110 protein-coding genes and 4 tRNA genes (1 of these 114 cut by a window edge) are annotated in these 113,251 nt (G+C 57.1%); 48 read left to right on the top strand and 66 right to left on the bottom strand.

Annotated features, from left to right (window positions below):
• Positions 1–38: 38 nt before the first annotated feature.
• From ACQCLF_RS05175 to ACQCLF_RS05190, 4 genes are all read right to left on the bottom strand, one after another.
• Positions 39–386: a hypothetical protein gene (locus tag ACQCLF_RS05175; protein ID WP_426985239.1), complete on the bottom strand. Its 348-nt coding sequence runs from the start codon at positions 384–386 to the stop codon at positions 39–41.
• Between the two features lie 188 nt (positions 387–574).
• A tRNA-Arg gene (locus tag ACQCLF_RS05180) sits at positions 575–651 on the bottom strand.
• Between the two features lie 161 nt (positions 652–812).
• A tRNA-Ser gene (locus tag ACQCLF_RS05185) sits at positions 813–900 on the bottom strand.
• 81 nt (positions 901–981) lie between these two features.
• On the bottom strand, positions 982–1,575 hold the full coding sequence (locus ACQCLF_RS05190) for a nitroreductase family protein (protein ID WP_426985240.1): 594 nt from the start codon (positions 1,573–1,575) through the stop codon (positions 982–984).
• A gap of 230 nt (positions 1,576–1,805) precedes the next feature.
• On the opposite strand from ACQCLF_RS05190, the gene ACQCLF_RS05195 reads away from it, so the two are divergent.
• Positions 1,806–3,197 (top strand): adenylate/guanylate cyclase domain-containing protein, encoded by a 1,392-nt coding sequence (locus ACQCLF_RS05195; RefSeq protein WP_426985241.1) that lies wholly within the window; start codon positions 1,806–1,808, stop codon positions 3,195–3,197.
• Between the two features lie 12 nt (positions 3,198–3,209).
• On the opposite strand, the gene queF is transcribed toward ACQCLF_RS05195, so the two are convergent.
• Genes queF through ACQCLF_RS05210 form a run of 3 tightly spaced genes read right to left on the bottom strand, consistent with a single transcriptional unit; the run spans position 3,210 to position 5,810 of the window.
• On the bottom strand, positions 3,210–4,046 hold the full coding sequence (gene queF / locus ACQCLF_RS05200) for an NADPH-dependent 7-cyano-7-deazaguanine reductase QueF (protein WP_426985242.1): 837 nt from the start codon (positions 4,044–4,046) through the stop codon (positions 3,210–3,212).
• Between the two features lie 13 nt (positions 4,047–4,059).
• Positions 4,060–4,833 carry an ABC transporter permease gene (locus ACQCLF_RS05205; RefSeq protein WP_426985243.1) on the bottom strand — a complete coding sequence of 258 codons (774 nt, stop codon included), beginning with the start codon at positions 4,831–4,833 and terminating at the stop codon, positions 4,060–4,062.
• A 5-nt stretch (positions 4,834–4,838) separates the two neighbouring features.
• Complete coding sequence (locus tag ACQCLF_RS05210) at positions 4,839–5,810, bottom strand: ABC transporter ATP-binding protein (protein WP_426985244.1); 972 nt, start codon at positions 5,808–5,810, stop codon at positions 4,839–4,841.
• A 62-nt stretch (positions 5,811–5,872) separates the two neighbouring features.
• Between ACQCLF_RS05210 and ACQCLF_RS05215 the strand changes: the two genes are divergently transcribed.
• Entirely contained in the window at positions 5,873–6,289 is a 417-nt protein-coding gene (locus ACQCLF_RS05215) for a PA2817 family protein (RefSeq protein WP_426985245.1), read from the top strand.
• Positions 6,290–6,380: 91 nt separating this feature from the next.
• On the opposite strand, the gene ACQCLF_RS05220 is transcribed toward ACQCLF_RS05215, so the two are convergent.
• Positions 6,381–6,456 (bottom strand) — tRNA-Gly (locus ACQCLF_RS05220).
• A 1-nt stretch (position 6,457) separates the two neighbouring features.
• Positions 6,458–6,533: transfer RNA gene (locus ACQCLF_RS05225), tRNA-Glu, on the bottom strand.
• Between the two features lie 216 nt (positions 6,534–6,749).
• Here ACQCLF_RS05225 and ACQCLF_RS05230 point away from each other — a divergent pair.
• The gene (locus tag ACQCLF_RS05230; protein ID WP_426985246.1) at positions 6,750–7,523 is read left to right on the top strand and encodes a hypothetical protein; all 774 of its coding nucleotides are present in this window, start codon (positions 6,750–6,752) and stop codon (positions 7,521–7,523) included.
• Here ACQCLF_RS05230 and msrB read toward each other — a convergent pair.
• Positions 7,520–7,921 carry a peptide-methionine (R)-S-oxide reductase MsrB gene (gene msrB / locus ACQCLF_RS05235; RefSeq protein WP_426985247.1) on the bottom strand — a complete coding sequence of 134 codons (402 nt, stop codon included), beginning with the start codon at positions 7,919–7,921 and terminating at the stop codon, positions 7,520–7,522. The genes ACQCLF_RS05230 and msrB overlap by 4 nt on opposite strands.
• 102 nt (positions 7,922–8,023) lie before the next feature.
• Here msrB and ACQCLF_RS05240 point away from each other — a divergent pair, with 102 nt between their 5' ends.
• Positions 8,024–9,238: a pyridoxal phosphate-dependent aminotransferase gene (locus ACQCLF_RS05240; RefSeq protein ID WP_426985248.1), complete on the top strand. Its 1,215-nt coding sequence runs from the start codon at positions 8,024–8,026 to the stop codon at positions 9,236–9,238.
• A gap of 14 nt (positions 9,239–9,252) precedes the next feature.
• On the opposite strand, the gene ACQCLF_RS05245 is transcribed toward ACQCLF_RS05240, so the two are convergent.
• From ACQCLF_RS05245 to ACQCLF_RS05260, 4 genes are all read right to left on the bottom strand, one after another.
• Complete coding sequence (locus ACQCLF_RS05245; protein ID WP_426985249.1) at positions 9,253–10,410, bottom strand: 4-phosphoerythronate dehydrogenase; 1,158 nt, start codon at positions 10,408–10,410, stop codon at positions 9,253–9,255.
• Between the two features lie 101 nt (positions 10,411–10,511).
• A complete protein-coding gene (locus ACQCLF_RS05250) occupies positions 10,512–11,684 on the bottom strand; it encodes a type III PLP-dependent enzyme (RefSeq protein WP_426985250.1) in 1,173 nt (390 codons plus the stop codon).
• A 247-nt stretch (positions 11,685–11,931) separates the two neighbouring features.
• Entirely contained in the window at positions 11,932–13,206 is a 1,275-nt protein-coding gene (ectB, locus tag ACQCLF_RS05255; RefSeq protein WP_426985251.1) for a diaminobutyrate--2-oxoglutarate transaminase, read from the bottom strand.
• A gap of 307 nt (positions 13,207–13,513) precedes the next feature.
• Positions 13,514–14,116 (bottom strand): peroxiredoxin, encoded by a 603-nt coding sequence (locus ACQCLF_RS05260; RefSeq protein ID WP_426985252.1) that lies wholly within the window; start codon positions 14,114–14,116, stop codon positions 13,514–13,516.
• A gap of 366 nt (positions 14,117–14,482) precedes the next feature.
• Between ACQCLF_RS05260 and ACQCLF_RS05265 the strand changes: the two genes are divergently transcribed.
• Positions 14,483–14,698 carry a bacterioferritin-associated ferredoxin gene (locus ACQCLF_RS05265; RefSeq protein WP_426985253.1) on the top strand — a complete coding sequence of 72 codons (216 nt, stop codon included), beginning with the start codon at positions 14,483–14,485 and terminating at the stop codon, positions 14,696–14,698.
• Between the two features lie 207 nt (positions 14,699–14,905).
• A complete protein-coding gene (gene bfr, locus ACQCLF_RS05270; RefSeq protein ID WP_426985254.1) occupies positions 14,906–15,385 on the top strand; it encodes a bacterioferritin in 480 nt (159 codons plus the stop codon).
• Between the two features lie 75 nt (positions 15,386–15,460).
• On the opposite strand, the gene ACQCLF_RS05275 is transcribed toward bfr, so the two are convergent.
• Together ACQCLF_RS05275 and ACQCLF_RS05280 are read right to left on the bottom strand one after the other, a co-directional pair.
• Positions 15,461–15,943, bottom strand: coding sequence for an STAS domain-containing protein (locus ACQCLF_RS05275; RefSeq protein ID WP_426985255.1), 483 nt, complete (start codon positions 15,941–15,943; stop codon positions 15,461–15,463).
• 6 nt (positions 15,944–15,949) lie between these two features.
• The gene (locus ACQCLF_RS05280; RefSeq protein ID WP_426985256.1) at positions 15,950–17,134 is read right to left on the bottom strand and encodes a SpoIIE family protein phosphatase; all 1,185 of its coding nucleotides are present in this window, start codon (positions 17,132–17,134) and stop codon (positions 15,950–15,952) included.
• Positions 17,135–17,334: 200 nt separating this feature from the next.
• Between ACQCLF_RS05280 and ACQCLF_RS05285 the strand changes: the two genes are divergently transcribed.
• Positions 17,335–17,646, top strand: a complete 312-nt coding sequence (locus ACQCLF_RS05285; RefSeq protein ID WP_426985257.1) for a PilZ domain-containing protein — start codon at positions 17,335–17,337, stop codon at positions 17,644–17,646.
• 19 nt (positions 17,647–17,665) lie between these two features.
• Here the strand turns inward: ACQCLF_RS05285 and ACQCLF_RS05290 are convergent, their stop codons facing one another.
• The gene (locus tag ACQCLF_RS05290; protein ID WP_426985258.1) at positions 17,666–18,442 is read right to left on the bottom strand and encodes an MlaA family lipoprotein; all 777 of its coding nucleotides are present in this window, start codon (positions 18,440–18,442) and stop codon (positions 17,666–17,668) included.
• A gap of 283 nt (positions 18,443–18,725) precedes the next feature.
• Positions 18,726–19,688, bottom strand: a complete 963-nt coding sequence (locus tag ACQCLF_RS05295; RefSeq protein ID WP_426985259.1) for a porin — start codon at positions 19,686–19,688, stop codon at positions 18,726–18,728.
• 373 nt (positions 19,689–20,061) lie between these two features.
• On the opposite strand from ACQCLF_RS05295, the gene ACQCLF_RS05300 reads away from it, so the two are divergent.
• Positions 20,062–22,158: a putative bifunctional diguanylate cyclase/phosphodiesterase gene (locus ACQCLF_RS05300; protein ID WP_426985260.1), complete on the top strand. Its 2,097-nt coding sequence runs from the start codon at positions 20,062–20,064 to the stop codon at positions 22,156–22,158.
• A 135-nt stretch (positions 22,159–22,293) separates the two neighbouring features.
• On the opposite strand, the gene ACQCLF_RS05305 is transcribed toward ACQCLF_RS05300, so the two are convergent.
• Entirely contained in the window at positions 22,294–22,974 is a 681-nt protein-coding gene (locus tag ACQCLF_RS05305; protein ID WP_426985261.1) for an HAD family hydrolase, read from the bottom strand.
• A gap of 42 nt (positions 22,975–23,016) precedes the next feature.
• Positions 23,017–23,829 (bottom strand): AfsA-related hotdog domain-containing protein, encoded by an 813-nt coding sequence (locus tag ACQCLF_RS05310; RefSeq protein WP_426985262.1) that lies wholly within the window; start codon positions 23,827–23,829, stop codon positions 23,017–23,019.
• Between the two features lie 402 nt (positions 23,830–24,231).
• On the opposite strand from ACQCLF_RS05310, the gene ACQCLF_RS05315 reads away from it, so the two are divergent.
• From ACQCLF_RS05315 to ACQCLF_RS05325, 3 genes are read left to right on the top strand one after another with little or no spacing between them, the layout of a single operon-like run.
• Positions 24,232–25,035, top strand: a complete 804-nt coding sequence (locus ACQCLF_RS05315) for a substrate-binding periplasmic protein (protein WP_426985263.1) — start codon at positions 24,232–24,234, stop codon at positions 25,033–25,035.
• Between the two features lie 14 nt (positions 25,036–25,049).
• Complete coding sequence (locus ACQCLF_RS05320; RefSeq protein WP_426985264.1) at positions 25,050–26,612, top strand: sensor histidine kinase; 1,563 nt, start codon at positions 25,050–25,052, stop codon at positions 26,610–26,612.
• A complete protein-coding gene (locus ACQCLF_RS05325) occupies positions 26,584–27,036 on the top strand; it encodes a response regulator (protein ID WP_426985265.1) in 453 nt (150 codons plus the stop codon). Before ACQCLF_RS05320 ends, ACQCLF_RS05325 begins: the two co-directional genes overlap by 29 nt.
• Before the next feature lie 29 nt (positions 27,037–27,065).
• On the opposite strand, the gene hrpA is transcribed toward ACQCLF_RS05325, so the two are convergent.
• The 13 genes from hrpA to ACQCLF_RS05390 form a co-directional block, all read right to left on the bottom strand.
• Positions 27,066–31,007 carry an ATP-dependent RNA helicase HrpA gene (gene hrpA / locus ACQCLF_RS05330; RefSeq protein ID WP_426985266.1) on the bottom strand — a complete coding sequence of 1,314 codons (3,942 nt, stop codon included), beginning with the start codon at positions 31,005–31,007 and terminating at the stop codon, positions 27,066–27,068.
• Positions 31,008–31,128: 121 nt separating this feature from the next.
• Complete coding sequence (locus ACQCLF_RS05335; RefSeq protein WP_426985267.1) at positions 31,129–31,596, bottom strand: Dps family protein; 468 nt, start codon at positions 31,594–31,596, stop codon at positions 31,129–31,131.
• Positions 31,597–31,795: 199 nt separating this feature from the next.
• Positions 31,796–33,937, bottom strand: coding sequence for a vWA domain-containing protein (locus ACQCLF_RS05340; protein ID WP_426985268.1), 2,142 nt, complete (start codon positions 33,935–33,937; stop codon positions 31,796–31,798).
• A gap of 2 nt (positions 33,938–33,939) precedes the next feature.
• Positions 33,940–34,611, bottom strand: a complete 672-nt coding sequence (locus ACQCLF_RS05345; RefSeq protein WP_426985269.1) for a YEATS-associated helix-containing protein — start codon at positions 34,609–34,611, stop codon at positions 33,940–33,942.
• Between the two features lie 73 nt (positions 34,612–34,684).
• On the bottom strand, positions 34,685–35,095 hold the full coding sequence (locus tag ACQCLF_RS05350) for a hypothetical protein (protein WP_426985270.1): 411 nt from the start codon (positions 35,093–35,095) through the stop codon (positions 34,685–34,687).
• A gap of 44 nt (positions 35,096–35,139) precedes the next feature.
• Positions 35,140–35,610 (bottom strand): YcgN family cysteine cluster protein, encoded by a 471-nt coding sequence (locus ACQCLF_RS05355; RefSeq protein ID WP_426985271.1) that lies wholly within the window; start codon positions 35,608–35,610, stop codon positions 35,140–35,142.
• The gene (locus ACQCLF_RS05360) at positions 35,582–35,932 is read right to left on the bottom strand and encodes a YcgL domain-containing protein (RefSeq protein WP_426985272.1); all 351 of its coding nucleotides are present in this window, start codon (positions 35,930–35,932) and stop codon (positions 35,582–35,584) included. The genes ACQCLF_RS05355 and ACQCLF_RS05360 overlap by 29 nt, the downstream gene beginning before the upstream one ends.
• The gene (gene rnd, locus ACQCLF_RS05365) at positions 35,929–37,080 is read right to left on the bottom strand and encodes a ribonuclease D (RefSeq protein ID WP_426985273.1); all 1,152 of its coding nucleotides are present in this window, start codon (positions 37,078–37,080) and stop codon (positions 35,929–35,931) included. The genes ACQCLF_RS05360 and rnd overlap by 4 nt, the downstream gene beginning before the upstream one ends.
• Entirely contained in the window at positions 37,077–37,679 is a 603-nt protein-coding gene (recR, locus tag ACQCLF_RS05370) for a recombination mediator RecR (RefSeq protein WP_426985274.1), read from the bottom strand. Before recR ends, rnd begins: the two co-directional genes overlap by 4 nt.
• A 9-nt stretch (positions 37,680–37,688) precedes the next feature.
• Positions 37,689–38,009 (bottom strand): YbaB/EbfC family nucleoid-associated protein, encoded by a 321-nt coding sequence (locus tag ACQCLF_RS05375; RefSeq protein ID WP_426985275.1) that lies wholly within the window; start codon positions 38,007–38,009, stop codon positions 37,689–37,691.
• Between the two features lie 31 nt (positions 38,010–38,040).
• Positions 38,041–40,077, bottom strand: a complete 2,037-nt coding sequence (dnaX, locus tag ACQCLF_RS05380; RefSeq protein WP_426985276.1) for a DNA polymerase III subunit gamma/tau — start codon at positions 40,075–40,077, stop codon at positions 38,041–38,043.
• A gap of 151 nt (positions 40,078–40,228) precedes the next feature.
• On the bottom strand, positions 40,229–41,131 hold the full coding sequence (locus tag ACQCLF_RS05385; protein ID WP_426985277.1) for a 5'-3' exonuclease: 903 nt from the start codon (positions 41,129–41,131) through the stop codon (positions 40,229–40,231).
• Positions 41,128–41,736 carry an elongation factor P hydroxylase gene (locus ACQCLF_RS05390; RefSeq protein WP_426985278.1) on the bottom strand — a complete coding sequence of 203 codons (609 nt, stop codon included), beginning with the start codon at positions 41,734–41,736 and terminating at the stop codon, positions 41,128–41,130. Before ACQCLF_RS05390 ends, ACQCLF_RS05385 begins: the two co-directional genes overlap by 4 nt.
• A 217-nt stretch (positions 41,737–41,953) precedes the next feature.
• Here ACQCLF_RS05390 and ACQCLF_RS05395 point away from each other — a divergent pair, with 217 nt between their 5' ends.
• On the top strand, positions 41,954–42,652 hold the full coding sequence (locus tag ACQCLF_RS05395; RefSeq protein WP_426985279.1) for a hypothetical protein: 699 nt from the start codon (positions 41,954–41,956) through the stop codon (positions 42,650–42,652).
• A gap of 43 nt (positions 42,653–42,695) precedes the next feature.
• Here ACQCLF_RS05395 and tusA read toward each other — a convergent pair whose 3' ends face one another.
• Positions 42,696–43,022 (bottom strand): sulfurtransferase TusA, encoded by a 327-nt coding sequence (tusA, locus tag ACQCLF_RS05400; protein ID WP_426985280.1) that lies wholly within the window; start codon positions 43,020–43,022, stop codon positions 42,696–42,698.
• A gap of 151 nt (positions 43,023–43,173) precedes the next feature.
• Between tusA and ACQCLF_RS05405 the strand changes: the two genes are divergently transcribed.
• Entirely contained in the window at positions 43,174–43,464 is a 291-nt protein-coding gene (locus ACQCLF_RS05405) for an antibiotic biosynthesis monooxygenase family protein (RefSeq protein WP_426985281.1), read from the top strand.
• On the opposite strand, the gene rlmM is transcribed toward ACQCLF_RS05405, so the two are convergent.
• From rlmM to ACQCLF_RS05420, 3 genes are read right to left on the bottom strand one after another with little or no spacing between them, the layout of a single operon-like run.
• Positions 43,461–44,522 carry a 23S rRNA (cytidine(2498)-2'-O)-methyltransferase RlmM gene (gene rlmM, locus ACQCLF_RS05410; RefSeq protein ID WP_426985282.1) on the bottom strand — a complete coding sequence of 354 codons (1,062 nt, stop codon included), beginning with the start codon at positions 44,520–44,522 and terminating at the stop codon, positions 43,461–43,463. The genes ACQCLF_RS05405 and rlmM overlap by 4 nt on opposite strands.
• Complete coding sequence (locus ACQCLF_RS05415; RefSeq protein WP_426985283.1) at positions 44,519–45,154, bottom strand: alpha/beta family hydrolase; 636 nt, start codon at positions 45,152–45,154, stop codon at positions 44,519–44,521. The genes rlmM and ACQCLF_RS05415 overlap by 4 nt, the downstream gene beginning before the upstream one ends.
• Positions 45,147–45,377, bottom strand: a complete 231-nt coding sequence (locus ACQCLF_RS05420; RefSeq protein ID WP_426985284.1) for a YheU family protein — start codon at positions 45,375–45,377, stop codon at positions 45,147–45,149. The genes ACQCLF_RS05415 and ACQCLF_RS05420 overlap by 8 nt, the downstream gene beginning before the upstream one ends.
• Positions 45,378–45,441: 64 nt before the next feature.
• Between ACQCLF_RS05420 and ACQCLF_RS05425 the strand changes: the two genes are divergently transcribed.
• The 5 genes from ACQCLF_RS05425 to mnmC all read left to right on the top strand — a co-directional run bounded on the left by ACQCLF_RS05425 (position 45,442) and on the right by mnmC (position 49,708).
• Positions 45,442–45,972: a glycine cleavage system protein R gene (locus ACQCLF_RS05425; protein WP_426985285.1), complete on the top strand. Its 531-nt coding sequence runs from the start codon at positions 45,442–45,444 to the stop codon at positions 45,970–45,972.
• Between the two features lie 77 nt (positions 45,973–46,049).
• Complete coding sequence (gene trmL, locus ACQCLF_RS05430) at positions 46,050–46,517, top strand: tRNA (uridine(34)/cytosine(34)/5-carboxymethylaminomethyluridine(34)-2'-O)-methyltransferase TrmL (RefSeq protein WP_426985286.1); 468 nt, start codon at positions 46,050–46,052, stop codon at positions 46,515–46,517.
• Between the two features lie 85 nt (positions 46,518–46,602).
• Positions 46,603–47,064 carry a flavodoxin domain-containing protein gene (locus tag ACQCLF_RS05435; protein ID WP_426985287.1) on the top strand — a complete coding sequence of 154 codons (462 nt, stop codon included), beginning with the start codon at positions 46,603–46,605 and terminating at the stop codon, positions 47,062–47,064.
• Complete coding sequence (fldB, locus tag ACQCLF_RS05440; RefSeq protein WP_426985288.1) at positions 47,061–47,582, top strand: flavodoxin FldB; 522 nt, start codon at positions 47,061–47,063, stop codon at positions 47,580–47,582. Before ACQCLF_RS05435 ends, fldB begins: the two co-directional genes overlap by 4 nt.
• Positions 47,579–49,708 carry a bifunctional tRNA (5-methylaminomethyl-2-thiouridine)(34)-methyltransferase MnmD/FAD-dependent 5-carboxymethylaminomethyl-2-thiouridine(34) oxidoreductase MnmC gene (gene mnmC / locus ACQCLF_RS05445; RefSeq protein ID WP_426985289.1) on the top strand — a complete coding sequence of 710 codons (2,130 nt, stop codon included), beginning with the start codon at positions 47,579–47,581 and terminating at the stop codon, positions 49,706–49,708. Before fldB ends, mnmC begins: the two co-directional genes overlap by 4 nt.
• A gap of 18 nt (positions 49,709–49,726) precedes the next feature.
• Here the strand turns inward: mnmC and ACQCLF_RS05450 are convergent, their stop codons facing one another.
• Positions 49,727–50,377: a DUF502 domain-containing protein gene (locus ACQCLF_RS05450; RefSeq protein ID WP_426985290.1), complete on the bottom strand. Its 651-nt coding sequence runs from the start codon at positions 50,375–50,377 to the stop codon at positions 49,727–49,729.
• Positions 50,378–50,443: 66 nt separating this feature from the next.
• Between ACQCLF_RS05450 and ACQCLF_RS05455 the strand changes: the two genes are divergently transcribed.
• Positions 50,444–51,253, top strand: a complete 810-nt coding sequence (locus ACQCLF_RS05455; RefSeq protein WP_426985291.1) for a glutaminyl-peptide cyclotransferase — start codon at positions 50,444–50,446, stop codon at positions 51,251–51,253.
• Between the two features lie 85 nt (positions 51,254–51,338).
• Here the strand turns inward: ACQCLF_RS05455 and ACQCLF_RS05460 are convergent, their stop codons facing one another.
• Complete coding sequence (locus tag ACQCLF_RS05460; RefSeq protein WP_426985292.1) at positions 51,339–51,545, bottom strand: cold-shock protein; 207 nt, start codon at positions 51,543–51,545, stop codon at positions 51,339–51,341.
• Between the two features lie 337 nt (positions 51,546–51,882).
• On the opposite strand from ACQCLF_RS05460, the gene fnr reads away from it, so the two are divergent.
• From fnr to ACQCLF_RS05490, 6 genes are all read left to right on the top strand, one after another.
• Positions 51,883–52,626 (top strand): fumarate/nitrate reduction transcriptional regulator Fnr, encoded by a 744-nt coding sequence (gene fnr / locus ACQCLF_RS05465; RefSeq protein ID WP_426985293.1) that lies wholly within the window; start codon positions 51,883–51,885, stop codon positions 52,624–52,626.
• 35 nt (positions 52,627–52,661) lie between these two features.
• Complete coding sequence (locus tag ACQCLF_RS05470; protein ID WP_426985294.1) at positions 52,662–53,249, top strand: DUF4202 domain-containing protein; 588 nt, start codon at positions 52,662–52,664, stop codon at positions 53,247–53,249.
• A 93-nt stretch (positions 53,250–53,342) separates the two neighbouring features.
• A complete protein-coding gene (locus ACQCLF_RS05475) occupies positions 53,343–53,693 on the top strand; it encodes an arsenate reductase (RefSeq protein WP_426985295.1) in 351 nt (116 codons plus the stop codon).
• 89 nt (positions 53,694–53,782) lie between these two features.
• The gene (gene dapD / locus ACQCLF_RS05480; RefSeq protein WP_426985296.1) at positions 53,783–54,817 is read left to right on the top strand and encodes a 2,3,4,5-tetrahydropyridine-2,6-dicarboxylate N-succinyltransferase; all 1,035 of its coding nucleotides are present in this window, start codon (positions 53,783–53,785) and stop codon (positions 54,815–54,817) included.
• 31 nt (positions 54,818–54,848) lie between these two features.
• Positions 54,849–55,997: a succinyl-diaminopimelate desuccinylase gene (gene dapE, locus ACQCLF_RS05485; RefSeq protein WP_426985297.1), complete on the top strand. Its 1,149-nt coding sequence runs from the start codon at positions 54,849–54,851 to the stop codon at positions 55,995–55,997.
• A gap of 81 nt (positions 55,998–56,078) precedes the next feature.
• Positions 56,079–56,867, top strand: coding sequence for a DUF1461 domain-containing protein (locus ACQCLF_RS05490; RefSeq protein ID WP_426985298.1), 789 nt, complete (start codon positions 56,079–56,081; stop codon positions 56,865–56,867).
• Here ACQCLF_RS05490 and djlA read toward each other — a convergent pair.
• From djlA to ACQCLF_RS05505, 3 genes are all read right to left on the bottom strand, one after another.
• Complete coding sequence (gene djlA / locus ACQCLF_RS05495) at positions 56,845–57,669, bottom strand: co-chaperone DjlA (RefSeq protein ID WP_426985299.1); 825 nt, start codon at positions 57,667–57,669, stop codon at positions 56,845–56,847. The genes ACQCLF_RS05490 and djlA overlap by 23 nt on opposite strands.
• Before the next feature lie 29 nt (positions 57,670–57,698).
• The gene (locus tag ACQCLF_RS05500) at positions 57,699–59,327 is read right to left on the bottom strand and encodes a protein adenylyltransferase SelO (RefSeq protein ID WP_426985300.1); all 1,629 of its coding nucleotides are present in this window, start codon (positions 59,325–59,327) and stop codon (positions 57,699–57,701) included.
• 92 nt (positions 59,328–59,419) lie between these two features.
• A complete protein-coding gene (locus ACQCLF_RS05505) occupies positions 59,420–60,088 on the bottom strand; it encodes a hypothetical protein (RefSeq protein WP_426985301.1) in 669 nt (222 codons plus the stop codon).
• Positions 60,089–60,402: 314 nt separating this feature from the next.
• On the opposite strand from ACQCLF_RS05505, the gene ACQCLF_RS05510 reads away from it, so the two are divergent.
• Positions 60,403–61,149, top strand: coding sequence for a peptidase (locus ACQCLF_RS05510; protein ID WP_426985302.1), 747 nt, complete (start codon positions 60,403–60,405; stop codon positions 61,147–61,149).
• Here the strand turns inward: ACQCLF_RS05510 and ACQCLF_RS05515 are convergent.
• From ACQCLF_RS05515 to ACQCLF_RS05530, 4 genes are all read right to left on the bottom strand, one after another.
• Positions 61,103–62,149 (bottom strand): zinc-binding metallopeptidase family protein, encoded by a 1,047-nt coding sequence (locus tag ACQCLF_RS05515; RefSeq protein ID WP_426985303.1) that lies wholly within the window; start codon positions 62,147–62,149, stop codon positions 61,103–61,105. The genes ACQCLF_RS05510 and ACQCLF_RS05515 overlap by 47 nt on opposite strands.
• 15 nt (positions 62,150–62,164) lie before the next feature.
• Positions 62,165–63,127: an alpha-E domain-containing protein gene (locus ACQCLF_RS05520; protein WP_426985304.1), complete on the bottom strand. Its 963-nt coding sequence runs from the start codon at positions 63,125–63,127 to the stop codon at positions 62,165–62,167.
• A gap of 1 nt (position 63,128) precedes the next feature.
• The gene (locus tag ACQCLF_RS05525; RefSeq protein ID WP_426985305.1) at positions 63,129–64,577 is read right to left on the bottom strand and encodes a circularly permuted type 2 ATP-grasp protein; all 1,449 of its coding nucleotides are present in this window, start codon (positions 64,575–64,577) and stop codon (positions 63,129–63,131) included.
• Between the two features lie 257 nt (positions 64,578–64,834).
• Positions 64,835–65,521, bottom strand: coding sequence for a 2OG-Fe(II) oxygenase (locus tag ACQCLF_RS05530; protein ID WP_426985306.1), 687 nt, complete (start codon positions 65,519–65,521; stop codon positions 64,835–64,837).
• Between the two features lie 309 nt (positions 65,522–65,830).
• On the opposite strand from ACQCLF_RS05530, the gene ACQCLF_RS05535 reads away from it, so the two are divergent.
• Entirely contained in the window at positions 65,831–66,097 is a 267-nt protein-coding gene (locus tag ACQCLF_RS05535) for a hypothetical protein (protein ID WP_426985307.1), read from the top strand.
• A 4-nt stretch (positions 66,098–66,101) separates the two neighbouring features.
• Here the strand turns inward: ACQCLF_RS05535 and ACQCLF_RS05540 are convergent, their stop codons facing one another.
• A complete protein-coding gene (locus ACQCLF_RS05540) occupies positions 66,102–66,440 on the bottom strand; it encodes a DUF1820 family protein (RefSeq protein WP_426985308.1) in 339 nt (112 codons plus the stop codon).
• 183 nt (positions 66,441–66,623) lie between these two features.
• On the opposite strand from ACQCLF_RS05540, the gene miaB reads away from it, so the two are divergent.
• From miaB to lnt, 5 genes are all read left to right on the top strand, one after another.
• Positions 66,624–68,030: a tRNA (N6-isopentenyl adenosine(37)-C2)-methylthiotransferase MiaB gene (gene miaB, locus ACQCLF_RS05545; RefSeq protein ID WP_426985309.1), complete on the top strand. Its 1,407-nt coding sequence runs from the start codon at positions 66,624–66,626 to the stop codon at positions 68,028–68,030.
• A gap of 486 nt (positions 68,031–68,516) precedes the next feature.
• Positions 68,517–69,614, top strand: a complete 1,098-nt coding sequence (locus tag ACQCLF_RS05550) for a PhoH family protein (protein WP_426985310.1) — start codon at positions 68,517–68,519, stop codon at positions 69,612–69,614.
• An 8-nt stretch (positions 69,615–69,622) separates the two neighbouring features.
• Complete coding sequence (ybeY, locus tag ACQCLF_RS05555) at positions 69,623–70,102, top strand: rRNA maturation RNase YbeY (RefSeq protein WP_426985311.1); 480 nt, start codon at positions 69,623–69,625, stop codon at positions 70,100–70,102.
• A gap of 8 nt (positions 70,103–70,110) precedes the next feature.
• Complete coding sequence (locus tag ACQCLF_RS05560) at positions 70,111–71,004, top strand: HlyC/CorC family transporter (protein WP_426985312.1); 894 nt, start codon at positions 70,111–70,113, stop codon at positions 71,002–71,004.
• Between the two features lie 3 nt (positions 71,005–71,007).
• Positions 71,008–72,522 carry an apolipoprotein N-acyltransferase gene (lnt, locus tag ACQCLF_RS05565; protein WP_426985313.1) on the top strand — a complete coding sequence of 505 codons (1,515 nt, stop codon included), beginning with the start codon at positions 71,008–71,010 and terminating at the stop codon, positions 72,520–72,522.
• Between the two features lie 51 nt (positions 72,523–72,573).
• On the opposite strand, the gene ACQCLF_RS05570 is transcribed toward lnt, so the two are convergent.
• The 7 genes from ACQCLF_RS05570 to ACQCLF_RS05600 all read right to left on the bottom strand — a co-directional run bounded on the left by ACQCLF_RS05570 (position 72,574) and on the right by ACQCLF_RS05600 (position 79,486).
• On the bottom strand, positions 72,574–74,055 hold the full coding sequence (locus tag ACQCLF_RS05570) for an amidohydrolase family protein (protein ID WP_426985314.1): 1,482 nt from the start codon (positions 74,053–74,055) through the stop codon (positions 72,574–72,576).
• A gap of 122 nt (positions 74,056–74,177) precedes the next feature.
• Positions 74,178–74,564 carry a Dabb family protein gene (locus ACQCLF_RS05575; protein WP_426985315.1) on the bottom strand — a complete coding sequence of 129 codons (387 nt, stop codon included), beginning with the start codon at positions 74,562–74,564 and terminating at the stop codon, positions 74,178–74,180.
• Between the two features lie 103 nt (positions 74,565–74,667).
• Positions 74,668–75,168 carry an EAL domain-containing protein gene (locus ACQCLF_RS05580; protein WP_426985316.1) on the bottom strand — a complete coding sequence of 167 codons (501 nt, stop codon included), beginning with the start codon at positions 75,166–75,168 and terminating at the stop codon, positions 74,668–74,670.
• A gap of 55 nt (positions 75,169–75,223) precedes the next feature.
• Positions 75,224–75,442 (bottom strand): hypothetical protein, encoded by a 219-nt coding sequence (locus ACQCLF_RS05585; RefSeq protein ID WP_426985317.1) that lies wholly within the window; start codon positions 75,440–75,442, stop codon positions 75,224–75,226.
• A 146-nt stretch (positions 75,443–75,588) separates the two neighbouring features.
• Positions 75,589–75,822 (bottom strand): hypothetical protein, encoded by a 234-nt coding sequence (locus ACQCLF_RS05590; RefSeq protein WP_426985318.1) that lies wholly within the window; start codon positions 75,820–75,822, stop codon positions 75,589–75,591.
• Between the two features lie 375 nt (positions 75,823–76,197).
• Positions 76,198–76,950, bottom strand: coding sequence for a hypothetical protein (locus tag ACQCLF_RS05595; protein ID WP_426985319.1), 753 nt, complete (start codon positions 76,948–76,950; stop codon positions 76,198–76,200).
• A gap of 376 nt (positions 76,951–77,326) precedes the next feature.
• On the bottom strand, positions 77,327–79,486 hold the full coding sequence (locus tag ACQCLF_RS05600) for a methyl-accepting chemotaxis protein (RefSeq protein WP_426985320.1): 2,160 nt from the start codon (positions 79,484–79,486) through the stop codon (positions 77,327–77,329).
• Positions 79,487–79,747: 261 nt separating this feature from the next.
• Between ACQCLF_RS05600 and ACQCLF_RS05605 the strand changes: the two genes are divergently transcribed.
• Positions 79,748–81,379 (top strand): AAA family ATPase, encoded by a 1,632-nt coding sequence (locus ACQCLF_RS05605; RefSeq protein ID WP_426985321.1) that lies wholly within the window; start codon positions 79,748–79,750, stop codon positions 81,377–81,379.
• Position 81,380: 1 nt separating this feature from the next.
• Positions 81,381–82,253 carry a general secretion pathway protein GspB gene (locus tag ACQCLF_RS05610; RefSeq protein ID WP_426985322.1) on the top strand — a complete coding sequence of 291 codons (873 nt, stop codon included), beginning with the start codon at positions 81,381–81,383 and terminating at the stop codon, positions 82,251–82,253.
• Between the two features lie 20 nt (positions 82,254–82,273).
• On the opposite strand, the gene ACQCLF_RS05615 is transcribed toward ACQCLF_RS05610, so the two are convergent.
• Positions 82,274–82,642, bottom strand: coding sequence for a DUF6164 family protein (locus ACQCLF_RS05615; RefSeq protein WP_426985323.1), 369 nt, complete (start codon positions 82,640–82,642; stop codon positions 82,274–82,276).
• Between the two features lie 217 nt (positions 82,643–82,859).
• Between ACQCLF_RS05615 and ACQCLF_RS05620 the strand changes: the two genes are divergently transcribed.
• From ACQCLF_RS05620 to ACQCLF_RS05630, 3 genes are read left to right on the top strand one after another with little or no spacing between them, the layout of a single operon-like run.
• Positions 82,860–83,444: a gluconate 2-dehydrogenase subunit 3 family protein gene (locus tag ACQCLF_RS05620; RefSeq protein WP_426985324.1), complete on the top strand. Its 585-nt coding sequence runs from the start codon at positions 82,860–82,862 to the stop codon at positions 83,442–83,444.
• Positions 83,445–83,446: 2 nt separating this feature from the next.
• Entirely contained in the window at positions 83,447–85,138 is a 1,692-nt protein-coding gene (locus ACQCLF_RS05625) for a GMC oxidoreductase (protein WP_426985325.1), read from the top strand.
• A 46-nt stretch (positions 85,139–85,184) separates the two neighbouring features.
• On the top strand, positions 85,185–85,592 hold the full coding sequence (locus tag ACQCLF_RS05630; RefSeq protein WP_426985326.1) for an NIPSNAP family protein: 408 nt from the start codon (positions 85,185–85,187) through the stop codon (positions 85,590–85,592).
• Positions 85,593–85,616: 24 nt separating this feature from the next.
• Here ACQCLF_RS05630 and ACQCLF_RS05635 read toward each other — a convergent pair whose 3' ends face one another.
• From ACQCLF_RS05635 to ACQCLF_RS05655, 5 genes are all read right to left on the bottom strand, one after another.
• Complete coding sequence (locus tag ACQCLF_RS05635) at positions 85,617–87,230, bottom strand: S8 family serine peptidase (RefSeq protein ID WP_426985327.1); 1,614 nt, start codon at positions 87,228–87,230, stop codon at positions 85,617–85,619.
• Between the two features lie 101 nt (positions 87,231–87,331).
• Positions 87,332–87,916: an anti-sigma factor family protein gene (locus ACQCLF_RS05640; protein WP_426985328.1), complete on the bottom strand. Its 585-nt coding sequence runs from the start codon at positions 87,914–87,916 to the stop codon at positions 87,332–87,334.
• 47 nt (positions 87,917–87,963) lie between these two features.
• Positions 87,964–88,527, bottom strand: coding sequence for an RNA polymerase sigma factor (locus ACQCLF_RS05645; protein ID WP_426985329.1), 564 nt, complete (start codon positions 88,525–88,527; stop codon positions 87,964–87,966).
• A complete protein-coding gene (locus tag ACQCLF_RS05650) occupies positions 88,524–89,741 on the bottom strand; it encodes a hypothetical protein (RefSeq protein WP_426985330.1) in 1,218 nt (405 codons plus the stop codon). The genes ACQCLF_RS05645 and ACQCLF_RS05650 overlap by 4 nt, the downstream gene beginning before the upstream one ends.
• Positions 89,738–91,849: a hypothetical protein gene (locus ACQCLF_RS05655; RefSeq protein WP_426985331.1), complete on the bottom strand. Its 2,112-nt coding sequence runs from the start codon at positions 91,847–91,849 to the stop codon at positions 89,738–89,740. Before ACQCLF_RS05655 ends, ACQCLF_RS05650 begins: the two co-directional genes overlap by 4 nt.
• 257 nt (positions 91,850–92,106) lie before the next feature.
• Between ACQCLF_RS05655 and ACQCLF_RS05660 the strand changes: the two genes are divergently transcribed.
• Both ACQCLF_RS05660 and wrbA read left to right on the top strand, forming a co-directional pair.
• On the top strand, positions 92,107–94,380 hold the full coding sequence (locus ACQCLF_RS05660; protein WP_426985332.1) for a heavy metal translocating P-type ATPase: 2,274 nt from the start codon (positions 92,107–92,109) through the stop codon (positions 94,378–94,380).
• A 95-nt stretch (positions 94,381–94,475) separates the two neighbouring features.
• Positions 94,476–95,078, top strand: a complete 603-nt coding sequence (gene wrbA, locus ACQCLF_RS05665) for an NAD(P)H:quinone oxidoreductase (RefSeq protein ID WP_426985333.1) — start codon at positions 94,476–94,478, stop codon at positions 95,076–95,078.
• Between the two features lie 126 nt (positions 95,079–95,204).
• Here the strand turns inward: wrbA and ACQCLF_RS05670 are convergent, their stop codons facing one another.
• The 4 genes from ACQCLF_RS05670 to ACQCLF_RS05685 all read right to left on the bottom strand — a co-directional run bounded on the left by ACQCLF_RS05670 (position 95,205) and on the right by ACQCLF_RS05685 (position 98,897).
• On the bottom strand, positions 95,205–96,362 hold the full coding sequence (locus ACQCLF_RS05670; RefSeq protein ID WP_426985334.1) for an endo-1,4-beta-xylanase: 1,158 nt from the start codon (positions 96,360–96,362) through the stop codon (positions 95,205–95,207).
• Between the two features lie 160 nt (positions 96,363–96,522).
• Positions 96,523–96,939, bottom strand: coding sequence for a hypothetical protein (locus tag ACQCLF_RS05675; protein WP_426985335.1), 417 nt, complete (start codon positions 96,937–96,939; stop codon positions 96,523–96,525).
• A gap of 101 nt (positions 96,940–97,040) precedes the next feature.
• Positions 97,041–97,913: a formyltetrahydrofolate deformylase gene (purU, locus tag ACQCLF_RS05680; RefSeq protein ID WP_426985336.1), complete on the bottom strand. Its 873-nt coding sequence runs from the start codon at positions 97,911–97,913 to the stop codon at positions 97,041–97,043.
• A gap of 81 nt (positions 97,914–97,994) precedes the next feature.
• Complete coding sequence (locus ACQCLF_RS05685) at positions 97,995–98,897, bottom strand: AEC family transporter (protein WP_426985337.1); 903 nt, start codon at positions 98,895–98,897, stop codon at positions 97,995–97,997.
• 587 nt (positions 98,898–99,484) lie between these two features.
• Here ACQCLF_RS05685 and ACQCLF_RS05690 point away from each other — a divergent pair.
• The 6 genes from ACQCLF_RS05690 to ACQCLF_RS05715 all read left to right on the top strand — a co-directional run bounded on the left by ACQCLF_RS05690 (position 99,485) and on the right by ACQCLF_RS05715 (position 108,643).
• The gene (locus ACQCLF_RS05690) at positions 99,485–102,421 is read left to right on the top strand and encodes a ribonucleoside-diphosphate reductase subunit alpha (protein ID WP_426985338.1); all 2,937 of its coding nucleotides are present in this window, start codon (positions 99,485–99,487) and stop codon (positions 102,419–102,421) included.
• A gap of 87 nt (positions 102,422–102,508) precedes the next feature.
• Complete coding sequence (locus ACQCLF_RS05695; protein ID WP_426985339.1) at positions 102,509–103,786, top strand: ribonucleotide-diphosphate reductase subunit beta; 1,278 nt, start codon at positions 102,509–102,511, stop codon at positions 103,784–103,786.
• Positions 103,787–103,955: 169 nt separating this feature from the next.
• Positions 103,956–105,128 (top strand): HNH endonuclease, encoded by a 1,173-nt coding sequence (locus tag ACQCLF_RS05700; protein ID WP_426985340.1) that lies wholly within the window; start codon positions 103,956–103,958, stop codon positions 105,126–105,128.
• A 2-nt stretch (positions 105,129–105,130) separates the two neighbouring features.
• Entirely contained in the window at positions 105,131–106,384 is a 1,254-nt protein-coding gene (locus ACQCLF_RS05705) for a nucleotidyltransferase domain-containing protein (RefSeq protein ID WP_426985341.1), read from the top strand.
• Positions 106,385–106,928: 544 nt separating this feature from the next.
• On the top strand, positions 106,929–108,152 hold the full coding sequence (locus tag ACQCLF_RS05710) for a HesA/MoeB/ThiF family protein (RefSeq protein WP_426985342.1): 1,224 nt from the start codon (positions 106,929–106,931) through the stop codon (positions 108,150–108,152).
• Positions 108,149–108,643: a Mov34/MPN/PAD-1 family protein gene (locus tag ACQCLF_RS05715; RefSeq protein WP_426985343.1), complete on the top strand. Its 495-nt coding sequence runs from the start codon at positions 108,149–108,151 to the stop codon at positions 108,641–108,643. Before ACQCLF_RS05710 ends, ACQCLF_RS05715 begins: the two co-directional genes overlap by 4 nt.
• A 6-nt stretch (positions 108,644–108,649) precedes the next feature.
• Here the strand turns inward: ACQCLF_RS05715 and ACQCLF_RS05720 are convergent, their stop codons facing one another.
• Positions 108,650–109,198 carry an exonuclease domain-containing protein gene (locus ACQCLF_RS05720; RefSeq protein ID WP_426985344.1) on the bottom strand — a complete coding sequence of 183 codons (549 nt, stop codon included), beginning with the start codon at positions 109,196–109,198 and terminating at the stop codon, positions 108,650–108,652.
• 369 nt (positions 109,199–109,567) lie between these two features.
• Between ACQCLF_RS05720 and ACQCLF_RS05725 the strand changes: the two genes are divergently transcribed.
• The 3 genes from ACQCLF_RS05725 to fusA all read left to right on the top strand — a co-directional run bounded on the left by ACQCLF_RS05725 (position 109,568) and on the right by fusA (position 112,353).
• Positions 109,568–109,756 (top strand): hypothetical protein, encoded by a 189-nt coding sequence (locus tag ACQCLF_RS05725; protein WP_426985345.1) that lies wholly within the window; start codon positions 109,568–109,570, stop codon positions 109,754–109,756.
• Between the two features lie 88 nt (positions 109,757–109,844).
• The gene (locus ACQCLF_RS05730; protein ID WP_426985346.1) at positions 109,845–110,144 is read left to right on the top strand and encodes a DUF6122 family protein; all 300 of its coding nucleotides are present in this window, start codon (positions 109,845–109,847) and stop codon (positions 110,142–110,144) included.
• Positions 110,145–110,265: 121 nt separating this feature from the next.
• Complete coding sequence (gene fusA, locus ACQCLF_RS05735; RefSeq protein WP_426985347.1) at positions 110,266–112,353, top strand: elongation factor G; 2,088 nt, start codon at positions 110,266–110,268, stop codon at positions 112,351–112,353.
• A 70-nt stretch (positions 112,354–112,423) separates the two neighbouring features.
• On the opposite strand, the gene ACQCLF_RS05740 is transcribed toward fusA, so the two are convergent.
• Positions 112,424–113,251: the 3' portion of a HipA domain-containing protein gene (locus ACQCLF_RS05740; RefSeq protein ID WP_426985348.1), read on the bottom strand. 159 nt of this gene lie beyond the right edge of the window; 828 of the gene's 987 nt are visible here — the last part of the coding sequence; its start codon lies off the right edge, out of view; its stop codon occupies positions 112,424–112,426.

The raw sequence follows: 113,251 nt of genomic DNA on the forward strand, positions 1-113,251 counted from the left end.
CGTTGGCTGCGACACGAACACACTCTCGCCCACCTGCGTCATAAAGATTCTCCTTGACTGATTTCCTTTGCCCGAGCGCATTTTTCCACTACCAGAGCACCGCGCAGGCCCGCGTCTGAAGAGTGGTACATCAGGCAATTTTGTGCGGTGGTGTTTATTAATAGATTAAAGGCGGTCAGCGCGGAGTTAAATGCGGCATTCAGGTACTCAAATACTGCAATGGGGATCGGCGCCAATCGAAGAAGGAAGCCGTTGTCGTCGACGCATAGGGAGAGTTTGTAGCGGTTGAAGCCAGATTTGACGGACGTCCACACCATGGGAATAGAGCCGCCAATCGCGTTCGTCATGCCTACGTCGGAAAGATAAAGTTGCGGAGCGTCGTCCATATACGCGGCATCCCTGGCCAGAGAAAAGTCAATCAGAAGTCTAATCAGCGGACCGGAAAGCCGCAAGCTCCGAGCGACTGCTCGTTACCGTTTTGTGAATAGACTCACAGCACGGGACGCCGTTGGCATCCACAACGAAAAAGCCCCCGATCTTCACTAGGAAAATCAGGGGCTTATCGGTTTTGATATGGCGCACTCGGGAGGATTCGAACCTCCGACCGCTCGGTTCGTAGCCGAGTACTCTATCCAGCTGAGCTACGAGTGCGTCGTCAACGGGTGCGAATATTAGAGATTTGAAGCGGGTTCGTCAAGTGGTTGATTGGAAAAAGTTTTTTAAAAGCCGGGGTTGGTTCGAAGAGGCGGAACGGATAGCGCATTACGCTATTGACATAAAAAAACCGCCCCTGATACAGGAGCGGTTTTAGATGGCGGTGAGGGAGGGATTCGAACCCTCGATACCTTTCGGTATACACACTTTCCAGGCGTGCGCCTTCAGCCACTCGGCCACCTCACCTACAAGTTGTTCCCGAGCGGTGCCGTCTGGCTGCCGTTCAGAGGTGGCGTAATGTACACAAATGGAGCCGCGAACGCAACGCTATTTGCCGGGCCAGGGCTGAAAAAATGTCTCTGGATTCACGGACTTGGGCGGGTGTGGCGTCTTGGCAGGCGTTCCCAGATACAAAAAGCCCACTAATTCCTCCTGGCCCGTAATGCCCAGGCCCTCTCTGACCACCGGGTGATAGGCCGGACCGCCAGTGCGCCAGAAGGCACCAATACCCTGGGCAAAGGCGGCGTTGAGCATATTCTGGACGGCGGCCCCCGTCGATACGACTTGCTCAATCACCGGCACCTTGGGGTGTTCACGGCAGGCTGCAATAGCCACGATGATCAGCGGCGCACGGCGCGGTTTGGCGCGCAGAGAGTGTTGCTCTTTCTCTGACAGGTCCGGCTTGTCCGCCAGTGCCGCTTTCACCAGCAACTCCCCCATTCGGTCCAACCCCTCACCCTGGATCACCAGGAAACGCCAAGGCTGCATCAAGCCATGATCGGCGGCTCGCAGTGCGGCCCGATACAAGGCGTCGCGCTGAGCGTCATTCGGGGCCGGTTCGGTCAGTTTAGGGGTGGAAACCCGCTGATGTAATACATCCAGTGCGTCCATAAGCCACTCTACGGTCAGTTCATTGGTCAATTCATTGAAGGCTCCATAATACCACGCCCAGAAACACCTCCTGCTGCGACCAGGGAGGCACATAGACTTTTGGCACAAAAAAACGTCTAATAGGTGGCTGAGGGACTACTTGCCGTTGAGATTCCGGGAATGACGATGACCGTGACAATGGTTTCACCAAAGGACAACCCCCGCCCCAAAAACAGGGGCAGGGTGTCAACAGGTCCGAACCACCAAGGTTTTCGATAACAATGACGCAACGCCCCACAGCCCAAACGCCCGAAGAGGTGCAAGCCGACTCGCCCCTCTATCAATACTACTTCCGGTCGCTCATCTGTTTCGCGGCCGCCGGAACGCTGGCGTCTTATACCAACTGGGAGAACATTTCACCACTGTATCTCGGCACCATCGTTTTTCTTCTGCTTTATACCTATCTGACGTTTCATTTCACCCATAAGCTTGAGCGCCCCACCCTTGTCAAAGTCAGCCGCTACCTTTCCTGGAGTGATGCCGCGCTTATTGGTCTGGTACTGAGCCTGACGGATTTCAGCTTGCTGCCGCTAACGCTGTTCATGACCATGATTCAGTTTAACGCCCTCCTCTCCGGAGGCGTCAGACGCTGGTTCGAGGATAACCTGGCCTTTGCCAGTGGCGTACTGGCCAGCCTGATGGTGCACGAGCCGCAATGGGTACTCAGTGGCAATATTGAAATCAGTGCGGCCAGCCTGATCGGAATTATTACCTATTTTCTGTTGTACGCGCTGTGTATGCACCAGCGCATGCGTAAACTGTCCATGACGTTGCTCAAGCTGGAAAGCGAACAAAAGTGGCACAAGATCCGCGCGTACAAGCTTTCACGATATCTGCCTCCGCCGGTATGGCGAGCGATCAACCAGGGCAAGGATCACATGCTCCAGGCCGAACGCAAGCGCATCACGGTCTTCTTCTCTGATATCAAGAACTTCAGCCAGCTGTCCGAGGAAATGGAGGCCGAGTCACTGACTGAACTGCTTAACCACTACCTCACGGAAATGTCCAAGATCGTGACGCAGCACGGCGGCACCATCGACAAGTTCATGGGGGACGGCATCATGGTGCTGTTTGGGGACAGTAACAGCAAGGGCGTAAAGCAGGATTGCCTGAGCTGCGTCTCCATGGCCATTGCCATGAAAAAGCGCATGAAGTCCCTTCAGCAGGAGTGGTTCAATCAGGGCATCAAGAAACCATTGCAAATTCGCATGGGCATCAATACCGGCTACTGCACCGTGGGCACCTTCGGGACCTCCAGCCACCTTGATTACACCGTACTGGGCACGCACGTGAACCTGGCCAGCCGACTGGAGTCAGCAGCCTCTCCCGATGAAATTCTGGTATCCCATGAAACCTGGTCGCTGGTGAAAGACCTGATCCTATGCCGGGACAAAGGCGAGATCACCGTGAAAGGATTCAGTCAGCCGGTGAAGGTGTATCAAGTGGCCGACTTCCGCAAGGACCTGGGCAAAAACCAGAGCTTTTTCGAGGACCGCGCTGAAGGTTTCTCCATGTACCTGGACCTGGAAAAGGTTCGCAATTACGACAAAGCCAAAGTGGTCAAGGCGTTGCAAGAAGCCGCCGAAAAACTGAAAGACAAGGTAATCGTCTAGCGCTGGTGGCGGCTACTGCCGCAACAGGCGCTCAAACAACGGTTCTCTTCCGGGCTCCGAACATCGAAACGGGTTAATATCCAGCCCGCCCCGGCGCGTGTAACGCGCGTAGACGCTCAAAAACTGCGGCTGACAACGCTGCGTGATATCGAGAAACATCCGCTCAACGCAGTGCTCGTGGAAGTCCTGATGCTCGCGGAACGACACGATGTATTGCAACAGCCCTTCCCGCTCAATGCGCTCACCACGGTAGTGAATGCTTACGGTCGCCCAATCCGGCTGGCCGGTGACAGGACAGTTGCTTTTCAGTAAATGACTGAACAGCTGCTCTTCAACGATCTGGGGGCGAGTGGCCAGGAGCTCGGGCGCCGGGTGGTATTGGTCCACGGCAATGTCCAGCACGTCAAGACAATCACCTGCCGGAGCCATCACCGGCAACACCGCATCCTCAAGCGGTGTCAGCGTCACGCTCACCGTTGCCCCAGCCGCGTTACTCAGATCGGCCACCATTCGCTCCCGAACCGTTTCCCTGTCGGGAAAGCGCGTGAGATTAAAGGAGTTCAGGTACAGTTTGAATGACTTGGACTCCACCAGGTGCGGGCTCTCACAGGGCAGACAAAAACGGGCCAGCGCCACCTGAGGCTTGCCGCGCTCGTTTAACCACGAAATTTCGTAGCCGGTCCAGTAATCTACCCCATAGAAAGGCAACCCCTCCGCTTCTGGGCCTTGCGTCCCGATACCCAGCGCCGCGCGCGTTTGTGCCCGCGCAATCGGAAACAGTAACTCAGGGTCATACTGTGCGCTGTACCGAGTGTGCTGCCCCAGGGGGCCATGTGAAGACTCACTCATTGCCATTTTCGCCTCAGGCTCGCAAACGTTTGCCGGTTTTCAGCAGGTGCAGACCCACAGCAAATAACACCACCACGCACAAGAGCAGGCCGCCAAAGGCCAGACGAATATCCACGTCCGATACCCCGAGCATCCCATAACGAAACGCATTGACCATATACAGGATCGGGTTCAAGCGGGCGACGCCCTGCCAGAACTCAGACAGCAGTTCGATGGAGAAGAACACCCCGCCCAGGTAAGTCAGAGGGGTAAGCACAAACGTGGGTACAATGGAAATATCATCAAACGTGGTGGCGAACACCGCGTTGATAAAACCCGCCAATGCAAACAGCACCGCCGTCAGCACCACAATGGAGATGGTAATAAACCAGCTGTGAATAGGCAGATGCGTAAAGAACAACGCCAGCGCGGTTACTGCTACCCCCACCGCCAGGCCACGCGCCACGCCACCCAGGCAGTAGCCGAGCAGGATGATGTAATTGGGTGTGGGCGACACCAGAAGCTCCTCAATACTTTTCTGGAACTTGGCACTAAAGAATGACGAGCTGACATTCGAATAAGCGTTGGTCAGCACCGCCATCATAATCAGGCCCGGCACCACAAACTGGATATAATCAAAGCCGCCCATATCGCCGATGCGACTGCCGATCAATTTCCCGAAGATCACAAAGTACAGCGCCATGGTAATGGCGGGCGGCAACAATGTTTGTACCCAGATACGGGTGAAGCGCTTGATTTCTTTGCGCAACAGCGTCATGAACGCGATCCACTGTTCTCTTACTTCCACCGTGATTACCCTCCGGTTACTGCAGTTTGGGGTTCGTCCGATACCTCGGCGTTCGCTTCGGCGGAACCGTTGCCGGTCATCGCGACAAACAACTCTTCGAGTCGGTTGGCTTTATTGCGCATGCTGACAATATCGAGCCCTTGCGCATTCAGCGCCTCAAACACACGATTGAGCGACTGGCCTTTCTCGACATCCACCTCAAAGCTGTGCTCATCCAGCAGACGCGTCGCAAAACCCTCCACCACGGGCGCTTGATCCAGAACCGCTGAACTATCAAAAATAAATACTTCCCGGCTCAACTCTTTAAGCAGGCTGCGGATGGACGTGTTCTTGACGATCGTTCCCTGATCGATAATCGCCACATGCCGACAAAGGCTTTCCGCCTCCTCCAGATAATGGGTGGTCAGGATGATGGTCGTGCCCGCCGCGTTGATGTCGCGCAGGAAGTCCCACATGGACCGGCGCAACTCGATGTCGACACCGGCTGTGGGCTCATCCAGAATCAGCAGGCGCGGCTCGTGCACCAGCGCCCGTGCGATCATCAACCGCCGCTTCATCCCCCCAGAGAGCATTCGTGCCGGCGTATCGCGCTTATCCCACAGCCCGAGCTTCTTCAGATATTTGTCGGTTTGTACCAGCGCTTGCTTGCGTGGCAAACCATAAAATCCACCTTGCTGAAGCACGATATCGCGCACTTTCTCGAACTGGCTGAAATTGAATTCCTGCGGCACAATGCCCACATCTTTTTTGGCCGCCGAAAAGTCGGTATCGATGTTCTTGCCAAAAATTTCCACTTCCCCACCGGTTTTCCGTACCAGCGAGCAAAGAATACCGATGGTGGTGGACTTACCGGCGCCATTCGGCCCCAGCAACGCAAAAAAGTCACCCGGCTGCACCTCCAGAGAGATGCCTTTCAGCGCCTCGAAGCCGCTGCCGTAGACCTTCGTAAGATTTCTAATTGAAAGTGCAGCTGTCATAATGTCGAATTCACTCATTGCTTTACAACGATGGCTGAACCACAACCATCGGGGAGTTAACGATGTCGACCCAACTGGATCATCAGGCGGAAACCCAATACCGCGAGCATCACCTGCGCCTGCTGCGCGACTTCGTTCGCCAGGCGCAACAGCAGCCCCCCTTCGTACTGGAAGATTGCCCACCCGAGGATTTGGAGTTTCTGGCGCAACTGGAGGCGCTACCCAGGGCTCACGACGAGGAAGATTTTTTACACCAGGGTCAGCAAGTGCTGGGTAGGGTGATCGCGGCCTACGGCCAGCTGATGCCCCTGCTTCATCGTGACCTGCTCTGGTATTTTGGCGGTGATTGCCTGCACTTTATGCCGGACGAGGAAATTGCCAATTACCAAATACTGGACGAGCGTCGCCACGAAGCGCAAGCCGAAGGCCGGGAGTTTTCCTATGCCCACGAGCGAGCCAAGCTGTTCGGGTTGCACTGAGCCTCGAACGAAGGTCGAGTAGTGTAGCAGATTTCAGAGCTGGCAATGGGCGGGTATAAAAAAAGCCGGCCTAAGCCAGCTTTTTTAAATTTGGAGCGGGAAACGAGATTCGAACTCGCGACCCCAACCTTGGCAAGGTTGTGCTCTACCAACTGAGCTATTCCCGCATGGCGTCCCCTAGGGGAGTCGAACCCCTGTTACCGCCGTGAAAGGGCGGTGTCCTAGGCCACTAGACGAAGGGGACCCGGACCTCCCTGAACGCGTCGCCGTGTGGCGTTGCCCTCAAGAAGTGGTGCGCATTCTAGGGAGCGACCCGGCACCTGTCAACACTTTTTTATATTTTTTTTGTGCCGGGAAACAATGACTTACAGTTCAAGGGCTTCGTACCGCGAGGGGGTTTGGTGCTATACTCGAATTTTGACGCCTCATTCCATTCAACTGACTGAAAAACGGCGGCTCAATGTCCTCACTCATTATCGCCAGCATTATCTTTGCGCTGCTCGTACTGCTGGTGGGATACGCCTTTGTACACCAGACGCTGGAGAAGCGGCGGCAGCACCGTCAACGCCTGCTGACCGCACTGAAGCACCGTCAGCGCAACTTCAAATTCATGATCTCCGGACTGCCTGAAGGCTTTTTGACCAAAGAGCTGACATTGATTGTGTATCGGACATTGCTCGACGCCTGTGAGCAACTCAGCCGACTTGAGCCCAAAGAGCCCGGACACCTGAGGGACTTCAACCTTTACTCCGCCGAACTGGAAGAACTGAAACACCGCCCCTCTGCCAAGCGTACCCCGGCTACCAACCCGGAACAGGCCGTCGAAATCAAGCGACTCCTGCAGGAGCTGTACCGGTTTGTCTCCGCACAAACGGACAAGGGCAATCTTTCTTCCGCTCAGGGGCAAACCTGTAAAGAGCAGATTAAACGACTCGCTCTGCTGGTGTCCGTAGACGCACACATCAGTCAGGCGCGACAAGCACAGGCGGCTGGCAAGCCCCGACTGGCCATTCACTTTTACAACCTGGCCAAAAAACGAATTACCCAGGAAAGTGGCGGTCAGGCCCACCAGCAACAGCTGTCCCAGATTAATAACGTCATTGCCAAGCTGGAGAACCAGATGGCTCAATCCGCTCCCGAGAACTCCGACACGCCGCCACCGCTTGAAGACCAGAAGGAATGGGAGGAATTCGAGCAGGAAGACGGCTGGAAGAAAAAACAAATCTATGACTAGGACTTATCCTGATCCAGGTCAATGGACGCTGAATTAATGCAATAGCGCAGGCCGGTCGGAGCAGGTCCATCCGGGAATACGTGGCCCAAATGGGCTCCACACTTGCGACACATCACCTCGGTGCGACGCATACCGAAGCTGTCATCAAAGGCCTCTTCAATCACCTCGGCTTTTGCGGGGGCGAAAAAGCTGGGCCAGCCGCAACCGGCATCGTATTTCGTGTCGGACTCAAATAACGGTTCGCCACAACAGCGGCAGCGATACACACCGTCCTCAAACACATTCCAGTAGCGACCGGTAAACGGAGGCTCCGTGCCCTTCTCCCGGCAGATACGATATTCTTCCGGCGACAGCGTTTGGCGCCACTCGGTTTCGCTGCGGCTTTTATGGTCACTCATACACACGGCTCCTTGACAGAGACTGGGAGTAGGCGAGATGATTCAAGGACTTGCAGGCATTTGACGCTTGCCTAACCCGCCATTTTGGACATGATACTGCAGATGCGCACCATCAAGAAATCCACCAAGCTCCAGGGAGTCTGCTACGACATTCGTGGCCCGGTGCTTGAGCACGCTTACCGCCTGGAAGAAGAAGGCCACCGAATTCTCAAACTGAATATCGGCAACCCCGCGCCCTTCGGTTTTTCCGCACCCGACGAGATTATTCAGGACGTTATCTATAACCTGCCCAATGCGGAAGGCTACACCGAGTCCCGTGGTCTGTTCGCGGCACGCAAGGCGATTATGCAGGAAAGCCAGCGCCTCGGTGTTCCAGGCGTTGATATTGACGATATTTTCCTCGGTAATGGCGTCAGTGAGCTGATCGTCATGGCCATGCAGGCGCTGCTGAACAACGGTGACGAGATACTGGTGCCCGCCCCCGATTACCCCTTGTGGACCGCGGCGGTCAATCTTGCTGGCGGCAAAGCCGTACATTATCGGTGCGATGAGCAGTCTGACTGGTTCCCTGATGTGGCTGATATGGCCAGCAAAATCACGGACCGCACTCGCGGCATTGTCGTGATCAACCCCAACAACCCCACCGGGTCGGTTTACAGCCAGGACGTACTCGAGCAAATCGTGCAGTTGGCCCGGGAGCATGACCTGATTTTGTACGCCGATGAAATCTACAGCAAAATCCTGTACGACGATGCCGAATTTATCCCTATGGCCAAACTGGCCCAGGACATTCTGTGCGTCAGCTTCAACGGCTTATCGAAGTGCTACCGCCTGGCCGGATTTCGCTCCGGCTGGATGACCGTCAGCGGCGCCAAACACAAGGCCAAGGGCTACATCGAGGGGCTGGAAATGCTGGCTTCCATGCGACTGTGCGCCAATGTGCCGGCAATGTACGCCGTGCAAACGGCACTGGGGGGTTACCAGAGCGTCAACGAATTGATTATCCCCGGTGGCCGGTTAAGAGATCAACGCGATGCGGCCATGAAGGCCATTGACGAGATTCCGGGGCTGAGCTGTGTCAAACCCAAGGGGGCTTTGTACCTGTTTCCCAAGCTGGATCGGAAGCGCTATAACATTAAGGATGATGAGCAGATGGTTCTGGACTTCCTGGTGCAGCAAAAAGTGTTGCTCGTGCAGGGAACCGCGTTCAACTGGCCGGAACCGGATCACCTTCGCATTGTGTTCCTGCCCCGGGAAGACGATCTCACCAAAGCGATTCAGCGGTTTGGTGAGTTCCTGGAGCATTACTCACAGTGAGAGCAGCCCTGGGCTTATCCTTTAATGCTCAAAGCTTGAAAGCCCAGGGCCTGCAAACGCTCGGAAGTCTCAGCGCCTTCCGAGCCGGTAACCCGATAGTTTGAAAACTCCCGGCGTCTGGGATACTCCTTGCGCAAACGGTCAAAGCCTGGCCCAAAGGCCTCTGCCCCCTTATCCGCCCGGGCAGCCAATTCCCTCAGCCTTCGGTCATCTTCGGCGATGGCGTAAACCTGGGGAATCAACGCTTGAATTGAGGCCCATACCCCACCCTCTTCCAGCGCTTGAGCACTCAGCGCTCGTTGCGGATCGGCTACGGGCGGCTTCAGTGAGACCAGATCCTTGTCCTGTGATATTCCCAAATGACGACATAACGCCTCGTAGATCATAAAGGTGCCCTGCATTTTTCCGTCATAACTGTAGCCGGCAATGTGAGGGGTCCCCAGAGCCACTTTGGCCAGTAACGGGCGGGAAATGTCTGGCTCGGGCTCCCAGACATCCAGCACCACCCGCAAGTCGGCGCCTCTGTCCAGATGCGCTAACAATGCCTGGTTATCAATGACCGGCCCTCGCCCGGCGTTTAGCAGGATCGCACCAGGCTTAAGACGACGCAGCTGTTCAGCGCCTATCAAGTGATGGCTGGGGAAGTCGCCCGTTCGGGTCAGCGGTGTATGCAGGCACACCACATCCGACGCCAGCACAGCCTCCAGGCTCGTCAGATCGGCCACCTGAGTCGGCGCCAGAAAGGGATCGTACACGCGACAGGCTACGCCCTGTCCCCTGAGCCGACGGTACAGCTCACCGCCCACGTTACCGCAGCCCACAATGCCCACGGTTTTCCCCACCCAGTCCGCACCGAGATGTGCCAGAGCGGCGTAAACATACTCCACTACGGAATTCGCATTGCACCCGGGAGCGCTGGACCAGCCAATACCCGAGCCGTCAAGATAATCGGTGTCGAGGTGATCCACCCCGATTGTACAAGTCCCCACGAAACGCACTGGCGTATCACGCAGCAGCTGTTCGTTGACCTCGGTCACAGAGCGCACCAACAACACATCCGCCCCCTGCAAATCCGCCTGTCGCATGGCGCGGCCGGGCAGACGCACAATCTCACCCAGATCACCGAAGCACTCATTCACCAAAGGGATGTTCTCGTCGGCCACTATCTTCATTCTGTGTTCTCTCAGCGTTTTTCTTTCAAGACCATTAACACAATGGGCGCAGAACGAAGAATCGTGCTGCGCCCAAAGCGGGACCCAACCTGTAAAGCCGGTTAGATACAGTGTTCTTTCAAAGGCGGGAAACCGTTGAATTCTACCGCACTATAAGACGTCGTGTAGGCGCCGGTGGACAGCCAGTATAAGCGATCTCCGATGGCAAGATTGAGCGGCAACGGGTACTTGTGGTGCTCGTACATGATATCCGCACTATCGCAGGTCGGCCCGGCCAGAACGACATCCTCCAGTTCGCCCTGCTTTTCTACGTAGATGGGAAACTTGATGGCTTCATCCAGCGTTTCGATCAGGCCTGAAAACTTGCCCACGTCGGTGAACACCCAGCGGTGCAGCGCTGTGCGCGATTTACGGGCGATCAACACCACTTCACTCACCAACACACCCGCGTTGGCAATCAACGAGCGGCCGGGCTCGATGATGATTTCCGGGAAGTCCTTGCCAAAATCCTCTTCCAGAAACCGGGTAATCTCACCCGCGTAGGTGCCTAGATCATTGGTGCGGGTAATGTAGTTCGCCGGAAAACCACCCCCCATGTTAATCATTTTCAGCTCGATCCCAACCTCTTCCCTAAGACGCTCAAAGATCACTTTTACCTTACCCAGGGCGGCGTCCCAACTGCTGATCTCTCGCTGCTGGGAGCCTACATGGAATGACACACCGTAGGGCTCCAACCCCAGATCACGAGCGAGGATCAGCAGGTCCATCGCCATATCGATTTCACAGCCAAACTTGCGCGAGAGCGGCCAGTCCGCGGTCAGTGTCCCTTCCGTCAAAATTCGTACATAGATTTTTGAACCGGGGGCGGCACGGGCGATGTTGCGCAGGTCCGCTTCGGAGTCAGTCGCGAACAAACGCACCCCTTTCTCGTAGAAGTAACGAATATCCCGGCTTTTCTTGATGGTATTGCCATAGCTGATCCGGTCAGTGGTCACACCGAACCCCAGCACTTTATCCAGCTCATAGATGGAAGCAATATCAAAATTAGCGCCACGCTCGGCCAACATCTTCAGGATCGCCGGTGCCGGATTGGCCTTCACCGCGTAATAAATCCGTGCGTAGGGGAAATTCTCCTCCAGTTCCTGATAGTGCCGCTCAATGGTAGCGGTATCAATCACCACAAACGGCGTCTCTTGCGTATCAGCGAACTGTTTGATGCGGGCAAAGGTCTGCGGGTCGTAGTAGTCCTGCAACTGAATCGGAGAATCGGTCATGGCACCCCCTTGTGGGCATGAGAATAAACGTCGGCCAACTGGCTCTCTAATGCCAGTGATCGCGGGCGGCGATTGAATAGCAGTTCATACCGCTTGGCAAGCATTATTTTAGACGACTTGAGCGTAATTTTCTGGAACTGTGACTGACTCTCATGAGACATCTGGACAGGGACCGAAGGGATACAAAAAACCCCGCGAGCCTGGGCTCGCGGGGTTTTTTGAGAGAGCGGGAACCTAAAAGTCCGAATCAGCTCTCCTCGCCGGTGATGAGCTTGCGCTGCTTTTCCACCAGGCTGGTCAGGGAGTCGCGAATAATCTGGATCCCTTCACGCAAAATTTCTTCTTCAATCAGCAGAGAAGGCAGGAACTTCAAGACCTGATCGTCGGCACCGGCGGTTTCAGCCACCAGACCGCGAGTGAACGCTTCCTGAGACAGTTCGCTCGCCATGCCCGGCGCCAGTTCAAGCCCCCAGACCATACCCACACCGCGAACCTTCGGCTCGAACTCAGGGTAGTCCGCCACGATCTTGTTCAGCTCCTCCTCAATGATGCTGCCTTTGTACTCGACCACTTTACTCATGTCGTCGTTGTCCCAGTAGCTCAATGCCTGGGTAGACGCCACAAAGGCCAGGTTGTTGCCCCGGAAAGTCCCGGTGTGCTCGCCCGGTGCCCACTGGTCCAACTCAGGACGCATCAGCAACAGGGCCATCGGCAAGCCACCGCCAATGGATTTGGACAGCGTCACCATATCCGGGTGGATTCCCGCGCGCTCAAAACTGAAGAAGGTGCCGGTACGACCATTACCTACCTGAATATCATCAATGATCAGCAGGATATCGAACTCTCGACACAGCTCCTCAAGGCGTTTCAGCCACTCAATGCGCGCCACATTAATGCCGCCCTCGCCCTGCACGGTTTCCACGATGACCGCCGCCGGCAGGTCAACACCACTGCTGGGATCAGACAGGAACTTGCGCATGTACTCAATGGTATCGACGTCTTCGCCCAGGAAACCATCGAACGGCATAAAGGCGGTGTTAGCGCGCGAACCGTAGGATTCGTCTTTGTAGAAGTAGTTACCGGTCACACCCAGGGCACCCATGGTCAAACCGTGGTAGCCATTGGTGAACGCGATAATATTGGAACGGCGCTTGATCATACGAGCCAGCTTCAACGCGGTTTCCACCGCGTTGGTACCGGTAGGGCCGGTGAACTGCATTTTGTACTGCAGTCCGCGCGGCGCCAGAATGGTATCGCGGAACTTGGTCATGAATTCACGCTTGGCCACGGTCGCTTTGTCCAGGCCGTGCACAATACCTTTGTGCTGCAGATAGCTGATCAGCGCTTCCGTGATCTTCGGGTTGTTGTGGCCGTAGTTAAGCGTACCCGCACCCGCGAAGAAGTCGATGAAGCGATTGCCGTTTTCGTCAAACAGTTCAGACCCTTCAGCCTGATCAAATACGACCGGGAAGGAACGCACATAACCACGAACCTCAGACTCCATCTCTTCAAAAATTCTCATTGAAAATTCCTCATTGTGATCAAAAAGTGAATGACTTGATCCGGGCGCAATACACACTGCCTATCGACAAAACCGGGCCGCAACGGGCGGCACATCGCCCCAAAAGGCAGCTTATTTTAGAGAAGTTTAGAGTTCAAAGCAAGTTGCCCCCCAACCAAAAACTGCCTGAAGGCCAGTGGTGGCGCGGGCTACACTGATTTCTGCCTCTTTTTCGACACCACCTCTACCGCTCTAAATACCGTCGCCGAACACAAAAAAACCCGACCGCTTTCGCGATCGGGTTTTACGCTTTCGGGCAAAAAACGGATTACAGCTTGCCGCTGTTCTCGCCCAGGTACTTGGCGACACCTTCCGGTGAAGCGTCCATACCAGCGTCACCCTGGTTCCAGCCAGCGGGGCACACTTCGCCGTGCTCCTGATGGAATGCCAGAGCGTCAACCATACGCAGCATTTCATCCACGTTACGGCCCAGCGGCAGATCGTTGACCACCTGGTGACGAACCAGACCATCTTCGTCGATCAGGAACGAACCACGGAAGGCCACACCGCCTTCGGATTCCACATCGTACGCCTTACAGATTTCGTGCTTGACGTCCGCCGCCAGCGTGTATTTAACCTGGCCGATACCGCCCTGGTCCACCGGGGTGTTACGCCATGCGTTGTGGGTGAACTGAGAGTCGATGGACACGCCAATCACTTCCACGTTGCGCTTTTTAAACTCTTCGACGCGGTGGTCGAACGCAATCAGCTCGGAGGGGCACACAAAGGTGAAGTCCAGCGGGTAGAAAAACACCACCGCTTTTTTGCCCTTGATGGCAGTGTGCAGGTTGAACTCATCAACAATTTCGCCATTGCCCAGTACCGCGGAAGCGGTGAAATCGGGTGCGGGTTTACCTACGAGTACGCCCATATTCAATCTCCTGATTGTGGTTGACAGTTAAGGGTGAAAACGAGACCAAATGTTCTTTTACAGAGGGGAGCACATGATCACCTCTCAAAAAAACACCTGACAAAACAATGCGTTACCGGCAATTTTGCCGTATCGGCAAAGTCGCTGACGCCGGCGGGTCAGCTGCACGTTATCATACAGACGAGATGGTTTGTGTTCTATTGATTTTCTATATCGTTGTGACAGCCAAAGACTATATTGGCCCAGACTATTAAAGAACAACCAAAAATAGCATTTTAAATGTGAATTATTCTCAGGAGTTATTGACAGAAATTCTCATTAGCAATACTATAGCCAACAACTTGTCATATCCCCGGAGCAATTCGCATGTACGTTTGTGTGTGCAAGGGCATTACCGACCACCAGATCAAAGACGCCGTTTACTCTGGCGCCGATACATTGGGTAAGTTGCGCAAGTCTCTCGGCGTTGCCACCCAATGCGGTAAGTGTGCCTGCCATACCCGTGAAGTGATTCGCGAGACCAGTGGCACCGCTGAAATGGCTTCGGGACTGGGTTCGCCGCTGTGGTATGCCGTTGCTTGAGAGGGGTATGCCGTTGCTTAACAGACCCTGTGGCTTGATCGTACAGTGAAAGCCAACGCCACTGAAAATCAGTTGTATTTCTATTAATTTTTCATTAAATATCAAGCACTTACAAAAACATTGTGCTTGACAGCCCCGCTATTCCCCACCACACTTTAACGTCGTATTGAATCCGTTCACACGCCACCTATTTTCGCGGAGAAGGCTATGAAAGGCGACGCTAAAGTTATTGCGATTTTGAATCAGTGCCTGGGCAACGAGCTTGTTGCCATTAATCAGTATTTCCTCCACTCCCGGATGTATAAGGACTGGGGCCTGAAAGAGCTGGCTGACCACGAATACGAAGAGTCCATCGACGAAATGAAACACGCCGATATGCTGATTGAGCGTATTCTGTTTCTCGAGGGGCTGCCCAACCTGCAAGATCTGGGCAAACTGCTGATCGGGGAAAATACTCAGGAAATGCTGGCCGCCGACCTGAAACTGGAGATGAAAGCCATTCCGGATCTGCGCGACGGTATTGCTTATTGTGAATCGGTGCGTGACTACGGCAGTCGCGATCTGCTGCAAAACATTCTGGAATCCGAAGAAGAACATGTCGACTGGCTGGAAACCCAGCTTTCTTTGATCGACAAGGTCGGCATTCAGAACTATCTGCAGTCCAAGATGAACAACGACGAGGAGTAAAGGCCTGGGTATTGCTCCCTGTGCGGTGGCGCTCTCAGACCACCGCACAGCCCGCTCGAGCCGTATTAGAGCCGTTTAGCGTTCCTCAAGCATTTTGACAAGGTTGCGGAACGTCTCCTGGTTTTCCTGATTCATCCCCATTAATATCTTGTGCGCTTCGATAACCTTGTTCTTCACGGCCAGCTCTTCCTGCATCCCAGAGGGGAGCGCCTGATCAGGCTGAACCGGAGCGTCCAGATTGGTGACCAGAGTGAAAATTTCCTGAAATCCCATGGTATACAGCAACCGGTTGATACTGTCGTTGTTCGAGTAGATCACCGGCGTAATGCCCCGCTCTTCATTTCCCTGCAAGGCGATCTTGGCCATCAGGCCCAGCGTTGTACTGTCGATGGCCTCCGCCTCCGACAAATCAAACATGACATCACAAAAATCATCGCGACGAAACATAGTGTCTATAAATTGATCGAAGGAGATGCACAGCGTTAACCTTACATCGCCCACCATCTTGATGACATAAACACCCGCGTGATCGGCAACCAGAATCTGACCGGGACGCATGAGTCGCTACCTCTTGATAATCGTCATTACCGCAATATCGTCGGGGGTCTCACTGGCCCCCTGTATTCCCAGTGCCTCGCACACCGATTCCATACTTGAACCGTGCTGCTGAACCACGTCCAAAAGCTGCGCTTCTTTGTCGATCAATTCCTTGGGCGGGAGCACTTCCAGTACCCCGTCGGAGAAACACACCAACGAGAATGTCTCTGGCAGCACACGTTGATAAATCTGCCACTCGGGGTGAGCGAAGATCCCCACCGGCTTGCCATTACCCGACAAAAACTCGGCCCGACCATCGGCCACCAGAATCGGCATGGGAAGATGGCCCGCGACTACGTAGCGCATTTCCCGGGTGTCGGTGTCTATTACTCCGACAAAAAAGGTCAGGTGGTGGTTCAGCCGGGTTTCATTCAGTTCCCGGTTGATCTGCTGCAGCATGGTGTTGGCGCCCGTCTCAAAGGAGTCCGCATCACAGAACAGCCCCTCCTCACGCACCATACGACTGACCAGATGTTTCAACCAAATCGTGACAAACGCCGACGAGGCCCCGTGGCCTGATACGTCCGCCAGATAAAATGCCAAATAGCGCTGCTTGAGGAATGCATAGTCGACAAAGTCCCCGCTGAGGTACAGGGACGGTGCAATATAATGAGAGGCCTGATACCCCTCCTCCGTGCTTAACGAGGATGGCATCAGCCGCTTTTGCACCTGCCGTCCGGCCTGCTGGTCACGTTCGAGCATGCGCAAATTATCCCGCAGGCCACGGTTTGCTAATTCCAGCTTGGCGCGATAGCGTTGATTCTGGAGCAATAAATCGCAGCGCTCCAGGGCGCGACGAACGGAGTGAACCAGCATTTCCATGTCGACAATGGGCTTGATCAGGTAATCACTCGCCCCCAGTCGCAAAGCCGACACCACATCGCCCATTACGCCCGCGCCAGATACCACGATGACCGGCAAGTCGGGAGAGCTCTCATGGATGGTTTTCAATACTTGCAGGCCATCAAGGCCAGGCATACGCAGATCGGTAATGACCAGTTCGGGAGATTCTTCGCGAAACGCCGCAAGGCCAGCAGGTCCGTCACAGGCTTCGATCACCCGGAAACCGCTATCTTCAAGATAGGCTACGATACTTTGGCGGACCGGCGCATCGTCATCGATGATCAGCAGTTTTCTGCTTTCGTCGGTCATCTGTCAGTCGGTCCGTGCGCCGGAGAAGTAGGAGGTTGCATAAAGCGCAATACACTACTCCCTTATAGTATCGGACGCAAGCTGTTCAAAACGGGATTTTTCGACTAAGTTTAAGCTCTCGGAAGGCAATGAGACGCGCGGCCGGGCAACGGTTCTGCCAAGAGGTTAGAGCGCATTCCAAATCAGCGAGGTAGTGATCGATGGGCGTTAAGGGAAGTGGAGAAGAGCGGCGGGATTTTATTCGGGTGAAAGTGGACTCCCCCCTGCCCGCCCAACTCTTTGGGGAACAGGTGCAAACCCAAGGGATGTGCCTTAACCTCAGCGGGGGCGGCATGTTGCTGTCGCTGGATCAGGCTTTGCCGCTGGGTCAGGAGATCGAAGTGACTGTGGCATCCAAGGAAGGACCGAGCCCTACTCTTCGCGCTCGAACCCGCGTCGTGCGCAGCGAACCCGAGGAGGAGCAGCCAAACCGTCACCGTATTGGTGTCAAAATCCTCGAGATTCTGGACTGAATCAAGCCTGATTAAGGAGTCAGAACGGATCTGACTCCGAGCCGTCATCAAAATCTCCGTACTCCGACATATCCATATCCGCCCCAAAATCATCCTCGACTTCCCCATCGTTCACCAGGAACTCACGCCGCTGAAGGTAAGCATCGCGAATGAACGTATAGTGGTCGCCAGTGAGATGCTCTTCGAGGTCAAGGAGCTGGGAGCGACGATTGATGACACTCATTACCAGAACCGTATTACGGGTGCGGGTATGGTCGATGTAAAACAGTGGATCCGTCACCCCATCTACGGGCAGAGCGAACGCGTCGCGAACATTACTTGCGCCGAGGAATGGCAACACCAGATAGGGACCCCGATCAAAGCCCCAAACGGCTAACGTTTGACCGAAATCTTCGTGATCACTGTTTTCCAGGCCCATATGCCGGGCTACATCAAATAACCCGGCGATTCCCAGCGTCGAATTGATCAGAAAACGACCCGTATCGTGCGCCGCCGAGCCGGGTTTGCCTTGTAACAGGCCATTCAGAGCGCTGGGCACCTCTTTCACGTTGTTGAACACGTTGCGAACCCCGGTCTGCATAAAATCGGGGGTCACATAACGATAGCCCACGGCAATCGGACGCAGGAAGAAGCGGTCTGTCGTCATGTTAAACGCATGAACTTTGCGGTTGAACCCTTCCCAGGGGTCATCGAACTCGCCCTCAGCCGCCCAAACGGGCGACACAGCAGCCAACAGCGCTGCGCTGAGCATGGCGGCAAAAAGCCATCCGGGAACTAAACGGCGGGTTTGCGTCACTACATTTTACCTCTGTCGATCCGACAATTTCGGAAGGCATTCGGCCAGACAGCCTGCAAGAAGGGAAGCCGGTGTTCCGTCCCTAGAGCGGCAAAGAAAGAACGCCAGAGCCTTTAATCTTACCGACAGATGCTACCATTCATCTGTTAAAAAGTGTTAGCCCAAAACTCCTTCTGCCTCAATGATTCTTCGTAGAATTGGGCAAGAGCGGCCCCAGGCGCCGGGTCGACCACCTGGGCCTGGGCTGGCTTCAGGTTGGCTTCAGGTTGGCTTTAGGCTGACTTTAGAAGGTAACGCTAAGGCCCGCCCCCAGATACTGGTCTTCGCAACGTTCCACGCCACACCCAAGGTCACGGGACTCATTGGTGTAGTAGCCGTAAAGCTTGGTACTCGGGCTCAGCCGGTAATCGACACCCACGCTGACAGCCTCTCCACCGCCATGGTTGATATCCGAGGTTCCGCCCTGCAGTTTGAACGCCCATTGTTCGCTGGCTTCCCACAGCAGAGAGACGAGACTCCCCTCTTCTTCAATCACACCGTCATCGTAGAACTCGTACAGGGCTCCCACATGCAGGCCGACGGCAGCGAATGAATAGCGCCCGGCGATTCGAAACAGGTCCGCATCGGGCGCCTGAACGCCGGAGTCACCGCCCACGGCCAGATAAAGGTCCTCGTACTGGAACGTCGTGGCGGCTGAAACCCCCGGATCCAGCCCGTCTTCCTCCGGCGCAATGTAGGCCACTGAGGAAGTGAAGTAACGCCCATAGGCCGGGCTGATATACTGCACCACATTATCGGCTCTGACCTCACCAGCGAACAGATAGTTGAGGTCACCTTCCAGGTCATTGAACAGGTCGACGGCGTCCTGAATATTCTTCAAAGGGGTATTGAGTTTGCCGGCGATAAGAGAGCCCATGCGACCACGCAGGCCGATGTAGCTGTCGCGCTGGTTAAACGTCCTGTCATTCTTGTCGCCATCATCAATCTGGACCTCGTACTCCAGCTGATAAATCACCTCCAGCCCCTCGCGCAGCGTTTCCGAGCCACGCACGCCCAGGCGGGACGCGTTACTCACCAGCTCCGAGGTTCTCTCGCCGGATTCATCCACAGCCTGGAACGATACGTTACCTTTGCCATAAATACGAAAGTCCGCGACCGCCACGCTCGGCAAGCCCAATAACGCCACCAGGGGTAACCAGCATGATTTCATAGACCAGCATGTTTTCGTCGACCAGCGCGTTTTCATAGAAAGTTCCTGCCTTTAACTCGCTAACGTTTCAATTCAGAGTAGATCATGGTCTTCTCAAAGCCAGAAACCAGGAAGACCGCCCATCGAGATATGTCGGCTTGATGTCTCTTTTGTGTCTGTTTAATGTCTATTTTATGTCTTAAAAATGACAGTTTGATGACAGCGGTACCCCAGACACTAGTGTGGCACGCCTCGGTTTATTTCGCTTTTTTAATGTTTACAGGCTACAGTTACAAAACATGGAAGCGGTACCGGTCCCCGTTGGGCGCGGCTTGAGCTGTCACTGGCCCGGCAGCACTGTGTACAATAGCTCGCCAGGGACACCTGTTGCCCCCTTCAATATTTCAAGATCGCAACCGGCAGAAAATCCATGGCCAAATCGCTAAAAGTATTATTTATTGAAGACTCGGAAGCGGATATGGAACTCACCGTCGCTGAGTTAACCCACGGCGGTTTCCTCCTAGAGAGCCAACGCGTAGAAACCGAAGAAGAACTGCTCGACGCTCTCCAGGAAGGCTGGGGGCTGATTATCTGTGATTATCGTATGCCTCGCTTCAGCGCTGAAGCGGCATTGGCAGCCTTGAAACACAGCGGTCGCGATATCCCCTTCATTATCATGTCCGGCGCGGTGCAGGCGGAAGATACCGTCAACCTGCTTAAACAAGGCGCCCACGACTTTATGGACAAGCATGCGCTGGCACGGCTGATCCCCGCCGTGGAGCGAGAGCTGCGCGAGGCCGAAGTTCGCCAGGAGCGCCGCCGCGCAGAGGAGCGGGTTCGTATTCTGTCACGAGCGGTAGAGCAAAGCCCCGTGTCCGTCGTCATTACCGATCCCGAAGGCCAGATTGAATACGTTAACCCCCGTTTCGAGGAGCTCAGTGGTTACAGCGCCGGTGAGGCCACCGGTCGAAACCTCGGTTTTACACTGCTCGATCAGGACAGTGCCAGCGCCTTGACCGAACTGTGGAATACGGTCAGCACGGGCCGGGAGTGGTCTGGAGAGTTCTGCAGTGCAAGGCGGGATGGCCAACTGCTGTGGGAGCAGGTCAGTGTGTCACCGCTCACTGACAATGACGGACATATCACCCACTACGTGGTGATTAAGGAAGATATCACCGTCCGACGCAGCTATGAGGAACAGTTGCTGCGCCAGGCGCATTACGATCAACTCACCGGCCTGGCCAATCGCGTTCTCATGATCGATCGCCTGAATGTGGCTTTGGAAGCAGCACAGCGGGACGGCCACCAGTGCGCCCTGCTGGTGATTGACCTGGATCACTTTAAAAACGTCAACGACAGCCTTGGGCACAGTGTCGGTGACAACCTCCTCAAAGAGTCCGCCGGTCGCCTGAGCGGCTGTATTCGTGGCGGCGACACACTGGTGCGCATGGGTGGCGATGAATTTGTGGTCATTCTGCCTCGCGTGGAGTCAGCGCGTGAGGCACAGCAAGTCGCCGAACAGATCGTTCAGCAGTTCGAACGACCTTTCACCATTATCGGGAAACAGTACCGGGTGACCGCCAGCATCGGCATCGCCTTTTTCCCCGACGATGGCAAGAACCCGCACCTGGTATTGCGCAATGCCGATTTGGCGATGTACAAAGCCAAAGACCTTGGCCGCAACCAGTATCATTTCTTCACCGAAGATATCAATCGCCAGTTGATTGAACGGCTGGAGCTTGAAGAGCGCCTTCACCGGGCCCTGGACGACAACGAACTCGTTCTGTTTTATCAGCCTATTTACTCACTGGAAGACAACACGGTGGCGGGTGTGGAAGCGTTGGTGCGCTGGCGCCAGCCGGACGGCAGCATCTGGCTGCCCAATCGTTTCATCCCCCTTGCGGAGGAAATCGGTGTCATTCAGGAACTAGACAATTGGGTACTGAAAACGGCTTTGAGGGCAACCGCCGCCTGGCTGGCTCGCAGCCAGGGAGGCATTCGCCTCGCGTTGAATATTTCCTCTCAGCAACTTCAGATGCCGGGCTTCAATGAGTATGTGGCAGAACAGCTCACCGCCAACGGCGTGAGCCCCACACAGCTGGAGCTCGAAATTACCGAGCGCATGCTGGTGGACGACTCCGAAGCGACGCAACACAATATTCGGGCGTTGTGCGACATGGGCGTCCGGATCTCCATTGATGACTTTGGCACTGGCTACTCGTCACTGGGCTACTTGCAGGATTATCCTTTCCATACACTGAAAATAGATCGCAGCTTCGTGTGCAACATCGGCGTGAACACCAACACGTCACAACTGATTGAAACCATTATCACGATGGGACACGGCTTGGGCATGGACGTGGTCGCCGAAGGCGTCGAGTCGGATATGGAGCGTCAATTCCTGCGCGCACATGGCTGCAATCAGGCTCAGGGATACCTGTTCAGTCACCCGCTCCCACTGGAGCGCCTCCGCCCAATTCTCAACCAGTTCAGTCCCGCCGCCGAGGGGGTCTCAGGCGCAACCTAGCCGGGCTGTTTTCGATAACCATACGTAGAACGTCACGGACCGGAGTCTTCATTACCCATAAAAAACTCCCGCTTACGCGGGAGTCAAAGGGTCGCACTGGCGACAGAGTTCATTCTTATCCGTAAACAAGCCGCCTTAGGCGGGCGCAATCACTCGCCAACCCATCGCTCGGGCTTTGGCCTCTAACTCCCGCCCGCCGCTGACCACCGTCGGCATACCGACAGCTTGCAACATGGGGAGGTCAGACACATCATCCCCATAGGCGTAACACGTCTCGGCAACCGCACCATGCTCCAGCAAAAACTGGTGAATGGCTTGCGCTTTACCGCGACCAATCGTCTGTGGAGGCAGTAGATTGCCGGTAAACAAGCCATCACACACCTCCAGGTTCGTAGCCAATATATGCCGAACCCCAAGCTCTTCCGCAATGGGCTGAAGCAATAACGGAAATGAACCGGAGACAAACACAACCTCCCGACCAGCCCGCTGATGCGCACGCAGTTCCCGCAACGGGTATTCGTGGTAAAAATTCGGCAGCACTGACCGTTGATGGTCAAACCATTGCCGAGCCACTTCGGCCACCTGGCACGGGCTGCGACCGGCAAAGTGGCGGTAATAGAGCCGGTTCAGGAACTCCCAGCAAGCATCCGGGCGCAAATGCGCTTTCAGGTCCTGTTCATAGGCATGGCGACCTGTGTCATCGCCGACCTTTTCATACCAGTACGGTTGAAAACTGAGCATACTCTTGACGGAAATAAGTGTGTCATCCACGTCAAAGAACGCGTACGATTTTGATAACGATTCAACAGCGTTCACAAAACACCTCCTGTTTAAAAAGCCGTCCGTTTCCGGCCATCACTAGAAATTATCAACACGACGCAGATCATTAAAATCCACGGCTCCGATTTGTTGCAGTTGATCATCCACTGCTGACAAATGCCATTTCTGCGCTTTACTCGCCATGCTCGCTTCACGCTTTCCGATACGTGCTTTGTCCATAGCGGCGAAGGTAAACGTCAGGGAGGACACCTCCACACCACACTGACACACAACGGCTTCGGTCACAAACGTCAAACGCCGGGGGTTATCGGTACTCTGCTCCAGGATTCGACACTCGATGCTCGCCGATACCGGGAACGCAAAGTTGTTGTACTTCACGCCCATATCGTTGAGCACAAAGGCGTAGTCAATGTCGTTCTCGGGTAGAAAAAACTGCTCTACCACAGCCAGCATCCCCTGCCGCGCCGCCTCGATCAGAATCATGCCCTGCACATGCTGCCCGCTCTGGTGGTCCTGCATCAGTTCGCAACGCTCATCAATCATCAGTTGCATAGTGAATGTTTCCGCCGTCTGGCGGACGGGCATGGAGATCAACGTGTTTTCCGGACGATGCTTGTGTGTTAACGACGACGGGGCCCGGCCCGGCAACTGATGCCAGAGTGAGAAATCAAACTGACTCAGGTTCGGGGAGCGAGAGGCTTCGTCCAACAGCGTTTGGACATTTTCATCACTCAAACCTTGACCGGGAACCAAAACGGTCCGGCCCTGATTCGGCAGCAAAGGAATAGGCAGACTTAATATTCCACGCAAATTGGAATACGTCATGGCATCTTTGCCTTGTACATACGCGGAGAATTTGTCACTGACTACGAGAACAATACGCTGGTTCATAAGGTTCACCTTAGTTACCTGTAATGGAATAACGCACACCATCAAGTGTGTCGCCAGATAACTCTTTGCAAAAAAGCGTCCCGTCTCGCGCAGCGCGGCAAAAAATTTTTACATTCTCCCCTTCAAACGAAGGGCGGATTCAAACGCCACAAAGTAAGTGATTGTTTAATTTGAATTTTTTTGTTATGAAACCCTGTGACTTTGTAAAGGCCGCTGAGCCCTGCACCCCACTGTGCTACTGTTAAAAGCGCCTGCGCCCCACTTAATGGTCACAAAGAACACAAAACGGCTAATTTTTAGTCAATTTTATGACGCTTTGCCTGCTGTGCCCCACTCAAAAACCATAAAGTGACGGCTTTTAGGCGAACCAATCGTATTCTTTGCAGAGAACGAGGTTATTGGGTGAACAAAACGCCAGTGTTTCGTACAGTTTCTTTTGGTCTTGTCGGCGCACTTCTATTATTCAGCGGCCACTCGCCTCTCGCCCAAAGCGAGGAACCAACAATCGAGGAACCGACAAGCGAGAAGCCTACCCATCAGGCAGCGCCCGCCCCGGATCTTAAATTCATTACCATTGATGTCGCGCCGTGGGCACATTACAACCCTGAAACCGGCGATCAGCAAGGCGCTTTCGTTGCGATCATTGATGCCATCGCGGCGTTGACCGGTTTCAACATTGAAACCAGCCTTACGCCATTTGCCCGCGTTGACCGCGAACTGGAGTCGGGCGATCACGATTGCACTATTCTGGTTCCACGGGATGAGGAGGTGGTGGTTCACGGCGAGCTGGTGGCACAGCACGATGTCGGTGTGCTCTCCCACAAAGACCACCCCATTACCCACTACGACCAGTTGCACGGCGAAACCATCTCTTTGCTTCGCGGCTCGGCCATCACTCCGCGTTTTGACAACGATACCGGTATTCAAAAGGTGTACGACACCGATTACCTGATCGCGTTGCGCAAACTGGATCGCCACCGAGTCGCAGGCATCGCGGGTGCGGTGCCCACACTGCGCTATCTCGCTGTGGAAAATGGCCTGGATGACATGTTGGCAAAGCCCCTGAAGCTCACCGATATCCCGCTGATGCTTCAGTGCTCGCGACAGTCCCCCCACCTGGACTTGATGCCAAGGCTCAATGAAGCCATTATCACCCTGCGGCGCAACGGTCGCCTTCAGGAAATCACCGACCTGTACCACTTCTGATCAGGGTTTGCCCCATGCTTTCCAGGCTGCCTGGTATTCCAACCTTAAAGGAACTGCGACGCCCGGGGATCGGGCAGCGCCTGTTGCTCCAGATCATTTTATTCAGCTCTCTGATCACCTTGATCGCGACGGGAATTCAGCTATACACGGATTACAATCGCGATATCGGTACGCTCAAAACGCGGCTGAATGATATTGAAGGCAGCTATCTGGGTAGCGTCAGCGCCAGCCTGTGGAATTTGGATGTCCTGCAACTAAACCTGCAACTGGAGGGCATCCATCAACTGCCGGATATTCAGTCGGTGGTGGTTCAAGAGAATCCAGAGAATGTCTCCGACCCGCTCCATCTGCAACGCGGAGTCATCGCCGAGCGCAACGTGCTCACCCGCCAGTACCCTTTGGTTTACCATCTGGCCAGCGGGCCCCGGCAAATCGGCACTCTGACGGTCCAGGCCTCATTGGCCGAAGTGTATGCACGACTTCAAGAAAAAGTGATTGTCATTCTGCTTAGCCAGGGGGTAAAAACCTTTCTGGTGTCGATGTTTATTCTGTTTATTGTTTACCGGATGATCACCACCCATCTGACCCATATTTCCAACCGCGTGAGCCATTTTGAGATCACCCAGGAGCAGCCACCGCTGGCTCTGCAGCGCCAACCGCCCCACGAACCCGACGAGCTGGACCAGGTGGTGAATGCATTCAATGCCCTCACCCGGAATTTGCGCCAGGCCTACGAGCATATGCACGAGGTCAACCATGCGCTGGCGCGTGATATCGTCGCCAGACGTCACGCCGAAGAGGAAGTGAAACGGCTGAACTCTGTTCTGGAGCAACGGGTGTTACAACGTACTGCTGAGCTCGAGGCTGCCAATAGTGAGTTGGCCAGTTTCTGTTATTCCGTGTCCCACGATTTGCGTGCGCCTCTGAGACGGATCGAGGGCTTCCGGCGCATCCTGCATGAACGCTACCACGAACAAGTGGACGAGCAGGGCCAGCACTATTTGAATCGCATCGCCGCCGGCACCTATGAAATGGCCGAAATGATCGACAGTTTTCTGCGGCTCTCCCGCGCCACCCAGGGAGAGCTCAACGTGGAAATCGTGGATCTCTCTTTGAAGGTGCGCCGCTTGATCGCCGAGCACACCGAAAGGGAGCCAGAGCGTCCTGTGACGCTGGATATCCGAAACGAAGTGCGCGCCCCGGTTGATAGCCACTTGTTCGATATGCTATTAAGTAACCTGGTTGATAACGCCTGGAAATACTCGAGCAAGGCGCCAGAGACACATCTGAGCTTTGGCTTCAACGAAGAAGACGGTGAGCGCGTCTATTTTATCCGTGACAAAGGCGCGGGTTTCGACATGCAGTACGCCGAGCGACTGTTCGCTCCTTTTAGCCGCCTCCACAAAAACGAAGAGTTTGATGGAGTTGGCATCGGGCTGGCGACCGTTCAGCGTATTATCACCAGACATGGCGGCCGAATCTGGGCGGAATCCAGCCCGGGCAAGGGAGCCACGTTCTACTTTACACTTTGGGAAAGGAACACGGATCGTGAGCAGGGAGACTATATTACTGGTTGAGGATAACCCCGACGAAGCCGAGCTGGCGCTATTCGGGTTTGGCCAGGTGTGCAGCGACTACGATGTGCAGCTGGTACCTAATGGCGAGGAAGCCCTGGACTTTCTATTCGCAAGGGGCCAGCACGCCGGACGGGCCGAACAATGCAAGCCAAGCCTGATCATTCTCGATATCGATTTACCCCGTGTCAGCGGTTTTGATGTGTTGAAAGCTGTTCGTGGCGCTGCAGAATACCGGTTCACGCCTGTCGTCATCCTCACCACCTCCGATGAACAGGCCGACATCCTGCAGGGATACCAATTGGGGGTTAACAGCTACCTGTGTAAACCGGTGGATTTCGAGAGCTTCGCTGACCTGTTACAACAAGTCAGCCACTACTGGTTACGCACCAACACCCGACCGGGCTCGGGAGGGCGAGCCAGCTAACACCCTCCCACCTTCAGTGGATGAACCGTTCAGGCGCGCTGCTTCTCCCAGTCCCGCCATCGCCTGTCCAGACGTTTGCCAGACACCGGGAAGCGGGTCTTGAGCGTCTGGGCAAACAGGGACACCCGAAACTCTTCCAGGCTCCAGCGGTAATTTTGCAACGCTTCGTCCTGTAACAGCGCCCGCCCTTCCCGCTCGGACCAAAAAGGCTCCAGTCGCTCCCAGAACGGCACCAGCTCGTCCAGCAGCAAACGGTCCTTGCGTGCGTCCAACGGCGCCTTTTCCAACCGCACGGACAGAGCCTGGAGATAGCGCGGGTACTGCCGAAACCACTCTTCGGGGGTGCGATACAACACACCGGGGAAAAACAAGTGGTCCAGCTGGTTGCGGATATCCGACAGCGTGAAGGCCAACGGTAACTGGCTTTTCAGCGCTTTGATCTGCTTCTTGATGGAGACCAGTCGTGTCAAACTCTCGGAGAGCACCGCAGCGCGCTCTTGCGCCCTGGCCACCAGCGTTTCCTGTACCCGCTGACGAAACTGCACGTAATCCTCCCGGGTCCGAGGTAACGCGTTCTGGGGCAATGTCTCGGCCGCCACCGCCAGCAACAGGTCATCCACCACCGCCTGACGTTTTCCCATCTCCGCCACGGACAATGCCAACTCGTCTTTCTTCAACAATTCCTTGTGTAAATATTTCGCCGTTTGCGACAGCTCCAGCAGCACCAGCCGGGCAAGCCCCTGGCGGGTTTCCCAACGGGCGTCACTGGCTTCATCCAGCACCTCGATGGACACGGACGAGCCTTTGTCCACCAGCGCGGGAAACGCGGATAACTCAATACCAGCGCGGCGCAACTGTACCTGTTCGGGCAGTTCATCCCAGTCCCACCCGGTGATATTCTCGCGCTCAATGCCCACCGCTGCCGACTGGATTTTCTCCTGGGCCTGCTCACGGTAGCGCTCACGTAGCGTCGCAAGGTCGCGTCCACGCGCAATCACCCGGCCCCGCTCGTCCAGCACCTGAACATTCATGCGATAAAAGTCGTCGAGCCTGGTCGCGTCCCACGCCTCCACCGGAACCTCCACCAGCGTTTGTCGCTTTAGCTGGTGGGTCAACGCGTCGGTTAGTGACACATTGTCAGCCTTCAAACCCGACAGTGCCCGATCCACGACATCCGGCACCGGGACAAAGTGTCGGCGCCACTGCTTTGGCAAGCCTTTTACCAGACTGATGCATTTGTCTCTCAGCAGCCCCGGCACCAACCACTCCAGCCGTCTCTCGGGCACCTGGTGTAGCAGACTCACCGGCACTTGCAGGTTAACCCCGTCATCCTCATTGCCGGGCTCAAACTGATATTTCAGTGGAAACCGGGTGCCACGCCAAACCAGCTCGTCGGGAAACTGCGCTTCGGAAACCTCACCGGCGTCCCGTTGCATCAGCTGTTCACGCTCGATAAATAACAGCTTGGGTTGGGTACGTTCTGCTTCCTGCCTCCACTGATCGAAACTGGCCCGGCTCACGACGTTGTCTGGAATACGCTCATCGTAAAACTGAAACAGCACCTCGTCGTCTGCCACAATATCCCGGCGGCGGCTCTTGGCTTCCAGATCGTTCAGCTCGGCCACCAATTTGCGGTTGTGTTCAAAAAACGGGGCGGGCTTTCCTCGGCGTCCGCGCTGCACGTATCGACCTTCGACCAAAGCCGCCCGAATAAACACCTCGCGGCTGACTTTCGGGTCCTGATCGGTGAAATCAATGCGCTGCTTTTCCACCAGCACCAGCCCGTAGAGCGTGACCTTCTCGTACGCTTTGACACGGCCACTTTTGGTATCGTAGTGGGGTTCGTACGACTGGCGTTTCACCAGGTGTCCGGCGGCGGCCAATGCCCACTGTGGATCAATTTTTGCCACCGTATGCGCATACAGCCTGGAGGTTTCCAGTAATTCGGCGGCCATCAGCCATTTGGGCGTTTTGCGAAACTGGGAGGAGCCCGGAAAGATTAAAAATTTCCGATTGCGGGCACCCAGATACTCACGCTCCTCAATATTGAACCCCAGGTTACCCAGCAAACCCGTCAGTAACGAGCGATGCACGGCTTCATAATCGGCTGGCTCACGGTTTTCCGAAAGCTTCAAGCCCTTGAGGCTTACCTTTAATTGGTGGTGGATGTCACGCCATTCGCGCCAACGCAAATAATTCAAAAACTCTTTTTTGCACTGCTTTCGCATCTGATTCTGCGACAGTTCCTGACGTAACTGTTCAAAGTAATCCCACAACTGTACAAAGCCGAGAAAATCGGATTGCTCGTGCCAGAACCGTCGATGCAGCTGATCCGCCGCCTGTTGCTTATCGGCCGGGCGCTCCCTCGGATCCTGCACGGAGAGCGCGCTAGTGATGACCAAAGCCTCACGCAGGCTTCCCTGCTCGGCGGCAGCAAGCAACATGCGTCCCAAACGCGGGTCAAGGGGCAAACCGGTCAGCTGCCGACCAAGAGTCGTCAGTCGGCCTTTGGTAGTCACCGCCTGCAACTCTTCCAATAATTTGTAACCGTCATTGATTAACCGTCTGTCCGGGGGATCAATAAACGGAAAGCGCTGAATATCCCCCATCCGCAACTGCAACATTTGCAGAATCACGGCGGCAAGATTAGTCCGCACGATTTCAGCATCGGTAAATGCCGGACGGGAGAGAAAATCGTCTTCGCTGTACAAGCGAATACAAATACCTTCGGACACCCGCCCACAGCGGCCCTTGCGCTGGTTGGCGCTGGCCTGAGAGATCGGCTCCACCGGCAGACGCTGAACCTTGGTGCGATAGCTGTAACGGCTCAAGCGGGCATAACCGGGATCAATGACATAACGAATACCCGGCACCGTAATGGACGTCTCTGCCACGTTAGTGGCCAGCACCACGCGGCGCCCTTTATGGGGAGCAAACACTTTCTGCTGCTCGGCCATGCTCAGCCGGGCGTAGAACGGCAGCACGTCCAGATGACGGAAACCGGCCTGACGGATACTCCTCGACGCCTCACGAATCTCGCGCTCACCACTCATGAAGACCAGAATATCGCCGCCCCGGTTACCGGAGTGACGTTCGTGATCTTCGATTTCCGAAATCGCATCCAGCACGGGCTGATAGCTGTCTTCACCATCGCTATCTGAGTCCAGCACTGGCCGATACCACACATCCACGGGATAGGTGCGACCAGACACTTCGATAATGGGCGCATTGTCGAAGTGTTGGGAAAAACGCTCCAGATCAATCGTGGCCGAGGTGATGATCACTTTCAGGTCAGGCCGTTTTGGCAACAGCTGTTTTAGAAAACCCAGCAGAAAATCAATATTCAGACTGCGTTCGTGGGCTTCGTCGATAATCAAAGTGTCGTAACGGGATAGAAACCGATCATTCTGAATTTCCGCCAGGAGAATCCCGTCGGTCATGACCTTGACGAGGCTTCGATCACTGCTCTGGTCGGTGAAGCGCACTTGATAGCCCACCATTTCTCCCAGAGGAGAATTCAGCTCTTCCGCGATGCGTTGGGCCACAGAGTGAGCCGCCACCCGGCGCGGCTGGGTGTGCCCGATCATACCGTTCACGCCCCGCCCCAGTTCCAGGCATATTTTGGGCAGCTGGGTGGTTTTTCCGGAACCGGTTTCGCCGGCGAGCACAACCACCTGATGGTCGCGAATCGCTTCGGCGATCTCGTCGCGCCGCTCACTGATAGGCAGTTCTGGATAATGAATCGCCGTCGGCCGGTAAGCCGCCCGCTGCTCAACGCGCTCGCGGGAGCGATGCCACTGTTCAAGCCATTTGCGTCGATCTTGATCCACAGGTTTGCTGTTGGCCTCTCGGGCACGGATGGCCTGCCAGCCCTTGAGCAACCGAAAGCGATCACGGCTCAGCACCCGACCAAAGTCAGGCGCCTCCGGGAACGTCTCTGAGGTGGGGGGCGTAATTTCAGTATCAGACATAACCAGCTCTCAACAATGAGGCGGCATGATAACAAAGACAAACCCACCTCGCCGAGTGCGGCTGAGCCCCCCTCCAAGGCCGGAGGCGGGCCACTAGGCGTCGTTCATTAACGCCTTCCTGTTACTCCAGGAGGCTGCGCAACATCCAGGCTGTTTTTTCATGCAACTGAATACGCTGAGTGATCAAATCCGCTGTCGCTTCATCACTCGCTTCTTCAGCGGCGGGAAACAGCGAACGCGCGGTGCGCACCACTGACTCGTGACCTTCCACGGCCAGCTTGATCATTTCCTTCGCATTGGGAACCCCTTCGGTTTCCTTGATGCTGCTTAACTCAATAAACTGCTTGTAGGTGCCGGGAGCGGGGAAGCCCAGGGCACGAATTCGCTCGGCGATTACATCCACCGCTTCGGCCAGCTCGGTGTAGTGCTCTTCAAACATCAGGTGCAATGTTTGAAACATGGGACCGGTGACATTCCAGTGAAAATTGTGGGTTTTCAAATACAACGTGTAGCTGTCCGCCAGCAGACGGGACAGACCCTGAGCGATGCTCTCACGATCACTCTGTTTAATACCAATATCGATTTCCATGACTATCTCCTTTATCGGATTAGGACGTATTGCACTGAGCACTGAAACCCAAAAACCTATTGGAGTCTAAAACTGCTATCTAGGACTAAACTGTTATCTAAGACTATAAAGTGTGGCCATTTGTTCAGAATTTCAAGGCACCCTGGCGCTATCACAATAATAGAACATCGCTATGAACAGGGAACGATGATGGGGTATCTCAGCGGAAACGCGGATCGTCCTCATCCTCGTCGGAGAATAACGCTTCATCGTCAATGGGAAACAACGGTTCCTCTTCGCGCTCAAGCGAGCTCGAAGGATCACCCGCTGACGACGGGGTAGCATCTGGCTTTGACGTTGGGTCCTGGGCTTTATCAGGGTTGCTGCTGGGGTCGGTCTTGCTCATGCCCGCATCAATTTGTTGCATTGGTTGAGGGGTCGAGCTAAGTGCGGGTTCGGTCGCCAACGCCGTCTCCTCGTTGCCCTCCTCATCATCCCACAGGGCTGGCTTACGCTCATTCACCAGCTGCCGGTAAAGCCAATACCCCAAGGCCAGGAGCAGCCCATTGGCCAGCGCCAGACTGCCCCATAATACGGCCGGGTGAGCGCCCGCCCGACGAGGCTGGGAAGCCTCTGAAGCCCCATGCGACGCGGATATCAGATTCGGTACCGGAGCGTCCAGGGTGATGGAATTTACCGCCGCCGAGGTCTCCCCGAGCTTCGCTTTCCTGGCGGCGCTTTCAGACTGCTCAAGCTCGACAGTCAGCGCGTCAATAGATGTCTTGACAGGGTCGATGGGCGTTGGATCACCTGCCTCTGGGTAAGTGAAATACTGGCTTGGCAACGTCTCATCGAACGCATGACCATCGAGGGTTTGGCCACTGGCCTGCAAACCCACCCGATAATGGCCCCTGATGCGCGGTTCAATCGGATAGCTCCAGACACCGGGGCTGACCATATTCAGTGGTTCAACGACACCAAAAGCCCCGGTTCTATGCACATGAGCCACTACATGGGTTTGTTCGGGGTTTACCGTGTTTTCACCATCCACCCTGGTCGTCCAGACTGTGCGCCCCTCTTCGACGTGTTTCTCCAGGGTGACGGCAAATTGTGAGTTCACAGAGAAGCGGTGGGTGAACAACCGCTGAAATGTCTTGCCATCGAGCGTCAACTGCAATTCGTATTCGCCACTCTGCCTCGGCGCGGGCATCGTCAACTGGTAAACCCCGTCGCTCGGAGGAGCCTGTTGCCAGCGCTCCTGCGCTTGTCCGCGCTCATTCGGGCCTTTCATCTCTGCACTGAGTGTCAGCAGATCCAGCCATTCGGAGTCCTTTAGTACCCCTTGCTGCCCCCGTATATGAAAGCGCAGGGGGACGTCTTCGCCCACCCGAATATTATTGGACAGTGGCGCGACCGTCAGCTGCAGATTACTGATAACAGTGACGCGGCTGAGCGGTTGCAGAGCCACATTAACGCCCCATCGTCCCGGCACGGGCTGCCGCACCGTAATCAAATCATAGCGCTCGGCGTGATGCCAGTGCACCGAATCAGATTCGGTATCGACCGTCAGCACCTCACCGTTCGGCGAGGTCAGCGCCGTCGCTTCCTGTCCGGGCTCACGGCGGATCAGCGCGGTAAATTCACGGACGGATTCATCGATCAAAAACAGCCCGCCGTTCAGAGGCAACTGCTCGGTGGGTACCGTTTGTTGAAAGATTTGTAACAGGCTGTCCATCAGCCCATCGGCGTCTCTCGCCCGGCTGAACATACCATCCGAATGGCGGGCGATTGCCCTCAATAACGCTTCATCGGTTTCGTCGGAAAGACCAATGGTATGCACCCGATAACCGAGGGCGCGCAGTGCGGGCACCAGTTCATCCACCACCCTCGCCTGCTCGCGGGCGTTAACCGCCGCATCGGGGCTGACATCCACCATCCCATCGGTAAGCAGAATGATGTCGGCGCGTGGAGAGTCAGCTGTGCGCTCGTCACGGTCGTAAGCCGCCGCTTCAAGCGCCGCGCCGATATGCGTAAACAGGGCGACGGAATTGATATCATCCACCCGATCCAGCGCGTTGGTTTTCCAGTCCGGTGTGACAGGCTGATGGGGAATCAGGGCATTGACCCGTTGGCCGAAAGACCAGACGCCGGCCTGACTGCCAGCGGGCAGCAGGCGGACCAGCAGCGACAGCGCCGGACGGCGCAGGTTGTCGGGATCGGTGCGCGTCATGCTCCCGGAAATATCCACCACCAGACGAATATCCGCCTGATCGGGCAACCGGGGAGCGGGTTCACTCCGGACCTGGGCACTACCGATGGCCAGCAACGCGGCCCAAAGCAATAGCAGCCAGCGCCCGGGCATAATCAGACCAGCATATCCAGAGCGCGACGGCCCTTCTCGGTGAGGTACCAGCGCACACCCTTGCGAGTGTTGATCTTGCCAGCCAGCTGACGGTTGACCAGAACGCTGAGCGATTTGTGAATGGTCGTTTCATCCGCCTCAGCTTCGCGGCACAACCCGGCCATTGAGCGGAAAATGTGACGCCCCACGCCCAGTGTTTTCAGTACTTTGGTCGCAGCGATATCCAGCTCTTCATTCGGGTCAATGGGCCCGGCGTTGTCATCCGTGTCTGACGTTTGTTCGGTTTCAGTATCCAGCAACGGAAGCAGCTCGTCCTGCATCAGACGCAGCTCATACTGCATGGCTTCCACTTGCGTGCGAGCCACCTGCGCCTCCCGCAGAATGCGTTTGGGCGTGCTGGTCAGTACCAGGCGCGAGGCAATCGCTACAATGAGACAGAAACCGGTATAGATCAGCAGCTGCGAGGGATCGTCCTGAATGCTGGAAATCAAATCGCTCTGCACGAAGAACAGAATGACCGGTACCAGAAAAGCCGCGCCAATACCCATCACGATGCAACGGGGCAGCGCGGCTTCATCGTCCCGCTCCTGCGTCATCTGATAGTAATTGATCAGGCCACCAAAAACGCCAGCAATACTCATCACCGCCGCGAGAATAAAAATATGATTTGCCATGCCGTTGTGCTCCCCAAGTTGGCGTCTAATAACGCATAGTTATAGCAGGTTTGGCCCAAAGGGCAATGCCACCTTAGAGCGAAGGCTCCCTTCTCTCTTCTGCGGTCTTAACCTGATCGGCCTCGTCCGGCGATTGTGGCTTATGAGAATGCGGTGAGGCCCCCTTAGGCCGCACAAGCAGCTGATAGACCAGCGACAACACCAGTGCCACCAGCCACACGCCAAGCAACACCAACCCCGCCCGCGACGCACTGGCCAAGGTGTCAAACAGACCGTCGAGCACCAGGATAAAGAACGCTGGCGCCAAAAACAGGTCCTGCTCCACCACGATCGGTCCCGGTGTGAGCAGCAGCGCCGCCGCAGAGACCATCAGTAGATGCCGCCACTCACGACGGGCGTTGCGAGTCATCCGCCACACAACGGCCAGCAGTGCCAGCGCCCCGGCGATGTACAGTATCCAGGCAATGGTATAACCCGATGTCATGGTTGTCGGCTCCTGCAAAGTTCTCTTGAATAATCGTAACGGCGTTACACCCAACGCACCGCGTGCTCTTCCCAGTCTGACTCCGGCACCTCCGTTTCCCACACGAACCGCCCTGCGGCGGAGACACCTGCGGCTCTCACGGAATCCGGATCTCCAGAGACCAGAGGGTGCCACTCCGGCAGCGGCTTGCCCTCGGAGACCCGCCGGTAAGCGCAGCTCCGGGGCAGCCAGTGAAATTGCGCGACGTTTTCCAGGCGAAGCACAATGCAGTCCGGTACGTTATGTTGCCGATTGGCATAATCGCGGCAATTCGCGGTTTCAGTGTCGAGGTAGCGGCAGGCAATATCCGTGTACAGGATCTCGCCGGTGTCTTCGTCTTCCAGCTTATGCAGACAGCATTTACCACAGCCGTCACACAGTGCTTCCCACTCGCTGGCGCTCATCTGCTCCAGTGTTTTCACTTCCCAAAAGCGAATAAAGGCCACGTCAGTGCCCCAATTTGCTGTTGTGCTCACGAATCGGGTCGATTTCCCGATCAGCCTGCGGTCCCGGAGGCAGTTGCAGATAGTAGCCCGGGTCATCCAGGCTGGCCATCACGCGCTCTGCCGACGTTCGCGCCAGCTTGCGGTCCGGCGTCAGCACCAGAACCATGGCACTTTGCGGTTTTCCGAAACGCTGCAACAAGGCGTCGGGCACCCGTGCCAGGCCCTCGTCGCGGCGCACATACAGGTACATGCCTTCTTCTTTAGGGCTGCGAAAGATTTCGCACAGAACTTTCTCGTCGGCTGCCTTCTTATCAGCTGCCTTACCGGCCGCATTAGTAACAGTCTCGCTCATACCGGCCCCTCTTGCGTAAACTGCTCAGCGGCCTCAAGCAGTGGCTGACCCACCACGGGGTAGCGCCAGCCTGTGAGGCGCTCTGGCAAATCGAACTGGCCCGCGTTCAGCCAGCTCCGGACAATCGCCTCATATTCCCGTTTGCGCACCAGCAACTCCGGCGGCAACGCCAGCGCCTCAGCCACTTCCCGGCCCCGCCGTTTCAATGCTTTCATCATCGGTGCTTCAGCCCGTCCAAGCGGCGGGTCTATCAGCTCGGGCCAGTGCTCGCTACTCTCTTCCTGAGCGGCGCGGATTTCCGCCATCAACGCCTCACCCTCCTCCGCCTGTGTGTGAGCGGGCACTTCTTTGAGCTTTTTGAGCTGAGCCAGATCGGTCGGCTGGCGTCGGGCAAGCTCCCACAGACCGTTTTCTTTGATCAGGCGATTGCGCGGGCGATCCCGGTCGCGGGCCTCACGCTCGCGCCAGGCCACAAGGCGACGCAACACCGCCAACTCGGGACGACGTAACTTCCACGCCGAACCGACTTTCAGGTAAGCCTGCTGAAAATCCGGCTCTCGGCGGGCGTTGACCAGCAACTCGGCGCTGTCTTCCTTCACCCAGGACAGTCGATCGGATTCCCGCAGGGTTTGCAGCAACTTGCCATAAATCACCAACATATGCGCCACATCCAGCGCGGCGTAACTTTTCTGTGCCACAGATAGCGGGCGCTGCAACCAGTCAGAGCGAGTCTCACCTTTCGGAATCTCAATGCCGAGCACAGCATTGACCATGTTGGCATAGCCCACCGAAAAACCCAGTCCGGCAAAAGCGGCGGCGATCTGGGTATCAAATAAGGGATCAGGCAGCACGCCGAGCCATCGCTGGAAAACCTCCAGATCCTCGGAACAGGCGTGCAATACCTTGGTCACCCCGGGGTCGCCAAACAAGGCCCGTAGCGGCTCAAGATCGTCAATGGCCAGAGGGTCAATCAAGTAACAGCCCCGACCATCGCCAATCTGCAACAAACCCGCAATGGGGTAGAACGTCTCCGAGCGCATAAACTCGGTATCCACGGCGATCGCCCCCTGGCCCCGCCAACGCCGGCAAAGCTCGGCCAGCTCGGCATCGCGGTCAATCCAGATCGGGGCGGTGGGGATTTGTGTCATAGCGTTTTGCGACTGGAAAAAGCGTGGGCCAGGGTACCGCCGTCGACGAATTCAAGTTCGCCGCCCAGTGGCACCCCGTGCGCAATTCTGGAAACAGTGACCCCCAAGTCACGAGCCCGCTCGCTGATGTAGTAGGCCGTAGTTTCGCCTTCCATCGTCGGGTTGGTGGCCAGGATCACTTCCTGAATGGCTTCCGTTTTCAAGCGATTGACCAGTTGATCAATGCCGATATCCTCGGGGCCGATGCCGTCGATGGGCGACAATCGCCCCAGCAGCACAAAATACTTGCCTTCGTAACCGCCCGCCTGCTCAATGGCAATCACATCCGCCGGGGTCTCTACGACGCAGAGTACCGAACCATCGCGTTTGGGATTCGCACAGACTCCACAGGTGTCTTGCTCGGTGAGCGTCCGGCACATCTGGCAGCGCCCGACGCCATCTATCGCCTGATCCAGACTGCGTGCCAGACGCGCTGCCCCCTCGCGATTGTGCTCCAGAAGGTGCAAGACCATGCGCTGCGCCGACTTGGGCCCCACACCGGGCAAACAGCGCAGCGCCGAGATCAATTCGTCAATCAGTGGGCTGAAAACCGATGCCATGGCAACCTCTTAAAAGGGCATTTTAAAGTCCGGCGGCACGTTCATGCCGGACGTCATATCGGCCATTTTTTCACGGCTGTTGGCTTCCACCTTGCGTACGGCATCGTTGACGGCGGCGGCCAGCAAGTCCTCCAGAATTTCCTTGTCTTCGCCCATCAGGCTCTGGTCAATGGTCACACCGCGCACATCGTGGCGCCCGGTCATCACCACCGATACCAGTCCGGCGCCGGACTGCCCGGTCACTTCGGACTTGGCCAGTTCTTCCTGCATTTTCTGCATATTGGCCTGCATTTCCTGGGCCTGTTTCATCAAGTCGCCCAAACCTTTCATAACTCACCTCGTTAATAACGCCCCTCGGGTTTTACTCCAGAGGCTGTACGGTATCTTCACGCAGTGTTGCGCCAAAATGTTCGACCAGCTGTTGCACCATGGGGTCCTTTTTCATGGCTTCAAGCGCCGCCACCCGGTTTTCCTCCTTCACGCGCAGGGCTCGGGCCGCCGGTGTCTCGCTGCTCACAGCGCCGGGCTGAATGCTGACTCGAACCGGCTGACCGTAGTAATCGGTCAACACATCCGTTAGCCGCTGTTGATGGCTCTCATTGAACAAGGCACTGTGCACCTCATCCAGAACCAAATGGAATTGCGTGCCCTGCCGCCCCACCAGCTCACAATTGGAAGCCGTGCTCTGCAACAGGCCGCCAACGTCCAGCCCCGCAACCACCTGATACCAGTTTTCAGGCCGTGTGCTCTCCAGAGCGACTTTGACCACTGGGCGCTTTGGCTTTGCCGACGGGGCCGACGATTCGGGCGCGACACGCTCTCGCGGTGGCTGGTCGTTTTTAGAAACCTCTGTGGGTTCATTACCGCCGGACGCTTCATCGTCGTAAGGACCGTCGAAGGGCGGCTGCTCCTCGAACGCATGGGCAAGACCATGAGGTGCCTCGGTATGCGGCGGCAGCTCTTCAACATCGGGTGATGGCGTCTCGGCCTGTATTTCTGCCGACGCCTCAGTGGGCGGTTGCTCGACCGGTGCCTGGGCATTGGACTCATCAACCCTAGGCGCTGCTGCCTGTTCCGGCTCGCCGGGCGTCGTGGCCGGCTCGACGTCGGTCGGCCTGGCGACAGACTCAACCACCGGTTCAACGGCCGACGGCGGCGGAGAAGCCGCCGTGTCAGCTTGAGACTTTGGGTCTGCGGAGCGCCCCTCCGACGGCGCAGGCGCTTCCGGCAACCGCTCCGCCATCGTTTCCGTCGGACTGGCAGCAGCGCCGGCAGAAGACGATGGCAGTTTTTTTGTAGGAATTTCTGCCAGCCCCTGAGGTTTGAACGCCAACATGCGCAGCAATACCATTTCCAGGCCCGCGCGAGGATCTGGTGCCAGTGGCAAGTCGCGCCGTCCCAGCAGCGCCGTCTGATAAAACAATTGAATATCTTCCGGGGCTATTTGCTGAGCCAGCGCCAGAACTCTGTCACGGTCCCCATGGCTATTGTCCGCCGCCTCAGGCAACGCCTGGGCAATCGCGATGCGGTGCAACAGTGCCAGCAGCTCGCCCAGTGCCGCGGCGTAATCCGGCGCCTGCTCGGCCATCTGCTCCACGGCACCGAGCAATGCCTTGCCATCCTGTGCGGCCAGGGCGCCGAGCATGTCGTAGATGGCCCGCTGGTCGATGGTGCCGAGCATGGCCCGCACATCCGCTTCGGTGATCTTGCCGGACCCATACGCAATGGCCTGATCGGTCAGGCTCATGGCATCGCGCATACTGCCGTCCGCCGAACGACCCAGCAACCACAATGCGCTCCCCTCAAAGGGGACCAGCTCTTTTTCGAGGATTTCCTGAAGATGGTGAACGATCCGCTCAGGGTTCATGTTCTTCAGGTTGAACTGCAAGCAGCGCGAGAGAATGGTCACCGGCAGTTTCTGCGGGTCAGTGGTTGCCAGCAGAAATTTGACGTGGGGTGGCGGCTCTTCCAGGGTTTTCAACAGCGCGTTGAAGCTGTGCCCGGAGAGCATGTGCACCTCATCGATCAGGTACACTTTATAACGGCCTCGCGTCGGCGCGTATTGCACGTTTTCCAGCAGTTCGCGGGTGTCTTCAACCTTGGTGCGCGAGGCGGCGTCCACTTCGATCAGGTCCACAAAGCGGTTTTCGGCGATTTCGACGCAGGCCGTACACTGGCCACAGGGCTCGGAACTGACACCGGTTTCGCAGTTCAGGCATTTGGCCAGGATGCGTGCGATCGTGGTTTTACCGACCCCGCGAGTGCCGGTAAAAAGGTAGGCGTGGTGGAGTCGGTTGTGATCCAGAGCATTGATAAGGGCCTGCAACACATGCTCTTGCCCCACGGTTTCGCGAAAGGTGCGGGGGCGATATTTGCGGGCCAGGACTTGGTAGCTCATGCCTTCCTCAGTGGATCAAACACTCTCAATGGATCAAACGGCGCAGTACAGGGCCTTCAAAGCCCAAAGCGGGAGTATACCGGAAGATACCGCCTTCCAGATATAACGATGCCCCCGAGAAGCCAACTGGCAATGCGCAGAACCGAGGGCATCAATAGCCATCCAGTATCCGGCGGGAGCGGCTGATAAAACCATCACCAAACCCCATGTCCGCCGCGAATTCTTCCAGCGCCCACCAGTCCACCGGCCCGGGGCGCAGGTCGTTCAGGGTAACATCCAGAGGCAAGTCCTCCACGATGGTGGCCAGCTGCCGGGCCACCGCCACCTGCTCCCGGTGCTTTTCCAGCTTGGCCGCCAACGATTTTGCCCCCCGGATCGGGAGCGTGGCGACCTCGTCCAAACGGTCCCATAACTGGTCCAGCGTCTGAAAATGGGTCAGCAGCGCGGAGGCGGTCTTGGGTCCGACACCCGGCACGCCGGGAATATCATCAATGCTGTCGCCCACTAGGGCCAGATAATCCACCAACTGGTCTGGACGAATGCCGAGCTTGGCCTCGACATCCGGCGCGTAGGAGCGCCGATCAGCCGCGTGATCCCATAAATAGTCCTGGGGACGACGCAACAACTGCCCCAGATCCTTGTCTCGCGTCAGGATCGCCAGCGGATATGGGCTCTCGCGCAGCGGGCGGGCCAACGAGCCAAGCAGGTCATCCGCTTCGTGCGTGGCACTGGCAAAACTGGCAATACCAATAATGTCTCCAAACCGGCGGCAGGCCGCCAGCTGGAAGGCCAGCGCCTCGTCCGGGTGAGGTCGACTGATTTTGTAGTTCGGGTACAGATCATTGCGGAAACACTGGCCGAGGCTTTCGTCGTAACACGCCGCCAGGTGCCTCGGTCGCTCTTCCTCCAGCAGACGCAATAAAAAAGTGCTGTAGCCGTACACGGCTCCCGTGCCGTACCCTTCGTGCCGGCTGGTCCAGTGATCTGGCAGGGAGAAGTAATAGCGAAAAATATAGATGGACGCATCGATCAGACAGATGGGGGACTCATTCATGCCACCACATCCCCAGCGAAGCGTTCAGGACTCAGCAGAGACCGCACATCCCGGGCCGTGCCGTAAAATGCCGACAACGATGCGAGAAAGGCCTCAGCCCGGGCGTTCACGCCCCGACGGCAATAAGCATGCACTTGCTCGACAATGGCCTGGCAAAACGCGGGGCTTGGACCCAGCTCCGCCTCCAGATTGTCGGCACTGGGCCGAAAGCGCCAGCCTGCGGCTTCGGAAAACAACCACTCCAGAGATTGAGGCTTGACCTCCACCCGCTCGAACTCCGCCTGCTGATCACTCGTGCGACCATCCGGTGCGTACCAGTAGCCATAATCCCGCTGCTGCCGCCGGGCCGGGCCCGCCACGCACCAGTGCGCCACTTCGTGCAGGGCACTGGCAAAATAATCGCGGGTGAACCAGATCGTGTGCACATCGTCCCGGCCCTGAGCAGGCTCATACAGAGGCTCGTCGGCGCCACCGCGCAAACAGGTGCGATACGGGCGCAAAAAGGTGCGGTCGAACAGCACCATCAAATCCCCGCTGTCGTGGCCCCGGCACGGTACGCCGTGTAAGCGATCAAATGGTCTGATCGTATCAACATCGTTGAACATGGAACTCCCAAAACTGCTAGAGGGTCCATCCCTTTAGCGAAAACAAATTAGCGAAAACAAAGATTTTCACCACTAGGTGTTGTGCTTTAGTGTTATAACCTATACTTTAGAGGCAGGTGGCGGTGGAATCCGCCGGTGCTCCAGACGGGACACCGACCAACCCACCGGTGTCTCCGGGCTAGCGTCGTTAGCCCCAGCCTCAGCCAGGGGGTGTATTATGAAGACGTCATCGTCTCGCCACAACTCAGAGAACGTGGTGGACCTCTTCACCGGAAAGTCCCTCGCCGAACTGCATGATCAGCGCTTTATCCGCCTCTCCCCGGAGCTGGATGGGCTGGAAATGCTGTATTCCAACGATACCACGGATGACCGCCTGTTCAGCCTGAAAGTGCTGTGCTGGGGGCTGCGTGCCAATGGTGAAGTGGTCGGGCTGGTGCCCTGGCTCAACGACATTGTCGCCTGCCCGGATATTTGCGATCCGCTCAATGGCCAGTGGGAAGGTTATTACGACCCGGGCATTGACGAGGTGTTTTTCGACGCTCCCATGCACAAAGTCGTGGAGCTGGAAACGGCAGCCGAATATTACGAATTGCAATGTGATCACGACGATGACGTGGTGCAGGAATTGCCCGATACGCTCGGCACCCACGCGGTACTGGCGACGGAACAGTCCAACAAACTGAACCTGGTGGAAGTGGTGAGCTGGCGCCTGCTCAACAATGGGCAGCTGTACGGCATGTTGACCGACGCCCAAAAAGTGGTGAGCACACCGGTGCTGCCCGGGGACGACTGCTTGTACCCCGCTCAGGCAAGCGAGCAGTTCCGCTATTTTTTCCAGCACCAGATCGCCAATAAAATCAAGGCGGAAGATCCGGAAGCACTCGCCGCCATCTCCCTGCTGGTGGACGGTTATTAAGCGATGGCCCGGCTCATGGCGCCGGGCCACTCACTCTTGCGAATCAGTCACTCTTGCGAATAATGTAACGGTATTCCTGAACGTCCGTGGATGCCGTGTTGTCCGTGGCTTGAATAGTGTGCCGCCCCTCCCAGACCAGCTCGTGCCCGAGAAAATGGCAGAATTTCGGCACATCACGAGTCGTGGAAGGGTCCGTGGCCACCATGTCGATCAGCTGTCCCGCACTGACCTCGCGCACCGTCCGGTGCAACAGCATCACCGGTTCCGGGCAGGTCAGACCTCGCGCGTCCAACTGCTTGTCCGCCTTTGGCGGTCTATCCTGTTCTGTCACGCTTTCCCGCTCTTCCACGATGCCCACTCCTCTACCCATGCGTACGACGTTACACTGTCAATGATAGCGCGAAGAGACGGCAGCGCCCAACGTTCGTTCATATCCGTTAAAGCAATAATGCAAACGCGACGAAAAGCCTCTAGAATAAAAACAACCGCCCGCTTTCATAAAAACAGCTCTGGATAAGTTCATGATTTACGTGCTTGTAGAACGACAAATCGCCGATGGCATGGAAAGCACTTACGAAGTGGCCGCTCGCCACGCGTTAAAGCGTGCGTATGAAGCGGAAGGTTTCCTCAGTGGCGAAACCCTGCGCGATCTCCAACGCCCCAACCACCACTACCTGATCTCCAAGTGGCGCTCTCTGCACGACTGGAAACGCTGGTACTACAGCGATTCACGCTATGAAACCATGAATCAGTTGAACCCCACTCTCGCCGATTTCGAAAAAATCACCTTGCTGGAGAAAAGTCCGATTTAACGAGGCGTCAATCGCCGGATATGCCCCGTCACTTCCTCGCGATCATGATAGAGCTGTTTGAAGGACAGCGTGACTGACACCCCAGCCTCTTCGCATTGCTCATACATCCGGTCACGCAGTTTGCACACTTCGGCGTAACGCTGCTTCATGGGTAACTTGAGGTTAAAAATCGCCTCGCGACACCAGCCCATTTTTACCCAGTAAGCGATCATGGAGGCGACCCGAGCGGGTTTGTCGGCAATGTCACACACCAGCCAGTCCACCGCTTTTTTGGGTTCGAATACAAACCCGTCTTCCCGCCAGTGCGTCACCTGCCCCGACTCCATGAGCGCGTCATCCATCGGGCCATTGTCTACGGCATCCACAAAAAAGCCACGCTGAACCAGTTGCCAGGTCCAGCCACCGGGTGCCGCCCCCAAATCCACCGCACGCTGCCCGCCTGCGAGACGGGTGTCCCACTCATTGGCGGGAATAAAGTGATGCCAGGCCTCTTCCAGTTTCAGCGTCGCCCGGCTCGGGGCGGATTTGGGCTGACGCAACCGGGGAATGCCCATCGGCCAGGCAGCACGATTACGGGCCGGGCTGATTCCCAGGTGCATACACTGTCCCGACAACAGCAACAAGTGCCAATACCACGGACTACCATTGCGCCAATGACCGTTACGTTTGAGCGCCGACAGCAGCGGCGGTGTCAGTTTTTTGCCCAACGTGGACAGCGCTTTGCCGTGATTGGTGTCCGGGGTTTCCACCATCAGGAATTGCGCTGGAGGAAATGTCTCGGCGGCGGCCACCAACGGCCCCACCCGGTCTTCGGGCGGCAAGTCCGTCAACGCCGCGGAGGTCACAAACCATTGGCGAGCGAAGATCAATCGGCTGAAGTCAATTCGCTCCACCAGCGCCAGGGCCCCGTCCGGCTCATGAGTGACATAAACCACATGCGCCTGATCGTCCTTCGCTTTAACGAACCCATAAAAACCGGCGCCAGCGGCGACGTCCTGGATTTCCGCCGCACACTCCTTCTCGAAACCGGGGCGACAATGCAAAAACAAATGATTCAAGACGCCTCCTCGACGATTGACCGGGACCATTGCGCTACGACCTCAACCGCCCTTTGCCAGTGCTCGCGCTGCCGATAACCGGAACGCACACGCGGCTTGAAGTCATGATCGCCGTCCTCCAGCCATTGAAATTCCAGGTGGGCCGGTAGTTCATAGCCAGCCACATCCTCACGGCTGCCCAACGCATCGCGGGTGCCCTGCACAATCAACGTCGGCGCGCTCAATGCCTGCAAGGGCTTCAGTCGTGTGTTTTCCGGCTTGCCCGCCGGGTGGAATGGATAACCCAGACACACCAGCCCGCGCACTGGCGCCTCGTTTGCCACCAGGCTGGCCATACGCCCGCCCAAGGATTTGCCGCCCACCAATAACGGGACACCGGTATCGGCGGCCTCAGCCAGAGCATCGCGCCAGCAGGCCAGTAGCTCGGGCTGCCGGTTCGGGGGCCGCTTTGTGCCCCCTCGCCGCCGTTCCGCCATGTAGGGAAACTCGAACCGCCAGATGTCGAGGCGCCGCTCACACAAGCCTTCAGCCATCACGTTCATAAACTCGCTGTCCATCGGCGCGCCAGCTCCGTGGGCGAGTACCAGGCGGGCCACAGGCTGCGCCGAGGTGTTTTTTAGCCAATCAATCATCCGGTATGTCCCGCGCCTGCTCACGGGTCAGTAAACTGACGGTTTCACTCGCGTGATCGAATACAATCACGACCTCGCCGCGTTCGACTTGCGTATGCACCTGCTGGACTTTCCGCTCAAGACTGGTTTCTTCCCAGCCGTAATCGGTGCCCTCACGCGTGATGAACTCTTCAATCAATCCGCGCAGCGCATCGGCGGATAACTGTTGGTATGGAATGATCATGAGCTGACTTTTAAAATGGCTTGGGCCACAATGGTGGCACAACCCTGTTGAGTGGATGATAACAATGCAACACTATCTGATTCTGACGCTGATCAGCGACGACAAACCGGGCATTGTGGAGCGGCTGGCGCACATTATCCAGCAGCACGAGGGCAACTGGCTGGAGAGCCGCCTGTCACACCTCGCCGGGAAATTTGCCGGTATTGTACAGGTTGCGGTGCCTGATGCGCAGCGCTCGGCACTGACCGACGCGCTAAACGCGCTGGCCGGCGAGGGCCTGAAGCTGATGGTTGAAACCGCCGAAGCCGGAGAGCGCACGGGCTTCAGAGCCTTCCGCTTTACCGTGGCTGGGGCAGACCGCGCAGGCATTGTGTATGAAATTGCCCAGGCGTTTGCCGAGCGGCAGATCAATATGGGAGAGCTGGAGACCGATTGCTCCAGCATGCCATGGTCGGGCGAACCCCTGTTTCAGGCGAATGGCATCGTTGAAGTTCCCACCTCAGCGGATATGGATGAACTTCAGGATGAACTGGATGCGATTGCGGATGAGCTGGCGATGGATATCCGGCTGGACGAATATTACCCCCACAATTAAGTTTAAAATCCGTCAAACCTTAGCGAATTTCTCCGTGACGGGTGCCCGTTTATAGACCACAAACAAGCTGAAAGCCAATGTTTCATATCGTTCTTTATGAGCCTGAAATCCCACCCAATACCGGCAACATCATTCGCCTGGCCGCCAACACCGGCTGCCAGCTTCATCTCATTGAGCCCCTAGGCTTTGCCCTGGATGACAAACGCCTGAGGCGGGCAGGGCTGGACTACGGTGAGTGGCGCGACGTGAAGACCCATGCCGACTGGGCGGCCTTCGAAGCCTCGGAGAGACCCGAGCGGCTGTTTGGACTCAGCACCAAGGGCGATCAGCATCATAGCGACATCCATTTTCAACACGGCGACTATCTGCTGTTCGGCCCCGAGACCCGCGGGCTGCCGCCCGAGCGCCGGGACCAGCTGGGGCCGGACCGGCTGCTACGCATCCCCATGGCACCGGACAGCCGCAGCATGAACCTCTCCAACGCCGTTTCCGTTGTGGTGTACGAAGCCTGGCGCCAGCTCGGCTATCCCGGGCACGTTCGTTGAAACCACCCATGCCAGAGGCCAGCCGTGTTAACAGGCGCGGAAACGGCCTGATATCATGCGCGTATCCACGAGAAGGTACACATTCATGAGTCATATCCAGATTCTGGTCGGCAGTGTCACCGGCACCGCCGAGCGTATCGCCGACCTGGCCGCCGAGCGGCTACAAACCCTGGGCCACCAGGTAACCGTCAACCGCTTCGCCCAATTGGACGACCTGTTGCGTTCACCGGAGGAGGTGCTGCTAATCTGCACATCCAACACCGGCTCCGGTGACTTACCCGATAACCTGCAACCGTTATACGTTCAGCTCACCCGGGAGTTTCCTCCGATTGCGGGACGCCTTTATGGTTTAATCAATCTCGGCGACAGCAGCTATACCACCTTTGGAGAAGCCGGGCAGGCCATGGACGATGCCTTTGCCGACCTGGGCGCACAACGCATTGGCGAACCACTGGTACTCGATGCGAGCAGCGGCGACGACCCCGAGCCACTGACGGAAGACTGGGTGGCGAACTGGGCAACCCAATTGCCGGAGGACGCCGCATGAACCGTGCCCCCATTGGTCTGTTCTACGGCAGCTCCACCTGTTATACCGAAATGGCCGGCGAAAAAATTCGCGCCGAGCTCGGCGAAGACCGGGTGGATATCTTCAACATTGCCGAGACACCAATCATTACCGCCCAGTTTTACGACCACCTGATTTTCGGCATTCCCACCTGGGATTACGGCGAGCTGCAAGAGGACTGGGAAGAAATCTGGGAGGAACTGGACGACCTGGACCTGACTGGCAAGGCGGTGGCGCTCTACGGTCTGGGCGATCAGGTGGGCTACCCCGAGTGGTTTCTGGACGCCATGGGCTACCTGCACGCGCAGTTGCTGGCTCGCGGCGCCCGGGCGGTCGGCTACTGGCCGCGCGACGGCTACGAATTCGAAGCGTCGAAAGCTCTGACGCCCGAGGGCGACCAGTTTGTCGGACTGGCTCTGGATGAGGAAAACGAATTTCAAAATACCGATGAGCGCATTCGTCAGTGGTGCACCCAAATTGTGCGGGAATTCGGTTTGTGAGTGAATCCGGTCTCGACGATTCAGCAGAGAAGTACATCCAAACCGCCGAACTGACCTGGGACGCGCAGGGCCAACCCAATTCCCGGCAATTTGAAGATGTGTATTTCTCAAGAGCCGATGGTCTGGCGGAAACCCGCCACGTCTTTCTTCACCACAATCAACTGGCGGAACGCTTCGCCGCCCTGAGCGCGCTGCCCCCCGACGCACGCCATTTCGTGATCGGTGAAACCGGCTTCGGCTCCGGTCTGAATGTCCTCGCCGCCTGGCATCTATGGCGACAAACCGCCCCCTCCGATGCGACCTTGCACGTTATCAGCGTCGATAAATACCCGCTGAGCCGCGAGGACCTAATCCGCGCGCTGTCGCTCTGGCCGGAGCTGGACGACCTGACGCGTCAGTTGATCCAACAGTATCCCCCCGTCGCTGGCCCCGGCTTCCACCGTCTTAACCTGGACGGTGGACGAGTGAAAGTGACGCTGATCTTCGACGAAGCCTGCACTGGGCTGACCAAAGCCCGAACCAGTCTGCATCCCGCTTTCCGCCACCAGGGTTGGCGTGTGGACGCCTGGTTTCTGGACGGTTTCGCCCCGGCCAAAAACGCCGACATGTGGACAGAGGCCCTGTTTGACACCCTCGCCGCGCTCAGTGGCAGCCACACCACACTGGCCACCTTCACCGCCGCTGGCCTCGTACGGCGCGGGCTGCAAGCCGCTGGTTTTCAGGTGAACAAAGTCGCGGGGTTCGGGCGCAAACGGGAAATGATTGTCGCGCAGTTCGCGCCAGCGGCCAACGCCCCGACCACCCCGCACCGTTTACCCAGGCGCCCACCGTTGCCGTGGGCCATACCGTCGACGAAAAGCCGTCACCCCGCTGCCGCGCCGCGCACCGCCATGGTCATCGGCGCCGGGCTCGCGGGTTGCCACAGCGCACGATCACTGGCCCATCGCGGCTGGCGGGTAACAGTGCTGGAACGTAACCCCGCCCCTGCCACCGAAGCGTCGGGCAACCCACAGGGGCTGCTGTACGCCAAATTGTCCGCGCAGGATTCGCCTCTGTCGCGCTGGAATCTGGTCAGCCTGTGTTATGCACAACGCCACTACACCGATTTCTGGCAACAAACCCCGGCCTCGGGCGAACACTTTGGCGCCGCTTGCGGATTGTTACAGGTACCCTCGAATGATCGGGAGCAACGACAGCAAGCCGCGATAGCCCAACGCTTCGCCGCTGCTCCCGACCTGCTGATACCGATGACCGCCGAGGAAGCCAGCGCGCAGGCGGACGTCCCTCTGGCCAGTGGTGGGCTGTTTTTCCCCGACGCTGGATGGCTTAATCCTCCCGCCATCTGCCGGGCGCTGCTGAACCACCCGAATATTCAAGTGATCACCGGCGTGGACGTACACGCACTGACGCACGAGCACAACCAATGGCAAGCCCGCGATTCACAGGGCCACCGCCTGGCAGACGCCACCGTCGCCGTGCTTGCCAATGCGTACGCCGCCAGCCGCTTTGTCGAGGCACTGCCGCTAAAGGCCATTCGCGGACAAATCAGCCAGGTGCCATCGACAGCGGTTACCCGTACACTGGCCACGGCTTTATGCAGCGAGGGCTACATCGCCCCGGCGCATGAGGAACGACATTGCGTTGGTGCGACGTTCGACCTGCACGAGACACACACCGACGTGACCGCCGAAGGGCACCGGGCCAACCTGAAACAACTGTCGGTCTTTGGAGAGGTGCTCGGTTCGAGCTGGATCAATCCCGATATCGGGACCATTGATATTGAGACCATTGATATTGAAACATGGAAAGGTCGGGTCGGCTTTCGCTGTGCCACGGCGGATTACCTGCCGCTGATCGGACCGGTGCCCGATCGTGAGGTCATGCGCGAGGACTATGCCGACCTGCGCCGGGACGCCCGGTTGAATATCCCGTTACCAGGGCAATACCAACCGGGACTTTACCTCAATGTCGGGTACGGGTCGCGGGGGCTATGTTACACCCCGCTCGGTGCGGAACTGCTCGCATCCCATATCGACGGTGAGCCGCCCCCCGTGGACCGGGAACTGCTCGAAGCATTGCACCCGGCACGTTTTCTGATTCGCGCCCTCATGCGCAATCAATGCTGAGGCGGTACAGCTCCGTCATCAACGGCCATCATCAACCGAAGCAACCGCGCTCTCCTCCGCCGGCGGATCGCTCAGCACCTGCGAGCCACTACCGCAGGCAATCACAGTTCTCATGGCAGTTTCAACGCTGATGTGTGGCAACAGATCCACACAGTCCTCGCTCAGGTGGTACACAAACCCCGAAGAAGGAATCGGCGCGGTGGGCACATACACTGTGCAATCGCCATTGCTGTGGCGCGCCGTCACAATCGCCGTCACCGACACCGGGTTTTGTCGGCCCATAATGTACGCACGGCACACCTGTCCGCGCAGCAACGAGGTATTGTTCTCACCCCCCAACAGCTGCATCACTACTTCCCGAATGGTGCTGTAGCCGGGAGCGAAGCGAGTCAGCCAGTCGTCAACGCGTTTGTGTACCCACCGACCGATACTGGTTTTCACCGAAAGGCCAATGGCGAAAAACAGGGCCAGCACCAGCACAATGCCCACCAGGTCGGCCACGCGCTCCCCCATCGGCAACCAGCTGGAGAGCCAGTGGCTCAGCGGGGCAATGATTCCCGTGATCAAGCCCAGCAGCCAGCGCAGCAGGAAAATAAAAATGGCGATGGGCAGCGCCACAATCAGCCCGCCCAGCAAGGTTAATCCAACGTACGATTGCCAACGTTTCATGTTTTTCTCTCGTTGTTTACTATAAGCCGCTACTTACAACAGGCCCACCCAGATTGGAAAGCCATTATGACTGATCCACTTGCGTCAATCGTTCCATCCTTTCTTTTCCGCCTGTGGCTAATCGCACTCAGTGCATTGCTGACCGCCTGCGCCGAAGCGGACCACGCCGGCCAGGACCCCACACAATACCACTATAAACTCGAAACCAGCCTGCCCCATGACCGAACCCTGTTTACGCAGGGGCTTCTGCGGCACGATAACCTATTTTACGAAAGCGGCGGACGCTACGGCCAGTCCCGGGTGGTGGTCTACCGGGAAGACGCCCGTGCGCCTTCGCAGGAACACCGACTGGATGACCGCTTTTTCGCCGAGGGACTGACGGAGTTGAACGGTCGCCTTTATCTGCTGACCTGGCGGGAGCGCACGCTGTGGGTGCTCGACACCGAAAGCCTGGAGCCGCTGACGCACTATACGTATGACGGAGAAGGCTGGGGCTTGACCGACAACGGCGAGCTTTTGATCCGCTCCGATGGCTCCGACCAGCTGTTCTTCCACTCCCTGGAAGACTTTAGTGAAGTAGACCGGCTTCGGATCACTGAGCGCGGCGAACCGATTCACCGTTTGAATGAACTCGAGTACATCAAGGGTTTTATCTGGGCCAATATCTGGCATGAAAATCGTCTGGTGCAAATTGACCCGGACAGCGGCCACGTCGTGGGCAGCCTGGATCTGACAGCGCTGGTGCGCCGGGAGCGCCCGCGAGGACAGGAATCGGTGCTAAACGGTATTGCTTATGAGGCGGAGAACAATGCGCTCTGGGTTACCGGAAAAAACTGGTCGCGCCTGTACCGCCTGACACTGGAGCCTGCGCTATAACCATCCGGACTGAGCAATGCGTAGAAAATGCGGACACAAAAAAGCCGCGCCGAAGCGCGGCTTTTAACGCCAAGACGTCAGGCTCTTACATACCCACTACATTCTCGGCCTGAGGGCCTTTCTGCCCACTCTTGACATCAAACTCCACTTTTTGCCCTTCGGCCAGCGTTTTAAAGCCTGTGCCTGAAATTGCACTATAGTGAACAAACACATCCTGTCCACCTTCCTGCTCAATAAAACCGAAGCCCTTGGACTCGTTAAACCACTTAACTACACCTGTATTCCTGGACATAAAAAAACCTTTACGTTTTGCTGAGTCAAATGGAATCCGCACCGGTACTACACAGTTAAACCACCGATCCGGGCGCGGGACATCCCGCTGGCACTACTCACTACTTACTTATGACTCACTAAACGTATTACGACAGGCAGGCGACAAATCTTTGCAGGACAGCCCCGTGGACATACATTCACCACATACGTGCTTACCATAAATAATGCGGCATTAGGCCAGCAACAAAAAGACTATATACTTCTTGCCGCGCTCAAGTAAAGGCCCCTACAAAGCCTGCTTTACGATGGCGCATAAAGCTGTAACATATAGCCTAAATCACTTTACGGGCGGCCCCATGATACGGATCACAGCCAGCAACACTGAATGCCAGCACGACACGCTGGCGTCGTGCCGTACTTGCCGACTAAACACCCTGTGTCTACCCCTGAGCCTGCACCTCGACGATGTGGAGCAACTCAACCGCATTGTGCAGCGCGGACGTCCTCTGCAACAGGGGGAATACCTTTACCGGGCCGGGCAGAAGCTCACCTCGCTGTTTGCCATTCGCTCCGGGTCCGTCAAGGCCTCGACGCTGAACGAACAAGGGGAGGAGCAAATCACCGGCTTTTATTTTCCTGGCGAGCTGGTCGGCATGGACGGCATCGCCACAGAGCGTTACACCAATAATGTCGTCGCGCTCGAAACCGCCTCGGTGTGTGAAATTCCCTTTCACCAGGTGGAACAACTGAGTCTGAAAATTCCGTCGCTGCAACGCAATGTGTTTCAATTGCTGAGCCGGGAAATTACGCACGACCAGAGAATGCTCAGCCTGCTCAGCCGAAGCCGCGCCGATGAGCGAGTCGCCTCGTTATTGTTAAGCCTCTCGCAACGCAACGAGCGCCGCCAATTGTCACCAGTGTCTTTCACACTGCCAATGTCGCGCACCGACATTGGTAACTTTCTCGGATTAACCATCGAAACCATCAGCCGGGTCTTCGGTCGCCTGCAACAGCAACAGGTGATTGACGTCAAACGCAAAGAGGTGCGCATCACCGATCTCGATCAACTAAAACACCTGGCAGGGCACCGCGTGCGCTGATGATTTATATTCGCCAACGATTGCAGTAATTCCCTATGACCGATAACCGCTTACAGGATACACTCGCCGCCTTCGATGCCGCCAACGCCGAAGACCCTAACCAGAGCGACGACCAGGGCACACTCCGCCCCAAGGAATGGCTATACGGCAGACGCATGAGCGAAACCCTCGCGGCTTTCCGCCCGGAGGCGACAGAGGCGTTGCAGTTGGCCGCCCGATGCCAGCATATTCGGCGCTGGGAAATTCCGCGCAGCGATTACCCCCTGGGTCGCACCGGTTACAAGAAATGGCGCAGCCAACTCGCCCTCTTTCACGGCGAGGTCGCCGGCAAGATTATGGCCGAACACGGCTATGAGGCAGACACCATTCAGCGAATCAAAGATATGCTGATTAAGCGCCATTTAAAGCGCGACCCCGAAGTACAGGCACTTGAGGATGTCACCTGCCTGGTTTTTCTGCGCTTTTACCTGGACGATTTCGCGCAAAAGCACGACGATGAAAAGCTGATCGACATTCTCCAGAAAACCTGGAAAAAGATGTCGGAAGAAGGTCACGCCGCCGCTTTGCAACTGCCGTTACCCCCGGAGATGGGCGCCCTGGTGGAGCGCGCGCTTTCCGAATAACACCACACCGGACCCGGCCCTGGGAAGCGCCCCGACAGCGCCGCTCCTTTTTGGTATACTTGTCGGTTTTTCGCCATACCAGTGGGAACGCGCATGCCTGAGATTACGCTTTACGGCATCAAAAATTGTGACACCGTTAAAAAAGCCCGGCGCTGGCTGGACGATCATGGGATCGATTACCGGTTTCACGACTTCCGTGCCGACGGTCTTACCGCTGCACAGGTAGACGCCTGGCTGAATGAGTTCGGCCTGGATCTGGTCAACAAGCGCAGCACCAGCTGGAAGGCGCTGGACCCGGCCACCCGGGATGCGCTCACGGTCGAGAATGCCACGCCCGTTATCCTGGACACTCCCACACTGATCAAGCGGCCTCTGCTGGACACTGGCCGTGTGCGACGCACCGGATTCAAACCGGCGGAGTATGAAGCGCTGCTGGCCGGTTGAGTTCGCTCCCGATCAGCCCGCACTCCGTTTGACGACAACCTTTTTCATTTAAACCCTTGGCATCTTCACACTTGCAACAGGATCTGACCATGACCCAACTCTACAGTCTCGGTCTGGGTGTCGGCACCCAGAATCTCAACAACGAATGGCTGGAAATTTTCTATCCCAAGCCGCTGCTGAACCCGCCCGCACGCACGGTGGACGCCATCAGCCAGGCCATCGGCTATCAAGGTGGCAACCAGGTCATTGAGCTGGATGTGAACAATATGCAGGCGCTGGCCGAAGCACTGGAAGACGCCGGCGATGAAGAGCAGGCCAACATTGCCCGCTCCTTCATTCACAGCAAACGCCCACTGGTGGCCACGCTGCTGGCGGAAGACAGCGCCCCGCAATCCGTCCCGGAAGGCTATTTGAAGCTGCACCTGATCTCCCACCGTCTGGTCAAGCCGCACGGCACCGACCTCAGCGGTCTGTTTGGCTGCCTGCCCAATGTCGCGTGGACCAATCAAGGCGCCGTTGATCTCGACGAGCTGCCAGAACGCCAGCTGCAAGCTCGCCTGGCCGGCGATCTGCTGGAAGTGGCCTGCGTGGACAAGTTCCCGAAAATGACCAACTACGTCGTGCCGCAAGGGGTGCGCATCGCCCACACCGCGCGCGTGCGGCTCGGTGCCTACCTTGGCGAAGGCACCACCATCATGCATGAAGGCTTCGTAAACTTTAACGCGGGCACCGCTGGACCGGGCATGATCGAAGGCCGTATTTCGGCGGGTGTCTTTGTCGAGTCAGGCTCCGATCTCGGCGGCGGCAGCTCCACCATGGGTACACTGTCCGGCGGTGGTAACATCATCATTTCCATCGGCAAAGAATGTCTGCTGGGCGCGAACGCCGGCACAGGCATTCCGCTGGGGGATCGCTGCACCATTGAGTCCGGCCTGTACATCACCGCTGGCACCAAGGTGGTTGTGCTCGACGATCAGGGCAATGAAGTGAACACCGTTAAGGCGCGGGAGCTGGCCAACCAGTCCGGTCTGTTGTTCCGTCGCAACTCCCTCACCGGCCGGGTGGAGTGCGTGACCAACAAAACCGCCGTCCAGTTGAACGACGCCCTGCACGCCAACAATTAAGGCCCAAAGCCGATCACTGAGAGACTCCGCCATGACGCCAACGCTTGAACTCGCACAGGATCTGATCAGCCGTCGTTCAGTGACGCCAGAAGATGCGGGCTGCCAGGATTTGATGATTCAGCGTCTGAAAGCCATCGGGTTCACCGTCGAACGCCTGCGCTTCGGCGAGGTGGACAACTTCTGGGCCACCCGGGGCGACAGTGGCCCCCTGCTGGCCTTTGCCGGTCATACCGATGTAGTACCCACCGGACCGGAAACCGAGTGGCGCCACCCGCCGTTCGAGCCCGTGGTGGAGCGAGGCATGCTGTATGGGCGCGGCGCGGCGGATATGAAGGGCTCTCTGGCCTCCATGGTGGTGGCGTGTGAGCGGTTCGTCGAGGCGCACCCGTCTCATCGCGGGCGTATCGGCTTTCTGATTACCAGCGATGAAGAAGGCCCTTCGGTCAACGGCACAGTGAAGGTGGTGGAGTGGCTGGAGGAGCAAGGCATCAAAATGGACTGGTGCATTGTAGGTGAGCCCTCCAGCACCGAACGGGTCGGAGACGTTATCAAGAACGGGCGGCGCGGTTCGCTCGGCGCCGTGTTAACCGTGAAAGGCGTACAGGGCCACGTCGCCTACCCGCACCTCGCGGACAATCCCATCCATCGCGCCGCGCCGGCACTGGCAGAGCTGGCCGCGCAAACGTGGGACGAAGGCAACGACTTCTTCCCTGCCACCAGCTTCCAGATTTCCAATATCAATGGCGGCACCGGGGCGACCAACGTGATTCCCGGTGACGTTCAGGTGGTGTTCAACTTCCGCTTCTCCACCGAAGTGACCGAAGCGCAGTTACGCGAACGCACCGAAGCGATTCTGGACCGTCACGGTTTGACCTACGAGGTGCAATGGGTCTTGAGCGGGCAGCCCTTTCTGACCGCCGAAGGGGAGCTGGTGGAGGCGCTGGTGCAGGCCATCGCACAGCACACCGGCCAGAAACCGGTCTTGTCCACCGCTGGCGGCACCTCTGACGGGCGATTTATCGCCCCCACCGGAACCCAGGTGGTGGAGCTCGGTCCGGTCAACGACACCATTCACAAGGTCAATGAGTGCGTACGCGCTGAGGATCTCGACACGCTGACCGACCTTTACACCGAAACCTTGACGCTATTGCTGGGACAACCGAACGACCGCCAGCCATAATCCCGACGGATCGCCAGCGCGGGGTTTCCCCCGGCCGCCGCGCTTGGCATGATACCGATTCCTCTTGGACGGAACGCACTCATGCCGACACGTTATCTTGGCCACCGTGATCTTCGCCCCCGTGGCTTGCCCGCCGTTGAGCAGTGCGTTTTCCAGCGCTTCCTGCTCTGGCCCCTGCTGCTGATCAGCCACTTCCTGGCCGCCGCCCTGCTGGCCTGGCACCTGCTGGCACAAGGGAGCTTTGGCTTTGCGCTGGCCTATCCTGCGCTGAATATCAACGAGCATATTGAACACTTCGGCCCTCAAAATCGGTACAAATCCGGCTTTGGCGATACGGATAAAGCCGAGCACCTGCGGTTGTTCGGGGAGATTGCCGACAGCATTCAAAAGGATGGCGAGGGGCTGGCGTCCATCACCTATACCGGGCCGGAGGGGGAACCGACATTGTTAATGCGACCGCCGGAGGTATTGCACCTCCAGGACGTCGCGCACCTAGTGACGTTTTTCTACCAAACCGGCCTGATCGCCGCGGTTCTGCTGGTGCTATTGAGTGCGTACACACTGTGGCGCCGCCCTCGCCCACCGCGTGTGCGGAGCGTTTTGCTGGTCCTGGCGATCACTTTGGCGGCGGGCGCGATCCTGCTGTGGAGCCTGGGACCGAAAACGGTGTTTTACCGGTTGCACGAATGGGTCTTCCCGCCCGACCACCCCTGGTTTTTCTACTACCAGGACTCTCTGATGACCACCCTGATGAAAGCGCCGGACCTGTTCGGGTTTATCGGTGCGCTATTGCTGGCACTGACCCTCGTAATCTGGGGCGGCACCCTCATTCCTTTCTGGCGGTGGCTCAATGACCGCGCTCGGCTTTAATGAGATCATAGGCCGTGCGGATTTCCTGGGAGCGCTCGGTCGCTTCCTTGACCATATCTTCCGGCATCCCCTGACCGATCAGTTTGTCCGGGTGATACTCGCTCATGAGCTTGCGATAGGCCTTTTTGATTTCCGCGTCACTGGCCTCCGGACGAACACCCAACGCATCATAGGCGCTTTGCAACTGGTCCGCCCGGGACGGGCCACCGGTCGGCCCCTGATAGCCGCCACCACTGTAGCCCTGCCCCTGCCCTCGAAACTGATTTTGCGCCTGAATCATGCGTAGCAGCTGTTCGAACATGGCGGGGGAAATACCCAGACCCTGCCCGATACGCTTGAGCAGCGTCGCCTCGCTCTGATCGAGCGCTCCATCGGCCAACGCCAGGTTCACCAGAAAGATGAGCAGCATGCGTACCAGATTGCTCCGACGTCCACACACTTCGCGAAAGCGTGCCACCTGGGCATCTACATCGAAATCAGCGGCGGTGCCTTCCTTGAACAGGGCGATGGCCTCGCGCCGGTGCTCGGCGGTCAGCCCCAGCTCCATCATGTAGGCTTCGGTCTGCTGCACTTCGGCTTCCGAAACGCGGCCATCGGCCTTGGCCAAATGACCACTCAGGCGGAACACCGTCTGGAAAAACGTTTGCTCTATCTCACGCCGCCGCTCAGGCGACCCCTCCGCCTGCACCTGGGCATACCCTTTATCGAACAGGTGCCCGACCGCGAGTCCGAGCAGTGCGCCCAGCGGGCCGCCGACCAACCAGCCGAGCCCCCCGCCAATTACTTTGCCTAAAATCATCATGGTGTTGTCTGTACCTGACTAAAAATGCGTTACGAACTGCAAGAAAGCATGGAACAACCGGCCTTGTGCCGCGCCCACTCGGGGCGCAGGGCGAAATAGCGCGCCTCTTCCTCCGGCTGCTCATCGTAGGGGCGGCGCAGCAGTGACTGCAAGTGATGAATCTCGCTGAAATCCCCTTCCGTCGCACGGTCAATGGCCTGTTGGGCCAGGTAATTACGCAGCACATATTTGGGATTGGTACGATTCATCAGCGCTCGACGGGACACGTCATCCGTGCCGTTAAGCACCCGGTCCTGCAATAGCCGCTCACGGTAGCGCCGCAACCAGTCGGCCATGGCGTGCTCCGCTTCAAAGCCTGGCGACTGGTAAAAGGCCCCGGCCACCGGCGCAATCAACTGCGAGCTGTCGCGCTCATCGGTGTCCTGATCCCAAAGGGGATCAAAATCCGCGAGCCGACGGTAAAAAATCGTCATGTCGGTTTCGCTCTGGCGCAACGCCTGCTGCAAGGTCGCCACCAGAGCGGCGTCGGTCTCGTCGCGCCAGTCAAGCAGCCCCAGCTTGGAGGCCATATCCCGCTCCCAGCAGCGCTGGTAGACGTGCCGGTAGTGTTCCATGACCGCCTGCAGCGGCTCCACCGCCCCAATCAGCGGATGCAGCGCGTTCGCCAATTGCGCCAGGTTCCACAGCGCCACCTGGGGCTGAGCCCCAAACCGGTAGCGCCGCCCTTCAGCATCGGTAGTATTCGGTGTCCAGTCGGGATCGTAGCCTTCCAGCCAGCCGTAGGGGCCGTAATCGATAGTCAGGCCGAGCACCGACATATTGTCGGTATTCATCACGCCGTGCACAAAGCCGACCCGCATCCAGTGCGCCACCATCTCGGCCGTGCTCTCGGCCACTTGCCGCAACCAGCGGATATAGGTGTCTGGACCGGGTTCGCCCAACTCGGGAAAGTCGGTTTCCAGGGTGAAGTCGAGCAGGCGTTTCAGCAGCTCGTGATCCTGCCGGGCAGCCGGCAACTGAAAATGGCCAAAGCGGGTAAAAGAGGGCGCCACGCGGCACACCACCGCGCCCGGCTCCCACTGCCGGTTGCCGTCATAAAACATATCGCGCTCTACACGATCACCGGTCAGGACCAGACTGAGCGCCCGGGTGGTGGGCACACCCAAGTGATACATGGCCTCGCTGCACAGGAATTCACGCACCGAGGACCGCAGCACCGCCAGACCGTCGGCGCCCCGGGAATAAGGCGTGGTGCCCGCGCCCTTCAGTTGCAAAGTCCAGTGCTCGCCAACCGCATTGTGCAGTTCGCCAAGATTGATGGCGCGACCATCCCCCAGCTGACCGGCCCAGTGGCCGAACTGGTGGCCACCATAAGCGGTGGCGTAGGGCTGCATTCCCTCCAGCAGCGCATTGCCGGAGAAGACCTGCGCGAAGGCCTCACTCTCGCAATCGGCTTCGGAAAAACCCAGTGAATCCGCCACCTCGCGGGCGTAGGCGACCAATTGGGGATTACCAGCTCGGCGTGGAGTAACAATACTGGATACAGCAGCCGCTACCGACCGTGGGATATTTTCCGCCACCGGATCGGTCGGCAATTCTCTCAACCAACGGTTGTCGAATTGTGGGGAGGATTGAAAGCGAACGAATTCAGAAGTCATGCGCCCAGTATATCATCTGATCCTGGGGAGGCTCATTGTCTGTCAACAAGCACCAACCATGACGATAAAACAGGCCCAGCGGACCCGATGCCTCAGGCGGCGGGCAGTCGATTGACGCGCCGACGGGCGAACCAAAGTCCGAGCAACCCGATCAACAGCAAAATTAAACCGCTGGCCTCGCTAAGCTCAGCTGTAACATTGCCATCCTCTAAATCGTCCACTGCAAAATCGTCATCGGAGGGGCCCGTAACCAATGGAGAACCACCGGTAAAAGTCATCCCCCACGATGGTAAAAATTCGCCCAACCGCCGATGACCCGCAGAGGCTATGAGGTAGCTCTCGGCGTCCGAGACGGACACGTTGATCCAATTGTCGCCAGAAAGCCAGCCGGAAACCGTAGGGGATGCGTCCAGGAAATCGACTGCCTCATCAAAGCGGTTCACCAATTTGGAATCGAGACGGGTATTCAACAGATACCGGGAACGGCCCGCGCGGAGACCACCAGAGTCATCATCCGCCACATCGGTATCTTCTAGCAATTGAGGGGTATCGTCCTGCAGGTCGGCGACTTCCTGACCCACGTCAGCATTGAGCAAAGCAGGGAGACCCTCAAAGGCCATCAAGTCCTCCCGTGTCGACGAGGCGATCAGTATCAGGCTGGCCAAGCCAACCAAACATACACCAATCAGTATTCTCCGTTTCGCCATTATTGCCTGCTTGAGATATGAGTAAATACGAATAACTGTGGCTTTCAGTGCCACCCGAGACCCACGCAAATGCAATATAGAGACCAAAAAAGACAAATCACATAGAAATCAACACGTTAAAAAACACAATGTCTTCTTTTACCTCCATCAGTCCGCTTTAATTCCGTGAAACGTAAAGAAAGTCAACAATTTCGCCGCCCCTCCCGCCCAGGCCTCACCCCGTGACACGAGGGACTGTCGATGGGTTTAACACTGTTTGCTGACCCTCAAAACCCCGCGAGACATGCAATAGGCCATCGCTGATGCTTGACGCTCCGGGTGACTGCTCTTAACCTAGGCGCCCTTTGAATGACTGGGCGTGCCTCATTATGACTTATTGTCTGGCCATCAACGTCGACAACGGCTTGGTGTTCTGTTCGGACTCGCGCACCAATGCCGGCGTCGATCAAGTAAGCACCTACAGCAAGATGTTCCGGTTCGGTGTGGATGGCGAACGGCAGTTCGTATTGCTCTCGGCGGGCAATCTGGGAACGACCCAGGCCGTGGTGTCAAAGCTGAAAAAGGATATCAAGGAGCAGTCTGAAGTCAGCCTGTTGACGGTGTCATCCATGAGCGACGCCGCCGAGTATCTGGGCGAGATCAATCGCGCTCAGCAGGAAAAGCACGCCGACAACAACGGGGCCAATTTTGAGGCCAGCTTCATTATCGGCGGCCAGATTCAGGGCGACAAACCCCGGATCATGATGGTCTACCCCGCCGGTAACTACATTACCACCTCCAAAGACACCCGCTACCTGCAAATCGGTGAGAGCAAATACGGCAAGCCGATTCTGGATCGCATCCTGACCGCTAAGACGGACCTCCATACCAGCGCCCTGTGCTCTCTGGTGTCCATGGATTCCACCATGCGCAGCAACCTGACTGTAGGGCCACCCATTGAACTGGCGCTCTATGAAAAGGACACCTTCCAACTGCAACACAATCGCTATGACGAGGATGACGAGTACCTTCGGGAACTCAAAAAAGCCTGGGACTCGCGACTCGTGGAAGCGTTTGTACAGTTGCCCGCTATTGAGTGGCGGCCTGAATCACCCGATGAATCATCCGAAGCTTAGCCACCACCGCGTCGCTCAACACGAAGGGGTAAGCATCCGATAACCCCATGCTGCGGTTGAGCGAGTTCAACACCAGGCTCAACTGTACCCACTGACGAACCAGGACATCCAGAGAGTCCTCCCCAGGCTCCGCTTCACTCAACGGCAGCCCGAACGCCCTGGCGGTATCGAGCGTATCCTGCATGTGCAGATAGTGCGCCCAGGTTTCCGCCCAATCCTCCAGCGGATGTGAGCCCGCGTACGCACTGATATAACGCTGGCGCCAGTCGGGTGCAGGCCCTTTGGCGTAATGCGCCTTAAGGGCTTTGTGGTACGGCAGGTCGGGGTCGCCAAAACGGTCCCGAAACTCGCTCTCCCAGGCTGATCCCCGAACCAGAAGATCATAGTAATAATGGCCGATTTCGTGCCGAAAATGCCCGAGCAGCGTCCGGTAGAATTCACCCAGTTGCTGACGGGTTTTTTCCCGATAGGCGTCATCCGCTTCAATCAGGTTCAAGGTAATCAGACCGCGGGCATGGCCCGTGGCGACGTATGATTCCTGCACATTGGCATTGGATCGGGTGTCTTCGAGAAACGCGAATGAGAGTCCCGGCAGCTCCCCATGAGCCAGATCCCGGCTGGTGGTTTGTGCCTCACTCTGAACCGGCAACCCGAGCTGCAACAATGTGTACAGCAGGTGCCGTTTCGCCGCTTCGAGCTTGGACCACTGCCGCACATTGCCCGGCCGCTCCAAATGCGGAACGATGTCGTTCAAGCGGCACGAGCGGCAATAGCGGTGATTGTCCTGCGCGGGCATTACCCAGTTGCAAGCGCGGTACTCCACCCGGTTACGGCAGTCGCGAAAACGCGTTCCACGATCGTCAATCCATTCATTTCCATCGGCACGCAACGCCACCATGGTTTGCCGGTCAGGATCAAACCGCAACGCCCGCCCGCAGGACAGGCATTCGGTGTTGTCAAAGTAAATGCGCTGTCCGCAGGTACAGTAAAACGCTTTCATAAGGAGGATCGCAACTTATTCGTTTTCCACCAGCGGGGTGACCGGCAGAAACCAGGTGCTGGTGATCTGTTGGTGCACATCGGCGACCTCCAGCTGTAAACCATCAATGTATTCCTGCAGTCCCGCCTGCAACAATTCTGGAATACTGGCGGTGCGCAAACGCCGCCGAACAGCGGTCGCCACGTGCAAGGCGTTATCGCTGTTGGGCAGCTTACGAAGACACGATTCCAGCTCTTCCAGACAGCGGGACACCGCCCTGGGAAACCGTCCGTCCTGCAACAAGAACGTCACCACATCCTCCGCGTTAACGCGGTCCTGAACGTGCTGCCGATACATCTGGTAGCCACTGGTGGAGCGCAATACGCTCATCCACAGAATGTTATCGTACGGCTCCAGAATGTCTTCTGCACCATTTAAATGCGGCAGCAGGTTGGCCGAACCGGCATCCACGATACGGGTGGTCATATCCGCCCGTTCGAGATTGCGCCCCAGTTGAATAAAATCATACGCACTGTTGTGGCTCATGCAGCCGGCGAGCAACCCGGTAAACTGTTGCACGCTGGTAATCACCATTTGCAACACACGGTTGCGCTCGCGGCGCGCCACGGATTTGGACAGATTATCTTTCACAGAAAGATACAGGTTATTAATCAGCTCCCACGCTTCCATCGGAATAATTTCGCGGGTAATGCGCGCGTTTTCTCTCGCCCAGCTCAGCGAATTCAGCAACGAGGAAGGGTTATCACGATCCGCCAGCATAAAGCGGATTACCGTGCGCTCATCCGCCTGCTCGGTATCCCCTCGGTTAAAAAATTCTTCCGTCCCACTGATGTGGATCAGTGATCCCCAGCCCACCCGAACGCCTTTGGGCAGATCCATCAGCAGATGGGAATTCACGTTCACCAGACGCGCCAGATTTTCGCTGCGCTCCATGTAGCGCCCCAACCAGTAAATGCGTTCAGCCACTCGCGACAGCATCTCAGTTATCTCCTTCCACAACGACCCAGGTATCTTTACTGCCACCGCCCTGAGAGGAGTTCACCACATAGGACCCCTTAGTCATGGCCACCCGGGTAAGCCCGCCGGGCGTCACGTGATGCTCGCGCCCCTGTAAAATAAAAGGTCGCAAATCAATGTGACGCGGCTCGGCATTGCGCGGTGTGACCACCGGCGCGGTGGAGAGCGACATCAACGGCTGCGCCATATAGTTGCGCGGGTTGGCCTTGATTTTTTGCGCGAAGGCTTCACGCTCTTTTTTACTGGCCTGGGGACCCATCAACATACCGTAGCCACCGGACTCATTGGCGGGTTTCACCACCAGCTTGTCGAGATTCGCCAACACGTAATCACGCTCTTTTTTATCGCTGCACAGGTAACTCGGCACATTGGGCAAGAGCGGTTCTTCCCCCAGGTAATACTTGATCATGGCCGGTACGTAGGTGTAGACCAGTTTGTCATCCGCCACGCCCGCCCCGGGCGCATTCGCCAGCGCCACATTGCCTTTGAGCCACGCCCTCATCAGACCGGGAACGCCCAGCACCGAGTCCGGATTGAACATTTCCGGATCGAGAAACAGGTCATCGATGCGCCGATAGATCACATCCACGCGCGCCAAGCCGTTGATGGTGCGCATGTACACCATGTCATCTTCCACAACGAGGTCACTGCCCTCGACCAGCTCCACACCCATTTGCTGGGCCAAATAGGAGTGCTCGAAATACGCGGAGTTATAAATGCCGGGGGTCAGGACCACGATTTCGGGGAATTCCATCGGGCGCGGCGAGATCGCCGCGAGCGTGTCAAACAACTGGTTGGGGTATTCGGTCACCGGCAGAATGGTGTGATTTTCAAACAGCTCCGGCAGCACCCGTTTGGTGACTTTGCGATTTTCCAACATATAGGACACACCGGAGGGCACACGCAAATTATCCTCGAGTACATAGAACTGACCTTTGTGATCCCTAATCAGGTCGGAACCACACACATGCGCCCACACACCCAGCGCGGGTTTCATGCCAATGCACTCGGAACGGAAATTTTTCGAATCGGCTAGCAGGGACTCGGGGACGACTTTGTCCTTGAGAATCTTGCGATCGTTGTAGATATCGTCAATAAAGCAGTTGAGCGCGGTGAGACGCTGAATCAAACCGCGCTCGGTTTTTTCCCACTCACGTTGCGGGATGATGCGGGGGATAATATCGAAAGGCCAGTCGCGATCAATGTTGCCGGCATCGCTGTATACGGTGAAGGTAATGCCCATGGTTTTGATGGCAAGCTCAGCAGAGAGTTTGCGTTCCTGCAGTTCCTCGCCACTGAGGGAGGCCAGGTAGTTTGCTAAATGCCGTGCCGCTTTGCGCGGGTTGCCGGGGGAGCTGATCAGTTCATCGTAAAAATCGCCACACGCGTATTCGCGCCAGTCAATCTGCATAGCCGAGTCCCTACTGCTGTGAATGGGGCGCTCTTGAGGCGGCTGACTGTCTGCCTCTGTTCGGGCGCCGACGGTTTGACAATAGCACCTTGGGTGGGAAAGGCCAAGTTGGTTTAGCCCGGTTCCGGCTCCCAGGGTATTGATTCGGACCCGCATGAATACGTCCCTGTAGCTCTGCGTCGGCATCCATGCCTCCGACGGTCTCGAATCAATACCCTGGGAGCCGGAACCTCAGTGCCAATCCTCTAAGCCGGGAGTTATCGGGCGGGATCGGGGGCGCCAGCGGCGGTGTTGTTGACGCGGAACCAACCGGCAATGCTGTAACGTTCGCGCCGTGCGGGCAGCACTTCGTGAGGGAAAACTTCGCTGAGGAAGATCACCAGTTTGCCGTACTCCGGCAGCACGCGTTCGAGTTCCTGGTTATCGGCTTCGTTGTAGATAACGAGTTCGCCTCCGTCCGTCGGTTGCCAGTTGGGGTTCAGGTAGAAGACGGTGGACAGTACACGATTAGAGCGGCCCTTGAAGGCATCCAGATGCTTTTTATAGAAGGCGCCTTCCGGATAGGCGGCGTAGTGCGCTTCGTAATCAAACAGGCCGAGGAACAGCCGACGGTTGAGCCCCTGGCGCAACGCTTCCATCCAGGAGAGAAAATCACGGGCCGCCGGAGTGTCGCCGTGCAGCCAGCAAATTTCATCGGAGCGCACAAAGCGGTTTAGCTGGAAGTCGTCTTTGCGACCGATACCGGCCCGGCGGAAATCCGCCGCGGGCGTTTCCTTGAGTGCCAGAAACAGGCGGTTCACATGCTCGGGAGGCAAGGCATTGGGCACCACGGCGTAACCCTCGGTTTCAAGCCGCTCGGCAATGTGATCCAGCGTATCGCCATCAAACGGACCACCGGGTGGCGCCGGACCGGGTGAGGAAGCAAAAACCGATGATGTAGTCACACATTTACCCTGCGCTATGACGAGCCAAAACGGCGTTGAATCGACTCCGCTTGTGAAGAGACTTTCTCCACTTCGCGACCCGGCGTATCCACCGCCCCTGCAGGCTTTGACGGAACGACAGCAATGTTTCCTCGAAGGGAAAGCGCGCACAATAAAGAATGAATTGAGAAAACAGCCTGTTTCAGAAACTTGTCGCTTGCACCGCACACATTCTACCGGCTGCTCCCTGGAACCGCCACCACCTTACCCATTGACTTTGGGCAATGAGTCACGTTTCATGCGGGTTAATTCGTAGCGCCTGGATCTGTCATGAAACCGCAATGGCTGACCGCCCTCAAGCACCACTACACTGGCTCGTTGGAGCACGGGTTCCAGCAGTTTCGTCAGGGTGTAGCCTTCTTTTTCCTAGGGATGGTGGGGCTGTACATGGCCCACTCCATGCTGGCACCGTCGCTGGCACAAGAGGTCGCGGTACTGATCAGTGTGCTAATCGGTGGCGCGGGCTTTATCTGGGCCATGATGGCCCACGTGCGGATGCTGGTGGGCCGTCTGATCCGGTTCTTCGAGCGCCGTTAGCGGCTCAACTATCAGAACCGGGCTTGGGCATAAAATTGCCGTAGGGGAATTGCGCGACCTTATCGCCGCCTTTGAAGTCACTGATCTTGCCAGAGCCTTCCTTTTCCACCTCATCGATCCGCACGATGGCGTGCATGGGAATATAGGAGCGCTTGACCCCGGCGAACTCGTTTTTGAGCTTTTCCTCGGACGGATCAACCACGACCTGGGAGCGTTCACCAAAGACGAACTCTTCCACTTCGATAAAACCGTACATCTCGCTCTGGTAAATGGCGCAGGCAAACACTTCATACACCTGCCCCTGATTGAGGAAAATGACTTTATAAATCGGTTTCGCCGCCATAGAACCACTCGGGAGAAATTGCACAGAAACAGTGAGCTGAAACAAGGGGCGCGAAGAATAGCACAAAATCGTCGCTGTGAAGCGGTTTTGCGGTCGATTTTTGAGCAATCTATGGGATTTCGCCCGTAAGATCGCTATAATGCCCGCCCTCGATTTTGACCACTTTTTAACCAGGTTGTTGCCATGAGCACCGATACCAACGCCCCGGCCTCCTCGTCCGCCGCCCAGCCCGAAAAACAGCCCAAAAAGCTGTACATCAAGACGCACGGCTGCCAGATGAACGAGTACGACTCGGCCCGCATGCGCGACCTGCTGGGCGAATCCCATCAAATGGTCCCGACCGAGAATCCGGAAGACGCCGATGTCATCCTGATCAATACCTGTTCGATCCGGGAAAAGGCCCAGGAAAAGTTGTTCCACGAGCTGGGCCGCTGGAAGTCGCTCAAAGAGGCCAAACCGGACCTGAAAATCGGCGTGGGCGGTTGTGTGGCCAGCCAGGAGGGCGATGCCATCGCCAAGCGCGCACCGTACGTCGACATGATCTTCGGTCCGCAAACGCTGCACCGCCTGCCGGAAATGATTGAAACCCCCCGGGGCGACAGCGCCGTTGTGGATATCAGCTTCCCGGAAATCGAGAAGTTCGATCACCTGCCCCAGCCGGAATCCGATGGCGTAAGCGCTTTTGTCTCGATTATGGAAGGCTGCTCCAAGTACTGCACCTTCTGCGTGGTGCCCTACACGCGCGGCGAGGAAGTGAGCCGCCCGGTAACCGATGTGCTGGCCGAAGTGCTGCACCTGGCCGGCCAGGGTGTGCGGGAAATCAACCTGCTGGGCCAGAATGTGAACGCCTACCGCGGCGACAACGGCGATGGCACCGTCATCGACCTGGCCGAACTGATCACCTACGTGGCCGCCATCGATGGCATCGACCGCATTCGCTTCACCACGTCTCACCCGGTGGAATTCAGCGACTCCCTGATCGATGTCTACAACGACGTGCCGGAACTGGTCAGTCATATCCACCTGCCGGTGCAAAGCGGCTCCGACCGCATCCTGATGGCCATGAAACGCGGCCACACGGCGCTGGAGTACAAATCCAAGCTGCGCCGACTGAAAGCCAACCGGCCCAATATCAGTTTCTCTTCGGATTTCATTATTGGCTTCCCCGGCGAAACCGATGCGGACTTCGAGGCCACCATGAAACTGATTCACGATATTGGCTTCGACACCTCCTTCAGCTTCATCTACAGCCCGCGCCCCGGCACTCCGGCCTCAGACTTGCCAGACGATACGCCAATGGATGTCAAGAAAGAGCGTCTGAAAATCCTGCAAACCCGCATTACCCAGCAGGCACAGGAGATCAGCCGTCGTATGGTGGGCAATGTGGAGCGAGTGTTGGTCAGTGGTTACTCCAAGAAAGACCCAGGGCAGCTCTCGGGCCGCACGGAGAACAACCGTGTGGTGAATTTCCGCTGCGACGATCCGGCGCTGATTGGCAGGTTTGCGGATATTCGCATTGAGGAAGCCTTGCCCAACTCGCTGCGAGGCACGTTGCTGGGCTCTGAGCTGGATCAGGATTGGGCGGCGTAAAAGAAAGAGTGGCCTCTCCGCTGAGGGAGCACTTAGGTAATCCGGGCTCGATATCAGGTGGGCTGTTTCGGCAACGCGATGAATACGCCCCTGTAGCTCCCTCCCGGAACGCCGGACCGCTTCTTCCCTGAAGAGAGGGTTCCGAAACAGCCCACCTGACACCGAGCCCTCCGAGTTTAATTCTCGCTCATCGCTACGTAGCGACGCGGACTTTCGGCTGCCTTGGAGGGCACGGCGTCGGGGGACCTTTTGGCAAACCCTCGCTTCAGGGATGAAGCGGGGGAGCTACAGGGACGTATTCATCGCGTTTTGCCAAAAGGTCCCCCGATGACGGGCCCGGACGTTCAGAGAGCCGCGAAGCTCCTTATAACCCAAAGTTCCCAAAACCCACCGACTCAGAAACAAACAACCGAAGATTTGCCTTTTCGCCGTCATTTTTATGGTTTAGGCTTTAAGTAAGTCCACATACAGGAGATCGACACCTCTTTGAATAGTCACGCAGTAAACAGCCACGCAGTAGCCAGCCCCAAAACGGTCACCCAGCGCGTCACCCTGGAGCCGGATGACAATCGACGTCTCGCCAACCTCTGCGGTCAATTCGACCAGCACCTGCGACAAATTGAAGAGCGACTCGGTATCGAAATTCGCAACCGGGGTAACCAGTTTGCGCTCACCGGAGGTGCCAACACCACCGCCACCGCCGCCGAACTGCTCAAGCACCTCTACGGCGAAACCGATGTCGTGGAGCTGACACCCGATGAAATCCACCTCGCCCTGCAAACTTCCGGCATTGAGGAACTTATGGACCAATTGAACGAGCACGCCACGGGCGAGGACCGCACCGAATCCGACAGTGCCAGCCGCTCTGCCGACGATCGGGGTGATAAGACCGGCAGTCAGTCCGGCGCGTCGATGACGCTGATCCGCACCAAGAAGTGTACGATCAAGCCTCGCGGCGGGAATCAGCAGCGGTATGTTCAGGCGGTGCAGACCAACGACATCAACTTTGGCACCGGCCCCGCCGGTACCGGGAAGACGTACCTGGCCGTTGCCTGTGCCGTGGAAGCGCTGCTTAAAGACGAGGTCGAGCGCATCCTGCTGGTGCGCCCCGCCGTCGAGGCGGGCGAGAAGCTGGGCTTTCTGCCCGGTGACCTCGCCCAGAAGGTAGACCCTTACCTGCGCCCGCTGTACGACGCCCTGTTCGAAATGCTGGGCTTTGAGACCGTCGGCAAGCTGATTGAGCGCAACGTGATTGAAGTCGCGCCGCTGGCGTATATGCGGGGCCGGACGTTGAGCAATGCGTTTGTGATTCTCGACGAGAGCCAGAACACTACCCGAGAGCAGATGAAGATGTTCCTGACCCGGATCGGCTTTGGCTCTACGGCCGTGATTACCGGCGACCCCAGCCAGATCGACTTGCCCAAAGGCCAGAAGTCCGGACTGCGCCACGCCATCGATGTGCTGTCCAACGTTAATGGCATCAGCTTTACCCATTTCAGCGCCAAAGACGTGGTGCGACATCCTCTGGTACAGCGCATCGTCGAGGCTTACGACGCCTTCGATGAGGCCCAGCCGGACGACTGACGCTTACCATGAAACTGCACATCGATATTGCCGTCGCCACGACGGGCGGCGGCCTCCCCTCCCGTTCGCACATCAAACGGTGGATTGAGGCGGCGCTGATTGCCAGCGACGAGGCTCGCGACGAAGTCGAAGTCAGTGTGCGCCTGGTGGACGATGACGAAAGCCGGGCGCTCAACCACCAGTATCGCGGAAAGGACAAACCCACCAACGTCTTGTCATTCCCCGCCGACCTGCCACCGGAGCTGGAGCTGCCCCTGCTGGGCGATCTGGTCGTCTGTGCCCCCGTGGTCGCCCGGGAAGCCGCCGAGCAGGGTAAATCGCCCGAAGCCCACTGGGCGCACATGCTTGTGCATGGCACCTTGCATTTGCTAGGTTATGACCATATCGACCCCGAAGACGCCGAGATAATGGAAAGTCTGGAAACCCGGATTCTGACTCGGTTACACTACCCGGCGCCCTACGGGGCCGATGATCCACAACAGGACTGATTGACCTCATGAACGAAGACCCTCCCAGTAGCGGCTTATCCGCTCACTATTCTGATAAATCCGAACGAGCCGACAAGTCTGAACGCAGTGACCGATCCTGGCTGCACAAGCTGATGCAGGCGTTCAACGGAGAACCCCAGTCCCGCGAGGAACTGCTGGAAATCATCAAGGAAGCCGCCAACAACAAACTGCTCGACCAAGAAGCGCTGAGCATTATCGAAGGGGCGCTGGACGTTTCCTCCCTCCAGGCCCGGGAGCTGATGATCCCCCGCTCCCAGATCGTCGCCATCCGGGCGGACGATACCCCCAAAGAATTCCTGCCCAAGATCATCGAATCCGGCCACTCCCGGTTTCCGGTGATCGGCGAAAGCTTCGACGACATCAAAGGCATCCTGCTGGCCAAAGACCTGCTGCGCATGATGCTGGAAGAGAATACCGATTTCACCCTGGAGTCCATCCTGCGCCCCGCCAACATTATTCCCGAGAGCAAGCGGGTAAACGTGCTGCTGCGCGAATTCCGGGAAAAGCGCTACCACATGGCGCTGGTGATCGACGAGTACGGCGGTATCGCCGGCCTGCTCACTATTGAAGACATTCTGGAAGAAATCGTCGGCGACATTGAAGACGAGACGGACGAAGAAGTCAGTGACGAGTTTATCAAGCGAGTCAGCGACACCGACTTCATTGTCAAGGCACTGACCCCCATCGACGAGTTCAACGACTATTTCGAAGCCGGGTTAAGCGACGAGGATTTCGACACCATCGGCGGCATCCTGATGCAAGAATTCGGGCATCTGCCCAAGCGCAATGAAGTCGCCGTGATCGAGAACTTCCAGTTCCGGGTGCTCTATGCGGACAACCGCCAGATCCACCTGGTGCGACTGACCCTGCTCGACGACTGATTCATGACCGCTTTACAAACCGCGCTGACGCGCCTGCCCGGCTGGACCGCCTGGTTCCTGTGCGCCGCCGCTGGCGCCCTGCTACCGCTGGGGCTGGCCCCCTTCGACCTTTGGCCGCTCGCCCTCGGCGGGCTGGTCGTTTTTGTTGTATTGCTCAACGGAAGCTCCGGTCGCCGCGCCTGGTGGCGGGCCTGGGGTTTCGGTATCGGCCTCTACGGCGCTGGCGTCTCCTGGATTTACATCAGCATTCACACCTACGGCAACGCCTCCGCGCCCTTGGCGGCGGTCATGACCGCCCTGTTCGTGCTGTTTATGGCGCTGATTTTCAGTCTGCCCTTCTGGGCCTACGGGCGCTGGTTCAGCCGCCACCGGCTCGGCGCACCGCTGGCGTTTCCCGCCATTTACCTGCTGGGCGAATGGCTGCGGGGCTGGCTGCTCACCGGCTTCCCCTGGCTTTACCTCGGCTATGCTCACCTCGACACCTGGCTGGCCGGCTGGGCGCCGTTGCTGGGCGTGCTGGCACCCAGCCTCATCATCGCGCTGAGCGCCGGACTGATAGCGCTTTGGCTGCTGCAACCTGGGCACTCCCCTCGCCGCTGGGCACTCACCCTCGTCGTGTTATTACTCTGGCCACTGGGCGCGATTCTGCACCGGGTTGAGTGGACCCAGCCCCAGGGCCAGCCCATCAATGTCGGGATGATTCAGCCAAATATTCCCCAGGAGCGCAAATGGGACCCGGCGTTTTTCCAGCCCACTCTCGACCGGCTCGACCATTTGAGTGAAGATTTGTGGGACAACGACTGGTTGATCTGGCCGGAAGCCGCCATTCCCCGCGTTTACCACGACATGCTTCCGTACCTGGAAGCACTCAACCGAAAAGCCGAAGACACCAACACCGGCCTGACTACCGGCATCATCTTTGATGATCCGCGTCAGGGGGTCTACTACAACAGCGTTGTCGGACTGGGGCCAGCGCTGGGGATTTATCACAAGCGTCGGCTGGTGCCGTTTGGCGAGTACGTACCACTGGAACAGTACCTGCGCGGCCTGATTGACTTCTTCGATCTGCCGACGTCCATCATCACCCGTGGCCCCTGGGAGCAAAGTGGATTGCAGATTGGCGACACCGGTATCTCCGCCTCCATCTGCTACGAAGTCGTCTACCCGGACCTGGTCGCCCGCAGTGCCATCGACCGGCAGGTGCTGCTGACCATCAGCAACGATGCCTGGTTTGCCGACTCCATCGGCCCACTGCAACACATGCAAATGGCCCGCATGCGCGCCCTGGAAACCGGCCGCCCGATGATTCGCGCCACCAACAACGGCGTCAGCGCTTTTGTGGACCACCACGGGGGCATCGAAAAACGGGCCGAACAATTTGTGGAAACGACATTGGAAGGCACCGTCCAGCCTCGCAGCGGCCTTACGCCGTTTATGCGCTGGGGCAGCTGGCCAGTGGTGGGCATGTGCGTGTTGTTGCTGGTACTGGCCGGGGTCTGGCGGCGCCGACATTCTTAACCGGTCTCTCTTTAACCAGTCGGCGGTTTAACAATTCTAGGGCCGAGTCCGCTACGTGGCCCGACCGCCACTCCAGCGCATCAGGTTCAAAAACTCCCGGCGCGTCTTGGGGCCGTTGGTGCGGTAATGGGGGTCCGGTTGCTCCCGGTATCGCGCTCGGGCCGCCGCCAGTTGGTCACCGCCCACACGCTGGCGGATCAGCGACTCATCAATCTCGTAGGGCACCAACGCATTCAGACCGAAAATCTTGCGCTTAATCTCCGGCGTCAACGCCGAATAACCAAACTTCTCCCGCACCTGCTCCGCAATCTGGAAAGTCCGGAACGCCTGAATCTGATCCTGGGGCGAGCCATACCAGATGGAGTCCGTCCCCCAGAGTACATTGTCCTCCCCCAGATACTTAATCAACTTGCCCAGCGTGTGCGCCGCCGAGTCGGGGTCCCGCATCAGAAAACGCCAGGTCGAGCCCAGCTCTGCGTAAACGTTGGAATGACGGCCTAAGTCATTGTCCACCACGGTTTTGATCAGGGAATCCACGCCTTCATTGCGATTCGGATCGTAAGGCCCTTCGGGCTGGCCCGGCACAAAGCCGGAGTGGTAAACCAGAAACTTCAGATCGGGATACAACTTCGCGACCCGGCCAATGTCATCGCAGAGCGAATGCTCGTAGGATTCCGGGCCGAAGGGAATGCCCTTATGAATCACAATAATCTTCACGCCCAGTTTGCGCGCTTTCTCCAAAAACGGAATGCCGGTATCCTCGTCCGTCAGCCAATACCCTTTGCCCTCCGGCCCCCACTGGGTGTAGGTTTTCCAGGCCACGATATCGAACTCTTCCTTCAGCCGATCCATATCTTCCAGGTCGCCCTTCTGGTTCGGATTCACGCGGCCATGCAAATACAAACGGTGCTGGCTGTCCTTCATTTGATTCACAATGGAGCGAGTCGCCGCCGCTTCCTCAATGGTGAGCGGCTCTTCATCCCGCTTGGACGGCACGAAGGACAGCACCATCAAATCCGTATCCGAGTCCATGAACACATCCTGCACAAACGCATCCGGCCCGAGGCATTGCAGATACGAACGATCCTCTTTGCCGGTCGCCAGCGCACACCCGGCCTGTTCCATGCCCGACAAAGGCCGGGCACTCTCCGGAATATTGTCCAGCCACGCCCCCGTGGGGTTCACGAAATGCCCCTGCACATCGAAGATGAACTCATCCCCGTCCAGCGCATCCGCCGCCGCGTCACGATCCAGTCCGGCTTCAGCGGCCAGGGAATAAAAACCCGCACCGCGCCCAGCCGCCGCCTGGGCCGCATTAAACGCCAACAGCGTCGTCGCCGCGCCGCAGGCCGACACCAGCAACTCCCGTCGACTGATACCCAATCGGCGGGCGTTAGTGGAAGCGGCTTCGTGCGCCATACGATTGGCGAGCTGACTCGCTCGATCCAGGGGAATGGGGGAAAATTCGCCGTTACTGGTGCTGTCCAGCTTGATCGGCAGACGGGTACCTTCGGGATCGTGAACAAATTTCATGGCCAACCTCTATGGGTTTGAGGACGGAGAATTTGTAACACAAAAAGGTATACACGGTTGGGAAAGGCTTTGCAAGACAGCGACACGCCCGTACCACAGGCGTGTCGCCGCGTTCCTCTTCTTTAGTCCTTGAGTGTGTAATCAATCACAAAGGCGTCTTCCACAATATTGAGTTGCTCCAGCAAGGCTCCGAACTTCTTATGCTCCGGGTGCGGCAAATACGTATCCCTGGCCTCTTCGTCTTCAAAGGTCATCACATACACATGCTCAAAACCTTTATTCAGCCCTTCCGGACTGTTATTGACGCCGTGCTCAAATGAAACAATACCGGGAATCGTATCTTGCAGACCACTAAACGCGTCCGTCAGCCGCTGGATGTCCGCCTCGCTGGCATCCTCTGCATACTTAAACGCCACAATGTGCCGTATCGGCTCGTCTGCATGGGCGGCCCCAACAACGGAGCACACTAATAATAGAGACGAAGCGAACAACCCCACATTCTTTAACATAGTATCAACCTCTCAGAGAACCATATGAGATTAAATTTAACTCAATACACTTTAACAGAAAGATGCTTATAGAAAGCCTCAAGTTCAAGCCAAAGTAATCCTTTTACACGATTTCAGGAAAAGCCACCTCCGGCAGACACTCAAAGCCGGGTTTGGCAAAGAGATAACCCTGCATCAGTTCAACGCCGGCATCCCGCAACCACCGCATTTCCTCTTCGGTTTCTATACCTTCCGCCAAGGGCACAATGTTTAAATCTCGAAACAAATTCAGGCAATTGTGAATAATGGCCTGTCTGGCTTTGTGGCTATCAATATTTCGTATCAGCCCCATATCCAGTTTTATGATGCTCGTTTGAAAGTCCGCCAGCAAGCCAAGGCCGGCATACCCGGAGCCGAAATCGTCAATCGCCGTTGTAAACCCCTGCATCTTGTAGTGTTCGACAATCTCCTTCAGGAAAAGATTGTCTTTTACCTGCTCCGCCTCGGTGAACTCAAACATGATTCGCTCTATGGGAAAACCATATTCCCTGGCGGCCTGAAGCGTTGTTCTCAGGCAACGCTCAGGATTGTAAACGGCGTTGGGAAGAAAGTTGATACTGAGCATCGAGGTAAGCTTCAGACGTGACGCCAAACTAATCGCTTTTACACGGCACTTCTGATCAAAAAATATACCGGTTCTCGTCGTTTACCTTGGACAATACCGAGTAGGCCGACTCATTATTAGTGCCCCGAACCAGCGCTTCATAGCCAAATATGTGTCTTTCCCGAATATTCACAATCGGCTGAAACGCCATCGTGAAATCGAAGTCTAAAGCGCCTTTATCGGCACAATTAGCGCAGGAAAACCGGTCATAAATCATTACATCTTCAGTGCTCATAAATCGCTCATCGGTTATGACGCGCGCACCAGACGACACAAGAGAAATACGACCTGTGAAAATAGGTGCCTACAGAGGGCCTATCATACCGTTTTGCCTATAAAGATAAAATCAGAACCCTCCGAAGAACACCCTACTGGCGCCCATTATCCCTTATCAGCTTCTGAGGTTTTCGACTTGCAGAGGTTCTTTGCCATCAGGAAAAAGGCTAGAGAGGCAAGCCATATCATGAAATAGGCAAACTGGTTGCTCAACGTTATGAGCATCTGGAACTCACCGCCACGAACGAGCCCAGTCGTGTGATAAGCGATAATCAGCCCCCGATAAAGCATCACGATTGATGTGAGGGCAAGAAATACGGCAGAGATTTTTCGGATCATTGATTCTTCCTTTTACGCTTACTAAGACAGCTCTAGCGAATGACACCCCCTCTAAATGGGCTTTCATCAGTTCGCACAGGACGCCACTCTTATGTTAACTTGGACTAATGCGCCAATCCAGAGCGCAGCTACCCTTAAGGGGATTAGGTGTCTACTTTTCTTGGGGAGCTCGGGGCACAGAACGCCAAGCTAAGCGGCGTGCGCAAGCACGTCCGGTGGAGGGCCGGCAGGCCCGGAACATACTTGAGCGACTGGTTAGGGCTTGATTGCGCTACCACCCGATACCGCCGATTTGCTCCAAAATTTTACAATGGCGACCCGTTAAATCTTTGCTTGCTAAACACTCACCCAGAAAATAATTTCAACCAGACCCCTTTAATTCTTTAATTGCAGGGTGCGAAACGCCGCTTCGATGAATAACGCCTGGTTGAGAAACGGATTTTTACTGAATAGGTCGCCGGATGTCACTCGATCAATCAGTGACTGGCGCGGATTGCTAATATCTGTATTGGGTAAGTTAGCTGATGATTGGGGAATAAACTTGCCTGCATTCTCACTTGGCTCATGCACTAAATAGATTGTACCTGAAGCAATAGCGGCTTGGCGTCGTCGGTCACTGGCAAGTAACCCGGCTGCCAGTTCCACATCATCAGCGTCGAGGTTGTTCTCTACAGCATAATCATACGCAGCTTCCAACGCTTCTCTGTCGCTTCCCGATAAAAAATCAAAGACATTTCCACTATCAGATGAAGGGTTAGGTCTTGGTATCGTTTCACGAATATTGTGTTCTTGCTGCAAGGTATTTCTCAACGCTTGTCCATCTATATCAATTTCGGTATTGGCTGTTACCATGCTAACGGCTTGATCAAGCAACGCTTGGCCTCTTGCTAAGGGAAGGTAACTGGGCCCAAGTTCTTGGCGTAAAAACTCGTTCGCGCCTTGCATCAATAGGCTTATAGAGTGACCACGGGCGCTAATCTGCAGGGCTGAATTAGTAGTATTGCTGACCCGAGAGCCGGAGCTGCTTGTATTCTCTGAATTCGTTCTATCCTTGGAATTAACAAGGGAGGTATCTGATTGTAATGCGCTTTGGGCTGAGCTGTTAATAAGTCCAGTGATGATATCCATGCTGCATTTCCTCCTTATGACAAAGGGGTAGTCTATACATATTGTATTACATCAGTAGCTGTAATCCACTCTTACTGTATCCGCTGGACACCAGAACAACCACACCCTAACAGCTGTATATCGAGCCAGCACACTTTGTTCCCCATCACCTACCGCCACAAAGCCTGATAACCCATTGAAACTAAAGACCTTCTTACAGCCGTAAAATTGCCTGTCAGAAAGTGTGCGCCGACACGGCTTTAGGAATAAAAGCGCCTGTTATTTACCCCGACCGCACAATTTGATCATTATTTATACAGCCCTTCAAATGGCACCCATATCCTCAAAAAACGTGATGCAATTCACTATAGCGCTTCTCTTCAGAAGTGCAAGGCGCTCAGGCTTGAGCGCCGTGTTTGTGGGTGACCTGGAAGGCGCTGGTGAGGTGGTGGAGGTTGGTGGCGGTGCCTTTGAGGCGGTCGGAGGCGCCGTGCAGGGCGCGGATGACTTTGTGCATTTCGCCTCCGGCGCCGACGACTTCGCGGGTCTGTTCGCCGTATTCCTGGCTGTGGGCTTCGATGTGACGGATGACTTCGAACATGCGCTCCACGATGGCGTGCAGTTCGGAGTTGTCGGTGGTGCCCTCTTCCGCCAGGCGCAGGCCGCGATCCACGCTTTCGACGCTGCTTTCCATAAAGCTGGCTGCCTGGGCGGCTTCATTTTGGATGGTGGCGATCTTTTCTTCGATTTCCTTGGCGGCTTCGGCGGTGCGGGCGGCCAGGCCTCTGACTTCATCGGCGACGACGGAGAAGCCTCGGCCGTGTTCACCGGCGCGAGCGGCTTCAATCGCGGCGTTTAAGGCGAGCAGGTTGGTCTGGCTGGTGATGTTGCCGATCAGTGAGACCATGCCGCCGATCTCCTCTGTGCGTTCGTTGAGTCGGTGGATGGTTTTGGTGGAGTTTTCCACCGCATCGCGAATGGCTTTGGTACCGGCGTTCACGGATTCGTACTGCTCGCGCGCTTCCTGCACGACGCGGTCCATGACTTGTTTCATTTCGGCAGCGGTGCCGGAGGCGTTGCTGATTTCCCCGATTTGCTCTTCCACCAGCGTGAGCATTTGTTCCATGGCGGCACTCACCTGGGTCATGGTGGCGTTGGCGCTGTCGTTGCGGGCGAGCATGCGTTCGCTGTTGTGGCGCACGTCATCCGCTGAATGAATCACTTCGCCGATGATGCCATCGAGGGTATCGATAAAGCTGTTGGTCCACCGTCCCAGATCGCCGGTTTCATCATCGAACATGCGCTGGGGGTCCATCCGCTGTTTGAGGTTACCGCCGCCCTCCCCCAGCGAGTGGACAATCTCGGTCATTTTGCCGATGCGCCGGGAGAGGTGCCTGGGGCCACGCCGGTTAAACACCATGGCGCCAACGGCGGTCAGCCCGAGGGTGGCCAAGTGCACGCCCCATACAGGCAGGGTCGTCCAGGTGTGCAGCGCTACGTTTCCGGCCAGCACGACGGCGGCCACGGCCCAGAACAGAGCCATAAAACGATAGCTGATAGAGCGGAAACGATAGACTTCTTCCAGGTCGCCCTCGCACATCATGCCCCATTTGTCTTTGGAGCCCTGCAACGTGAAGGTGATGCCTTTACCAATTACCGGGATGTGGCGGTAATCGGAGTAGCCGGGGTATTTGATATAGAGGTTCTGGCCGTTGCGGATGGTCTCGCGCACGCCGGGGTGCAGCTGTCCGGTGGCTGGATCGGTGAAGTGAATTTCAAACTCGGTGTGCCGTTTGACGCCGACCACGCCCCAGTTGGTGTGAATACCGCTTTTGAGGTTTTCACCGTGGGAGAAGGTGCTGTCTTCAAAGCGTGAACGGGACAACGCTGTGCCCGGTTTGATGCGCCGATCAAACTGCGGGTCGACCATAAACAGGTAGTTGTCCCCCGATTCATGGAAGATATGGCCGGCTTCGCGCTGGATCAAATCCCCCAGGACGTCGTTGGGCACACGGGCGCACAGGCAGCCTCGCGACCCGTCGCATAGGGTCAGCGGCTGGTAGAACATCAGTGTGACTTCGTCGTGAAAGCGCGACGATGAAGGGCCAATGCTCAGGGTGAGCGGGTCGATGTAGGGGCCGTGCAAAAAGGGCGCTTGCAGCCCTTCCTCCAGTGCACGAGGCTCCACGTCTCTCTTGCCTTTGCGGTCACGATACGTGGAGGCCAGCACCTGGCCATCGGCGTCCAGCACGAAGAACTCGGACACATCCGCTGCCAACCCTAACTGCCTGGCCAGGAGGTTGTCTCGGTCGTCTTCGTCCTGCTCCAGACGGGCGGCCAGTGAGACTAACTGCTCCCATTGGCTGCTGACCCAGTGCTGAAGAATGTTGATACGCGTTTGGGCAATGCTTTCAAACGCCTGCTCCATAAGAGGGTAACGGTGGCGGTTCAACCAACAGGCCCATCCCATACGGAATTTTCCGCTCGGACCCCACCAGTTCAGCCAGCGACGCTCGTCGCCGGACAAGTTCATCGCATCGCTCTTTAGCGTCATCATACTGTCTGTCTTCCTCATCAATTCGGCATGCCTTCCCTGAGCCTGTTTTATCCCGCTTGAGCAACTTCTAGCAGGAAACAGGCCATACATGGGTTGATCGCAAAGGTTATTTTTGGCGCCATACGCACCAATATCGATCACACCCAATGTGCACAACCATAAAAGCGCACCATAAAAGGGCTTATCGCAAGGGTGGCTGTCCGCGCGAATTGTCGTTATTCTGAGCGCCCTAACCAGCGCAGGGATATCAACAGCAACGCTATGTACCATCTGTTCTTTGGACTGCGGGAACCGGCGTTTTCCATCGCCGTGAATCCGCGCTACCTCTATCTGAGTGAACAGCACCAGGAGGCCCTGGCGCACTTGCTGTTCGGGCTTCAGGGTGGCGGCTTTGTGCAACTGACCGGAGAGGTCGGCACCGGCAAGACCACCATTATCCGCCGGTTGCTGGAAGAGCTGCCTGCCGATACCGATATTGCGTTGATTCTGAATCCCACGGCGTCTGTCCCGGAACTGCTGGCCAGCATTTGTGATGAACTGCATGCCTCTTATGAGGGCACCCCCAGCCCCAAGGCGCTGACCGACGCGCTCTACCAACGGCTGCTGGACAACCATCGCCGGGGCCGCAAAACGGTATTGCTCATTGATGAAGCCCAATTATTGAGCGCCGAGGCACTGGAACAGATCCGTTTGTTGACCAACCTGGAAACCCATACCGAGAAATTGCTCAACATCATTCTGGTCGGGCAGCCGGAACTGGGCGCGTTGCTCGCCCGCCCCGGTTTGCGTCAATTGGCGCAGCGCATTACCGCTCGCTACCACCTGACGCCACTCTCCCAGGCGGAAACCGGCGCGTATATTCGCCACCGGCTTCAGGTCGCGGGAGCCGATCATACCGCCGAGTTATTCTCTCCGGCACGAGTGGCCGATATCCATCGCTTCAGCGGCGGCGTGCCGCGCCTGATTAATATGGTGTGCGAGCGCATGCTGCTTGGGGCTTATGGCCGCCAACAAACCCATCTGGACCGGGCCTTATTTGAGCATGCCCGGGCGGAAATCACCGGCGACGCACCGCTCACGTCCCCCGCCGCACTGCCGACCCGCCACGAGCCGGGTTCACACTGGCCCAAACTGTGGGGCGCGGCATTGGGAGGCGCGATGGTGAGCGCCATAGTGAGTGCGCTGGTAGTGCTGGCGCTGTTGCGCGCTCCCACTCCGGAAACGTCGGCCCCCGAATTGCCCCCCGCGTCCACCGCGAAAGAGCAGGCCCCCAGCGAAGTCGATCAAACGCCCATGGGAATCAGCGACCTCGGAGCGGCTCAGCGCCAACTGGCCAACGCGCTGTCGTTACCTGTGATGGCCGGTGACCCGCTGTGTGTTGAAAGCACCACGACGGCGGGCGGCTATCGCTGCGTATCGGCCACCCCCCATACCTGGAATGCCTTGATGGACTTAAACCGTCCCGTGGTGCTCTCGGTGATGGATAGCACTCGCAAGGCCGCCTATCTGCCGCTGCTTGGGCTGAATGAGGATCGCGCGACGGTGCTCACTGCCGAGGGGAAAACCATGATCGCCTGGCGGGACCTCGCGCCGCGCTGGACCGGCGAGGTCCATTATTTTCGCTACCGCCCACCGGGCTTCGATGGCAGCCTGTCGGCGGGCGAACGAGGCCCGGCGGTGCGCTGGCTGGCCGAACAGTTTGCCCAAATGGACGGAGAAGCCCGCCCTCTTAGCGATGACCGCTATACGCCCGCCCTGCGCCAGCGTGTGGAAATCTTCCAGCGCCGCCACGGCCTGACCGCCGACGGCGTGTTTGGCGAAAATACCCTGGAAGTATTAACCCGGGCGCAGGAGCTCGATCCCGCTTTTCAGCCAATGGCGGAGGCCCCGTAAGATGTCGATGATTCTGGATGCCTTGAAGCAGGCCGAGCAGGAACGACGTCAGCGGGAACAACCGGCCCATTCCGAATCCGGTCCCAACAACGAGCCTGGAAAGCGTGAAGACACAACGCCGCCTTCACCAGCCATGCCCTCTTCCCACCGGCCACCGTCTGACGATGCGCCGCCACGGCGACCCGCACAGAAAACCGGGAAATTACCACTGTTGCTGGGTGCCGTGACTGTCGCTCTGATCGGCGGGGGGCTGGCATTGTGGGCACCGCGGCCGGAATCCACTGCGCCGACGCCAAAACCCAACGCAGAGGGGATGAAAAGCCCAACGGAAACTGTCGCCCCGGAGCCCATTGAGCCGTCGCCCGCTCCGCAGGAAACTGCACGACAGGAAACTGGCCCACAGGAAACCGTTTCCCAGGAAACCGTCGCCCAGGAAACCAGCCCGCAAGCACCCGCCGTGGATGTCGCCGAGCTGTACCGCTCGCCTCAGAGTGATGACGCGGCCGCCGCGCTGTATCAACAAGCGGGCGCGGAAGCCTCTTCAGAGGAGCCTCTGGAAGAGCCCGAGGAAGAGCGAGTGACCGAACCTGACGCGGTTGCTCAGGAGGAACCCCCTCCGCCCGTGCCGACTATGCCCACCATTCGCGATTTATCGTGGGGCCTGCAACAACGCATTCCCACCCTGAATTATCAGGCGCACGATTATCGTGAGAACGGCCAAAGCCGGGTGCGGATCAATCACCGGGAACACCGGGTGGGCGATCAGTTGGCACCGGGGCTGCGTATTGAGGGCATTGAAGAGGACGGCGCTGTCCTCAGTTTCGAAGGTGAAACGTTCAAGCTGCCAGCGCTCAACAGCTGGGTGAATATGTAAGGGCGGGCGTCTCTTTTAGATCAGCGCCAGATCAATGACAGGAAGGGCAACAGAGTAATCGCCAACACCACCACAATCGCCAGCGTCAGCGCCACAAACCGCACTGGCGCGCGGGCGATTTTCTGCCACAGCGTGGGCTGCTCTCCCGCCGCAATCCGTTCCTCGTGCAGCGCCCGTTGCGCTTCCAGCCGCTGCGCCTGATAACGTTTCAGCACTGCCCGGGCCTCGGGTAACTGTTCATCGTCCGCCAGCCAGATGGCTGAAACGCCGAGCCCCCAGAAACCGGCATGGGTTTCGTAGGTGCGAAACCCGGATTCCTCCAACAGTTCGCGAACCTCCAGGGCCTCATCGTCCGGCACCTGGTTCAGTTTGAATAAGAGTTGTCCCATGGCCGTGCCCGCAGGCTCCCCGGTGGTTGAAATCGCCCGTAGTGTGAACAGGTACAGAGCCTCTGGCAAGCCCCTTGGTCCACAACCGCTTGCACTCGATATCGGAGTTGCTTACATTGTTGTCTCAAGAACTATTACATAGCGACATAACAATAACCGTGCAGCCGCTACACCTCCGTTGGCCGCTGTTTGTTTTACCAACCATCGGTTTCTGCCCATGAACAGACGAGATATCCTTCGCTACACTGCGTGGCTGACGGGCACCACTGTGGCCGCCCCGCTGGCCAGCGTCATCCTCAGTGGCTGTTCGGAAGCCCCGCCCGGCTCCGCCGCCACCGCCTCCTCTTCCAGTGCTTCGCCCCATCATTTTTTCAGTGCCGACGGCTTTGAACTGATGACCTCTGTGGCCGATACGTTACTGCCCGCCACGGAGAGCCCGTCCGCCAGCGACGTCGACGTTCCGAAAACACTGGATGCCATGCTCGGCGAGGCGCTTGGAAAAGACTATGTGGACAGCTTTCGCCACGCCTGGTCGGCCTTGAGCAATGCGCTGGTGGATGAGCGCTTTCTGACGCTTCCCAGCGCCGAGCGCGAAGCGCTGCTGAGCCGTTTGGAAACCACCGACGACGCCGCGCTGGCCGATGCGCGCGAAGGGATGGTGATGCTCAAGCAGCAGGTCGTGCTGTATTACCTCACCTCGGAAACCATTGGGGAAAAATTCCTCAACTATCTCCCTATTCCCGGCGCGTACAAACCCTGTATTTCCGTGAATGATGTCAATAATACGAAGTGGGCGATTTAATCATGGCGCAGACTGATTTTGATGCAATTGTGATTGGTTCCGGTATCAGCGGCGGTTACGCGGCCATGGAGCTGTGCAAAAAAGGTTATAAAACACTGGTACTGGAACGCGGCCGCGATGTTCGCCACGGCGACTACCCCACCGCTCACGATGACGTGTGGGATCTGCCCTATCGCGACAAAGTGCCGCAAGAGGAAATCAAGGAACATTACAGCAAGCAGAACCGTCTCGCCTGGTGGGTCACCCAGGCCAATAAGCACTGGATCAACAAAGACGACGAGTACCCCTATCAGGAAGAAGAACGGTTCGACTGGATTCGCGGTCACCATGTGGGCGGTCGTTCCATTATGTGGGGGCGTCACTGTTACCGCTGGAGCGATATCGACTTCGAGGCGAATCAGAAAGAAGGCGTCGCCATTGACTGGCCCATCCGCTACAAGGACATCGAACCCTGGTACGACTACGTCGAACCTTTTGTTGGCATTGCCGGGCAGGCCGAAGGACTCAAGCAAGTGCCGGACGGCAACTTTCTCAAACCCTTCCCGCTCAACTGCGCCGAGCAGCATTTGCGCGAAAGCGTCGGTGCCGAATACCCCGACCGGGTGGTGACACCGGGCCGTGTAGCCAACCTCTCCGAGTACAAGCCGGACTTGCACAAAGGCAGCCGTGGCCAGTGTATGGCGCGGGACCGCTGCTGGCGCGGCTGTCCGTTTGGTGCCTATTTCAGCAGTCAGTCCGCCACTTTGCCGGTGGCCGAATCCACGGGCAACCTGACCATTCGTCCACACAGCATCGTCAAGGAAATTGTGTACGATCCCGAAAGCGGTCGAGCCAGTGGCGTCCGCCTGATTGATGCACAAAGCAAAGAAGCGCTGGAGATTTCCGCGCGCCTTATTTTCTGCAACGCCAGCACGGTGGGCACCACGGCAATTCTGCTCAACAGCCGTTCTGAAACCTTCCCCAACGGTTTGGGCAATCGCAGCGGGGAGCTGGGCCATAACATTATGGATCACCACTACGGCATGGGCGCTGCCGGTATTCTGCCGGGGCTGAAAAACGAGTATTACTCAGGCCGTAAACCCGGGGGTTTTTACATTCCCCGCTTTACCAATATCGACGAAAACAGCCAGCGCGAGGATTACACGCGAGGGTTCAGTTACCAGGGCTCGGCGCAGCGCATCGATAATGTGCCGGTCGGCATGGTGGGCGCCTCACTCAAACAGGCGGTCATGGAACCGGGCGCGTGGAGTGTTCGCATGACCTGCTTCGGGGAAATGTTGCCCTATCACGACAATCGCATGTTCCTGGACTTCAACAAGACCGATCAATGGGGCATGCCCCTGATCACCTTCGATGCCAAGCTGCGCGATAACGAACACAAGTTACGCGAAGACGGCGTGCGCAGTGCGGTACAAATGCTCGAAGCCGCAGGCTGCACCGACATCACCTGGTACAACAGCGCGACGGCACCCGGTGCCTGCATTCACGAAATGGGCACCGCACGCATGGGGCACGACCCGGAAACCAGCGTCCTGAACCGCTGGAACCAGATGCATGATGTGCCCAATGTGTTTGTCACCGACGGGGCCTGCATGACCAGCTCCGGCACGCAGAACCCGAGCATTACCTACATGGCATTGACGGCTCGTGCGGTGGATTATGCGCACCGCCAGATTGAAGCGGGCGAACTGTAACACCTTTCACAAACAACGACGTTGAATGACAATGAGGTACTGATGTATGAAAAAAATCTCTCTTACGCTATCGGCACTGCTGTTGGCCATCGGCCTTGGTAACACGGCCATGGCCGACGATGAGCGCGTTTTCGAGCTGCGCACTTATACCACTCACGAAGGGAAACTGCCCGCACTGCTGGAGCGTTTTGACAACCACACCCGGTGGCTGTTTGAAAAGCACGGCATGATGAACCTGGCTTACTGGACGCCGGTTGACCCGGAACTGAAAGAGAACACGCTGACTTATATTCTGGTGCATCCGAGCTTGCAAGCGGCGGAAACCAACTGGAAAGCTTTTGGCAGTGATCCTGAGTGGCAGGCCGTGTACAAGAAATCCCGTGAAGACGGCCCCATTGTCAAACACATTGACTCCACCTTCCTCACGCCTACCGAGTTTTCCCGCATTCGCTAACGGCCACCGGTGGCGCGCCTGTTATCAGGGCGCCGCCCGACAGGCCGGGCCCACTTGCAGTAATCCGCGTCCAAACTGCGCATCGCGCCCCGCCGGCCCCAGATCTTTTGCCCACCCAGCCAAATCCTCCCCGGCGGCATCGGCGAGCAGCCAGGCGGCCGTGGCAAACGGCACCGCAAAGGAGGTGCCACTGTGGTAGTAGCCTCCGCGGCTCCCGGACGCCGACCACACATCCACCCCCGGCGCGGCATAATCGACATAGTCGCCCCTGTTGGCCTGGGTATAAAGCTGTTCCAACGCATCGACGGCGGTGATGGCCAGTACACCCGACTGTGCGGCCGGGTACACCGGCGGGCCGTCAGCACCTTCGTTACCAGCGGCAGCCAGTACCACAATGCCCCGGGAAAGGACTTGCTGCAACGCTAGCTCCAGTACGGCGTTGTGCTCGCCGCCCAGGCTCACATTAATAGCCCGTACCTGCTCGGTAATCAGCCAGTCCAGCGCCTGCAAAATGCTGTCGGTGGTGGTTTCCACCTGCTCATCCCGCTGGCGAAAAACGTTAGCTGCCAGTAATTCCACCGCAGGCAGTAAACCCTCGATATCTTCCGCACCATTGCCGATGAATAGGGCCGCCACGGCCGTACCGTGACCGTCGTCAGCCGAGGTCCCCCGTGTAAAGGTCCGCACTTGAAGTGCCCGCCCTTCCAGCGCCGGATGCGACGCATCGACGACCGTGTCGATCATGCCGATACGGGCCTGCACCCGACAAACCCAGGGTGCATTCGCCGGCCAGTGAATCAAGGTGCGAGCATAACGGCGCCGCCCGTTCATCAAATGGTAACGCTGGTTGGTGTCCAGGTTGAGATCGGGATAATCGCGCTGCAGCTCCCTTAACAGTGGCAGCGGGTTCTCACCTGGCGGCAGCCGAAAGCGGGTCATCACCAGCCCCAACCCCGGCAACTGTTCACGCGACTTGATACGCAGCGAATAGGCACTGAATTGCCGGGCCACCGTGCGAGCCTCGTCCATATCCAGCGTGGTCAACAACAGTTCATCCGGTTCATACGCAGTGTTACCGGCATGCGGCGTCACCCCGGACACGACAGGATCACGCGATGGACGCTCGGGAGGTTCCGGTGGAGGCGGAGGAAGCGCCTGGCTTATCAAGCTGCCACCACGCTGGATCAAAGGACGAGTGCGGACGGGCTGCGCAACTGCCGGGCGCTCAACAGGTTCGTCTTTTGCATCAGGTTCCACAGCCGACTCCGACGTCGGAGAGGACACAGACTCTTCACCGGTACTATCTGGAACCGACTCACTGTTGTCATCTACGGTTTGCTCATCCGTTGATGGGTCGCCCTGTGGTTTTTCTTCCTCAGGTAGAGGTTCTTTGGGTTGATTTTCCCTAGGCTGACGCGCCTCTGGTTTACGTTTCTCTGATTTAACTTCTTTGGATTTAACTTCTTTGGATTTAACTTCTTCGGATTTGACTTCCTTGCGCTGCCGCTCGGCGGACTGGCGGCTTTCAGACCGATCGAGCTCGTCCGATGAGACTCGTTCACGAGTCGAGGTCTGACTCCGATCCGGGCGCGGTTCGTTCGGTGCCACCTCATCAGACTGTGCAACATTCTCTGTCATTCGCTCCTGAGCCGACACTGGCGCGGGCACGAGCGCGACTGTCAGCCACAGGACCATCAGCCAAGGCCAAAGAGGAAGCCGTGCACCGGTCACGCCCTGTTTCATAGCGCGATGACTTCCGCAACGCCTTGTGATGATTGCAGCCGCTCGCGCACGACTTGTACATCGGCCCCCTCGGGAAGCTCCAGCGTCCAAATACCCAGTGCGCCGGGGCCGTCCACCAACCGGGCATTCACCGCCTGCAGCATAACCTGCATGTCGGACACCGACGTGCTGCCATCGAACACAATCTGCAGACGCGGGCCAGAGATTGTGACTTTGCCGGACGCCGGGGCAAGATTCGTATCACGGACGGCCCTCCACGGATCGCTGCCAATCAGTAAGCCGGCCTGGATTGCCACCATAACACTGGCAGCCAGAGCCAACGGTTTCCACAAATTAGCACGCCGTCGGACAGGTTGCGGCGCCCGGTTATGAGCGATATCCCGTTTGAGACGGGCCAGCCCTAGCTCCCCCGGCGGCGTTTCATCGGGCGGGCTTTGCAAGCCCGAACGCAACGCCTTCATAAAGTCCGCTTCGTGCGCGAGCTTGGGATCGTCTTTCAGCGCTTGCTCCAAGCGCTGACGTTCGGCCTCAGGCAGTCGGCCGTTGGCCCACAGGGGCAATTGTTCGTCGGTTTTGTTCACGATAACCTCAATAGCTTCGCTGACTTCATGGCCTGGCCCTTCACGGCTTAAACCTTCAAGGACCTGACCAATAGTTGCTGCAAACGGTTCTTGGCGTGATGCACACGGGATTTGACCGTACCTTCCGGAACCCCCATCACCGTCGCAATTTCGGCGTAATCCAGTTCTTCAAAAAACACCAGATGAATCACCTCCCTGTGAGCGTCGGACAGCTTGCCCAGGCATTCGCGCAACCGCTCGGCATCCTGTACGGCAGACAACGCCTTTTCCAGATCCGCGCTTTCAGATTCATCTTCCAGTGTTTCATCCACCTCGGTAAATACGCGGCTGCCCTGTCGACGCCAGTGATTCAACACTTTGTGGTGCGCGATGCCCAACATCCAGGTCGTCACTTTGGAGCGACCGGCAAACCGTGCCGCCCCGCGCCATACATCCAACATCACATCATTGAGTAAGTCGGCGGCGGTGGCCGAATCGTTCAAGCGCGTCACTAAATAGCGGTACACCCGGGATTCATGGCGACGATAAAATTCGCCGAGTGCATCCATATCTTCTCCCGCCATGGCGTGCAGCAATTGCTCGTCACTGGCTTTGTCCAAACTCAAAATCATGGCGCCTCCGATGTCACGCCAGCGTTCAATGAAGCAACGGCACTGGCGGCCACCACCTGCCCGTCAACGTCCACCGCGATAACTCGCCACCAATAAGGCGTCACGCCATCCATACGGTTCAGTACCGAGGCCGACGCGCGCGTTTGTTGAGTGTCGCCACCGAGCATCATGCCACTGACCGGTTGCACTGCCAGTTCTACCGGCTCGCCCTCTGTCACGTCCTGCCGTTCCGGGCGACGGTCATAAAATGCCAGTTGATAGGCAAACGCGCCGGGGTGACGCTGCCACTGGAAGACCGTATGACTATCCAGCGTCTCCCCCGAGGCGGGAGAGACCAACGGGAGGCGAGCTACCTGTTCGGGGGTTTGCGCCTCGCCGCCCACCTGATAACGCAATACCGGCACGGGCTGTTGAATGACCGGCTCGATCAACCGCAAACGCACCAGGTACAAACCGCGTTCACGGCTGGGCAATACCGGGCTTTCCAGAGTGGACTCCTGCCCTGCTCCCAGATACTGGCGCACGGGTGCCAATGGCCGAAACACCGGATTACCTCGCGTGGTGGCGGGCGTGGCGACTTCCCAGACGGCGTTAATGCGACCGACGCGGTCATAGCGCAACAGCGCCTGCGCGCGCAGCAATTCACCGGGGGCGATGCTCGATACGTTATTGCCATCGTCGAAACGCAGTGCCAGCCGACTCAACAGCACGCCATCGCCCGGGTCCTCCGCACCTTCGCGCAGCGAGCGGGCAGCATTCGGCGAGGGCCGGGCCAGACGAATGGTTTGCACCCCGGTCACCATTTGCTCACGCACAAAAAAGCGTCGCACGAATTGAAAAGAGACAGCGCCGCTTTGCGCCACCCGCCGACTCAATTCACCGGGAATCTGCAAGGTTTCGGTCACCGTAAAAGGGCCGCCCATCGTTGTATCGGGCAGTGTCTCCACCAGAGGCCGGTTGAGTGGATACAGCGGCTCGCCACGGTCGCCACCGAGCGAATAAAATCCGGTTTCCGAAATCAATCGGCGGCGCCACTCTCCCTCAACACGCCCCCGCCATTGCACTGTTACCACGGTATCTTGTCCCGGGGTGACCGTTTGATTGACGGTGCAGTTCATGGCGGGAGAGCATATTTCCGCGTTTTGTGCCTGGCTTGCCCCCGACCACAAGAGCGCGATCAGGATCAGTCCGACTCGCCATTGTTGTCGCTTCATAGCGTACCTCCTGGAAGCGTTATCGGCCGAAGCGTTCTCAACTCAATAAACACCTGGTAACCCGGCTCGAATATTGGGCTCGTTAAGTGATCGCGCCAGTCATTGCGGGAAAGAGAAAGCGACAGCTGCCAGCCAAAACGGTTGGCCGCCGGCTGGCGAATCTGCCACGCCAGTTCCGCACTGAGATAAGTAAACTGATCCGAGCGCGGCCGGAAAGGATCGTCCCGCGCACTGGTCTGGTTCAGGCCAAGGCTTAAGGTGCCGGTCAACACGTCGGGAATAAAACCAGCGCCGGCATTCACCGAGTAAAGATGCTGATCCTCTGTGACGTTCGTGCCATCGTAGCGGGTATGCAGCCATTGCCACCCGGTACTGATGTAGTAATCGGCATTGAAGTAAAACCCGGTATCGAGCAGCAGCGTATCGGTGCTCGCATCGGGTTGCCATCCGCTGTTGTCATTCAGGGAATCGCGCTCGTAACCCAGTGACCACTGCCATTGCGAGCGCGTAAACCCTGCACTGAGATGATAACGACGTGTGGCCAGATCATTGACCCAGTAACCGGTGGGCGTGTAGTCGTCCTCCAACGTCGAGCCGCTAGCACTCAGCCGATAGCGCGGCTGCCCCAGCCAACCCAGAAAACCTTCCGGATCGCCCTGGTAACTGGCGCTTACATTCCAGCGATGACTTTCCGATGTCGCGTAATCCGCATCGTCATCGAGATTGTTGTTCTCCACGGCGTAGTAGCCGTCCCACTGCCAGCGGCGGCGCAACGCCTGAAAGAACACTCGCTCCATACGCTTGTCGGCGGGCGCGTATCGATCCGCGACGCTGCGAAAGTAGGTGCCGATTTTCTTGGCTTCCAATCCAACCTGCCAGTCGGTCTCGTCAGCGGCTGCACGCGGGTCGTACACCAGCAACGCGGACCAGGCACTGTCGCGCTCGGCCTCGAAACCAAAGCCAGCCCCGTCGAAATCGTATTCGGTTCTGGCATTTTCCAGCCGGAGCCGCCACTGACGCTGGAAAAACTGACCGTCCATCACCACATTCCAGGCCGACCCTTCCTGAGCGGGGCCGCGCTGTGCATCGGGGGGAGCTAACGAGCTGTCATCAAAAGAACCCTCATCAACCGCAATAACAAGACTGCCATAGTCCGGCGCACTGGCTCGCCCCTCAAGGTGGGAGCCCGCGATATACACGCGCGCGTTTTCCCCGCGCAGCGGCCAGAACGATACGGTGCCCCCGCTCAGTTGATCGTCGGGTTCATCCAGCCCGAGGCGGGCCTCCAGGCCCGGTTGCTGGCGCGCCCCGGCGCGGTACACCGAAAGCGCCGCATCCCAGGGCGTCAGCTGCGCGGAGGCGGAGATGCCTCGGCGCTCAAAGCCGTCCTGAATGAGGCTCGCTCGCCCCAGGCTCTGATCTCCCAGCGTAACGGCATAGCGTTCATCCAGCGCCGCCCGCAACGACCAGCGCGTCAGGTCTGCCCGGCGATTTGCCGGAGCAAGCGCTACGTTATCCACTATCATCAGGTCCGCCTGGGTCGCCAACTGCCAGCGCTCGCCCTGAACCTGGGCGGACATCTGGCCGCTCCCCTGAACCCAGGTGTCATCCTGGCCCCCCGCTTCGCCGTCAGGGCGGGCGGCGAAGCGTTCAGCGATGGCCAGTTCCACATATCCTTGGGCCTCGGCGCGCGGCGAAGGCGCTTCGGTGCGCACCTCGAAGAGCCAATGCCCCAGCTCCTCCACATCGCCCTCTGCGCGGTACACCATCAACCGCAATTCATGCCGCCCGGAAGTCAGAGGTCGCACGGGAACGTAAATCAAATGCCGACCGCGCAGGCGCACCATGGCCGTGACATCCATACCGCCCAGTTCAACGGTCAGTTCACTGGGATTCCGGGCCAGTGCGTCGTCTTCAAGGCGCAGCCGCAACGCCTCTCTGGGCGCCCTGAGGCCCCCTTTTTCAGGGTGTTCCAGCACAGCAACGCCAGACAGCACGGCAGAAGGCACGGAAGCCGCCCACAGTACGGGGGCCACCAGAACCAGCCCCGACAGGAGCATCCAGCGGACAAAGACATTGCTTAGTAATTGAATGGGGGCTGTTGCCATTCCATGCTCGCCTTGCGAGTACCAGTCGACCAGAGTGAGGCGATGCTTGATCGCTCTTACGTCAAGGCTTGTGTGTTACCGAGGGTAGGTAACCCCAGGACGACCGGTGGTTCATTTTGTTTTTCTAGGGCCAAATTACACCAAAACCGCCAGCGCGCCAAACCGTGGCACGTCAATAATCATCCGTTAAAACACCCTGTTGACCTTCCAGCGGCGGGAAGGTCTATGCTCAGTACATACTCACAGGAGGCACCGCTATGGCTGACAACACCACTGTAAATCTACGCATTTCCGGCATGAGCTGCGCCTCGTGTGCAGCGCGGGTAGAAAAAGCCTTATCGGCCGTACCTGGCGTTACTGAAGCCACTGTGAATTTAACCACGGAAACGGCCCAGGTCAGCGGCGACGTCAACACCGATACGCTGGTACGCGCTGTAGAGGACAGCGGCTACGGCGCGCAAACCACTGACAACAATAGCTCGTCAGAAGACAGCGACAGCGCCCGACGGGAAGAGCGCGAGGCAGAACAACGCGCTTTACGCCGGGCCTTTTTCTGGGCACTCACGCTCACCCTGCCCGTTTTTGTCCTGGAAATGGGCGGGCATTTGGTGCCCGCGCTGCATCACTGGCTGAACGATCTGGTCGGTCGCCAGTCGCTCTGGCTGCTGCAGTGTGCGCTGACCACTCTCGTGCTGTTCGGCCCTGGTCGACGCTTTTTCCGCGCCGGTGTCCCGGCTCTGTGGCGACTCGCGCCCGATATGAATTCCCTGGTGGTGGTCGGCACCACCGCAGCCTGGGGGTACTCTCTGGTGGCCACGTTTTCACCCGAAGTGCTGCCGGACAATGCGGTGAATGTGTATTACGAGGCCGCCGCCGTGATTGTGACCCTGATTTTGCTGGGCCGCTGGATGGAGTCCCGCGCCAAGGGACGCACCAACCAGGCCATTACCCGTCTGGTGGGCTTGCAGGCCCGGCAGGCGCGAGTAATGCGCAATGGAGAGGAGGTGACGTTATCACTGGACGAGGTGGAAAAAGGCGATACGCTGGTGGTGCGCCCCGGTGAAAAAATCCCGCTCGATGGCGAGCTGATCGACGGCCACTCTTATGTGGATGAGTCCATGCTGACCGGCGAGCCGCTGCCCGTGGAAAAGCAGTCGGGTGATACGGTCGTGGGTGGCACTCTGAACCAAAACGGCACCTTTACCTGCCGCGTCACCCATGTGGGACGCGACACCCTGCTCTCCCAGATTATCCGGATGGTGGAGAACGCCCAGGGCTCGAAACTGCCCATTCAAACGGTCGTGAACAAGGTCACGCTCTGGTTCGTTCCCGCTGTGATGGGCGCGGCTTTGCTCACGCTGGTGATCTGGCTGATCGTCGGGCCGGAGCCAGCCCTGACCCACGCGCTGGTGGCGGCGGTGGCCGTGCTGATTATCGCCTGCCCCTGCGCCATGGGGCTGGCAACACCGACGTCCATTATGGTGGCCACCGGGCGCGCCGCCGAAATGGGCATTCTGTTTCGCAACGGCGAAGCGCTCCAGGCATTGCGAAACATGGACGCCATCGCGTTCGATAAAACCGGCACCCTGACACGGGGAGAGCCGCAACTGACCGATCTGATCACCGCCGAGGGCTACGAACGAAACACGGTACTGCGCTGGGCCGCCGCACTGGAACAACGCTCCGAACACCCCATTGCCAGCGCGATTCTGGCCGAAGCCAGAAAGCAGCAACTTTCGCTCCCCGAGGCCAGCGACTTTAACGCACTGACCGGCTACGGTGTGGAAGCCCAGGTGGACGGTCACTCCGTCGTGATCGGGGCCAGTCGATTGCTGGATAAACACGCCAAAGGCGGCAACCCGTTCGCCGAACGCGCCGAAGAATGGGCAGCGGAGGGCAAAACGCCGCTGTATGTATTGGTGGACCAGGAACCCGCCGCGCTGATTGCCGTGGCGGACACGATCAAGGAGTCCACTCCCGACGCTATCGGCTTCCTGCACGACGAAGACTTCCGGGTGGTCATGATGACCGGCGATAACCGCCGCACCGCCGACGCAGTGGGGCGCCAACTCAACATCGATGAGGTGGTGGCCGACGTGCTGCCCGAAGGCAAGGTCAAGGCGATTAAGGCGCTCCAGCAAGACGGTTTGAAAGTGGCTTTTGTGGGCGATGGTATTAACGACGCCCCGGCGCTCGCTCAGGCAGACCTTGGCATTGCCATGGGCACCGGAACAGATGTGGCGATTGAAAGTGCGGACGTGGTGCTGGTGAAGGGTGACCTGCGCGGGGCGGCAAACGCTATTGCCGTTTCACGGGCTGCGCTGCGCAACATCAAACAGAACCTGTTTTGGGCGTTTGCCTATAACACCGCTTTGATTCCCGTGGCAGCGGGCGCGCTCTACCCCGCTTTCGGTTTGCAGCTCTCGCCCGTTTTCGCCGCTGGAGCCATGGCGCTGTCGAGCGTTTTCGTGCTCGGCAACGCGTTGCGTTTGAAGCGCCTTCCCGTGGCCGTGGTGAGTAAAGAACCGTAAATCACGGAAGGTGACTCGCCTGTGCGATGGTCAGAAAGACGCGTACACTTGTAGACCCTTATTACCTGAATCAACAACATAGAAGGAGTTCTCCTATGACCAAAGTACTGGTGCTTTACTACAGCATGTACGGCCACATCGAAACCCTGGCCAACGCCATTGCCGAAGGCGCCAAAGGCGTTGAAGGTGTGGACGTCACGGTAAAACGCGTGCCGGAAACCATGCCGGAAGACGTTGCCAAGGCGGCGGGCGCCAAGCTGGATCAGTCAGCTCCGGTGGCCAAGCCGCAGGAACTGGAAGAGTACGATGCCATTATTTTTGGCACCCCGACTCGCTTCGGCAACATGTGCGGACAAATGCGCAACTTTCTGGACCAGACGGGCGGCCTCTGGGCCGCAGGAAAACTGATCGGTAAAGTGGGCAGTGTCTTCACCTCCACCGCCAGCCAGCACGGCGGCCAGGAAACCACCATTACCTCTTTCCATACCTCACTGCTGCACCATGGCATGATCATTGTGGGTGTGCCCTACGCCGTGCCCGCGCTGACCAATATGGACGAAGTCAGTGGCGGTACACCGTATGGCGCCAGCACCCTCGCGGGCAGCGATGGCAATCGCCAACCTTCGGAAAATGAACTGACGATCGCCCGTTATCAGGGTGAGCATGTGGCGAAAATTGCCATCAAGCAAAGCGCCTAAGTCGATAACCGCTGTTAAGCGGCTTCGGCTGGAGCAGCCATAAAAAACCCCGCCAACTCAAGGGATTGACGGGGTTTTTTAGCACTCCACTTCGAGGCACTTATTGCATTGTGGGCACCATTTATTTTATTCCGCTGTAGGCACTCTCAACAACGCATCCACAGCCGGTTTCGGGGAACCATCGCGGTTGAACAGCAGCGGATAGTTCACACGGTTTTCAATGGGGTAGTAATTTTTCCAGGACATATCGTCCGTGACACCCCACAGCGTTACCCGATCAATTTTGTCACGCTTGCGATAGAACAACTCGAACAGCTCTTCCCAGCGCTCGGTCAGTTGCTGCTGAACATCGTCCGGCAAACCGTCCGGGTACGGGTTCAGATATTCCACGAACTCTTCGTTCTGGTATTGCGGGTGCAACATGCCCGTGCCGATAATCTGGCCCTCGCGGGTGAGCGGCAACACATCCACATCCAGCTCGGTAATCATGACTTTCACACCCAGCTCCGCGTAGGCATCGATGGCGTCTTCGATGTAAGACATTTTCGGATAGTTCAGACCCCAGTGTGCCTGAATACCGATGCCATCAATACGAATACCCGCGTCCTGCAGCATTTTTACCATGCGCACAATGCCGTCGCGCTTTTCCGGACGCCAGGCGTTGAAGTCGTTGTAGTACAGTTCCGCATCGGGGGCGTATTCACTGGCGTATTGAAACGCGAGCTTCACCACATCGTCCCCGTTGCCGATGCTGTTCACCCAGGTAGTCGGACGATATTCGCCGTCATCCCCGATAATTTCATTCACCACATCCCAGGCATGAACTCGCCCGGCGTAACGCCCCGCCACCACTTCGATATGACGGCGCATGCGCTCTTTTTGCTGCTCGGGGGTATTGGGTTCACCGTCGTCGTTTTGAAAGAACCAGGCGGGTGTCTGGTTGTGCCACACCAGCGTGTGGCCAATAATAAACAAATCGTTTTCCTCACCGAACTCGACAAAGCTGTCGGCGGGACCAAAGCGATAAACGCCGGGCTCCGGATGAATTTCTTCGTTTTTCATCACGTTTTCCACGGTGACGCTGTTGAAATGCTCCAGCACAATCGCTTGTGAGGAGGCATCGTCACCCGTCGTGATGGCCTCATTCACGGCCACGCCCATTTTAAAGGCATGCTGGTAAGCGTCTTTCAGGTTGTCCGCCACCGGCGTTTTATCCATGCTGGACATCGGCTGGCAGGCGGTCAGAGTCAGGCCCGCGGCCAGCGCCAAAAGTGTTCGCGTCATACTGCTGTACCTCATGGTGATCTTATTGTGACGGTCTCATTTATAGTCATATTAACCACGAGGCAAGTGTACCCTGCCGCTCAAGCCGGTGCAAAAAAGCCACCGGGCGGTACGGCAAGCGAACGATTTCGGGATGAACCTGTTTAGCGGAAAAGCCTGTTCAGCGAGAAAGCCAGGCAATCACGATCAGCAGCAGGGCCAGCAGTCCACCCAACGCACCGAGTATCATAAAGGCCCGGTTGCGGCGACGCACCGCCGGCAGGCGCGCCATTACAGAGGCGGGGGTGGGCTCTTCAATGGAGGTACTGGCGGGGTCGGCACCCGCGAACCGGGAGCCTCCGGGGGTGTTCTCTCCCTCGGGTAACACAATCAGCAGCGCGCCCGCTTCACCGAACGCATGCCGCCACTGATCGGCTTCTTCCTTAGTATCTACCACTTTAAAATCCACCGAGCCTGGGGAAAACAACTCGGCTTCGGTCTGCTCCGGCGACATCTCCAACAATCGGGCCAGGTTATCGATGGCCTCTTGTCGACGGAAGCCGGTCACGGTATCACCCGTAAAAGTCAGTCGATACATCCGGTCACTCCTTTTGCAGGGATTGTGGTTGCAGAAGTTATAGCACTGAAAACATGGCGTGTGCTTCTGTGACAGTGTACCCGCCAGGCCCGTTCAACCCTTTAACGGGCAAATACCACCGTTTTGCTGCCATTGAGCAATACCCGATGCTCGGCGTGCCAACGCACCGCGCGGTTGAGCACCACCGCTTCGATATCACGGCCAATTTCCGCCATTTCTTCAGGCAGGTTCACATGGGAGACCCGCTCGACGGATTGCTCGATGATGGGGCCTTCATCGAGATCGGCGGTCACGTAGTGCGCGGTGGCACCAATCAGTTTCACGCCGCGCTCATACGCTTGATGGTAGGGGCGCGCTCCTTTGAAGCCCGGCAGGAACGAGTGGTGAATATTGATGGCCCGCCCACTGAGTTTGCGGCACAAATCGTCGGAGAGAATCTGCATGTAGCGCGCCAGCACCAGACACTCCGCGCCACTGTCTTCCATCAGCGCCCAGATGCGGGCTTCCTGTTCCGCCTTGGTGTCCGCCGTGACCGGCAGGTAATGGAACGGCAGCTGATACCACTCTGTCAGGTCCCGCATGACTTCATGATTGGACACCACGCCGACGATATCAATGGGCAGAGAGCCGTTTTTCCAATTGTTGAGCAGACCGTTCAGGCAGTGCCCCCATTGCGATACCGCAATCAGCACTTTAGGTTTGCAGTCCACATCAAACAGATCCCAGTCCATGTCATAGTGCTCGGCCACGGGCCGAAACAGATCCCGGATGGCAGGCAGCTCATACCCCGCCGGACACTCGAATACCGTGCGCATAAAGAAGCGACGTCGGCTGGTGTCCTCGAACTGGGACGATTCGCGAATATTGAAGCCCCGCTGGGCGAACAGGCTGGCAACCGCCGCCACAATACCCTGGGCGTCCTGACAACTGAACGTAAGTACTATTTCCCGCACACCTTCCCGCACACCAGCCATGAGTTCAATCCTGATTAAAATGACGCCGGCAAGCCTACTGGATGGGCGGACACCAGCTCAAGTGTTTTGTCACCCGACCCCTCAGGTACCCGCCAGGGGCAGGACCCATACCAGCACCATCGGCAACACCAGAAACGCCAGCAGCGTGGAGATCAGCACCATGGCCGCCACCTCCTGGGGCTGGCGGTCATAGCGCAGCGACAGCAGATAGTTGAAAATCGCCACGGGCATGGCCGCCTGCAACACCGCAACGCCCAGCGCCTCACCTTCCAGGCCCACCAGGCGGGCCGCCAGGTAACCCAGCGCCAGCCCACCCAGTACGCGCAAAGCGCTGAAGAGCAAGCTGCGTTTCCAGGCGACCAGTTTCAGGCGCGCCAGCGACACCCCGAGTGTCATGATCATCAACGGAATCGCAAAGCCGCCCAGAAGATCCGTGGTGTTAAACAACCAGCGAGGCAACTCGGTATCGGTCAGCAGCAGCGCCACCGCCAGCACCATCGCATACAGCACCGGCTGGCGTGCCAACGCCCGCAGACGCGCCCCGATACCTTCGGCGCGGGACACCATCACAATTCCCAGGGTAAAGGTGCTCAGCATCATCACCATGAAGGAAGCCAGGGCCAGGGCCAGGCCAGTTTCACCAAACGCGAACAGACACAAGGGCAAACCGAGGTTGCCGTTATTGGGGAACAGCAGGGATGGCAGGTAACCGGCGGGCTCCAATCGCAGCCAGCGGGTCACCAGATAGCCGATGACCAGCATGCTCAACGTCACCAACGCCGCGGCCAGCGCGACCCCGCCCATAATGCGGGGTTCGACTTCGACGCGGGACATGACCGACACAATGAGGCACGGGGTGGCAATATTCATGACCGCCCGGGAGACAAACTCGGACGGGTAGTCCTTCCCCGAATGCACCCAGCCATACCCGATGGCCGTGCCAATAAACAACGGGGCCATAATGGCCAGGAGTTCAGCGAGCATGTCGCTCCTTTGTGTGACAATTAAGACACTATTGTACCCAAAGCCTCTCAACAAACTAGAGGCAGCTCACACTTCAATGGCACAATAAATCACATGGACCGCTTCGCCATAAAAGTTTCTCTCAGTAGAATAAAATGATCTATCAAAACCCGGCCACCGTATTTTTGCCCGTTACCGCCCGACAAAACGCGGCCCCGGGGATAGCACTCACTGACCGACCGGTTTACACACATTTTATCCACAGGTCATCCCCTGTCTTGTCCGCTTGCATTCAGCTCAAAAGCGCATTATCTTGTAGCACATCCACGCAGCACCCCTATATATGGGGTTTTATGTAAGATACAGTTTTATATATAGGATTTCGGGAAACCTCCCCAACCGCTGCGCTCGTTTGCCCAATTTTGCCACCGCCTTCTCCCGGTGGCCGCGCTTGCGTACTGCGCAAGCCGTTTGATTTACATGCAAGTCGCTTTTTAGCACCTGCAAGTCGTTTTTTAGCACAAGTCGCTTTTTAAACGTCACGTTTGGCCCCCAAACGCCTGACTCTTGAATGACCACCGAATCCAGCTCGCTCGCGGAGACGCCCAATGCACACAGAAACCGACCAGTCCACCCCCCAAACGCGCCCGGAAGGCCAAGACGCCCACGCACAGCGCTCCCCCTCCAGCCTTTCCGCGACAGCCCCCGGTCAAGTGCGCGTGATCAAACGTAACGGCACCGTCGTGTCCTACGATCCGAGCAAGATCGCCGTGGCCATGACCAAGGCCTTCCTGGCCGTTGAGGGCGGCACCGCCGCCGCTTCCCGCCGGGTGCGTGAAACAGTGGAGAACCTGACCGGACAGATTACCGCCACCTTCAAGCGCCGGATGCCCTCTGGCGGCACCATTCATATTGAAGAGGTTCAGGATCAGGTCGAACTGGTGCTGATGCGCTCCGGCGAACACAAAATCGCCCGGGACTACGTACTGTATCGCGAAGAGCACGCCCGCCTGCGCGCCGAAAAGCAACCGGCTGCCACCACTCCGGTGGAAGACCCGGACTACCCCAGTATTGAAGTCACCCTGGACGACGGCAGCCGCTCCACACTGGACATCCAGCGGCTGCGCACCATCGTCAACGAAGCCTGCGCCGGCCTGAAGGACGTCAGCGAGAAAGCCATCCTCGACGAAGCCATGCGCAACCTGTACAACGGTGTCGCGCTGAAGGATGTGAACACCTCACTGGTCATCACCGCCCGCACCCTGGTGGAGAAAGAGCCCAACTACACCTACGCCACCGCCCGCCTGCTGCTGGACAAGCTGCGCGCCGAAGCCCTGAGCTTCCTCGGCGTGGCCGATTCCGCCACTCAGGGCGACATGGAAACCCTGTACACCAAGGCGCTGAGTGCCTATATACAGAAAGGCGTGGAGCTGGAGCTGTTGGCCCCGGAACTGCTGGGCTTTGATCTGGAAAAACTGGGCAAAGCCCTGATCGCCGAGCGCGACCTGCAATTCACTTACCTCGGCCTGCAAACCCTGTACGACCGCTACTTCATCCACAGCAACGATACCCGTATCGAGCTGCCCCAGGTGTTCTTCATGCGCGTGGCCATGGGCCTGGCCGTGGAGGAAGACAACCGTGAAGAGCGCGCCATTGAGTTCTACAAGCTGCTCAGCTCGTTCGACTACATGAGCTCCACGCCCACGCTGTTTAACGCCGGCACCCTGCGCCCGCAGCTGTCTTCTTGCTACCTGACCACCGTGCCCGATGACCTGCACGGCATCTATGGTGCCATCCAGGACAACGCCATGTTGAGCAAATTCGCGGGCGGCCTGGGCAACGACTGGACTCCAGTGCGCTCACTGGGCGCCTACATCAAAGGCACCAATGGCCGCTCCCAGGGCGTGGTGCCCTTCCTGAAAGTCGCCAATGACACCGCCGTGGCAGTGAATCAGGGCGGCAAGCGCAAAGGCGCCGTCTGTGCGTACCTGGAAACCTGGCACCTGGACATTGAAGAATTTGTCGAACTGCGCAAAAACACCGGGGACGACCGCCGCCGCACCCACGACATGAACACCGCCAACTGGGTACCGGACCTGTTCATGAAGCGCGTATTTGATGACGGCGAATGGACCCTGTTCTCGCCCAGCGACGTGCCCGACCTGCACGACCTCTACGGCAAGGCGTTCGAAGCCCGCTACAACGAGTACGAGCGCATGGCCCAGAACGGCGAAATGAGGCTGTTCAAAACCCTGCGCGCCAAAGACCTGTGGCGCAAAATGCTGGGCATGCTGTTCGAAACCGGCCACCCCTGGATTACCTTCAAGGACGCCTGCAACCTGCGCAGCCCGCAGCAGCACGCCGGTGTGGTGCACTCCTCCAACCTGTGCACGGAAATTACGCTGAACACCAAGTCCAATGAAGAGATTGCCGTGTGCAACCTCGGCTCCGTGAACCTGGCCCAGCACATTGTCGACGGCAAGCTCGACCACGACAAGCTGGCGAAAACCGTGAAAACCGCGATTCGCATGCTCGATAACGTGATCGACATTAACTACTACTCCGTGGACACGGCGAAGAACTCCAACTATCGCCACCGTCCCATCGGCCTCGGCCTGATGGGCTTCCAGGACGCCCTGTACCGGCAGCGCCTGCCCTACGGCTCCGATGAAGCCGTGCAGTTCGCCGATACCTCCATGGAAGCCATCAGCTACCACGCCATTAAAGCCTCGTGCGAACTGGCCAAAGAACGTGGCCGCTACGCCACCTTCGAAGGGTCACTGTGGAGTCAGGGCATTCTGCCCATCGACTCCATCCAGAAGCTGGCAGACGAGCGTGGCAGCGATTACATCGAAATGGACCTGGGGCAAACCCTGGACTGGGACAGCCTGCGCGAGGAAGTGAAGACTCACGGCATGCGTAACTCCAACGTCATGGCCATCGCCCCGACCGCCACCATCGCCAACATTACCGGTGTGAGCCAGTCCATCGAGCCCACGTACCAGAACCTGTACGTGAAATCGAACCTGTCCGGCGAATTCACCGTCGTGAACCCCTTCCTGGTACACGATCTGAAAGACCGTGGGCTGTGGGACAACGTGATGGTCAATGACCTGAAATACTACGAAGGTACCGTGCAGCCCATCGACCGCGTACCAGACGATTTGAAAGCGCTGTACTCCACCGCCTTTGAAGTGGAGCCCAAGTGGATCGTGGACGCCGCCAGCCGCCGTCAGAAGTGGATCGATCAGGCCCAGAGCCTGAACCTCTACATCGCCGGCGCCAACGGCAAGAAGCTGGACATCACCTACCGCATGGCGTGGTTCCGTGGCCTGAAAACCACCTACTACCTCCGTGCCCTGGCCGCCAGCAGCACTGAAAAATCCACCGTGACCACCGGCACCCACAACGCCGTATCCGCCGGAGGCGGTGGTGGTGTCGCCGCGAGCGCCGCCGCAGCCAGTGCTTCCGCCAGCAGTGGCGAAGCCGCGCCGGTGCCCAAGGCCTGCTCTCTGGACGATCCGGACTGCGAAGCCTGTCAGTAACCGTTGTGACCCGCGCGCCTCTCGGGAGGCGCGCCGATTCAAACAAACCAAACACTCTGAACCAAACAACCAAAGGTAAACCGCGCCATGTTAAGTTGGGACGATTTCGACGCCGCCGAAGAGACTCCGCAAAAAGCCAAGCCGGCTCCCCAGCGTGCGCCGGAGCCCGAATCCAAAGTTCAGGAACCGGCCGCCAGCTACGATAGCGCCCCGGCCCAGGCCGCTGCCACCTCTGAGGCCCAACAGGCCCAGGGCAACGGCAAGGTGTCCGATGCCGTGGCCCAGGCCCGCGAATCCCTCGAACACCTGGACGTCGCCCCCGGCCTGGAAGAGCTGGAAATGGGCGCCTCACGTATTGAAGTCGACGACAAGCGCATGATCAACTGCCGCGCCGACCTCAACCAGCTCGTGCCCTTCAAATACGACTGGGCCTGGCAGAAATACCTGGACGGCTGCGCCAACCACTGGATGCCGCAAGAAGTGAACATGACCGCGGACATCGCCTGCTGGAAAAGCAAAGACGGCCTGACCGAAGACGAACGCCGCATCGTCAAGCGCAGCCTCGGCTACTTCTCCACCGCCGACTCCCTGGTCGCCAACAACCTGGTGCTGGCCATCTACCGCCTGATCACCAACCCCGAGTGCCGCCAGTACATATTGCGCCAGGCGTTTGAAGAAGCCATTCACACCCATGCCTACCAGTACTGCATCGAGTCACTGAGCATGGACGAAGCCGAAATCTTCAACATGTACCGCGAGCTGCCCTCGGTCGCCGCCAAGGCCGCCTGGAGCCTCAAGCACACCCAGACCCTGGGCGACCCGACCTTCACCACCGGCACCCCGGAAACCGACCAGGAACTGCTGCGCAACCTGGTGGCCTTCTACGCCGTGACCGAAGGCATCTTCTTCTACTGCGGTTTCAGCCAGATCCTGTCCATGGGCCGTCGCAACAAAATGACCGGCGTGGCCGAGCAGTTCCAGTACATCTTGCGCGATGAATCCATGCACCTGAACTTCGGCATCGACGTCATCAACCAGATCAAACTGGAAAACCCGCACCTCTGGACCCCGGAATTCCAGAAAGAAGTCACCCAGATGATTCTGGAAGGCACCGAACTGGAAATCGCCTACGCCCGCGACTCCATGCCCCGCGGTGTACTCGGCATGAACGCTGGCATGATGGAAGAGTACCTGCACTTCATCGCCAACCGCCGCCTCGCGCAGCTCGGCCTGAAAGAACAGTACCCCGGCGCCCAGAACCCCTTCCCCTGGATGAGCGAAATCATGGACCTGCGTAAGGAGAAAAACTTCTTTGAGACGCGGGTTATTGAGTATCAGACGGGTGGTGCGTTGAGCTGGGATTAATCCATCCCCTCGCAAAGACATATAGAACCTTTTAGCCAAGGACGGCCGCACCGGAACACACAGGGAAGCTCGCTTTGTTGAATTAACATTTAGATCTAGTCTTGGAATATATCTTATACGGCGCTACCACTGTTAGTTAAGTACACGCGCACCTGGGGGGCACACTGCGTTGGAAGAGAAAGACAGCACCACCCCATCCAAAGGACGATTCAACACAACCGCTGAAGTGAAACAGGTAGTTTGGATCCGAGCGGCAGGTCACTGTGAACTCTGTGGCGTAGACCTTACGCACGACTATCGAGTTGGCGCGCCGATTAAATGGGGGGAAGTAGCTCACGTCCTACCAGCGAGCCCAAAGGGCCCAAGGGGCCGTACTGAGCACAGTGTTGAACAGGCACAAGCTCTCACGAATGATTGTGCTAACCTCATGCTTCTATGTCGGAATTGCCACGGGAAAATTGATCGAGATGCCGAAGGCTATCCCGAAAACGACTTGAGAGGATTACACCAAGCATACCTAGAGCGACTCAGGCTGGCTGCAACAACACCGGACAACGGAAGAGCTATTCCCGTAATAGTCCAAAGCCAACACTTTGCCACCCAAAACGATATACCTAGCCGTGAATTATTAGTAGCCATGTCGGGTGAAGGATTAACGGCGCTCGACCACCCGATCAAACTCACGTTTCGAGCACCTGGCGCGAGAGGTAGAGATGCCCTATATTGGCAAAATATCAAAGACGACATCCAACATGAGCTGGACAATCAACTAAAGCGACGTGGTGGCCAGTTTGGCGACACGCCGACACTCGCAGTAGTCGGCTTAGCCGACATTCCGGCGTTAATCCAACTGGGACAGGCGATCGGTGATCGCTCCAAGCGACTACTGTTCTCACTTAACCGAGAACACGGTTTGTATTGGCCAGACCAGCATGCCGCTCCCCCTGAGTTTCTCGTTTCTGGCCCTCCTCCCGGCGATGGCCAACTGGCACTTGTGTTGTCGATCTCCGCAAAAATCCCTTCTCGGGATATATATGCAGCCCTACCAAATTCACGTATTGCAGAATTCAGCATCCCAGAACCTAGCTACATGATGGTCAAGAACCGTCGAGTAATTCATGCATTCCGCAATGCGCTCCAAAAATGCCTTAGCCAGCTCGAAGCAGAAACTCCAGGCGAAATAAATGTTTTTCCGGCGATTCCGGCAGCTTTAGCCATTGAGTTCGGAGCTCTACTCACGACTGAACACCAGCACCCGTACATCATATTTGATAGGGATAGCTCCACTCAGAACCAATTCCAACCGGTTCTTCATTTACCGTCAAGTGCTCAGGAGGCCTAATCGTGGGAATACTCAACGAACAAACCAAGCGCAGCAGCTGGGAATACTTTCTTCTCAGGGCTGCACAAGAAATCTCATTATCGCAAGCTCAGTATGAGACGATCGAAAATCGTTATGCGCAGCTACAGAATATTCTAGACGCCTCCGATAACCCGATGCTATCTGAAGCCCACATTTTTATTCAGGGATCTATAAGGCTAAAAACCACAGTCAAACCGGCACCTAAAGCCCCGGAAGACCTAGATACTATTGATGCCGATGCAATCGTCTGGCTACCTAATACCAAAGACGCGAGCGCGAGCGAGGTTTTGGAGGCCATCGAAGCACGATTTAGAGACGGTAGTCGCGTCCAACAAGAGATTCAACAGTTGCGTAGAGGGATACGAATCGTCTACTCAGATGAGAACCCCGGATTCCATATTGACATAACACCTGCGCGAGCGATCAACGGAAACGGCGAAGAAAAGGGAAAGGGCAAACTAGAGGTTCCAGATCGAGTCGCTGGATGGAAGCCAAGTAGCCCAATTCCATACTCCAATTGGCTTAATGCAGCTTCCCAAGAGGAAATCACGCTGGAAAGCTACTTGGCCGTTGCCAAGAGCCAGAGAGCCTATGACGCCGCAACTCAGGACCCGTTACCCGACTACCAGTCATATATCAACCAGGACGCCCTTCGCGCGACCATCAAACTACTTAAACGGCACCGTGACGAGTGGGCCATTCGTTCCGGCAACGAAGGGAGTAGACCAATATCAGCGGTCATTACAACGCTTGCTACGCATGCATACCTTGATGTGGTCGAAGAGTCTCGGTCGCAGCCACTTAGACCATTGGATGTGATCATTGAGATTGTCCGTAGAATGCCGAACTTTATTGAATACAAAAATAGCCAGTATAGAGTATTGAACCCAGCGGACCATGGCGAGAATTTTTCTGAAAAGTGGAACAGAGAAACTGAGGGTCGCATTTACCGTCAAGCATTTTCTGATTGGCACACGAGCGCTATTTCATCGGTGACCTTGGGATTAGAAAACTTTGACTCTGCAACAGCTTTTGCTAGCGCAGCTAATGAGAGCTTTGGAGTGGGCCCAACGTTTGTCACTCTTATCAACAATGAGATTCCAGCTAACTGGACGATGCCGGGTCGTCCCGAGGGAAAAACTCGCAACGCATTGTCTATGGGAGCGCTCTTCGGTGGTACGACAACCAGCGGTAAATCTCAAGCTGACGTAAAGCCGGTTGAACGTCTTGGTTGAGAGTTATGATAATCCTCTAGAGCGAGGGGTGGCGGCTCTAAGAAAGGCCTTGGGTGAAGAAGCGGCGGAGGCCCTTCTTCACCCCGCCTCTACGAAAGCTGACGAAGCCACGACCTTCCTATTTCCTCTGCCGGTTGACTATACGGGCACGCAACGACAAGTACGTATAGGCTTCCCCAAAAACTTCCCAGCGGACCCGATTAGGTTGCATGTCGAACCCTCGCCGTGGCTTGTCTGGCCTCACGCCACGAAATCTGGACTATGTCTTCATGGATTTCGAGAGCGCCCCATCACCGGCTCCCCTGAGTCCATAGTACAAGACAGCATCTCGCGGCTAGCCAGAATTATAACCTTATGCCAATTGGGATCTGATGACGCTGAACGAGAAACAGAATTCCAGAATGAAATTACGTCCTACTGGGAAATGCAGCATGCAAGTTCTCTTCAAAACATTATTCTATTAGATCGCCCAAAGAGCGGATCAGAGCTATTCGCTCTCAGCGATCCTCGGTTCGCCGTCCCTTCCGGACAGGAAACCGTCTGGATGGCGACAGATATTTCAGTTATTAGAACTCATTTTCTTCGTCTCATCGGACGCCATGTAAAGATCAGATCCCTTGAGTTGCCTGGCTTCTATGTAAAACTGAAGTCGTATCCAGATATTCGAATTCCAGATCCAGCTAAGATTATGGACTGGTTAACACCTCATTTGTCTAATGAAAGCTCGCAGAAGCTAATGAGCTGGATCGAAGAACGGGGATCGATAACAAACAGATGGATTGTACTGGAACTGCCTGGCAATGAGGGATCTTCGACCTATTGCCTAAATCTTCGCTCCGGCAGTTTACAGCCTAATCGTGGACCACGGTTTGGGCTGCGATCATCATACAGAACGGCGAGCAAATCCGGACAAGGCTCTCCCAAACTTGTTCAATCATCTACGGTCGATATTCTGGACCGTTCCACTATACTGTCCCGCGACTTGCATGGGATTGCTCAGGGTCTTGATAGTTCGCATGTTATCCTCGTTGGCGTTGGCTCCCTCGGTGGAGCCGTAGCTGCACAGCTTGCCAGGGCTGGCGTTGGCCGCATCACTCTAATAGATCCAGAGATACTTGTTTCTGAAAACATTGGAAGGCACGTGCTCGGCGCTGATGATCTAGGAAAGCCCAAAGCCTATGCGCTGCGTAACAGAATCCTCAAAGACCTCCCAACAGCCAAAGTTGAAGCTTATGCTACCTACGCCGAAGCCGTACTGCATCAGAAAAAGGACTTGTTTGAGAAAGCGAATCTAGTCATAGTTACAACAGCTGACTGGGAATCTGAGGTCGCACTTTGGAGGGTCAAGTCTCAAGGAGCTATTTGGGGCTTACTTCATGCTTGGAGTGAGCCTTATACACAAGTAGGACACGCGCTCTTCGCACCCAGCGGATCGCCTGATGCCAGATACCTGTTTGAAGATAATGGCAATTTTCTTCACAAGTACACTGAATGGCCAGAGGGCGGAGTCGTTCCATTACCGGCATGTGGAGAAAGCTTTATTCCAGGTGGATCATTGGGAATGACAAACGTGGCTTCAATGGTATCCCAATCCGCTTTGCGAGTTCTTTCCCGCGAACTCTCGACTGCCACATGGATAACAACGATCTATAGGCCTCAAGATGTCGCGGGATTGGGTGGTCGATACTTAGGGCCACCATTGCCAGATGGCGTACAACAATCCATTTTGGAACGTAGATGGCCAGATCAAATGGAAAGTGTCGCATGACCGGCTTCGCCTGGACCTGGAAATGGCCAAAGTTGGATTGCGAGCTTTTAGTTTCTAAATCTGTAGCAAAAGTTCTCAACCAATACCGACAGAAAAGATTCAACTTAGAAAGAGGTGGTCAGCTATTTGCCGACCTCGGAAACTCGAACGGCCTAGTACTTTCCGATGCCACTCCTCCACATTATAACGATCAAGCGGGGAAATCGTGGATAAATCTGGATCCAGAAAGGTGTAAGCAAGAAATTTTGGATGCCAACGAAAGAGGATTGAGGTTGGTTGGGTACTGGCACACTCATCCTCAGTCGGTTCCTGAGGTCTCCCACGCAGATATAGAGAGCTTCCGTCGCTTCTCAGAGAATAACAGTCAGCAACTACCCAGCCCTATCGCTGTAATCGTAGGGACTTCAAATAAATCCAATGGCATAAGAGCTTGGTCCTTCAGGCAAGGAAGCTATATTGAAGGTGTTTGGTCTGAATATCTTGGAAGCTGAACATAATCAACCCTTTGAACCTCTCTTCAACATTAGAGCAAACAACTCCGCCTGAAAACGCGCGTCATCCAATGCATTATGGTTTGGTGAAGTTTTCGGATTGAGAGCCACTGACATTTTGGAGGATTTTGTCTCCTTCCAGCTGCAACCAAACGCTCCCATAAAATAGGCTTTCATATCAATTGCCGTAAAACCAAAAGGGTTATTCCCTAGATACTTTTGGAAGTAATAGTTAACGAATGACCAATCAAAAGGTGCGTTAAGTCCCACAAAAATGGCTTTCTGTTCTGGTAGGCAGAATGATTCAATCCATTCGCCAAATAACTTCATAGCTTGTTCAGGCTCAAGCCCCTCTCTCTCTAAGCGGTCTAGGCTTAAACCAGAAACAGCAAGAGCTTCTGAGTCGTGATGTTTACTTACAGGCTTTAGCTCAAGATAGATATATGTTGTAGACTCACTTACTAGACATGCCCCAATAGAAAGCATGCTGTACTCGCCAGGCACAGGGCCAGACGCTTCTACATCAACGGAAACATAAATCTCATCACTAACCACGTTTCTCTCCACTTTTGGTTAAGATGTTCAAGATTTCTGGCCTTCCCAGTCTACTTTGAACTGAACAGTACTGATAGGGTTACGGCCTGCACTTCTATCGAGATTTTTCCAGAAACGCTGTTCTCGTTATCAATTAGAGTAGAATTGGACACCCACATTTTGAAAATGTCCCCGAAATAGACCTGCTTTCGCACGGCCCAATTCGCAGAGCTACTCCTTGCTGAGAGGAAATTTCGCTTTGATAGGCGAAAATGTCGTATCTAGAGGGAATTTGGACGAGCAAAGAGCTGGAGCCTATTTGCTTGGCTAGGGGTTGCGAAGTAGTCTGGCGGTGTCCTCGACCGCTCGACACCAATAGGGAACTGCCACATGAAAGCCCAAGCCCGTCTACTCGACAAGCTGTGCCAATGCCTTCCGGAGCGTCGGCTTGAATGGCTCGACTTGCGGAGCGAAAGGCGACGCGCAGTTCAGGTGGTAGGCAGCGCCTGGGCGGCAGAGGATCAGGGGCTGGAGGGGGATCATCGCATGACGAGAACTCCTGGCTCGGCCCGCAAATAAAGGGGGATGGACGGAATATAATTTAGTCCCTTCGTCCCCTTTTACCCATCCACTAACCCGAAAAAGACCCATCCCAAGCATGTCATTCATGTCGGTTTTTCACATTTTCCTCCATTTCGCGGTTCCGGCGATCGTCGCCCGAGTGTTCTTTAAGGAGAAATGGCTAAAAGCCTGGTTGATCATGGTAGCGACTATGGTGGTCGACCTCGATCACCTACTGGCTGACCCCATCTACGCTCCTGACCGTTGCAGTATCGGCTTTCATCCACTCCATAGCTGGCCCGCCATAGCGGCCTATGCCGGCTTGGCTGCCTGGCCCAAAACCAGGCTGATTGGCCTGGGCCTGCTGATTCACATGGCACTGGATGGGATAGACTGTTTCGCCTGAGAGGGCAAAACTAAGCCGCTGGTCGGAAATTCGTCATTTTTTACGAGCAAAATTCCCCCATTTCCAGTATATTTGCCGCCTAATTTTAACCCCCGTGTTCAACCCAGCTTTAGAGAGCGCTATGACTGATCTATCCCTTTACCGCAACATCGGTATCTTCGCCCACGTAGACGCCGGCAAAACCACTACCACGGAGCGTATCCTGAAGCTGACGGGTAAAATTCACAAGCTCGGTGAAACGCACGAGGGTGAATCCACCACCGACTTCATGGACCAGGAAGCCGAGCGCGGCATCACCATCCAGTCGGCCGCCGTCAGCTGCTTCTGGAAAGGGCACCGCTTCAACGTCATCGACACCCCCGGGCACGTTGACTTCACCGTGGAAGTGTACCGTTCACTGAAGGTACTCGACGGCGGCATCGGCGTGTTCTGCGGCTCTGGCGGCGTGGAGCCCCAGTCCGAGACCAACTGGCGTTATGCGAACGACTCCAAGGTGTCGCGACTGATTTTCGTCAACAAGCTGGACCGCATCGGTGCGGACTTCCTGCGCGTCACCGACCAGGTCAAGAAAGTTTTGGGCGCCAAGCCGCTGATTATGACCCTGCCGATCGGCCGCGAGGACACCTTCTCGGGCGTCGTGGACCTGCTGACCCGCAAAGCCTACGTCTGGGATGATACCGGCCTGCCGGAAAACTACACCATCACCGATGTACCGGCCGATATGGTGGATGACGTCGAGATGTACCGCGACCAGCTGATCGAAAACGCCGTCGAGATGGACGACGACCTGATGATGGCCTACATGGAAGGCGAGGAAGTCAGCGAAGACGACATTAAGCGCTGCATCCGCAAGGGCACTCTGGAGCTGGCCTTCTTCCCCACCTACTGTGGTTCGGCCTTCAAAAACAAAGGTATGCAGCTGCTGCTGGACGCCGTTGTCGACTATCTGCCCGCGCCGCAGGAAGTGAACCCGCAGCCGCTGACCGACGAAGAAGGCAACCCGACCGGCGAGCACGCCATCGTGTCTCCCGACGAGCCCTTCCGCGCCCTGGCGTTCAAGATTATGGACGACCGTTTCGGCGCCCTGACCTTCATTCGGATCTACTCAGGTCAACTGAACAAAGGCGACACCATCCTCAACTCCTTCACCGGCAAAACCGAGCGTGTGGGCCGGATGGTTGAGATGCAGGCCGACGAGCGTAATGAGCTGTCGTTCGCCACCGCAGGCGACATTATCGCCATCGTGGGCATGAAAAACGTGCAGACCGGTCATACCCTGTGTGATCCCAATCACCCCTGCACCCTGGAAGCCATGGTGTTCCCGGAGCCGGTGATCTCTATCTCGGTGTTCCCGAAAGACAAGGGCGCCACCGAGAAGATGGGTATCGCCATCGGCAAGATGGTCGCCGAAGACCCCACCTTCCGCGTTGAAACCGATAGCGACTCGGGTGAGACCATCCTCAAAGGCATGGGCGAGCTGCACCTGGATATTAAAGTGGATATCCTCAAGCGCACCTACGGGGTTGAGCTGACTGTCGGCCAGCCGCAGGTGGCCTACCGCGAGACCATCACTCAGGAAATCGAAGACAGCTACACCCACAAGAAGCAGTCCGGTGGTTCCGGTCAGTACGGTAAGATCGACTACACCATCAAGCCCGGCGAGCCGAACACTGGTTTCACCTTCAGCTCCTCGGTGGTGGGCGGTAACGTTCCCAAGGAATTCTTCCCCGCCATCGAAAAGGGCTTCAAGTCCCTGATGGGCTCTGGCCCTCTGGCCGGCTTCCCGGTGTTGGACGTGGATATCGAGCTGACAGACGGTGCTTACCACGCCGTTGACTCTTCGGCCGTTGCGTTCGAAATTGCCGCCAAGGGCGCCTTCCGTCAGTCCATGCCCAAAGCTGGCCCGCAGTTGCTCGAGCCGGTTATGAAGGTGGACGTGTTCAGCCCGGAGGACCACGTGGGTGATGTTATCGGCGACCTGAACCGTCGTCGCGGCATGATCTCCGGTCAGGAGCCAAACGCTACCGGCGTTCGCATTAAAGCCGATGTACCGCTTTCAGAAATGTTCGGTTACATCAGCACCCTGCGCACCATGACCTCTGGCCGCGGTCAGTTCTCCATGGAGTTCTCGCACTACGCGGCCTGCCCGGCCAACGTGGCCGAGACTGTGATCGCCAAGGAAAAAGAGAAGAAAGCCGCCGAAAAGTAACCGCGGATGGGTGTCACTCGGAGCCCCACCAGCGAAAGCTGGTGGGGCTTTTTTTTGGAGCCTCACACCATTAGCCTGGACTCATGACGTTAAGCCGTTCCCGCACCACGACCTCTGCCCTCTCACGCATAGCCTTCGGCATAAAACTGTTCTGGATCAAGGTTACCGCCTTGTCTTCCAGGGAGACCAGCTTGCTGGCAAAATTATTTATCGCTCGCTCTGGAATCTTCAGCCGCCGCCCCAGCTCAAGGAAATCCTTCAGGGTATAGAAGCCCAGCCGCTCGTAGCTTTCCGTGAAGTCGTCATTGGCCAACAGGTCCAGCGCCAGAAAGCTATCCTGGGCGGAATGCTCAAAGCCGCCACAGAACAAGACGTCGTAGTTTGGGGTCAATAGATCGTAATAGCTGTAAAACGCTTTGGGTGTAGCGCGGCGCAAGCTCAGGTTTTTCAGGTGCAGGTCGTCGTTCCCCATCACATAGGCGAGCATCACCCGCTTGATCATTTCCAGAACGGGCGCTGGCTTGCCATTGGTGGCTTTTGAAATAATGTGACCAGCCGCTTCATAGCTAAGCCGGTACTTATCCTCGGATGGAAGTCCTGCGGCTTGCAGCAGATCCTCTTGGGGCGCCTTGTTGCCTTTGGCGTCCCGGTCAAACCGGCGGCACACATAGGCAAACTCGCCGCCTTTAAAAGGGATCAGGCCGCACAACGCGGTCTCGATGCCAACCAGGCGACTCAACTCCATTCCGGCGTGTTCGTTCTCGGCGGCGTGGGGATAGGCTTCGGGGCTTGGCTTGAGAATGTAAAGCCCACCCTCGTCTACCGGCACTAACTCACCCGCGCGTACTCCCAACGGGAGCTTCTCTTGAACGCCAGAGATAGACATCCCTTTGGTGTA

It is taken from the genome of Marinimicrobium sp. ARAG 43.8, assembly GCF_050113635.1.
In the GTDB taxonomy this organism is placed as follows: domain Bacteria; phylum Pseudomonadota; class Gammaproteobacteria; order Pseudomonadales; family Cellvibrionaceae; genus Marinimicrobium.

Bases quoted from the DNA above. Each gene is read 5' to 3' on its own strand.
- ACQCLF_RS05600 (WP_426985320.1), bottom strand. From the start codon at position 79,486: ATGATGACGCTAAAGAGCGATGCGATGAACTTGTCCGGCGACGAGCGT.
- ACQCLF_RS05605 (WP_426985321.1), top strand. From the start codon at position 79,748: ATGTACCATCTGTTCTTTGGACTGCGGGAACCGGCGTTTTCCATCGCC.
- ACQCLF_RS05655 (WP_426985331.1), bottom strand. From the start codon at position 91,849: ATGGCAACAGCCCCCATTCAATTACTAAGCAATGTCTTTGTCCGCTGG.
- ACQCLF_RS05635 (WP_426985327.1), bottom strand. From the start codon at position 87,230: ATGACAGAGAATGTTGCACAGTCTGATGAGGTGGCACCGAACGAACCG.
- ACQCLF_RS05265 (WP_426985253.1), top strand. From the start codon at position 14,483: ATGTACGTTTGTGTGTGCAAGGGCATTACCGACCACCAGATCAAAGAC.
- tusA (WP_426985280.1), bottom strand. From the start codon at position 43,022: ATGGGTAGAGGAGTGGGCATCGTGGAAGAGCGGGAAAGCGTGACAGAA.
- ACQCLF_RS05625 (WP_426985325.1), top strand. From the start codon at position 83,447: ATGGCGCAGACTGATTTTGATGCAATTGTGATTGGTTCCGGTATCAGC.
- dapE (WP_426985297.1), top strand. From the start codon at position 54,849: ATGACGCCAACGCTTGAACTCGCACAGGATCTGATCAGCCGTCGTTCA.
- ACQCLF_RS05575 (WP_426985315.1), bottom strand. From the start codon at position 74,564: ATGTTAAAGAATGTGGGGTTGTTCGCTTCGTCTCTATTATTAGTGTGC.
- msrB (WP_426985247.1), bottom strand. From the start codon at position 7,921: ATGAGTGACCATAAAAGCCGCAGCGAAACCGAGTGGCGCCAAACGCTG.
- ACQCLF_RS05415 (WP_426985283.1), bottom strand. From the start codon at position 45,154: ATGATTGATTGGCTAAAAAACACCTCGGCGCAGCCTGTGGCCCGCCTG.
- ybeY (WP_426985311.1), top strand. From the start codon at position 69,623: ATGAAACTGCACATCGATATTGCCGTCGCCACGACGGGCGGCGGCCTC.
- ACQCLF_RS05455 (WP_426985291.1), top strand. From the start codon at position 50,444: ATGACTGATCCACTTGCGTCAATCGTTCCATCCTTTCTTTTCCGCCTG.
- hrpA (WP_426985266.1), bottom strand. From the start codon at position 31,007: ATGTCTGATACTGAAATTACGCCCCCCACCTCAGAGACGTTCCCGGAG.
- lnt (WP_426985313.1), top strand. From the start codon at position 71,008: ATGACCGCTTTACAAACCGCGCTGACGCGCCTGCCCGGCTGGACCGCC.
- ACQCLF_RS05475 (WP_426985295.1), top strand. From the start codon at position 53,343: ATGCCTGAGATTACGCTTTACGGCATCAAAAATTGTGACACCGTTAAA.
- ACQCLF_RS05595 (WP_426985319.1), bottom strand. From the start codon at position 76,950: ATGGATATCATCACTGGACTTATTAACAGCTCAGCCCAAAGCGCATTA.
- ACQCLF_RS05645 (WP_426985329.1), bottom strand. From the start codon at position 88,527: ATGATTTTGAGTTTGGACAAAGCCAGTGACGAGCAATTGCTGCACGCC.
- ACQCLF_RS05695 (WP_426985339.1), top strand. From the start codon at position 102,509: ATGTTAAGTTGGGACGATTTCGACGCCGCCGAAGAGACTCCGCAAAAA.
- ACQCLF_RS05515 (WP_426985303.1), bottom strand. From the start codon at position 62,149: ATGAAAGCGTTTTACTGTACCTGCGGACAGCGCATTTACTTTGACAAC.
- ACQCLF_RS05690 (WP_426985338.1), top strand. From the start codon at position 99,485: ATGCACACAGAAACCGACCAGTCCACCCCCCAAACGCGCCCGGAAGGC.
- ACQCLF_RS05435 (WP_426985287.1), top strand. From the start codon at position 46,603: ATGAGTCATATCCAGATTCTGGTCGGCAGTGTCACCGGCACCGCCGAG.
- ACQCLF_RS05245 (WP_426985249.1), bottom strand. From the start codon at position 10,410: ATGAAGATAGTGGCCGACGAGAACATCCCTTTGGTGAATGAGTGCTTC.
- ACQCLF_RS05585 (WP_426985317.1), bottom strand. From the start codon at position 75,442: ATGAGCACTGAAGATGTAATGATTTATGACCGGTTTTCCTGCGCTAAT.
- fnr (WP_426985293.1), top strand. From the start codon at position 51,883: ATGATACGGATCACAGCCAGCAACACTGAATGCCAGCACGACACGCTG.
- ACQCLF_RS05425 (WP_426985285.1), top strand. From the start codon at position 45,442: ATGCAACACTATCTGATTCTGACGCTGATCAGCGACGACAAACCGGGC.
- djlA (WP_426985299.1), bottom strand. From the start codon at position 57,669: ATGATGATTTTAGGCAAAGTAATTGGCGGGGGGCTCGGCTGGTTGGTC.
- ACQCLF_RS05450 (WP_426985290.1), bottom strand. From the start codon at position 50,377: ATGAAACGTTGGCAATCGTACGTTGGATTAACCTTGCTGGGCGGGCTG.
- ACQCLF_RS05320 (WP_426985264.1), top strand. From the start codon at position 25,050: ATGCTTTCCAGGCTGCCTGGTATTCCAACCTTAAAGGAACTGCGACGC.
- ACQCLF_RS05405 (WP_426985281.1), top strand. From the start codon at position 43,174: ATGATTTACGTGCTTGTAGAACGACAAATCGCCGATGGCATGGAAAGC.
- ACQCLF_RS05630 (WP_426985326.1), top strand. From the start codon at position 85,185: ATGAAAAAAATCTCTCTTACGCTATCGGCACTGCTGTTGGCCATCGGC.
- dnaX (WP_426985276.1), bottom strand. From the start codon at position 40,077: ATGAGCTACCAAGTCCTGGCCCGCAAATATCGCCCCCGCACCTTTCGC.
- ACQCLF_RS05490 (WP_426985298.1), top strand. From the start codon at position 56,079: ATGCCGACACGTTATCTTGGCCACCGTGATCTTCGCCCCCGTGGCTTG.
- miaB (WP_426985309.1), top strand. From the start codon at position 66,624: ATGAGCACCGATACCAACGCCCCGGCCTCCTCGTCCGCCGCCCAGCCC.
- ACQCLF_RS05295 (WP_426985259.1), bottom strand. From the start codon at position 19,688: ATGAAAACGCGCTGGTCGACGAAAACATGCTGGTCTATGAAATCATGC.
- ACQCLF_RS05590 (WP_426985318.1), bottom strand. From the start codon at position 75,822: ATGATCCGAAAAATCTCTGCCGTATTTCTTGCCCTCACATCAATCGTG.
- fldB (WP_426985288.1), top strand. From the start codon at position 47,061: ATGAACCGTGCCCCCATTGGTCTGTTCTACGGCAGCTCCACCTGTTAT.
- ACQCLF_RS05420 (WP_426985284.1), bottom strand. From the start codon at position 45,377: ATGATCATTCCATACCAACAGTTATCCGCCGATGCGCTGCGCGGATTG.
- ACQCLF_RS05195 (WP_426985241.1), top strand. From the start codon at position 1,806: ATGACGCAACGCCCCACAGCCCAAACGCCCGAAGAGGTGCAAGCCGAC.
- trmL (WP_426985286.1), top strand. From the start codon at position 46,050: ATGTTTCATATCGTTCTTTATGAGCCTGAAATCCCACCCAATACCGGC.
- ACQCLF_RS05510 (WP_426985302.1), top strand. From the start codon at position 60,403: ATGACTTATTGTCTGGCCATCAACGTCGACAACGGCTTGGTGTTCTGT.
- ACQCLF_RS05660 (WP_426985332.1), top strand. From the start codon at position 92,107: ATGGCTGACAACACCACTGTAAATCTACGCATTTCCGGCATGAGCTGC.
- ACQCLF_RS05535 (WP_426985307.1), top strand. From the start codon at position 65,831: ATGAAACCGCAATGGCTGACCGCCCTCAAGCACCACTACACTGGCTCG.
- ACQCLF_RS05175 (WP_426985239.1), bottom strand. From the start codon at position 386: ATGGACGACGCTCCGCAACTTTATCTTTCCGACGTAGGCATGACGAAC.
- ACQCLF_RS05540 (WP_426985308.1), bottom strand. From the start codon at position 66,440: ATGGCGGCGAAACCGATTTATAAAGTCATTTTCCTCAATCAGGGGCAG.
- ACQCLF_RS05650 (WP_426985330.1), bottom strand. From the start codon at position 89,741: ATGAAGCGACAACAATGGCGAGTCGGACTGATCCTGATCGCGCTCTTG.
- ACQCLF_RS05395 (WP_426985279.1), top strand. From the start codon at position 41,954: ATGAAGACGTCATCGTCTCGCCACAACTCAGAGAACGTGGTGGACCTC.
- ACQCLF_RS05360 (WP_426985272.1), bottom strand. From the start codon at position 35,932: ATGAGCGAGACTGTTACTAATGCGGCCGGTAAGGCAGCTGATAAGAAG.
- ACQCLF_RS05210 (WP_426985244.1), bottom strand. From the start codon at position 5,810: ATGACAGCTGCACTTTCAATTAGAAATCTTACGAAGGTCTACGGCAGC.
- ectB (WP_426985251.1), bottom strand. From the start codon at position 13,206: ATGAGAATTTTTGAAGAGATGGAGTCTGAGGTTCGTGGTTATGTGCGT.
- ACQCLF_RS05615 (WP_426985323.1), bottom strand. From the start codon at position 82,642: ATGGGACAACTCTTATTCAAACTGAACCAGGTGCCGGACGATGAGGCC.
- recR (WP_426985274.1), bottom strand. From the start codon at position 37,679: ATGGCATCGGTTTTCAGCCCACTGATTGACGAATTGATCTCGGCGCTG.
- ACQCLF_RS05560 (WP_426985312.1), top strand. From the start codon at position 70,111: ATGAACGAAGACCCTCCCAGTAGCGGCTTATCCGCTCACTATTCTGAT.
- ACQCLF_RS05685 (WP_426985337.1), bottom strand. From the start codon at position 98,897: ATGCTCGCTGAACTCCTGGCCATTATGGCCCCGTTGTTTATTGGCACG.
- ACQCLF_RS05350 (WP_426985270.1), bottom strand. From the start codon at position 35,095: ATGACATCGGGTTATACCATTGCCTGGATACTGTACATCGCCGGGGCG.
- ACQCLF_RS05285 (WP_426985257.1), top strand. From the start codon at position 17,335: ATGGGCGTTAAGGGAAGTGGAGAAGAGCGGCGGGATTTTATTCGGGTG.
- rnd (WP_426985273.1), bottom strand. From the start codon at position 37,080: ATGACACAAATCCCCACCGCCCCGATCTGGATTGACCGCGATGCCGAG.
- dapD (WP_426985296.1), top strand. From the start codon at position 53,783: ATGACCCAACTCTACAGTCTCGGTCTGGGTGTCGGCACCCAGAATCTC.
- ACQCLF_RS05230 (WP_426985246.1), top strand. From the start codon at position 6,750: ATGTCCTCACTCATTATCGCCAGCATTATCTTTGCGCTGCTCGTACTG.
- ACQCLF_RS05275 (WP_426985255.1), bottom strand. From the start codon at position 15,943: ATGCGTCCCGGTCAGATTCTGGTTGCCGATCACGCGGGTGTTTATGTC.
- ACQCLF_RS05570 (WP_426985314.1), bottom strand. From the start codon at position 74,055: ATGAAATTTGTTCACGATCCCGAAGGTACCCGTCTGCCGATCAAGCTG.
- ACQCLF_RS05620 (WP_426985324.1), top strand. From the start codon at position 82,860: ATGAACAGACGAGATATCCTTCGCTACACTGCGTGGCTGACGGGCACC.
- ACQCLF_RS05390 (WP_426985278.1), bottom strand. From the start codon at position 41,736: ATGTTCAACGATGTTGATACGATCAGACCATTTGATCGCTTACACGGC.
- ACQCLF_RS05280 (WP_426985256.1), bottom strand. From the start codon at position 17,134: ATGACCGACGAAAGCAGAAAACTGCTGATCATCGATGACGATGCGCCG.
- ACQCLF_RS05375 (WP_426985275.1), bottom strand. From the start codon at position 38,009: ATGAAAGGTTTGGGCGACTTGATGAAACAGGCCCAGGAAATGCAGGCC.
- ACQCLF_RS05460 (WP_426985292.1), bottom strand. From the start codon at position 51,545: ATGTCCAGGAATACAGGTGTAGTTAAGTGGTTTAACGAGTCCAAGGGC.
- ACQCLF_RS05610 (WP_426985322.1), top strand. From the start codon at position 81,381: ATGTCGATGATTCTGGATGCCTTGAAGCAGGCCGAGCAGGAACGACGT.
- fusA (WP_426985347.1), top strand. From the start codon at position 110,266: ATGACTGATCTATCCCTTTACCGCAACATCGGTATCTTCGCCCACGTA.
- ACQCLF_RS05335 (WP_426985267.1), bottom strand. From the start codon at position 31,596: ATGGAAATCGATATTGGTATTAAACAGAGTGATCGTGAGAGCATCGCT.
- ACQCLF_RS05725 (WP_426985345.1), top strand. From the start codon at position 109,568: ATGAAAGCCCAAGCCCGTCTACTCGACAAGCTGTGCCAATGCCTTCCG.
- ACQCLF_RS05340 (WP_426985268.1), bottom strand. From the start codon at position 33,937: ATGCCCGGGCGCTGGCTGCTATTGCTTTGGGCCGCGTTGCTGGCCATC.
- ACQCLF_RS05215 (WP_426985245.1), top strand. From the start codon at position 5,873: ATGTCGACCCAACTGGATCATCAGGCGGAAACCCAATACCGCGAGCAT.
- ACQCLF_RS05385 (WP_426985277.1), bottom strand. From the start codon at position 41,131: ATGAATGAGTCCCCCATCTGTCTGATCGATGCGTCCATCTATATTTTT.
- ACQCLF_RS05580 (WP_426985316.1), bottom strand. From the start codon at position 75,168: ATGCTCAGTATCAACTTTCTTCCCAACGCCGTTTACAATCCTGAGCGT.
- ACQCLF_RS05470 (WP_426985294.1), top strand. From the start codon at position 52,662: ATGACCGATAACCGCTTACAGGATACACTCGCCGCCTTCGATGCCGCC.
- ACQCLF_RS05715 (WP_426985343.1), top strand. From the start codon at position 108,149: ATGACCGGCTTCGCCTGGACCTGGAAATGGCCAAAGTTGGATTGCGAG.
- ACQCLF_RS05670 (WP_426985334.1), bottom strand. From the start codon at position 96,362: ATGACGCGAACACTTTTGGCGCTGGCCGCGGGCCTGACTCTGACCGCC.
- purU (WP_426985336.1), bottom strand. From the start codon at position 97,913: ATGGCTGGTGTGCGGGAAGGTGTGCGGGAAATAGTACTTACGTTCAGT.
- ACQCLF_RS05525 (WP_426985305.1), bottom strand. From the start codon at position 64,577: ATGCAGATTGACTGGCGCGAATACGCGTGTGGCGATTTTTACGATGAA.
- ACQCLF_RS05260 (WP_426985252.1), bottom strand. From the start codon at position 14,116: ATGGGCGTACTCGTAGGTAAACCCGCACCCGATTTCACCGCTTCCGCG.
- bfr (WP_426985254.1), top strand. From the start codon at position 14,906: ATGAAAGGCGACGCTAAAGTTATTGCGATTTTGAATCAGTGCCTGGGC.
- ACQCLF_RS05240 (WP_426985248.1), top strand. From the start codon at position 8,024: ATGCGCACCATCAAGAAATCCACCAAGCTCCAGGGAGTCTGCTACGAC.
- ACQCLF_RS05345 (WP_426985269.1), bottom strand. From the start codon at position 34,611: ATGGCAAATCATATTTTTATTCTCGCGGCGGTGATGAGTATTGCTGGC.
- ACQCLF_RS05710 (WP_426985342.1), top strand. From the start codon at position 106,929: ATGGCGACAGATATTTCAGTTATTAGAACTCATTTTCTTCGTCTCATC.
- ACQCLF_RS05310 (WP_426985262.1), bottom strand. From the start codon at position 23,829: ATGAACCAGCGTATTGTTCTCGTAGTCAGTGACAAATTCTCCGCGTAT.
- ACQCLF_RS05300 (WP_426985260.1), top strand. From the start codon at position 20,062: ATGGCCAAATCGCTAAAAGTATTATTTATTGAAGACTCGGAAGCGGAT.
- wrbA (WP_426985333.1), top strand. From the start codon at position 94,476: ATGACCAAAGTACTGGTGCTTTACTACAGCATGTACGGCCACATCGAA.
- ACQCLF_RS05675 (WP_426985335.1), bottom strand. From the start codon at position 96,939: ATGTATCGACTGACTTTTACGGGTGATACCGTGACCGGCTTCCGTCGA.
- ACQCLF_RS05520 (WP_426985304.1), bottom strand. From the start codon at position 63,127: ATGCTGTCGCGAGTGGCTGAACGCATTTACTGGTTGGGGCGCTACATG.
- ACQCLF_RS05250 (WP_426985250.1), bottom strand. From the start codon at position 11,684: ATGACCGATTCTCCGATTCAGTTGCAGGACTACTACGACCCGCAGACC.
- ACQCLF_RS05730 (WP_426985346.1), top strand. From the start codon at position 109,845: ATGTCGGTTTTTCACATTTTCCTCCATTTCGCGGTTCCGGCGATCGTC.
- ACQCLF_RS05500 (WP_426985300.1), bottom strand. From the start codon at position 59,327: ATGACTTCTGAATTCGTTCGCTTTCAATCCTCCCCACAATTCGACAAC.
- queF (WP_426985242.1), bottom strand. From the start codon at position 4,046: ATGAGTGAGTCTTCACATGGCCCCCTGGGGCAGCACACTCGGTACAGC.